This window comes from Pseudomonas sp. AC070 (genome assembly GCF_979258635.1).
Genome location: NZ_OZ409871.1, coordinates 1,455,531 through 1,566,195 on the forward strand (window position 1 = coordinate 1,455,531; position 110,665 = coordinate 1,566,195).

At 60.9% G+C, this 110,665-nt stretch carries 112 protein-coding genes, 1 tRNA gene, 1 pseudogene and 1 riboswitch (2 of these 115 only partly in view); of the genes and pseudogenes, 54 read left to right on the forward strand and 60 right to left on the reverse strand.

The window, feature by feature from the left end:
* The 5 genes from ACZZ0Q_RS06505 to ACZZ0Q_RS06525 form a co-directional block, all read right to left on the reverse strand.
* On the reverse strand, positions 1-696 hold the 5' portion of the coding sequence (locus ACZZ0Q_RS06505) for an MATE family efflux transporter (RefSeq protein ID WP_463539681.1). It extends 660 nt beyond the left edge of the window; 696 of the gene's 1,356 nt are visible here — the first part of the coding sequence; it begins with the start codon at positions 694-696; its stop codon lies beyond the left edge, outside the window.
* A gap of 336 nt (positions 697-1,032) precedes the next feature.
* The gene (locus ACZZ0Q_RS06510) at positions 1,033-2,136 is read right to left on the reverse strand and encodes an enoyl-CoA hydratase/isomerase family protein (protein ID WP_463539680.1); all 1,104 of its coding nucleotides are present in this window, start codon (positions 2,134-2,136) and stop codon (positions 1,033-1,035) included.
* A gap of 83 nt (positions 2,137-2,219) precedes the next feature.
* On the reverse strand, positions 2,220-3,038 hold the full coding sequence (locus ACZZ0Q_RS06515; protein ID WP_463539679.1) for an enoyl-CoA hydratase: 819 nt from the start codon (positions 3,036-3,038) through the stop codon (positions 2,220-2,222).
* A gap of 165 nt (positions 3,039-3,203) precedes the next feature.
* Entirely contained in the window at positions 3,204-4,052 is an 849-nt protein-coding gene (locus ACZZ0Q_RS06520) for an HDOD domain-containing protein (protein WP_463539678.1), read from the reverse strand.
* 97 nt (positions 4,053-4,149) lie between these two features.
* Complete coding sequence (locus tag ACZZ0Q_RS06525) at positions 4,150-4,563, reverse strand: PaaI family thioesterase (RefSeq protein WP_463539677.1); 414 nt, start codon at positions 4,561-4,563, stop codon at positions 4,150-4,152.
* Positions 4,564-4,716: 153 nt separating this feature from the next.
* On the opposite strand from ACZZ0Q_RS06525, the gene ung reads away from it, so the two are divergent.
* Positions 4,717-5,409 carry a uracil-DNA glycosylase gene (gene ung / locus ACZZ0Q_RS06530; RefSeq protein WP_122493839.1) on the forward strand — a complete coding sequence of 231 codons (693 nt, stop codon included), beginning with the start codon at positions 4,717-4,719 and terminating at the stop codon, positions 5,407-5,409.
* Between the two features lie 210 nt (positions 5,410-5,619).
* Here the strand turns inward: ung and ACZZ0Q_RS06535 are convergent, their stop codons facing one another.
* The 6 genes from ACZZ0Q_RS06535 to ACZZ0Q_RS06560 form a co-directional block, all read right to left on the reverse strand.
* Positions 5,620-6,477, reverse strand: a complete 858-nt coding sequence (locus tag ACZZ0Q_RS06535) for a DUF6279 family lipoprotein (protein WP_463560382.1) — start codon at positions 6,475-6,477, stop codon at positions 5,620-5,622.
* A 55-nt stretch (positions 6,478-6,532) separates the two neighbouring features.
* Positions 6,533-7,573, reverse strand: coding sequence for an AbrB family transcriptional regulator (locus ACZZ0Q_RS06540; protein ID WP_463539674.1), 1,041 nt, complete (start codon positions 7,571-7,573; stop codon positions 6,533-6,535).
* Positions 7,566-9,080: a tripartite tricarboxylate transporter permease gene (locus tag ACZZ0Q_RS06545; protein ID WP_122493836.1), complete on the reverse strand. Its 1,515-nt coding sequence runs from the start codon at positions 9,078-9,080 to the stop codon at positions 7,566-7,568. Before ACZZ0Q_RS06545 ends, ACZZ0Q_RS06540 begins: the two co-directional genes overlap by 8 nt.
* 1 nt (position 9,081) lies before the next feature.
* A complete protein-coding gene (locus ACZZ0Q_RS06550; RefSeq protein WP_463539673.1) occupies positions 9,082-9,540 on the reverse strand; it encodes a tripartite tricarboxylate transporter TctB family protein in 459 nt (152 codons plus the stop codon).
* Between the two features lie 63 nt (positions 9,541-9,603).
* Complete coding sequence (locus ACZZ0Q_RS06555; protein WP_122493834.1) at positions 9,604-10,584, reverse strand: Bug family tripartite tricarboxylate transporter substrate binding protein; 981 nt, start codon at positions 10,582-10,584, stop codon at positions 9,604-9,606.
* Positions 10,585-10,644: 60 nt separating this feature from the next.
* The gene (locus ACZZ0Q_RS06560; protein WP_463539672.1) at positions 10,645-11,922 is read right to left on the reverse strand and encodes an OprD family porin; all 1,278 of its coding nucleotides are present in this window, start codon (positions 11,920-11,922) and stop codon (positions 10,645-10,647) included.
* Between the two features lie 175 nt (positions 11,923-12,097).
* Between ACZZ0Q_RS06560 and ACZZ0Q_RS06565 the strand changes: the two genes are divergently transcribed.
* Both ACZZ0Q_RS06565 and ACZZ0Q_RS06570 read left to right on the forward strand, forming a co-directional pair.
* Positions 12,098-12,769 carry a response regulator gene (locus ACZZ0Q_RS06565; protein WP_463539671.1) on the forward strand — a complete coding sequence of 224 codons (672 nt, stop codon included), beginning with the start codon at positions 12,098-12,100 and terminating at the stop codon, positions 12,767-12,769.
* Positions 12,762-14,150, forward strand: coding sequence for a sensor histidine kinase (locus ACZZ0Q_RS06570; RefSeq protein ID WP_463539670.1), 1,389 nt, complete (start codon positions 12,762-12,764; stop codon positions 14,148-14,150). Before ACZZ0Q_RS06565 ends, ACZZ0Q_RS06570 begins: the two co-directional genes overlap by 8 nt.
* A gap of 50 nt (positions 14,151-14,200) precedes the next feature.
* On the opposite strand, the gene ACZZ0Q_RS06575 is transcribed toward ACZZ0Q_RS06570, so the two are convergent.
* Both ACZZ0Q_RS06575 and ygfZ read right to left on the reverse strand, forming a co-directional pair.
* Positions 14,201-15,037 carry an HDOD domain-containing protein gene (locus ACZZ0Q_RS06575; protein ID WP_122493830.1) on the reverse strand — a complete coding sequence of 279 codons (837 nt, stop codon included), beginning with the start codon at positions 15,035-15,037 and terminating at the stop codon, positions 14,201-14,203.
* Between the two features lie 57 nt (positions 15,038-15,094).
* A complete protein-coding gene (ygfZ, locus tag ACZZ0Q_RS06580) occupies positions 15,095-16,036 on the reverse strand; it encodes a CAF17-like 4Fe-4S cluster assembly/insertion protein YgfZ (protein WP_463560384.1) in 942 nt (313 codons plus the stop codon).
* Positions 16,037-16,157: 121 nt separating this feature from the next.
* Here ygfZ and ACZZ0Q_RS06585 point away from each other — a divergent pair, with 121 nt between their 5' ends.
* On the forward strand, positions 16,158-16,412 hold the full coding sequence (locus ACZZ0Q_RS06585; RefSeq protein ID WP_122452870.1) for an FAD assembly factor SdhE: 255 nt from the start codon (positions 16,158-16,160) through the stop codon (positions 16,410-16,412).
* Positions 16,396-16,833, forward strand: coding sequence for a protein YgfX (locus tag ACZZ0Q_RS06590; protein WP_463539669.1), 438 nt, complete (start codon positions 16,396-16,398; stop codon positions 16,831-16,833). The genes ACZZ0Q_RS06585 and ACZZ0Q_RS06590 overlap by 17 nt, the downstream gene beginning before the upstream one ends.
* Here ACZZ0Q_RS06590 and nadB read toward each other — a convergent pair.
* Positions 16,802-18,418: an L-aspartate oxidase gene (nadB, locus tag ACZZ0Q_RS06595; RefSeq protein WP_463539668.1), complete on the reverse strand. Its 1,617-nt coding sequence runs from the start codon at positions 18,416-18,418 to the stop codon at positions 16,802-16,804. The two genes, ACZZ0Q_RS06590 and nadB, sit on opposite strands and share 32 nt — an antisense overlap.
* A 375-nt stretch (positions 18,419-18,793) precedes the next feature.
* Between nadB and rpoE the strand changes: the two genes are divergently transcribed.
* The 11 genes from rpoE (at position 18,794) to pdxJ (ending at position 28,853) form a co-directional block, all read left to right on the forward strand.
* Positions 18,794-19,375: an RNA polymerase sigma factor RpoE gene (gene rpoE, locus ACZZ0Q_RS06600; protein WP_108095477.1), complete on the forward strand. Its 582-nt coding sequence runs from the start codon at positions 18,794-18,796 to the stop codon at positions 19,373-19,375.
* 31 nt (positions 19,376-19,406) lie between these two features.
* Positions 19,407-20,009 (forward strand): sigma-E factor negative regulatory protein, encoded by a 603-nt coding sequence (locus ACZZ0Q_RS06605; RefSeq protein WP_463539667.1) that lies wholly within the window; start codon positions 19,407-19,409, stop codon positions 20,007-20,009.
* 8 nt (positions 20,010-20,017) lie between these two features.
* Positions 20,018-20,965 carry a MucB/RseB C-terminal domain-containing protein gene (locus ACZZ0Q_RS06610; RefSeq protein ID WP_463539666.1) on the forward strand — a complete coding sequence of 316 codons (948 nt, stop codon included), beginning with the start codon at positions 20,018-20,020 and terminating at the stop codon, positions 20,963-20,965.
* A 126-nt stretch (positions 20,966-21,091) separates the two neighbouring features.
* Positions 21,092-22,528, forward strand: a complete 1,437-nt coding sequence (locus tag ACZZ0Q_RS06615) for a DegQ family serine endoprotease (RefSeq protein WP_463560386.1) — start codon at positions 21,092-21,094, stop codon at positions 22,526-22,528.
* A gap of 154 nt (positions 22,529-22,682) precedes the next feature.
* Positions 22,683-24,482 carry a translation elongation factor 4 gene (lepA, locus tag ACZZ0Q_RS06620; protein ID WP_463539665.1) on the forward strand — a complete coding sequence of 600 codons (1,800 nt, stop codon included), beginning with the start codon at positions 22,683-22,685 and terminating at the stop codon, positions 24,480-24,482.
* A gap of 5 nt (positions 24,483-24,487) precedes the next feature.
* Entirely contained in the window at positions 24,488-25,342 is an 855-nt protein-coding gene (gene lepB / locus ACZZ0Q_RS06625) for a signal peptidase I (RefSeq protein ID WP_463539664.1), read from the forward strand.
* A gap of 94 nt (positions 25,343-25,436) precedes the next feature.
* Entirely contained in the window at positions 25,437-25,814 is a 378-nt protein-coding gene (locus tag ACZZ0Q_RS06630; RefSeq protein ID WP_463539663.1) for a DUF4845 domain-containing protein, read from the forward strand.
* On the forward strand, positions 25,811-26,500 hold the full coding sequence (gene rnc / locus ACZZ0Q_RS06635; protein WP_122452879.1) for a ribonuclease III: 690 nt from the start codon (positions 25,811-25,813) through the stop codon (positions 26,498-26,500). Before ACZZ0Q_RS06630 ends, rnc begins: the two co-directional genes overlap by 4 nt.
* On the forward strand, positions 26,493-27,395 hold the full coding sequence (gene era / locus ACZZ0Q_RS06640) for a GTPase Era (RefSeq protein ID WP_122493821.1): 903 nt from the start codon (positions 26,493-26,495) through the stop codon (positions 27,393-27,395). Before rnc ends, era begins: the two co-directional genes overlap by 8 nt.
* 23 nt (positions 27,396-27,418) lie before the next feature.
* A complete protein-coding gene (gene recO / locus ACZZ0Q_RS06645) occupies positions 27,419-28,117 on the forward strand; it encodes a DNA repair protein RecO (protein ID WP_463539662.1) in 699 nt (232 codons plus the stop codon).
* A complete protein-coding gene (gene pdxJ / locus ACZZ0Q_RS06650) occupies positions 28,110-28,853 on the forward strand; it encodes a pyridoxine 5'-phosphate synthase (protein WP_463539661.1) in 744 nt (247 codons plus the stop codon). Before recO ends, pdxJ begins: the two co-directional genes overlap by 8 nt.
* Positions 28,854-28,964: 111 nt before the next feature.
* Here the strand turns inward: pdxJ and cmoB are convergent, their stop codons facing one another.
* The 4 genes from cmoB to lon form a co-directional block, all read right to left on the reverse strand.
* Positions 28,965-29,921 carry a tRNA 5-methoxyuridine(34)/uridine 5-oxyacetic acid(34) synthase CmoB gene (cmoB, locus tag ACZZ0Q_RS06655; protein ID WP_463539660.1) on the reverse strand — a complete coding sequence of 319 codons (957 nt, stop codon included), beginning with the start codon at positions 29,919-29,921 and terminating at the stop codon, positions 28,965-28,967.
* Entirely contained in the window at positions 29,918-30,661 is a 744-nt protein-coding gene (gene cmoA, locus ACZZ0Q_RS06660; RefSeq protein WP_463539659.1) for a carboxy-S-adenosyl-L-methionine synthase CmoA, read from the reverse strand. The genes cmoB and cmoA overlap by 4 nt, the downstream gene beginning before the upstream one ends.
* 107 nt (positions 30,662-30,768) lie before the next feature.
* On the reverse strand, positions 30,769-31,167 hold the full coding sequence (locus ACZZ0Q_RS06665) for a protease inhibitor I42 family protein (RefSeq protein WP_463539658.1): 399 nt from the start codon (positions 31,165-31,167) through the stop codon (positions 30,769-30,771).
* Between the two features lie 183 nt (positions 31,168-31,350).
* Positions 31,351-33,756 (reverse strand): endopeptidase La, encoded by a 2,406-nt coding sequence (gene lon / locus ACZZ0Q_RS06670; RefSeq protein ID WP_463539657.1) that lies wholly within the window; start codon positions 33,754-33,756, stop codon positions 31,351-31,353.
* 234 nt (positions 33,757-33,990) lie between these two features.
* Here lon and ACZZ0Q_RS06675 point away from each other — a divergent pair, with 234 nt between their 5' ends.
* The 11 genes from ACZZ0Q_RS06675 to ACZZ0Q_RS06725 all read left to right on the forward strand — a co-directional run bounded on the left by ACZZ0Q_RS06675 (position 33,991) and on the right by ACZZ0Q_RS06725 (position 49,726).
* Entirely contained in the window at positions 33,991-34,743 is a 753-nt protein-coding gene (locus ACZZ0Q_RS06675) for a helix-turn-helix domain-containing protein (RefSeq protein WP_463539656.1), read from the forward strand.
* A 303-nt stretch (positions 34,744-35,046) separates the two neighbouring features.
* Entirely contained in the window at positions 35,047-35,691 is a 645-nt protein-coding gene (locus ACZZ0Q_RS06680; RefSeq protein WP_463542223.1) for a methylamine utilization protein, read from the forward strand.
* Positions 35,675-38,044, forward strand: a complete 2,370-nt coding sequence (locus tag ACZZ0Q_RS06685) for a putative bifunctional diguanylate cyclase/phosphodiesterase (protein WP_463539655.1) — start codon at positions 35,675-35,677, stop codon at positions 38,042-38,044. The genes ACZZ0Q_RS06680 and ACZZ0Q_RS06685 overlap by 17 nt, the downstream gene beginning before the upstream one ends.
* 20 nt (positions 38,045-38,064) lie before the next feature.
* Entirely contained in the window at positions 38,065-38,931 is an 867-nt protein-coding gene (locus tag ACZZ0Q_RS06690; RefSeq protein ID WP_463539654.1) for a DUF3034 family protein, read from the forward strand.
* Between the two features lie 2 nt (positions 38,932-38,933).
* Positions 38,934-39,353, forward strand: a complete 420-nt coding sequence (locus ACZZ0Q_RS06695) for a group I truncated hemoglobin (protein ID WP_463539653.1) — start codon at positions 38,934-38,936, stop codon at positions 39,351-39,353.
* Positions 39,354-39,937: 584 nt separating this feature from the next.
* Positions 39,938-41,425: a sodium/proline symporter PutP gene (putP, locus tag ACZZ0Q_RS06700; RefSeq protein ID WP_463539652.1), complete on the forward strand. Its 1,488-nt coding sequence runs from the start codon at positions 39,938-39,940 to the stop codon at positions 41,423-41,425.
* Positions 41,426-41,705: 280 nt separating this feature from the next.
* The gene (locus tag ACZZ0Q_RS06705; protein WP_463539651.1) at positions 41,706-43,475 is read left to right on the forward strand and encodes an N-acetylglutaminylglutamine amidotransferase; all 1,770 of its coding nucleotides are present in this window, start codon (positions 41,706-41,708) and stop codon (positions 43,473-43,475) included.
* 57 nt (positions 43,476-43,532) lie between these two features.
* The gene (ngg, locus tag ACZZ0Q_RS06710) at positions 43,533-45,272 is read left to right on the forward strand and encodes an N-acetylglutaminylglutamine synthetase (RefSeq protein WP_463539650.1); all 1,740 of its coding nucleotides are present in this window, start codon (positions 43,533-43,535) and stop codon (positions 45,270-45,272) included.
* Positions 45,273-45,395: 123 nt separating this feature from the next.
* A complete protein-coding gene (locus ACZZ0Q_RS06715) occupies positions 45,396-46,586 on the forward strand; it encodes an osmoprotectant NAGGN system M42 family peptidase (protein WP_463560388.1) in 1,191 nt (396 codons plus the stop codon).
* 87 nt (positions 46,587-46,673) lie between these two features.
* Positions 46,674-49,445 (forward strand): 7TM diverse intracellular signaling domain-containing protein, encoded by a 2,772-nt coding sequence (locus tag ACZZ0Q_RS06720; RefSeq protein WP_463560390.1) that lies wholly within the window; start codon positions 46,674-46,676, stop codon positions 49,443-49,445.
* A gap of 50 nt (positions 49,446-49,495) precedes the next feature.
* On the forward strand, positions 49,496-49,726 hold the full coding sequence (locus ACZZ0Q_RS06725; protein WP_463539649.1) for a YheU family protein: 231 nt from the start codon (positions 49,496-49,498) through the stop codon (positions 49,724-49,726).
* 96 nt (positions 49,727-49,822) lie between these two features.
* Here the strand turns inward: ACZZ0Q_RS06725 and ACZZ0Q_RS06730 are convergent, their stop codons facing one another.
* The 3 genes from ACZZ0Q_RS06730 to ACZZ0Q_RS06740 form a co-directional block, all read right to left on the reverse strand.
* Complete coding sequence (locus tag ACZZ0Q_RS06730; protein ID WP_122493805.1) at positions 49,823-50,155, reverse strand: YnfA family protein; 333 nt, start codon at positions 50,153-50,155, stop codon at positions 49,823-49,825.
* A gap of 21 nt (positions 50,156-50,176) precedes the next feature.
* The gene (locus ACZZ0Q_RS06735) at positions 50,177-50,608 is read right to left on the reverse strand and encodes a hypothetical protein (protein WP_122493804.1); all 432 of its coding nucleotides are present in this window, start codon (positions 50,606-50,608) and stop codon (positions 50,177-50,179) included.
* A 189-nt stretch (positions 50,609-50,797) separates the two neighbouring features.
* On the reverse strand, positions 50,798-53,896 hold the full coding sequence (locus tag ACZZ0Q_RS06740) for a transglycosylase domain-containing protein (protein WP_463560391.1): 3,099 nt from the start codon (positions 53,894-53,896) through the stop codon (positions 50,798-50,800).
* Between the two features lie 119 nt (positions 53,897-54,015).
* Between ACZZ0Q_RS06740 and ACZZ0Q_RS06745 the strand changes: the two genes are divergently transcribed.
* The 4 genes from ACZZ0Q_RS06745 to ACZZ0Q_RS06760 all read left to right on the forward strand — a co-directional run bounded on the left by ACZZ0Q_RS06745 (position 54,016) and on the right by ACZZ0Q_RS06760 (position 58,199).
* Positions 54,016-54,708 (forward strand): class I SAM-dependent methyltransferase, encoded by a 693-nt coding sequence (locus tag ACZZ0Q_RS06745; protein WP_463539648.1) that lies wholly within the window; start codon positions 54,016-54,018, stop codon positions 54,706-54,708.
* Between the two features lie 39 nt (positions 54,709-54,747).
* The gene (locus tag ACZZ0Q_RS06750; RefSeq protein WP_463539647.1) at positions 54,748-55,173 is read left to right on the forward strand and encodes a VOC family protein; all 426 of its coding nucleotides are present in this window, start codon (positions 54,748-54,750) and stop codon (positions 55,171-55,173) included.
* A gap of 95 nt (positions 55,174-55,268) precedes the next feature.
* A complete protein-coding gene (locus ACZZ0Q_RS06755) occupies positions 55,269-56,090 on the forward strand; it encodes an aldo/keto reductase (protein WP_463539646.1) in 822 nt (273 codons plus the stop codon).
* A 6-nt stretch (positions 56,091-56,096) separates the two neighbouring features.
* Complete coding sequence (locus ACZZ0Q_RS06760) at positions 56,097-58,199, forward strand: CHASE2 domain-containing protein (protein WP_463539645.1); 2,103 nt, start codon at positions 56,097-56,099, stop codon at positions 58,197-58,199.
* A gap of 1 nt (position 58,200) precedes the next feature.
* Here ACZZ0Q_RS06760 and ACZZ0Q_RS06765 read toward each other — a convergent pair whose 3' ends face one another.
* Together ACZZ0Q_RS06765 and ACZZ0Q_RS06770 are read right to left on the reverse strand one after the other, a co-directional pair.
* Positions 58,201-58,800: an OmpA family protein gene (locus ACZZ0Q_RS06765; protein WP_463539644.1), complete on the reverse strand. Its 600-nt coding sequence runs from the start codon at positions 58,798-58,800 to the stop codon at positions 58,201-58,203.
* 8 nt (positions 58,801-58,808) lie between these two features.
* The gene (locus tag ACZZ0Q_RS06770) at positions 58,809-59,291 is read right to left on the reverse strand and encodes a FecR family protein (protein WP_463560393.1); all 483 of its coding nucleotides are present in this window, start codon (positions 59,289-59,291) and stop codon (positions 58,809-58,811) included.
* Between the two features lie 167 nt (positions 59,292-59,458).
* Here ACZZ0Q_RS06770 and ACZZ0Q_RS06775 point away from each other — a divergent pair, with 167 nt between their 5' ends.
* Entirely contained in the window at positions 59,459-61,525 is a 2,067-nt protein-coding gene (locus tag ACZZ0Q_RS06775) for an HD domain-containing phosphohydrolase (protein WP_463539642.1), read from the forward strand.
* Here ACZZ0Q_RS06775 and ACZZ0Q_RS06780 read toward each other — a convergent pair whose 3' ends face one another.
* A complete protein-coding gene (locus ACZZ0Q_RS06780; RefSeq protein ID WP_122493796.1) occupies positions 61,526-62,104 on the reverse strand; it encodes a flavin reductase family protein in 579 nt (192 codons plus the stop codon).
* Between the two features lie 98 nt (positions 62,105-62,202).
* Here ACZZ0Q_RS06780 and ACZZ0Q_RS06785 point away from each other — a divergent pair, with 98 nt between their 5' ends.
* The 3 genes from ACZZ0Q_RS06785 to ACZZ0Q_RS06795 all read left to right on the forward strand — a co-directional run bounded on the left by ACZZ0Q_RS06785 (position 62,203) and on the right by ACZZ0Q_RS06795 (position 63,886).
* On the forward strand, positions 62,203-62,523 hold the full coding sequence (locus ACZZ0Q_RS06785; protein WP_463539641.1) for an RES family NAD+ phosphorylase: 321 nt from the start codon (positions 62,203-62,205) through the stop codon (positions 62,521-62,523).
* A gap of 158 nt (positions 62,524-62,681) precedes the next feature.
* On the forward strand, positions 62,682-63,191 hold the full coding sequence (locus tag ACZZ0Q_RS06790) for a DUF4124 domain-containing protein (protein WP_463539640.1): 510 nt from the start codon (positions 62,682-62,684) through the stop codon (positions 63,189-63,191).
* Positions 63,128-63,886, forward strand: coding sequence for an alpha/beta fold hydrolase (locus ACZZ0Q_RS06795; protein WP_463560395.1), 759 nt, complete (start codon positions 63,128-63,130; stop codon positions 63,884-63,886). Before ACZZ0Q_RS06790 ends, ACZZ0Q_RS06795 begins: the two co-directional genes overlap by 64 nt.
* A 58-nt stretch (positions 63,887-63,944) precedes the next feature.
* Here ACZZ0Q_RS06795 and ACZZ0Q_RS06800 read toward each other — a convergent pair whose 3' ends face one another.
* Positions 63,945-64,202: a DUF3077 domain-containing protein gene (locus tag ACZZ0Q_RS06800; RefSeq protein ID WP_463539639.1), complete on the reverse strand. Its 258-nt coding sequence runs from the start codon at positions 64,200-64,202 to the stop codon at positions 63,945-63,947.
* Positions 64,203-64,367: 165 nt separating this feature from the next.
* Here ACZZ0Q_RS06800 and ACZZ0Q_RS06805 point away from each other — a divergent pair, with 165 nt between their 5' ends.
* The 3 genes from ACZZ0Q_RS06805 to ACZZ0Q_RS06815 all read left to right on the forward strand — a co-directional run bounded on the left by ACZZ0Q_RS06805 (position 64,368) and on the right by ACZZ0Q_RS06815 (position 66,097).
* The gene (locus ACZZ0Q_RS06805) at positions 64,368-64,694 is read left to right on the forward strand and encodes a helix-turn-helix domain-containing protein (protein ID WP_463539638.1); all 327 of its coding nucleotides are present in this window, start codon (positions 64,368-64,370) and stop codon (positions 64,692-64,694) included.
* A gap of 108 nt (positions 64,695-64,802) precedes the next feature.
* Complete coding sequence (locus ACZZ0Q_RS06810; protein WP_463539637.1) at positions 64,803-65,657, forward strand: tetratricopeptide repeat protein; 855 nt, start codon at positions 64,803-64,805, stop codon at positions 65,655-65,657.
* Between the two features lie 5 nt (positions 65,658-65,662).
* Positions 65,663-66,097 (forward strand): hypothetical protein, encoded by a 435-nt coding sequence (locus ACZZ0Q_RS06815; protein ID WP_463383424.1) that lies wholly within the window; start codon positions 65,663-65,665, stop codon positions 66,095-66,097.
* 15 nt (positions 66,098-66,112) lie between these two features.
* On the opposite strand, the gene ACZZ0Q_RS06820 is transcribed toward ACZZ0Q_RS06815, so the two are convergent.
* Positions 66,113-66,469 carry an addiction module antidote protein gene (locus ACZZ0Q_RS06820; RefSeq protein ID WP_463539636.1) on the reverse strand — a complete coding sequence of 119 codons (357 nt, stop codon included), beginning with the start codon at positions 66,467-66,469 and terminating at the stop codon, positions 66,113-66,115.
* Positions 66,466-66,717 carry a type II toxin-antitoxin system RelE/ParE family toxin gene (locus ACZZ0Q_RS06825; protein WP_463542221.1) on the reverse strand — a complete coding sequence of 84 codons (252 nt, stop codon included), beginning with the start codon at positions 66,715-66,717 and terminating at the stop codon, positions 66,466-66,468. The genes ACZZ0Q_RS06820 and ACZZ0Q_RS06825 overlap by 4 nt, the downstream gene beginning before the upstream one ends.
* Positions 66,718-66,839: 122 nt before the next feature.
* On the opposite strand from ACZZ0Q_RS06825, the gene ACZZ0Q_RS06830 reads away from it, so the two are divergent.
* On the forward strand, positions 66,840-67,133 hold the full coding sequence (locus ACZZ0Q_RS06830) for a YceK/YidQ family lipoprotein (protein ID WP_463539635.1): 294 nt from the start codon (positions 66,840-66,842) through the stop codon (positions 67,131-67,133).
* A 124-nt stretch (positions 67,134-67,257) separates the two neighbouring features.
* Here the strand turns inward: ACZZ0Q_RS06830 and ACZZ0Q_RS06835 are convergent, their stop codons facing one another.
* The 3 genes from ACZZ0Q_RS06835 to ACZZ0Q_RS06845 all read right to left on the reverse strand — a co-directional run bounded on the left by ACZZ0Q_RS06835 (position 67,258) and on the right by ACZZ0Q_RS06845 (position 70,383).
* Positions 67,258-67,623: a response regulator gene (locus ACZZ0Q_RS06835; RefSeq protein ID WP_122493787.1), complete on the reverse strand. Its 366-nt coding sequence runs from the start codon at positions 67,621-67,623 to the stop codon at positions 67,258-67,260.
* 86 nt (positions 67,624-67,709) lie between these two features.
* Positions 67,710-69,098: an ATPase domain-containing protein gene (locus ACZZ0Q_RS06840; RefSeq protein WP_463539634.1), complete on the reverse strand. Its 1,389-nt coding sequence runs from the start codon at positions 69,096-69,098 to the stop codon at positions 67,710-67,712.
* A gap of 256 nt (positions 69,099-69,354) precedes the next feature.
* A complete protein-coding gene (locus ACZZ0Q_RS06845; protein ID WP_463539633.1) occupies positions 69,355-70,383 on the reverse strand; it encodes a UV damage endonuclease UvsE in 1,029 nt (342 codons plus the stop codon).
* 201 nt (positions 70,384-70,584) lie between these two features.
* Between ACZZ0Q_RS06845 and ACZZ0Q_RS06850 the strand changes: the two genes are divergently transcribed.
* Positions 70,585-71,736, forward strand: a complete 1,152-nt coding sequence (locus tag ACZZ0Q_RS06850; protein ID WP_463539632.1) for a (R)-mandelonitrile lyase — start codon at positions 70,585-70,587, stop codon at positions 71,734-71,736.
* 3 nt (positions 71,737-71,739) lie between these two features.
* Here ACZZ0Q_RS06850 and ACZZ0Q_RS06855 read toward each other — a convergent pair whose 3' ends face one another.
* Complete coding sequence (locus ACZZ0Q_RS06855; RefSeq protein WP_463539631.1) at positions 71,740-72,633, reverse strand: LysR family transcriptional regulator; 894 nt, start codon at positions 72,631-72,633, stop codon at positions 71,740-71,742.
* 137 nt (positions 72,634-72,770) lie between these two features.
* On the opposite strand from ACZZ0Q_RS06855, the gene ACZZ0Q_RS06860 reads away from it, so the two are divergent.
* Positions 72,771-73,778 (forward strand): GlxA family transcriptional regulator, encoded by a 1,008-nt coding sequence (locus tag ACZZ0Q_RS06860; protein WP_463542220.1) that lies wholly within the window; start codon positions 72,771-72,773, stop codon positions 73,776-73,778.
* 83 nt (positions 73,779-73,861) lie between these two features.
* Positions 73,862-74,293 (forward strand): hypothetical protein, encoded by a 432-nt coding sequence (locus ACZZ0Q_RS06865; RefSeq protein ID WP_463539630.1) that lies wholly within the window; start codon positions 73,862-73,864, stop codon positions 74,291-74,293.
* Positions 74,294-75,566: 1,273 nt separating this feature from the next.
* On the opposite strand, the gene ACZZ0Q_RS06870 is transcribed toward ACZZ0Q_RS06865, so the two are convergent.
* The 14 genes from ACZZ0Q_RS06870 to ACZZ0Q_RS06935 all read right to left on the reverse strand — a co-directional run bounded on the left by ACZZ0Q_RS06870 (position 75,567) and on the right by ACZZ0Q_RS06935 (position 91,106).
* The gene (locus tag ACZZ0Q_RS06870) at positions 75,567-76,382 is read right to left on the reverse strand and encodes a hypothetical protein (protein WP_463539629.1); all 816 of its coding nucleotides are present in this window, start codon (positions 76,380-76,382) and stop codon (positions 75,567-75,569) included.
* Between the two features lie 62 nt (positions 76,383-76,444).
* A tRNA-Gly gene (locus ACZZ0Q_RS06875) sits at positions 76,445-76,518 on the reverse strand.
* Positions 76,519-76,618: 100 nt separating this feature from the next.
* Positions 76,619-77,491, reverse strand: coding sequence for an alpha/beta fold hydrolase (locus ACZZ0Q_RS06880; protein WP_463539628.1), 873 nt, complete (start codon positions 77,489-77,491; stop codon positions 76,619-76,621).
* Positions 77,492-77,909: 418 nt separating this feature from the next.
* Positions 77,910-78,668 (reverse strand): murein L,D-transpeptidase catalytic domain family protein, encoded by a 759-nt coding sequence (locus tag ACZZ0Q_RS06885; RefSeq protein ID WP_463539627.1) that lies wholly within the window; start codon positions 78,666-78,668, stop codon positions 77,910-77,912.
* A 45-nt stretch (positions 78,669-78,713) separates the two neighbouring features.
* Complete coding sequence (locus ACZZ0Q_RS06890) at positions 78,714-79,748, reverse strand: L,D-transpeptidase (protein ID WP_463561007.1); 1,035 nt, start codon at positions 79,746-79,748, stop codon at positions 78,714-78,716.
* Between the two features lie 240 nt (positions 79,749-79,988).
* Positions 79,989-80,681 (reverse strand): pseudouridine synthase, encoded by a 693-nt coding sequence (locus tag ACZZ0Q_RS06895; protein ID WP_463539626.1) that lies wholly within the window; start codon positions 80,679-80,681, stop codon positions 79,989-79,991.
* A 38-nt stretch (positions 80,682-80,719) separates the two neighbouring features.
* The gene (locus ACZZ0Q_RS06900) at positions 80,720-80,962 is read right to left on the reverse strand and encodes a cysteine-rich CWC family protein (protein WP_463560397.1); all 243 of its coding nucleotides are present in this window, start codon (positions 80,960-80,962) and stop codon (positions 80,720-80,722) included.
* 56 nt (positions 80,963-81,018) lie between these two features.
* A complete protein-coding gene (gene atzF / locus ACZZ0Q_RS06905; protein ID WP_463539624.1) occupies positions 81,019-82,821 on the reverse strand; it encodes an allophanate hydrolase in 1,803 nt (600 codons plus the stop codon).
* A gap of 169 nt (positions 82,822-82,990) precedes the next feature.
* Positions 82,991-86,662: an urea carboxylase gene (gene uca / locus ACZZ0Q_RS06910; protein WP_463560398.1), complete on the reverse strand. Its 3,672-nt coding sequence runs from the start codon at positions 86,660-86,662 to the stop codon at positions 82,991-82,993.
* Positions 86,663-86,929: 267 nt separating this feature from the next.
* The gene (locus ACZZ0Q_RS06915) at positions 86,930-87,565 is read right to left on the reverse strand and encodes an urea amidolyase associated protein UAAP2 (protein WP_463383407.1); all 636 of its coding nucleotides are present in this window, start codon (positions 87,563-87,565) and stop codon (positions 86,930-86,932) included.
* 10 nt (positions 87,566-87,575) lie between these two features.
* On the reverse strand, positions 87,576-88,304 hold the full coding sequence (locus ACZZ0Q_RS06920; RefSeq protein WP_463539623.1) for an urea amidolyase associated protein UAAP1: 729 nt from the start codon (positions 88,302-88,304) through the stop codon (positions 87,576-87,578).
* 2 nt (positions 88,305-88,306) lie between these two features.
* On the reverse strand, positions 88,307-89,110 hold the full coding sequence (locus ACZZ0Q_RS06925; protein ID WP_463539622.1) for an ABC transporter ATP-binding protein: 804 nt from the start codon (positions 89,108-89,110) through the stop codon (positions 88,307-88,309).
* Positions 89,107-89,922, reverse strand: a complete 816-nt coding sequence (locus tag ACZZ0Q_RS06930) for an ABC transporter permease (protein ID WP_463539621.1) — start codon at positions 89,920-89,922, stop codon at positions 89,107-89,109. The genes ACZZ0Q_RS06925 and ACZZ0Q_RS06930 overlap by 4 nt, the downstream gene beginning before the upstream one ends.
* 116 nt (positions 89,923-90,038) lie before the next feature.
* Positions 90,039-91,106: a putative urea ABC transporter substrate-binding protein gene (locus ACZZ0Q_RS06935; RefSeq protein ID WP_463539620.1), complete on the reverse strand. Its 1,068-nt coding sequence runs from the start codon at positions 91,104-91,106 to the stop codon at positions 90,039-90,041.
* Positions 91,107-91,160: 54 nt separating this feature from the next.
* Positions 91,161-91,266, reverse strand: a riboswitch (guanidine-I (ykkC/yxkD leader).
* A gap of 319 nt (positions 91,267-91,585) precedes the next feature.
* On the opposite strand from ACZZ0Q_RS06935, the gene ACZZ0Q_RS06940 reads away from it, so the two are divergent.
* Entirely contained in the window at positions 91,586-92,029 is a 444-nt protein-coding gene (locus ACZZ0Q_RS06940; RefSeq protein ID WP_463539619.1) for a hypothetical protein, read from the forward strand.
* A 103-nt stretch (positions 92,030-92,132) separates the two neighbouring features.
* On the opposite strand, the gene ACZZ0Q_RS06945 is transcribed toward ACZZ0Q_RS06940, so the two are convergent.
* On the reverse strand, positions 92,133-92,300 hold the full coding sequence (locus ACZZ0Q_RS06945) for a con-10 family general stress protein (RefSeq protein WP_122453574.1): 168 nt from the start codon (positions 92,298-92,300) through the stop codon (positions 92,133-92,135).
* A 372-nt stretch (positions 92,301-92,672) separates the two neighbouring features.
* On the opposite strand from ACZZ0Q_RS06945, the gene ACZZ0Q_RS06950 reads away from it, so the two are divergent.
* Complete coding sequence (locus ACZZ0Q_RS06950; RefSeq protein ID WP_122493768.1) at positions 92,673-92,942, forward strand: DUF2188 domain-containing protein; 270 nt, start codon at positions 92,673-92,675, stop codon at positions 92,940-92,942.
* A gap of 49 nt (positions 92,943-92,991) precedes the next feature.
* Here the strand turns inward: ACZZ0Q_RS06950 and ACZZ0Q_RS06955 are convergent, their stop codons facing one another.
* The 3 genes from ACZZ0Q_RS06955 to ACZZ0Q_RS06965 all read right to left on the reverse strand — a co-directional run bounded on the left by ACZZ0Q_RS06955 (position 92,992) and on the right by ACZZ0Q_RS06965 (position 94,446).
* On the reverse strand, positions 92,992-93,360 hold the full coding sequence (locus ACZZ0Q_RS06955) for a hypothetical protein (RefSeq protein ID WP_122493767.1): 369 nt from the start codon (positions 93,358-93,360) through the stop codon (positions 92,992-92,994).
* 194 nt (positions 93,361-93,554) lie between these two features.
* Entirely contained in the window at positions 93,555-93,935 is a 381-nt protein-coding gene (locus tag ACZZ0Q_RS06960) for a hypothetical protein (protein WP_463539618.1), read from the reverse strand.
* Between the two features lie 85 nt (positions 93,936-94,020).
* Positions 94,021-94,446: a GNAT family N-acetyltransferase gene (locus tag ACZZ0Q_RS06965; RefSeq protein ID WP_463539617.1), complete on the reverse strand. Its 426-nt coding sequence runs from the start codon at positions 94,444-94,446 to the stop codon at positions 94,021-94,023.
* Between the two features lie 140 nt (positions 94,447-94,586).
* Between ACZZ0Q_RS06965 and ACZZ0Q_RS06970 the strand changes: the two genes are divergently transcribed.
* A complete protein-coding gene (locus ACZZ0Q_RS06970; RefSeq protein ID WP_463539616.1) occupies positions 94,587-95,462 on the forward strand; it encodes a crotonase/enoyl-CoA hydratase family protein in 876 nt (291 codons plus the stop codon).
* Between the two features lie 22 nt (positions 95,463-95,484).
* On the opposite strand, the gene ACZZ0Q_RS06975 is transcribed toward ACZZ0Q_RS06970, so the two are convergent.
* A complete protein-coding gene (locus ACZZ0Q_RS06975) occupies positions 95,485-96,270 on the reverse strand; it encodes a TOBE domain-containing protein (protein WP_463539615.1) in 786 nt (261 codons plus the stop codon).
* Between the two features lie 225 nt (positions 96,271-96,495).
* Between ACZZ0Q_RS06975 and modA the strand changes: the two genes are divergently transcribed.
* Genes modA through ACZZ0Q_RS06995 form a run of 4 tightly spaced genes read left to right on the forward strand, consistent with a single transcriptional unit; the run spans position 96,496 to position 99,350 of the window.
* Positions 96,496-97,251: a molybdate ABC transporter substrate-binding protein gene (gene modA, locus ACZZ0Q_RS06980; RefSeq protein ID WP_463539614.1), complete on the forward strand. Its 756-nt coding sequence runs from the start codon at positions 96,496-96,498 to the stop codon at positions 97,249-97,251.
* 12 nt (positions 97,252-97,263) lie between these two features.
* A complete protein-coding gene (gene modB, locus ACZZ0Q_RS06985) occupies positions 97,264-97,941 on the forward strand; it encodes a molybdate ABC transporter permease subunit (protein ID WP_463539613.1) in 678 nt (225 codons plus the stop codon).
* Entirely contained in the window at positions 97,938-99,017 is a 1,080-nt protein-coding gene (modC, locus tag ACZZ0Q_RS06990) for a molybdenum ABC transporter ATP-binding protein (protein WP_463539612.1), read from the forward strand. Before modB ends, modC begins: the two co-directional genes overlap by 4 nt.
* Before the next feature lie 24 nt (positions 99,018-99,041).
* Positions 99,042-99,350, forward strand: a complete 309-nt coding sequence (locus tag ACZZ0Q_RS06995; RefSeq protein WP_463539611.1) for a hypothetical protein — start codon at positions 99,042-99,044, stop codon at positions 99,348-99,350.
* Here the strand turns inward: ACZZ0Q_RS06995 and ACZZ0Q_RS07000 are convergent.
* From ACZZ0Q_RS07000 to ACZZ0Q_RS07010, 3 genes are all read right to left on the reverse strand, one after another.
* Positions 99,332-99,751 (reverse strand): DUF3010 family protein, encoded by a 420-nt coding sequence (locus ACZZ0Q_RS07000; RefSeq protein ID WP_463539610.1) that lies wholly within the window; start codon positions 99,749-99,751, stop codon positions 99,332-99,334. The genes ACZZ0Q_RS06995 and ACZZ0Q_RS07000 overlap by 19 nt on opposite strands.
* Positions 99,748-99,975 carry a hypothetical protein gene (locus ACZZ0Q_RS07005; RefSeq protein WP_463539609.1) on the reverse strand — a complete coding sequence of 76 codons (228 nt, stop codon included), beginning with the start codon at positions 99,973-99,975 and terminating at the stop codon, positions 99,748-99,750. The genes ACZZ0Q_RS07000 and ACZZ0Q_RS07005 overlap by 4 nt, the downstream gene beginning before the upstream one ends.
* 98 nt (positions 99,976-100,073) lie before the next feature.
* On the reverse strand, positions 100,074-100,775 hold the full coding sequence (locus ACZZ0Q_RS07010) for a YebC/PmpR family DNA-binding transcriptional regulator (RefSeq protein WP_463539608.1): 702 nt from the start codon (positions 100,773-100,775) through the stop codon (positions 100,074-100,076).
* Positions 100,776-101,052: 277 nt separating this feature from the next.
* On the opposite strand from ACZZ0Q_RS07010, the gene ACZZ0Q_RS07015 reads away from it, so the two are divergent.
* From ACZZ0Q_RS07015 to ACZZ0Q_RS07030, 4 genes are all read left to right on the forward strand, one after another.
* A complete protein-coding gene (locus tag ACZZ0Q_RS07015; RefSeq protein ID WP_463539607.1) occupies positions 101,053-101,847 on the forward strand; it encodes a Stp1/IreP family PP2C-type Ser/Thr phosphatase in 795 nt (264 codons plus the stop codon).
* A 142-nt stretch (positions 101,848-101,989) separates the two neighbouring features.
* Positions 101,990-103,666, forward strand: coding sequence for a serine/threonine protein kinase (locus ACZZ0Q_RS07020; RefSeq protein ID WP_463560400.1), 1,677 nt, complete (start codon positions 101,990-101,992; stop codon positions 103,664-103,666).
* 98 nt (positions 103,667-103,764) lie between these two features.
* On the forward strand, positions 103,765-104,619 hold the full coding sequence (locus ACZZ0Q_RS07025; protein WP_463539604.1) for an FHA domain-containing protein: 855 nt from the start codon (positions 103,765-103,767) through the stop codon (positions 104,617-104,619).
* Positions 104,620-104,833: 214 nt separating this feature from the next.
* Complete coding sequence (locus tag ACZZ0Q_RS07030) at positions 104,834-105,409, forward strand: phage infection protein (protein ID WP_463539603.1); 576 nt, start codon at positions 104,834-104,836, stop codon at positions 105,407-105,409.
* A gap of 74 nt (positions 105,410-105,483) precedes the next feature.
* On the opposite strand, the gene ACZZ0Q_RS07035 is transcribed toward ACZZ0Q_RS07030, so the two are convergent.
* The 5 genes and pseudogenes from ACZZ0Q_RS07035 to ACZZ0Q_RS07055 form a co-directional block, all read right to left on the reverse strand.
* Complete coding sequence (locus tag ACZZ0Q_RS07035; RefSeq protein WP_463539602.1) at positions 105,484-105,885, reverse strand: VOC family protein; 402 nt, start codon at positions 105,883-105,885, stop codon at positions 105,484-105,486.
* Positions 105,886-106,092: 207 nt separating this feature from the next.
* A pseudogene (locus ACZZ0Q_RS07040) lies at positions 106,093-106,422 on the reverse strand (DUF2025 family protein); the annotation flags it as partial.
* Between the two features lie 216 nt (positions 106,423-106,638).
* A complete protein-coding gene (locus ACZZ0Q_RS07045; RefSeq protein ID WP_108097253.1) occupies positions 106,639-106,920 on the reverse strand; it encodes a peptidylprolyl isomerase in 282 nt (93 codons plus the stop codon).
* Positions 106,921-106,992: 72 nt separating this feature from the next.
* Positions 106,993-107,499, reverse strand: coding sequence for an ankyrin repeat domain-containing protein (locus ACZZ0Q_RS07050; RefSeq protein ID WP_463539601.1), 507 nt, complete (start codon positions 107,497-107,499; stop codon positions 106,993-106,995).
* A 101-nt stretch (positions 107,500-107,600) separates the two neighbouring features.
* Positions 107,601-108,164, reverse strand: coding sequence for a TetR/AcrR family transcriptional regulator (locus ACZZ0Q_RS07055; RefSeq protein ID WP_463539600.1), 564 nt, complete (start codon positions 108,162-108,164; stop codon positions 107,601-107,603).
* 144 nt (positions 108,165-108,308) lie between these two features.
* On the opposite strand from ACZZ0Q_RS07055, the gene ACZZ0Q_RS07060 reads away from it, so the two are divergent.
* Positions 108,309-108,962, forward strand: a complete 654-nt coding sequence (locus ACZZ0Q_RS07060) for a glutathione S-transferase (RefSeq protein ID WP_463539599.1) — start codon at positions 108,309-108,311, stop codon at positions 108,960-108,962.
* 1 nt (position 108,963) lies between these two features.
* Here the strand turns inward: ACZZ0Q_RS07060 and ACZZ0Q_RS07065 are convergent, their stop codons facing one another.
* Both ACZZ0Q_RS07065 and ACZZ0Q_RS07070 read right to left on the reverse strand, forming a co-directional pair.
* Positions 108,964-110,112 carry a glycerate kinase gene (locus ACZZ0Q_RS07065; RefSeq protein ID WP_463539598.1) on the reverse strand — a complete coding sequence of 383 codons (1,149 nt, stop codon included), beginning with the start codon at positions 110,110-110,112 and terminating at the stop codon, positions 108,964-108,966.
* A 108-nt stretch (positions 110,113-110,220) separates the two neighbouring features.
* Positions 110,221-110,665, reverse strand: partial view of a sugar diacid recognition domain-containing protein gene (locus tag ACZZ0Q_RS07070; RefSeq protein WP_463539597.1) — the 3' end only. 650 nt of this gene lie beyond the right edge of the window; the window shows 445 of its 1,095 coding nt (coding positions 651-1,095); its start codon lies beyond the right edge, outside the window — the gene reads right to left on this strand; it ends in the stop codon at positions 110,221-110,223.

Genomic DNA, 110,665 nt, shown 5'->3' on the forward strand with positions numbered 1-110,665 from the left:
CAGCGCCCGAAACAGCTCGCGGTCGGGGGCGAGCACATGGCGTTTGTGTCGCAAGCGCACGGTGAGCAGCAGCATCGCCAGCAGGTTGCTGAACAGCCCTGCATACGCCGCGCTCTGAATGCCCAATGGCGGCAAGCCCAGCCAGCCTTTGATCAGCGCGGGCGTTAGCAGCAGGCCGGCGACGGTCGAGAGAATCAGCGCTAATAGCGGCGAAACGGTATCGCTGACGCCGCGCAACAGTTGGGTGAACAGCACGAACACCAGCAGCAGCGGCATGATCAGCATCATCACCTGCATGTAGGCGGTGGCGTCGTCCAGCACGTCGGCCGGTGTGCCCAGCGCCACCATGGCCTGGCGGGCGAACACCGTGCCGAGCACGGCGGCCAGCACGCCAATCAAGGCCCCGAGTGTCAGCGTGGTGCCGGCGATGGCCTTGACCCGCTGCGGTTCATTCGCGCCCCACGCCTGACCGATCAATACCGAGGCGCCGGCGCCCAGGCCGATGACCAGGGCGATAAAGAAAAACACGATGGGAAACATGCCCGACACCGCCGCGAGCGCCTGGGTGCCAAGCATTTGGCCGATGTAAATGCTATTGAGCGTGCCCGACAGCCCTTGCAGAAAGTTGGACAGCACCATTGGAACCAGGAAGAGGGCGTAAACCTGCCACAGCGGGCGTTGAGCGGGGACGTGCATTGGAAGGGCTCAGGGTGCGTGGGCGACCATCTGAGCATGAAAGCGGGGTGCCTTGCATCTGACGTGGCGCTTTGGAGGGCATTTGGTAAAGGAGGCAGCTGTACGCGGGTTTACCGAACGGCCCCATAGACACCGGTACACTTCGTAGTGTCCCACGCACAGCCGCCATAACACGGAGGTCTGGCGGTTGTTACAACAGCGGCGGCGACTATAAGAAACGGACTGTGCGGCGGTCTGGCGGCTGAGGATGGCGGTTGCGTAGGTGAGATAGCCATGGACCTGGCGAAACACGCCCGCTGCCGGTGACTGTTTCACCGGGCAGCGGCGCGCCGGGGACTACAAGTCGTGCAGCGGGTGTTCGCCTTCCCAAGTCGGCACAAAGTGCGCGTCGACCACCGAGCGGGGAATGGTCGCCACATCGGGCCAATGCCAGTGCGGGGCGTTGTCTTTGTCGATCAGGCGCGCGCGCACCCCTTCGGCAAATTCCGGATGCCGACAGCTGTTCAAGCTCATGGCGTATTCCATACGGAACACCTCGGCCAACGACAGATGCTTGCTGCGCTCAATCTGTTCCCAGACCAAATGCGCCGTCAGTGGGCAGCCGCCGGCCAGTGTCTTGGCGCCGCGGGCCAGCAAACCATCGCTGCTGCCTTCCATGGCCACCAGCACTTTCCAGGCGCTGGGCAGGTCGGCGACGTCAAGCAGGTTGTCGATGTGATTGCGCCGGGGCATCAGTTGGGCGTCGGGCAATTGCTGGTTGGCTTCGTGTTCCAGCGCCTTGAGCAAACTGTTGAGCTGGCGCGCCGGTTGTTCGCTCCAGTTCAGTTGCAGCAGTCCGTCGATCAGCGTGTCTTGCTGGTCGTCAGCGAGGAAGCGGTCGGCCCAGCCGAGCAGCAGCGCGTCGTGGGCGTTGACTTGCGTGGCGGTCAGGCCGAGGAACAGGCCGAGCTTGCCCGGCAAGCGGCTGAGGAACCAGCTGCCGCCCACGTCGGGGTAAAGGCCGATATTGATTTCCGGCATGGCCAGGCGGCTGCTCGGCGTGACGATGCGGATGCTCGCGCCTTGCAGCAGGCCCATGCCGCCACCCAACACGTAGCCGTGACCCCAGCAAATAAAAGGTTTGGGGTAGGTGTGAATGCGGTAGTCGAGGCGGTATTCGTCACTAAAGAAACGCCCGGCCAGGGGCGGAATTTCGCCCGGATGTTCACGGCATGCCTCCACCAACTTGCGCACATCGCCGCCGGCGCAAAAGGCTTTTTCGCCGTTGGCCCGTAGCAGTACGCAGGCGATGCTAGGGTCTTGCGCCCACGCCGCGAGCTTGGCGTCCAGCGCCTCGATCATCGGCAACGACAAGGCGTTCAGGCTGCTGGCGGCGTCCAATGTGGCGACACCAATACGGGCGCCATGCTGGCCTGCCAGTTCTTCAAAAATCACATTCATAGAAAGCGGTTCCTAAACTCTGCCGTGCTCGGCATATGGCGGACGGGCGACCGCAGCTGCCGTCGCTCGCCCCGGCGAAAGGCTTATTTATTGCGCCACTGCGGGTCGCGTTTTTCCAGGAACGCGTTGACGCCCTCGCGGGTGTCGTCGGCATCGAACAGGTCGACGAAGCGCTCGCGCTCCTCAGACAGCCAACTGTTGGGGCCGCGTTCGCGGGCGCCTTGAATCAGCGGTTTGATGGTGCGCACCGCTACCGGACTCTGCCGCGCCACTTTCGCCGCCAGCAACAGCGCATGGCCACGGGCTTCGCCGCTGTCGACCACTTGCTCGACCAGGCCAATGCGCAGCGCCGTGTCGGCATCGACCCGGTCGCCGCACAGGATCATGCGCTTGGCCCAGCCTTCGCCCACCAGCCAGGCCAGGGCCTGAGTGCCGCCCGCGCAAGGCAGCAAGCCCACCGTGGCTTCGGGCAGCGCCATTTGCGCCTGGCGCTCGGCAATGCGGATGTCACACGCCAATGCGCATTCCAGCCCGCCGCCCATGGCATAGCCATTGATGGCAGCGATGGACACACCGCGAAAATCGCGCAGCGCTTCGAACGCTTCGCCGAAGCGCCGAGCCATTTCCCGTGCGCGGCTTTTGTCGCCGTCGGCAAACAGGTTGAGGTCGGCGCCGGCGCTGAAAAATTTGCTGCCCTGGCCGGTAATGACCAACGCGTAAATGTCGTCGTCGTGGTTGAGGTGCTCGATCAGTTGTTTCAGACCGATCAACGATTCCCGGTCCCAGGTGTTGGCGGGCGGATGGTTGATGGTCAGCAGGGCAGTGTGGCCGTGTTTTTCGACCGTCAACTTGTGGGTGAGGTCGGCCAGGCCTGGGTGATAGGTTTCGATGGCAGTGCTCATTAACTCGTGTCCCTGTCGTTGGTGGCGGCGCCCCATGGGTAATGGCCGGCGCCTTCAGCAAATGGCGAGGCTGAGTATGCAAAAAGTGAGTGGCTTGCGCACCCCGCCGTTTTGCCTGAGCGACGTGTTTTTCCAACCGAAGATTTCGCCAGCCGTGGGTGCCGCTCAAGCACTCGGTTTGCCGCCGAGCAGCTTGAACCAGAACGCCACCTCGCCGCCCAACTCGTCGCGCAGCATTTGCGGCGCCAGGTCGTCGGCCCGGTCCGCGAGTAAGCGGCGCCAGGCCGGCAGTTGCACCAAGTGTTCGTCGTCACAGTCGCTGCTCAGTTGCCGCGCCACTTGCACCACGTCTACCAGGTCAGCGTTGCCCTCATGCTGACGCTGCCAGCCGCTGCGATAACGGGCGCAGTCGATGAGCACCGAGGGCAAGCGCCAGGCGGTCAGCACAATCACGCCGACGTCGGCTGACAGCTGATCGCACAAACTTTGCAACTCCTGCGGCTCGCGCGTGACTTCCGGCCAGCGTTCCAACTCGTCGAGCAGAGGCAGGCTGCCGATGTCTTGCAGCAGGCCGCCGAGCATGGCGTCTTCCATCGGCAGGCGAGTGAGTTGCTGGGCGAGGCAGGCGCAATACGCACCGCACATCAGCGAAGCGTTCCAGCGCGCGCGAAACACTTTCTGCAACACCGGGTCCTGGCTGGTGAACAGGTGCTCCACGGCAAATGTCAGCACCAGGTTGTTGACCCGCTGCATGCCGATGCGCGACACCACTTCCTGCAAATTTACGCCCTGGCGCACATTGCGCAGCATGGGGCTTGAGGCGAACTGCAATAAATATGCGGCCAGCGGCGGATTGCTGTGCAGCAGGCGCGTGACCTGCTCCAGCGAGGCGTGGGGCGAATCCAATAACTTGCGCAGGCGCAACGAGGTTTCCGGCATCTGCGGAACCTTGGCGTTGCCCTTGAGGAAGCTCGAGTACAGCGAAAACTTCAGACCTTCGTGGCCGGTCTCCATTAATGCAATCTCCTGGTCTGCTTACCCTTTCAAGCGTAGTAAGCATTTCGCCAGACGAAGGACCATTGGGCGGCCTTGATGCTGTGCACGGTCGTTTTTACACCCGGGCGATGGTCGCCAAGCCAGTCGCCACTAACTTCTCCACGCCATCTTTCACGGCGAACACATCGGCACGGCACACGGCTTGGCGCTGCCCGGCTTTGAGCACTTCGCTGCGGCAGATGAGCTTTTCGCCGAGTGCCGGCGCCAGCAGGTTCAGTTTGTATTCGCTGGTGACCACATCGCCCACCATCGAGGCCGCCGCCCAGGCGCAACCGCTGTCGACCATAAAGCCGACCACTGCGCCGTGAATGTAGCCGTGGTGTTGGCACAGGTCGGGCCGCGCGTGCACCTGCAAGCTGACTTTGCCCGGGGCAAAATCCACCAGCTCGGCACCGAGCATATTGGCGAACGTCGAGTGGGCGATGGCCTGTTCCAGGCGTTCGCGGGTAATACCGGCAGCTGCGTTCATGGCGGTGACTCCGTGGGGTTCGGCTGGAGTCTTGACCCGCCAAAGCCTGCCGACAACGTGCATCCAGCGCCGTGATGCACTCGCATCAACTCGGGTTGACTTGGCACGCTGCGTTCCTTAGCGTGCGCAGCAGTTTTTTCAAGGGGTAGGCGCATGACCGCAGATGATCGAATCAAGCTCGAAGCAGGCTGGAAAGAGGCATTGCGCGAGGAGTTCGACAAGCCCTACATGCAAACCCTGAGCGAATTTCTGCGCACCGAGAAAGCCGCCGGCAAAGTGATTTTTCCGCCGGGTCCGATGATCTTCAACGCACTGAACTCCACACCGCTGGATCAGGTGAAAGTGGTGATCATCGGCCAGGACCCTTACCACGGCCCGGGCCAAGCCCATGGCCTGTGCTTCTCCGTGCAGCCGGGCGTGCCGACGCCGCCGTCGTTGCAAAACATCTACAAAGAACTCAAACGCGACCTGAACATCGACATCGCCCCGCACGGGTATCTACAAAGCTGGGCCGAGCAGGGCGTGCTGCTGCTCAATACCTCGCTGACCGTTGAGCAGGCCAACGCCGGTTCGCACGCCAAGAAAGGCTGGCAGCCGTTCACCGACAAAGTCATCGAAGTGGTGAATGCGCGGCCGGGGCATCTGGTGTTCTTGCTATGGGGCGCTCACGCGCAGAGCAAGCAGCCCTTGATCGATACCACCCGGCATCTGGTGCTGAAATCCGTGCACCCGTCGCCGTTGTCGGCGCACCGAGGCTTTATTGGCAACGGGCATTTCAGCCGGGCGAATCAGTACTTGAAAGACCGAGGGCTTGCGCCGATCAACTGGCAGTTGCCGCCGTTGTAAGGCGGTACTCGATCAAAAACTCGAGGCTAAAGCGTCTCCCACAGGAAGTGCACTGCACCTGTAGGAGTCAGCTTGCTGGCGAAACCTGCAACCGTCGGCGTCGGCCTGAACGAGCGCATCGCGACTAAAGTCGCTCCCACAGAAATCAAGTGCGTCACTCAGTCCCTGTAGGAGAGGCTTTAACCTCGATTCCTGCAAACGCCGATCTAACTAAAGCGCCGCCGGGCAAGTCATCTCCGTCACTTGCTTGCGCGCGCCTTGCAGCCGTTCCACCAATCGCTCGCGCTGCTGCTGGCTGGCGCTGGCGAGCAGGTCGCTGAACAAATCTGCCAAGGCGTTCTGGGCGCCAACGAAGCGTTCGCGATACGCCGGGGTCGCGACGCTCATGCGGTCTTGCAGTAGGCCTTTCAACTGTTCTGGAAACTGTGGACCACGCCGCTCTTTCACCGCCGCCAGAAACGTCTGTTGCCAGCGACGATTGTTATCCAGCCACGCCTCGTTGTAGTCGCCAAGCTGCTCGGCCCACACCTTCACCCGCGCTTTCTGTTCCGGCTGCAAGCGGCCAAACCACGGCTTGAGCCGTTCTTCCATGCGCTCGCGACGTTCGTCGATCTGCTCCGCGAGCGGAACGCCGAGGTATTCGTCGCGCTGTTCCTCGTTCTGCTTGGCCATGTTCTCGCCCAGCGCCGTGACCTGTTGATCGCTCAAGCCTTGCAGCAATTGAGTGGCGTCGGGTGTGAGGCGCACGGCCACAGCGTCGACGGCATGGCGAAAGGCGTTGAATTGCGCGTCGAACTCGGCGGGGGGTGGATCGGGCGCGGTGGCCAGCTCGGCACTGCGTTGTAGCCAGTCGGCATACAGCGGCAACTGCGTGGTGCAGTGCCAGTTCAGGTGCGTGACCAGGCGCGGTTTGAGCCAGGCTTTCTGCTCGGGTGTGAGGGGAATGTAGTTGTCCAGCGACCAGGGAATCAGCCAGTCGAGGTTGCGGTAGCCAAGGTCCAGGCGGCTGCACGAGGTGACCAGCGCCAGGCTGATGACCAGCAACATAAAGCGCAATCGCGTGGCCATGGGCGGCTCCTCTGCAGATGTACGCAAGCATAGACCCGGCACAGGCGCAGAAGTGCTAGGTGTCGCGTTGGCCCGAATGAGACTGCCAGCGGCGAAACAGCGGCTCGGCCAGGAACAGCACCAGCAGCAAGCGCATCACCTGCATGGCCGTTACCAGCGGCACCGACAGTTGCAGGGTTTCGGCGGTCAGGCTCATCTCGGCAATGCCGCCGGGCATCATGCCCAGGGTCAGCGAACGGATATCCAGGTGCGTGAGCCAACCTAGGCCCAGCGCGCACGCGGCAGCAAAGCCAATCATCAGCGCGGTGCCCAGTAAGGTGCGGGCGAGAAAGGAGGGCGCGCGGCGGAAGAAGGCGCGGTCGAAGTGGCAGCCCAGGCCACTGCCGATAAGCAACTGCCCAACCTGACTGGCACCGGGCGGCAAACCGAGGTTCAAGTCGAACAGCATGCTCGCGCCGGCGCTGATAAGCAGCGGGCCGAACAGCCAGGGATTGGGTTGCTTGAGCATTTGCCACATCCAGGCGACCACGCCGCCCAAAGGTACCAACAGCGCGAGCCACAGCCAGTCAACCTGCCCGCTATGGCTGAGCGCCGGGCCATCGCCCATAAAGAATTTGAAGGTGGCCGGCACGCACAGCACCACCGCGACCACGCGCAAGCTTTGGCCGGCGGCCACGCGGCTGGTGACGGCGCCGTTGCGCAGGCCGAGGTTGACCATCTCACCGGAACCGCCCGGCATGCTTGAGAAGAACGCGGTGGCGCGGTCCTCGCCGGTGCGGCGCAATAGCCACACGGCGATGCCGCTGGAGAGGGTGGTGATTAGTGCGCCAAACAGAATCAGCCAGAAGTGCGCGGCGACCTGTTCGACCACCGCGCTGGAGAAGTGCAAACCGATGCCAATGCCGATAATCCATTGGCCGGTTTTGCGTCCGCCCGGCAGATCACGGATCAGCCAGGGCGTGCTGCAACGAAACAGGATGACCGCCACCAAGGCGCCGATCATCCAGGGCAGCGGCCAGTGCGCCAGGCTGGCCAAGGCGCCACCCACGGCGCCCACCAGCGGCGTCGGCCACCAGGGCCGCCCGTTCTCAGGCATTGGCCACCTCGCGGCGTTGTTTCGCACGGCGGCGCCAGATCCGCACAATCGGCAGCGCCAACATCACCACCACCAGCACCCACACGCCCATGGTGATCGGGCTGCCCCACAAAATGCCCAGTTCACCGTTGGAGATCGACAGCGCACGGCGCAGGTTCTGTTCCATCAGCCCGCCGAGAATGAAGCCCAGCAGCAGCGGTGACAGCGGGAAGTCGAGCTTGCGCAGGATGTAGCCGAAGATGCCGATGATCACCATCAGGAACAAATCGAAGGTGGTGGCATGCACGGCGTACACGCCGATGGAGGTGATGATGGCAATCACCGGCACCAGCACCCAGTTCGGCACGTTAAGGATGCGGGTGAACAGGCGGATCATCGGGATGTTGAGGATCACCAGCATGAAGTTGGCGATAAACAGCGAGGCGATCAGGCCCCAGACGATGTCCGGTTGTTCCTGGAACAGCATCGGGCCGGGGGTGATGTTGTACAGCGTCAGTGCGCCGATCATCACCGCCGTGGTGCCTGAGCCTGGAACGCCGAGGGTCAGCATCGGCACCATGGCACCGCACGCCGCCGCGCCAATCGCCGTTTCCGGGGCGGCCAGACCGCGCATGTCGCCTTTGCCGAAATTGCCTTTCTCACCGGCTATTTTCTTCTCGGTCATGTAGGCCACGGCGCTGGCCAGCGTGGCGCCGGCGCCCGGCAATACGCCGAGCACAAAACCCATCAGGCCGCAGCGCAGGTTGACGACAAACACCGACGCCGCTTCTTTCACGTTGAACAACATACGTCCGGTGGCTTTCACCGCAACGTGACCGTGGTGGGTTTTTTCCAGCAGCAGCAACATTTCGCTCACCGAGAACAGCCCGAGCACCAGCACCACGAACTGAATGCCGTCGGCGACATGAATGCTGTCAAAGGTGAAACGGTACACGCCGCTGTTGGCGTCGATGCCAATGGTGGACAGGAACAGGCCGAGCAGGGCGGCAATGAAGGTTTTCATCGGCCGGTCGCCGGCCATGCCGCCCAAGGCGACGATGGCAAAAACCATCAGCACGAAATACTCCGCCGGGCCGAAGGCAATCGCCCATTTCGCCAGCAACGGCGCAAACAGCACCATGCCGCAGATGGCGATAAACGCGCCGATGAAGGAACTCCAGGCCGACAACGACAGGGCCACGCCAGCCATGCCTTGGCGGGCCATGGGGTAACCGTCGAGGGTGGTCATCACGGTGGAGGCTTCGCCCGGAATATTCAGCAGAATCGAGCTGATGCGTCCGCCGTATTCGCAGCCCAGGTACACAGCGGCGAGCAGAATCAGCGCCGACTCAGGCGGCAGGCCGAGGGCGAACGCCACGGGAATCAACAGCGCTACGCCGTTGATGGGCCCCAGGCCCGGCAGCAGGCCGACGACGGTGCCGATCAGCGTGCCGATCAGCGCGGTAATGAGGTTGTAAGGGGTGAGGGCAACGCCGAAGCCTTGGCCCAGATAGCCGAGTGTGTCCATGTCAAAGCTCCAGGAAGTCGAGCACGCCGAGCGGCAGGGGAACGTCGAGGGTGCGGTCGAACAGCACATACAAACCGATGCTGATCAGCACGGCAGCGATGGCGCTGGGTTTCCAGCGGCCGCCATACAGCCGGCCCATCAGCACGCCGACCACGGTGCTGGAAACGATAAAACCCAGCGGCTCGAACAGCCCGGCGTACACCAGCATCAAGGCCACGCAGGCGACTACTTTGCGCAGCGAATCGCGGTCCAATACCGGTTCGCCTTCTTTATGTTCAATGTGCGTGGGGCGCAGGGTCAGCCACAGCAAGGCGGCGGCCATCAGCCCGAGCATCAGCAGGGGAAAAGCGCGCGGGCCGACTGGTTCGTAAGAGAACGCGGCCTGGTAGCTCCAGGCCAGGTAGGCAAAAACCAGGCATGCGACTAGCCAGCCCGCACTGAAGAGGCGTTGAAAAAGCATGGTGATCTCCTGGCCTGGAGGCGCCGCGATTCGGGCGCCCCGGCTACAGAACGGTGAGAGGAATTACTGGGTCAGGCCGAACTCTTGGGCCATCTGCTTGTAGTCGGCGACGCGTTTTTTCACGTAGCTGTCGAGCTCTTCACCGGTCATTGCGAAGGGATACAGCTCGCGTTGGTCGCGCAGCTTGGCGAAGTCTTCCGAGGCCAACAGTTGGTCGAAGCTGGCTTTCCACCAGGCGTAGTCCTCATCGCTGACCTTTGGCCCGAGGTAGAAGCCGCGCACCACCGGCCAGCTGATGTCGTAGCCCTGTTCTTTGGCGGTCGGAATGTCGGCCTTGTCGGCACCCGGCAGGCGCTCGTCCGAGAGCACCGCGAGGATGCGCATGTTGCCAGCCTTGATGTGCGGCATGGAGTCGGAGATGTCGGTGCTACCGACCTGGATATGCCCGCCCAGCAGGGCCGTGGCAATTTCGCCGCCGCCTTCGAGCGCCACATAACGCAGGTCACGCGGGTTTATGCCGGCCGCCTTGGCAAGCATGGCGGTTTGCATCCAATCCTGGCTGCCGACGGTGCCGGACGAACCGATCACCACCTTGCCCGGATCGGCCTTGAGCGCTTTCACCAGGTCGTCGAGGTTTTTGTACGGCGAGTCGTTGCGCACGGCGATGGCGCCGTAGCTGGTGCCGATGCCGGCGAGCCAGCGCACCGCGTTTTCATCGAACCGGCCGAACTTGCCCTGCGCCAGGTTGAGCAGCGAACCGCTGGACCAGGCCGTGATGGTGCCGGCATCGCCTGGCCGCTGGGCGACCACGGCGTTATAGGCCACGGCCCCGACGCCACCGGGCATATAGGTGACGCGCATGGGTTTGGTCAGCAGCTTGGAATTCATCAGCGCGCTTTGCGCCAGCTTGCAGGTCAGGTCGAAACCGCCACCAGGTGCGGCCGGGGCAATGCATTCAGGACGTTTGGGCTCGGCCATCAATTGGCTGCTGAGCATCAGGCAGCCAGCGGCCAAGGCGAGGCGGCGGTGCAGGGGCTTGATCATGTGAAGTCTCCCGTGGAGTTTTTATTTTGGGTCAGGAAATCAGGTCGCGGCGCCAGCTACTTAATAGAGCGCAAGCGTATAGCCGACCATGATGCGAATCTCGTCGGCATCACGGGCGAAGTTCGAGCGGAACGTGGCGTTGCGCACGCGTAGCGATACGTTCTTCAGGGCGCCGCTCTGCACCACGTACTTGAACTCGGTGTTGCGTTCCCACTCTTTGCCGGTTTCGTTGCTGCCGGTGACTTCGGCGTTGTCGCCGCTGACATAGCGGGTCATGAACGTCAGGCCGGGCACGCCGAGCTTGGCGAAGTCGTAGTCGTAGCGCGCTTGCCAGGAACGTTCTTCGGCGTTGGCGAAGTCGTTGATCTGCACGAAGTTGATCAGGTACGGGTCGGTGCCGTCGACATAGGCAAAGCCGGTGTCGCCGCTCATGTGCTGGTAGCCGAGGCCGAGTTTGTGGCCGTTGAGGCCGTAGCTGAGCATGCCGTTGAGGGCGCGGTTGTCCACTTTGCCGCCTTCGGCTTTACCTTGGTCGTCGCTGAACGAGGCGCGCAGGTCGGCCGAAACAGTGCCGGGGCCCATGGGCTGCGCCGCCACTACGCCGAGGTAATGCTGGCGGTACACGTCGTCGAGTTGGGCGAAGTGGTAGCTGCCCGTGATCTTGTCGGTGAGCTTGTAGTCGAGGCCGGCGAAGTCGAAGTTGTCGGCGCTGGCGGCACTGGAGAAGCGGCTGTTCTTGTTGTTCAGCGCCAGGTCTTCGTAGTTGGTGTCGTTGCGGTCTTTGGCTTTTTCCAGGCGGCCACCGGTGAAGGTCAGGCCTTTGATTTCTTCGGAGGTCAGCAGACCGCCTTCAAAGGTTTGCGGCAGGATGCGGCCGTCGTTGGGGTTCAGCGTCGGCAACTCGGGAATCAGGCTGCCGACTTTCAATACGCTATTGGACACCTTGACCTTGGCGGTCACGCCCAACTTGGAATATTCATCTGCTGCCTTGCCATCGTCGTGGGTGGGCAACAGGCCGGTGCCGGTGCGGTCGGGGCTGGAGTCGAGCTTGAGGCCGAGCATGCCGAGCGCATCGACGCCGAAACCGACAGTGCCTTCGGTGAAGCCAGACTGCATATCGAGCATAAAACCCTGTGCCCATTCATCGCGCTTGGACTGGCCGGTGCCGTCGCGGAAGTCGCGGTTGAAGTACATGTTGCGGGTTTCGAAATTGACGCTGCTGTCTTTGATGAATTCGGCGTGGGCCGTGACGGGCGTAAGAGAGGCGAGGGTGGCGCCTGCGAGCACGAGGGACAGTGGACGCACAGGTGGCAATGCCTGCCGGGTAGCAGTGGGCATGAGGTGTCTCCAGTTTTTGTTTTTGTTTTTGATAGGTGGTTCGAGCCACCTTGGCCGGATGCTAAGGCGCGAAACTTTCACCAAGCTTTCACGCTGAAAGAAAACGGCGCGGCCCTTCACACGCGCGAGCGGCCCGTTACACTCCACGGCACACGCCGTCTTGCGGAGAATCCTGGTGCGCATTTTGTTGGTCGAAGACCACCCTCAACTGGCCGATAGCATTGCCCAGGCTTTCAAGGCCGCCGGCTGGACGGTAGACGTGCTGAACGACGGCGTGGCGGCCGACCTGGCCCTGAGCAGCGAGGATTACGCGCTGGCGGTGCTCGATGTGGGGCTGCCGCGCATGGAAGGGTTCGAAGTGCTGGCGCGCCTACGTGCGCGGGGCAAAACCCTGCCGGTGCTGATGCTCACCGCGCGCGGCGAAGTAAAAGACCGCGTGCACGGCCTTAACCTTGGCGCCGACGATTACCTGGCCAAACCCTTTGAGCTAAGCGAGCTGGAGGCGCGGGTAAAAGCCTTGCTGCGCCGCAGCGTGCTGGGCGGCGAACAGCAGCAGCGCTGCGGCCCCTTGTTGTATGACTTGGGCACGCGGCGCTTCAGCCTGAATGACGAGGTGCTAACGCTGACCTCCCGCGAGCAAGCCGTGCTCGAAGTCCTGATCGCCAGGCCGGGGCGGGTAATGAGTAAGGAACAGCTCGCTTCGCAAGTGTTCGGCCTGGACCAGGACGCCAGCCCCGACGCCATCGAAATCTATGTGCACCGCCTGCGCAAAAAGCTGGAAGGCAGCTCGGTGCGCATCGTCACCTTCCGGGGTTTGGGCTACTTGCTGGAAAGCCAGGATGCGTGAGATCGGCAGCCTGCGCGGGCGCCTGCTACGTCGCTTGGCCGCACTGTTCGCCGCGTTGTTGCTGATTGGCAGCCTGAGCGCCTACTGGAACGCCCGCCAAGCCGCCGACACCGCCTACGACCGCACGCTCTTGGCATCCGCCCGGGCAATTTCGGCGGGGTTGTATGAAGACGACGGCAGCCTGCGCGCCGACGTGCCCTATGTGGCGCTGGATACCTTCGCCTACGACAGCGCCGGGCGGATTTTCTATCAAGTCACCGACGTGCAAGGAAAGCTGATTTCCGGCTACGAAAACCTGCCGAACCCGCCACGCAACACACCGCGCACCGACGACTATCCGGCGCTGGCGCGTTTTTACGACGCCAACTACCAGGGCGTGGATGTGCGCGTGGTGAGCCTGTTGCGCCCGGTCAGCGAGCCGACTATCAGCGGCACCGCGGAAATTCGCGTGGCGGAAACCGAAGAGGCGCGCGAACGCCTCGCGCGCGGGCTGCTGGTGGATTCGTTGTGGCGGCTGGCGCTGCTGTCGCTGACGGCGCTGGTGCTGGTGTGGTTCACCATCAGCGCGGCGTTGCGCCCGCTTAACCAGCTGCGCAACGCCGTCGCCGAGCGGCAACTGGATGATTTACGGCCGCTGCCGGTGGTCGCTACCGCGCGGGAATTAATGCCGCTGGTGGAGGCGCTGAACCAATTTACCGAACGTTTGCGCGGGCTGTTTCAGCGCCAGGCCGACTTTATTGCCGAAGCGTCCCACGAGCTGCGCACGCCACTGGCGGCGTTGAAGGCGCGGGTTGAGCTGGGGCTGCGCGAGCAGGAGCCGCAGCGCTGGCAGCAGACATTGCGTGAAACCGCGCTAAACACCGACAGCCTTACCCACCTGGCCAATCAATTGCTGTCGTTGGCGCGCATTGAAAGTGGCGCGCGGGCAATTGCCGAGGGCGGCGCCGAGCAAATCGACCTGAGTCAGCTGTGCCGCGAACTCGGCATGGCGCTGGCGCCGTTGGCGCATTCCAAAGGCATCGCGTTAGCGCTGGAGGCCGAGCAGCCTGTGTGGCTGACCGGCGAACCGACGTTGCTGAACGAGCTGCTGAGCAACCTGGTCGACAACGCCCTGGCCCACACGCCGGCCGGCGGCAATGTGATTCTGCGCGTGCTGGCGCCGAGCATTCTGGAAGTGGAAGACGACGGGCCAGGTATTCCGGCGGACCAGCGCGATAAGGTGTTCCAACGTTTCTACCGGCGCAATCCGCAGAAAATTGGCGGGGCAGGGCTGGGATTGGCGATTGTTGGCGAGATTTGCCGTGCGCATCAGGCGACCATCACGTTGCATGACGGGCCGAGTGGCGGGCTGTTGGTGCGGGTGGCGTTTTTGCCGGTCTAGCGTGTTGGGCTTCGCTGGCGCTCAGCCCAACCTACGGTGATGGGGCGCTGTTATTGCAGCATGCCCATGGCCGCTTCCATGGCGGCGGAGAGGTCTTCGTCGGCGTTCAGGTCGGCGCTTGGGTCGAGGCCAAGCTTGGCGAATGCCGGAATCTGCGACCAGTCGAGCTGGGTGTAAGGGTGTTCGCTGCCCAGGTAGCTCTGCAGGGTGGCGACCTGAACGATGTCGACGTAATCGGCTTTTGGCGAGTTGCGGGTGAAGTCCAGGTATTGGCTCGGCAGAATGGCGATGTTCTCGGGGAAATCCCACGCGCGAAGGATTTTGTCGCCAATGATCGGGTGAATTTTCTCGATCACGTGGTTGAGACTGATGGAGTCGGACAGCAACTCATCGTGCTCCTCGGCGTAGGTCAGAATCGGCAGCACACCAATCTGGTGGATCAGGCCGGCGAGGGTGGCTTGGTCGGGCATCAGACGCGTGTAGTGACGACACAGTACATGGCTGATGCCAGCGATTTCGGTGCTCTTGTTCCACACTTCACGCATTTTGCGGTCGACGACATCGGAGGTGGCCTGAAACATCTGCTCCATTGCCAGGCCGGTCGCCAGGTTGCAGGTGTAGTTGATGCCGAGGCGGCTGACGGCCATTTGCAGGTCGGTAATTTCCTTGTTGGTGCGCAGCAACGGGCTGTTTACCACTTTGATGATGCGCGCAGTCAGGGCGGCGTCGTTGCCGATCACTTTGCTGAGCTGAGGGATGCTGATGTCCGGGTCTTCCGCCGCTTCGCGAACTTTCAGCGCCACTTCGGGAAGGGTCGGCAGCACCAGTTCATCGTTTTCGATGGCCTGGATCAGTTCGTGTTGGACTTTATCAGCGAGTTTGCTCATGGACGTTTCTCTGGAGACTGGGGCGCTTGGCGGGCAGGCGGCCGGAAAGTAATAGGGTTAACGCTGAATCTCGCGATCCGAGTTCAAGGTGTAAGGCAGGTCCAAGAGCTGCAAAGCCGGGCCGGTTTCGCTGCCGAGATGAATCCGTCCATCAGTGACGGCATCTTCCTGCAATACCGCCAACAGTTCCACGCCCGTTTCGCTTTGCGCGGCCAACACCACTTCGCCAACGCTGGAGCGGTGCACCGGGGAGAACAGTTCGCTGGCCACGGCCGGTAATTCGGCGCCTTCCAGGCTCAAGCGCTGCAAGCGGCGTTTGAGTTTGCCCAGGTACTGCATGCGCGCGACGATCTCCTGGCCGGTGTAGCAGCCTTTCTTGAAACTGACGCCGCCCACGGCCTGCAAATTGATCATTTGCGGAATAAACAGCTCGCGCGTCGCGCCGAATACCTGGCCGATGCCGGCGCGAACCTGGGCGAGCAGCCAGCTATTAAGGGGGCGCTCAGGGAGTTTGGCCTGGATTTGTTGCATGACGTCGGCGCTGATCGCGCTGCGAATCCACAGCTCGACGCGGCCGTCGCTCAGGCGAATGGCGAACAGATTGTCTGTACGGGCAACGCCGTCGGCTTCGGTCGGCAGCAGCAGGCCAAGCTCGCTGAGGACTTCGTCGGCGTTGTAGAGGCCGATACGCAGCCAGTCGGCGCTTTCGTCACTGAGAGTGGATTTGGAAAAGACGGCATATTTTTTCAGGTCGCTGAGCTGCGGTTCCAGCAGTTCGCTGGCCATCGCCAGCACATAGCCGTCGCCTTCGCTGACAATGCGAAAGCTCGACACCATGCGGCCTTTAGGGGTGCAGCGGGCACCGAGGCTGGCATTGCTATCGCTCAGGTAGTTGAGATTGCAGGTGACCTGGCCTTGCAGGAATTTGCTGGCGTCGGGGCCGCGAACGGCAAGAACGCCTTCGTGGGACAGCGTGCAGAAAAAAACTGAATCGGCCATGAGAAATCGCTGATTGAAAGTCTGGGGGCTAATCATAGGGCCCTGCCTTGAGCTTGTCAGCGGGTGCCGGTATCGGCGTGGCGCCGCTATACTGCCGGCCTATTTCGCAGGAGCCGCTTTGATGGTCGACGATATTGAACTGAACCGCCTGTTTTGGCACAGCCGCCGCGGCATGCTGGAACTCGACGTGTTGCTGGTGCCCTTCGTTCGCGAAGTCTACCCGAGCCTGGATGACGCAGACCGCGAGCGCTATCGCAAACTGCTGGAGTGCGAAGATCAGGACATGTTTGGCTGGTTCATGCAGCGCGGCGAGCCGGAAGACGCCGACCTGCGCCGCATGGTTCGCATGATTCTGGACCGTGTCCAACCCAAGTAAGGTTTTCGAATGCCGCTGGCAGCGCTCCCGGCGCCTGCTGGCGTTGTATCTCGGCGCACAACTCGGCGCCTGGCTCGCCTTGCTGGTGGCGGCCCTTCCTATATGGATGACGCTTCTGGGCGGTGCGCTGTGTAGCGCTCATGCCGTCTGGACTTGGCGCTTCGCCACTTCTCACTTTTCTGGCATTCGCCATGACGCGGACGGGTGGCACCTGTGGCAGACCGGCCATGGCTGGCAGTCGGTTCAGTTGTTCCCCGACAGCGTGGCGTTGCCGCAAATGGTTGTGCTGCGCTTTCGTCTGCCGGGGCAGTGGTGGGTTCGGGGGCTTTGTGTGGCGAGCGACGCATTGCCGGCGGATGTCCACCGGCGCCTGCGGGTACGGCTGAAATTCACTCGCCGTAGATGGGCGGCACCAGAATAGTGTCGCGGGCTTCGGGCAATTGGTCCGGGTAGTCGAGGGTGTAATGCAGGCCGCGTGATTCTTTGCGCTGCATGGCGGAGCGAATGATCAGCTCGGCCACCTGGGCAAGGTTGCGCAGCTCGATCAGGTCGCGGCTGACTTTGTAGTTGCTGTAGAACTCATCAATTTCGTCGAGCAACAAGCGCACGCGGTGCTGAGCGCGCTGCAAGCGTTTGTTGGTGCGCACGATGCCGACGTAGTCCCACATAAAGCGCCGCAACTCATCCCAGTTGTGGGCAATGATCACGTCTTCGTCCGAATCGGTCACCTGGCTGGCGTCCCAGCTCGGCAGGCGTTGCGGTGTGGGTTTGCTCGCCAACTGCTGAAGGATGTCCGCCGCTGCCGAGCGGGCATAGACGAAGCATTCGAGCAACGAGTTGCTGGCCATGCGGTTGGCGCCGTGCAGGCCGGTAAAGGTGGTTTCGCCAATTGCATATAGGCCCGGCACATCGGTGTGGCCATGTTGGTCGACCACCACGCCGCCGCAGGTGTAGTGGGCGGCCGGTACGACGGGGATCGCTTCCTTGGTGATGTCGATGCCAAAGCCCAGGCAGCGCTCATAAACAGTCGGGAAGTGGCTCTTGATGAATTCGGCGGGTTTGTGGCTGATGTCCAGATATAGGCAGTCGACACCCAGGCGCTTCATTTCATGGTCGATGGCGCGGGCCACGATGTCGCGCGGGGCCAGCTCGGCGCGTGGGTCGAAACGCTGCATAAAGCGCTCGCCGTTGGGCAGCTTGAGCAAGCCGCCTTCGCCACGGATGGCTTCGGTAATCAGAAAGCTTTTGGCCTTGGGGTGGTACAGGCAGGTCGGGTGGAATTGGTTGAATTCCAGGTTGCCGACCCGGCAGCCAGCGCGCCAAGCCATGGCAATACCGTCGCCACAGGCGCCGTCAGGGTTACTGGTGTACAGATAAACCTTCGCGGCGCCACCACTTGCCAACACCGTGAAGCGCGCGCCGTAGGTGTCGACTTCGCCGCTATTTCTGTTCAGTACGTAGGCGCCCAAACAGTTGTGGCCGGGCAGGCCTAATTTGCGTTCGGTGATCAGGTCGACGGCCACGCGCTGTTCAAGCAGCTCGATGTTCGGGCGCTGACGGGCTTGGGCGAGGAGGGTATTGAAGATGGCTGCGCCGGTGGCGTCGGCGGCATGGATAATTCTGCGATGGCTGTGGCCGCCTTCCCGCGTGAGGTGAAATTCGAAACCACCATCTTCCCGCGCAGTTTCATCGTCACGGGTAAAGGGAACGCCTTGTTCGATCAACCACTCGATGGCCTCGCGGCTGTGCTCGACGGTGAAGCGCACGGCGTCTTCACGGCACAGACCGGCGCCGGCATCGAGGGTGTCGGCAACATGGGATTCGACGGTGTCAGTGGTGTCGAGCACAGCTGCAACGCCGCCCTGTGCCCAATAAGTTGAACCATTTGTGAGGTCACCCTTACTAAGCACGGCTATGCGCAAATGGCTTGGCAGGGTCAGAGCTAGAGTGAGGCCGGCAGCGCCGCTACCGATGACCAGAACGTCGTGCTGAAAATGTTGGCTCATGTTCGAATTCCACGAGAAGCGGCCACTAGTATATAGGCGGGGCGGGCTGCACAATAGCGCGCTTATGACGGCCCCTGGGCCCTGGGAACTTTCTTAGACTTCCAGGTTCCATAGGCAGTCACCCAGACGGGGACAATGCCGTTTGCGTTGTATCGAGAGCGGCTGTTGCCGCGGCCTCATTACAACTAAACCGGTGACAAGATTATCCGCGCAGCCGGCGTGCTAGTCGTGCTGCGCGATTCCGTGCAAGACAAAAGAATTTGTGTGCGGAACGTGTTTGGAGGGGAGAACTTTTGCGCAAGACCCGAGTCTATCTTGGCAAGTTGATTCACTTGCTGGAACGGCATTCTCTCCGAACTCAATTGAGGAGTGTTCATGCTTACCCAGGAAGATGATCAGCAGTTGGTCGAGCGGGTGCAGCGTGGCGACAAACGAGCTTTTGATCTGTTGGTGCTGAAGTATCAGCACAAGATTCTCGGGTTGATAGTGCGTTTTGTGCACGATCCTCATGAAGCTCAGGATGTTGCCCAGGAAGCGTTTATTAAAGCTTTCCGTGCACTGGCTAATTTTCGCGGCGACAGCGCCTTTTATACATGGCTGTACCGCATCGCCATCAACACGGCGAAGAATCATCTGGTGTCGCGCGGTCGTCGTCCACCAGAAAGTGATGTAAGCGCTGAAGATGCAGAGTTCTACGAGGGCGATCACGCACTCAAGGACATCGAATCTCCAGAGCGGTTGATGCTACGGGACGAGATTGAAAACGCCGTGCATCGAACCATTGAACAATTGCCAGAAGATTTGCGCACCGCGCTAACTTTGCGAGAGTTTGATGGTCTTAGTTACGAGGACATTGCGAGCGTCATGCAATGTCCAGTAGGTACCGTACGGTCGCGGATTTTCCGAGCCCGTGAGGCCATTGATAAAGTCCTGCAACCTTTGTTGCAGGGAGCCTGAGACAGCGGCGCTAGCCAAGAGAGGAATCGCCATGAGTCGTGAAGCCCTGCAAGAATCGTTATCCGCCCTTATGGATAACGAGGCAGATGAGTTGGAGCTGCGCCGTGTGCTCAGCGCCAGCGAAGACGCCCAATTGCGCTCGACTTGGGCGCGCTATCAAGTAGCTCGTGCAGTTATGCACAAAGATCTGCTGGTACCGAACCTCGATATCGCTTCGGCGGTGTCCAAGGCGCTCGCTGATGAAGCTGCTCCGGTTGTTGCGCCTGTAGCTGCGGTTGCGGGTCACTGGCGCGGTCTGGGTCGCTTGGCAGTTGCTGCCTCGGTGACTCTGGCGGTTCTGGCTGGCGTTCGTCTCTATAACCAGGACGAAGTGATGGGTACGCAACTCGCCCAGAACCACGTGCAGCCAACGCTGCCAATGCCGCAAGTACAGGGCGCTGCTCTGTTGGCTGGCTATACCGAGAGCTCCGAGCCGGTTTCCGCTCAGCAATCTAAAGCTTCAAGCCCGAGCCAATTGAACTGGCACGAGCAGCGCTTGCCGGGCTATCTGCGTCAACACGCGCAGCAAGCTGCGATGAGCACGTCTGAAGGTGTGTTGCCCTATGCGCGTGCTGCAAGTCTGGAAAACCGCTGAGGAGGATCATGCGCGGACTTTCCTACCTGCTTCTGTTAGGTGGCGTGCTGGCCCAGCCAGTAAGCGCCGCCGACGCGCAAGATTGGCTGGGCCGCCTCGCTGAGGCCCAGCAGCAGCAAAGTTTCCACGGCACGTTTGTCTACGAACGTAACGGCAGTTTCTCCACTCACACAATCTGGCATCAGGCCTCTGGTGGCACAGAAGTGCGCGAACGACTTTTGCAGCTCGACGGGCCAGTGCAAGAAGTGGTTAAGGTCGGGCGTCGTACCGAATGCGTGAGCGGTGGCTTGGCAGATCAGGTCGCCGAAGGTCAAAGTTGGCCCGCACGAGCGTTGGACACCAAACAACTATTATCCTGGTATGACTTGCGCATTATTGGCGAGTCGCGCGTTGCTGGGCGCGACGCGGTGGTGTTAGCGGTATTGCCGCGTGATCAGCACCGTTATGGCTTCGAGCTGCATTTAGACCGCGAAACAGGCTTGCCGCTGAAGTCGTTGCTGCTCAATGAGAAAGGCCAACTGCTTGAGCGTTTCCAGTTTTCTACTATCGAAATGACCCCTCCTTCAGAAGCTGACCTGAAACCAGGTTCGAGCTGCCAGCCCGTTCGCTTTGTCGAAAGTAAGGCCGTGGATCCGAAGGCTTGGCACTCCGAATGGATGCCGCCCGGTTTCAGTCTGAATAGCGCGGTCGAGCGCCACAGCGCCCTATCTTCCCAACCTGTCGCATGCCTGATGTATGGCGATGGTTTGGCGCGTTTTTCGGTTTTCCTTGAGCCGCTGAACGGCGCCACGGTTGAAGATGCTCGCACGCAGCTGGGGCCAACCGTTGCGGTTTCCAAGCGTATCGCGACCACATCGGGCGATGTGATGGTGACTGTGATTGGCGAGATTCCGTTAGGAACGGCTGAGCGTGTCGCGCTATCGATGCGCGCTGGGGATATGCAGGCGGCGCAGTAACGCCGCCGAAATTTTCATGCGAGCGCTGGCTTACGGCTCGCATGTTCACCATAGAGTCGTATGTCGCGTTTTTTCGGCGCGACAATTCATGTGGTACTTGCTTTTCCTTTATGGGAGCCGAAGTCAATGCTTAGCCTTAAATCTGGCTTATCTGCCTTTCTGACATTGTTTTTACTGGGGCAGACGTTAACTGCCCACGCTGAACTTCCTGATTTCACTACCCTGGTCGAGGCGGCAGCCCCGGCCGTCGTCAACATCAGCACGACGCAAAAAGTTCCGGACCGAGTTGCAGGCGCTTCCGGCCAAGACATTCCTGATCTGGAAGGTCTGCCGCCGATGTTTCGCGAATTCTTCGAGCGCAACATGCCTCCGCAGCAACGCTCGCCCCAGGGCCGCCAGCAACAACGTGGCGCGCAGTCTCTGGGTTCCGGTTTCATCATCTCCCCTGACGGCTACGTGCTGACCAACAACCACGTGGTGACAGGCGCTGACGAGATTATCGTGCGGCTGTCCGACCGCAGTGAGTTGAAAGCCAAGCTCATCGGCGCCGATCCTCGTACCGACGTGGCGTTGCTCAAAGTTGAAGGCAAAAACCTTCCGGTCGTGAAAATCGGTAGATCCGAAGAGCTAAAAGTTGGCGCGTGGGTGCTGGCCATCGGCTCGCCGTTCGGCTTCGACCACTCCGCCACTGCTGGCATCGTCAGCGCCAAAGGTCGTAGCCTGCCGAACGAGAGCTATGTGCCGTTCATTCAAACTGACGTGGCGATCAACCCTGGTAACTCTGGCGGCCCGCTGTTTAACCTGAATGGCGAAGTGATCGGCATCAACTCGCAAATTTTCACCCGTTCGGGTGGGTTCATGGGGCTCTCGTTCGCCATTCCTATGGATGTGGCGATGGACGTGGCCAATCAGCTCAGAACCGAAGGCAAAGTCAGCCGCGGCTGGCTGGGCGTCGTGATTCAAGAGGTCAACAAAGACCTGGCGGAGTCGTTTGGTCTGGACAAGCCCGCCGGTGCACTGGTCGCTCAAGTGATGGAAGACGGCCCCGCAGCCAAAGGCGGCTTGCAGGTAGGCGACGTTATTTTGAGCCTCAACGGCCAACCTATCGTCATGTCGGCAGATCTACCTCACCTGGTAGGCCGCATGAAGGCGGGCAGTAAAGCCCAGCTGGAGGTGATTCGTGAAGGCTCGCGCAAGACCGTGGAATTGACCATCGGCAACCTGCCTGCAGATGACGATGAAGTCGCTGCCAACGGTGGCGGTGAGTCGGCCGTGGAACGCAACAGCAATCGTATGGGCGTCAAGGTTGCTGAGCTCACCGCTGACGAGCGCAAAGCGCTTGATCTCAAAGGCGGCGTTGTGATCAAGGAAGTACAGGACGGCCCTGCCGCTCTTATTGGTCTGCGTCCGGGCGATGTCATCACTCACTTGAATAACCAGGCCATTGATTCGGCGAAGACCTTTACCCAGGTCGCTCAAGCGCTGCCGAAGAACCGCTCGGTGTCGATGCGCGTGCTGCGCGAAGGGCGTGCAAGCTTCATTACCTTCAAGTTGTCTGAGTGACGCTTAGTCGGTAATGCACAAAAGGGCGGTTTTTACCGCCCTTTTTCGTGGGCGCCTATCGGCGGCACGGGTGACGCCCCTGCCGCCGATCGGGTACACTTCCCGGCTATTTTTCGGCGGGCAATCTGCCTGCGGCCTTTTTGAGTGTTGATCCGTGAGTGACCTGAGTCATATCCGTAATTTCTCCATCATCGCCCACATCGACCACGGCAAATCGACCCTGGCCGACCGTTTCATCCAGATGTGCGGCGGTTTGTCCGAGCGCGAAATGGAAGCCCAGGTCCTCGACTCCATGGACCTCGAGCGCGAACGCGGCATCACCATCAAGGCCCACAGCGTCACCCTGCATTACAAGGCGCGTGACGGTAAAACCTATCAGCTGAACTTCATTGATACCCCCGGCCACGTTGACTTCACCTACGAAGTCAGCCGCTCGCTGGCCGCCTGCGAGGGCGCGTTGCTGGTAGTCGACGCCGGTCAAGGCGTTGAGGCGCAGTCGGTCGCGAACTGCTACACGGCGATCGAGCAGGGCCTGGAAGTAATGCCCGTGTTGAACAAGATGGACTTGCCGCAGGCCGATCCCGACCGCGTCAAAGAAGAAATCGAGAAAATCATCGGCATTGATGCCACTGATGCCGTCGCGTGCAGCGCCAAGAGCGGCATGGGCGTCGATGAAGTGCTGGAGCGTCTGGTGCAAACCATTCCGGCGCCCACCGGCAATATTGAAGATCCGCTGCAAGCGTTGATCATCGACTCCTGGTTCGACAATTACCTGGGCGTGGTCTCGCTGGTGCGCGTGCGCCAGGGCTGCGTTAAGAAGGGCGACAAGATTCTGGTGAAGTCCACCGGCAAGATTCACCTGGTCGACAGCGTGGGCGTGTTCACTCCCAAGCACACCGCCACCGTGGACCTGAAAGCCGGCGAAGTGGGCTTCATCATCGCCGGCATTAAAGACATCCACGGCGCACCGGTTGGCGACACGCTGACCCTCAGCTCGACGCCGGACGTCGATGTGCTGCCAGGTTTCAAACGCATTCAGCCGCAGGTATACGCCGGTCTGTTCCCGGTGAGCTCGGACGACTTCGAAGACTTCCGTGAAGCCCTGCAAAAGCTGACGCTTAACGACTCGTCGCTGCAATATCTGCCCGAAAGTTCTGATGCGCTGGGTTTCGGTTTCCGTTGCGGCTTCCTCGGCATGCTGCACATGGAGATCATTCAGGAGCGACTCGAGCGCGAGTACGACCTGGATCTGATCACCACGGCGCCGACGGTAATCTTCGAATTGCTGTTGAAAAATGGCGAAACCATCTACGTCGATAACCCGTCGAAATTGCCAGATTTGTCAGCAATTGAAGACATGCGTGAGCCGATCGTGCGGGCCAACATCCTGGTTCCGCAGGAGCACTTAGGCAACGTCATCACCTTGTGCATCGAGAAACGTGGCGTTCAGCGCGACATGCTTTTCCTCGGTACTCAGGTTCAGGTCAGCTACGACCTGCCGATGAACGAAGTGGTGTTGGACTTCTTTGACCGCCTGAAGTCCACCAGCCGCGGTTATGCCTCGTTGGATTACCATTTCGACCGCTATCAGTCGGCCAACCTGGTGAAGCTTGATGTGCTGATCAACGGCGACAAGGTAGATGCCCTGGCGCTGATCGTGCACCGCGACAACGCGCACTACAAAGGTCGTGCGCTGACTGAAAAGATGAAAGAACTGATTCCGCGGCAGATGTTCGATGTGGCCATTCAGGCTGCCATCGGCGGGCAGATTGTGGCTCGCACCACCGTCAAGGCGCTGCGCAAGAACGTATTGGCTAAGTGCTACGGCGGTGACGTCAGCCGTAAGCGCAAGCTGCTTGAAAAGCAGAAGGCCGGTAAAAAACGGATGAAGCAGGTCGGCAACGTGGAAATTCCACAAGAAGCCTTCCTTGCAGTGCTCAGGTTGGATGGTTAATACCTATGTCGTTCAATTTTCCGCTGTTGTTGGTAATCGCTGTGGCTGTCTGCGGTGTGCTCGCCCTGTTTGACCTGGTGCTCCTGGCGCCTCGTCGCAAAGCAGCGGCCGCCGCTTACCAAGGGCAGGTGGCCGAGCCCGATCCAGCCGTGCTGGATCAGCTCAACCGCGAGCCTTTGCTGGTGGAATACGGCAAATCGTTCTTCCCGGTGCTGGCGATCGTGCTGGTGCTTCGCTCGTTCCTGGTTGAGCCTTTCCAGATTCCGTCTGGCTCAATGAAACCGACACTGGAAGTCGGCGATTTCATTCTGGTGAACAAATTTGCCTACGGCATTCGCTTGCCGGTGCTCGATACCAAAGTCATCGAAGTGGGCGATCCGCAGCGCGGCGATGTCATGGTGTTTCGTTATCCAAGCGAGCCGACCATCAACTACATAAAACGTGTGGTTGGCTTGCCGGGCGACAAGGTGCGCTACACCGCGGATAAACAGTTGTTCGTGAACGGTGAGTCGGTGGCCAAAAAGCTGCTCGGCGAAGAGCCTGGTTCCCTTGGCAGCGCCACGCTGTATCAGGAAAAACTCGGCGAAGTGGAACACTTGATCCGCATCGAAATGAACCGCTACCGAGCTGATCCGGGCAACGAGTGGACCGTGCCAGCCGGCCATTACTTCATGATGGGCGACAACCGTGATAACTCGAACGACAGTCGCTACTGGAACGATCCGAAGATTCCAAAAGAGCTGCTGGGCATGGTTCCAGACAAAAATATCGTCGGCAAAGCCTTCGCCGTCTGGTTGAGCTGGGCCGACCCGAAATTGCGCAACGTGCCGACTCTGTCACGCGTAGGCCTGATTCACTGATCTGCCGGCGCTGCTAAACCCAGCGCCGCACGCTATATATAGTCAGGCCCGCAGAGGCCTGGACTTTCAAAAAGTACTGACACTGAGGTCAAACATGGCGCTTGCGCGTTCGCAGAAGGGTATGGGGCTGCTGGGGTGGCTGATTCTGCTATCTGTAGTGGCATTTTTTGCCAGCATCACGTTCAAGATGCTTCCGCATTACTTGGACAATATGGCGTTGGAAAAGGCCATCACGTCGGTGGAAACAGACAAAGCGCTAGGCATCGAAAGCGAGCACGACTTCCGTATGCACATCGTCAAAAGCATGCAGATCAATAGCATCCGCGACCTCGATCTGGATAAAGCAATGGAAGTTAAAATCGAAAACGGCGAATTCCGTGTGCATCTGAAATACGAGAAGCGCGAACCGGTTATTCAAAACCTCGACATCGTCGCTCGTTTCGACAAAGAATTCCGCGTGCGTATGCCGTGAGTGCTGCTCTGAGTCGTTTAGAGCGTCAGCTCGGTTATACCTTCCAAGACCAGGATCTGATGATCCTGGCCCTCACTCACCGCAGCTTTGCCGGACGTAATAACGAGCGTCTGGAGTTCCTCGGTGATGCCATCCTCAACTTTGTTGCCGGCGAGGCCTTGTTCGAGCGCTTTCCACAGGCGCGCGAAGGCCAGTTGTCGCGTTTGCGCGCACGCTTGGTAAAAGGCGAAACCCTGGCCGTTCTGGCCCGCGGGTTCGATTTGGGTGAATACCTGCGCCTGGGTTCCGGCGAGTTGAAGAGCGGTGGTTTCCGCCGTGAGTCGATTCTGGCGGATGCGCTGGAAGCCCTGATCGGCGCCATTTATTTGGACGCTGGCATGGAAGCGGCGCGCGAGCGCGTGTTGGCGTGGCTAAGCTCAGAGCTCGACGGTCTGACGCTGGTCGACACCAACAAAGACCCGAAAACCCGCCTGCAGGAATTCCTGCAATCGCGTGGCTGCGATCTGCCGCGCTACGAAGTGGTGGATATCCAGGGCGACCCGCACTGCCGGACTTTTGTAGTCGAGTGCCAGATCACCTTATTGAATGACAAAACCATCGGGCAGGGCGCCAGTCGCCGTATCGCCGAACAGGTAGCCGCTGCGGCTGCCTTGATTGCCCTTGGTGTGGAGAATGGCCATGACTGATTCAACCGCAACACGCTGTGGCTATGTCGCCATCGTCGGCCGGCCCAACGTGGGCAAGTCGACGCTGCTCAACCACATTCTTGGCCAGAAACTGGCGATTACCTCGCGCAAGCCGCAAACCACTCGCCACAACATGCTTGGCATCAAGACGGAAGGCACGGTTCAAGCCATTTACGTCGATACCCCCGGCATGCACAAGAACGGCGAGAAAGCGCTTAACCGTTACATGAACAAAACCGCCTCGGCGGCGTTGAAAGACGTTGACGTGGTGATCTTCGTGGTCGAGCGCACCCGCTGGACCGACGAAGACCAAATGGTTCTCGAGCGCGTGCAGTACGTAGAAGGTCCGGTGATTCTGGCGATCAACAAAACCGACCGCATTGAAGACAAATCCGAGCTGATGCCGCATCTGGAGTGGCTGCAAAGCCAGCTTCCGAACGCGCAGATCGTGCCGATTTCCGCGCAGCACGGGCATAACCTCGACGCGCTGGAAGGCCTGATCGAGAAATACCTGCCGGAAAACGAACACTTTTTCCCGGAAGACCAGATCACCGACCGCAGCAGCCGTTTCCTCGCCGCCGAACTGGTTCGCGAGAAAATCATGCGTCAGCTGGGCGCCGAGCTGCCGTACCAGATCACCGTCGAAATTGAAGAATTCAAGCAGCAGGGCAAGACCTTGCACATCCACGCCTTGATTCTGGTGGAGCGCGACGGCCAGAAGAAAATCATCATCGGCGACAAAGGCGAGCGCATTAAACGCATCGGCATGGATGCGCGCAAAGACATGGAAGTGCTGTTCGACTCCAAAGTCATGCTTAACCTTTGGGTCAAGGTCAAAGGCGGCTGGTCGGACGATGAACGCGCCCTGCGTTCGCTGGGTTACGCCGACCTTTAAGCCCCGTTGCTGCGAGGCTTCCCATGTTAAACAGCGCGCAACCGGCCTTCATTCTGCATAGCCGGGCCTACCGCGAAAGCAGCGCGCTGGTTGATTTCCTTACACCACAAGGCCGGCTGCGCGCCGTGCTTCGTGGTGCGCGCGGCAAAGCGGGCACGCTCGCTCGGCCGTTTGTGCCGGTGGAAGTCGAGTTTCGAGGGCGGGGCGAACTGAAAAACGTTGGCCGCCTCGATGCCGCCGGCATTCCCCGCTGGCTGCATGGCGAGGCGCTGTTTAGCGGTTTGTATCTGAACGAGCTAATTCTGCGCTTGCTGCCCGCTGAAGATCCCCACCCTATTCTGTTTGAGCATTACGCCGCCACGCTTGAGGCCTTGGCCGCCGGCCGCGCGCTGGAGCCGTTGCTGCGTGCGTTCGAATGGCGCCTGCTCGATGAGCTGGGGTATGGTTTTGCCCTCGGTGAAGACCTGAACGGCCAGCCGGTCGCCGCCGGTCAGCTCTATCGCCTGCTGCCCGATGCCGGTTTGGAGCCGGTTCATTTGTTCCAACCGGGGCTGTTTCAAGGCGCCGAATTGCTCGCCATGGCCGAAGCCGACTGGACGGCGCCCGGCGCCCTTGCTGCCGCCAAACGTTTAATGCGCCAAGCCCTGGCACCCCATTTAGGCGGCCGACCGCTGGTCAGCCGTGAATTGTTCATGACGTTGAAGGAGCCACCCCGTGACTGACGCCAACCGAATTCTGTTGGGCGTGAACATCGACCACGTCGCCACGCTGCGCCAAGCCCGTGGCACCCGCTACCCGGACCCGGTAAAAGCCGCGCTCGACGCCGAAGAAGCCGGCGCCGACGGCATCACTGTGCACCTGCGCGAAGATCGTCGGCACATTCAGGAGCGCGACGTGCTGTTGCTCAAGGACGTGCTGCAAACGCGCATGAACTTCGAAATGGGCGTGACCGAAGAAATGCTCAGCTTCGCCGAGCGCATTCGTCCGGCCCACATCTGCCTGGTACCGGAAACGCGGCAGGAACTCACCACCGAAGGCGGCCTCGACGTGGCCGGCCAGGAAGCGCGAATCAAAGCGGCGGTAGAGCGCCTGGCCCGATTGGGCTGTGAGGTGTCGCTGTTTATCGACGCCGACGAGCGCCAAATCGAAGCCTCACGGCGCATCGGCGCGCCCGCTATCGAACTGCACACCGGCCGCTACGCCGACGCCCACACGCCAAGCGAAACCGCCGATGAACTGAAACGAATTGCCGATGGCGTCGCCTTTGGGCTGGCCCAGGGCCTGATCGTCAACGCCGGCCATGGCTTGCACTACCACAACGTGGAAGCGGTCGCGGCGATCAAGGGCGTTAACGAACTGAACATCGGCCATGCGCTGGTGGCGCATGCGCTGTTTGTAGGGTTCAAAACGGCGGTGGTGGAGATGAAGCAATTGATCGTGGCGGCGGCTAATCGCTAAGGCGGTGCCCCGATTGTTGTAGGAGCCAGCTTGCTGGCGAATGCCGCGAACACCAGTCCGTTCAATGTCCAGGGTTCGCCAGCAAGCTGGCTCATACAGGTGGCGTTTGGGTTATTTGCGCGCCGTAATCACGGCGCGCATTGGCGCTGGCAAGCCTTCCACCGTTTTGCTGTGATCGTTGGGATCAAGGAAGTGACTCAGCGACTGATAGCGCATCCACTCGGTGCTGCGCTGTTCTTCAACGTTGGTCACGCTGACATCCACGCACTTCACGTCGCTGAAGCCGGCACGGCGCAGCCACAGTTCCAAGGCCGGAACAGAGGGCAAGAACCACACGTTGCGCATCTGCGCGTAACGGTCTTCGGGCACCAACACTTGGTTGACGTCGCCCTCGATCACCAACGTTTCCAGCACCAATTCGCCACCTTTAACCAGGCAGTCTTTTAGCGCCAGCAAATGCTCGATGGGTGAGCGGCGGTGGTAGAACACGCCCATGGAAAACACCGTGTCGAAGCCTTCCAACCCTGCGGGCAAGTCTTCCAGGGCGAACGGCAGGTGCCAGGCGCGGCGTTCTGGCAGGTAGCGTTGCACGGCTTGGAACTGGCAGAAGAACAGCCAGTTGGGGTCAATGCCGATCACGCTGTCGGCGCCGGCGCCGAGCATGCGCCACTGGTAATAACCGTTGCCGCAGCCCACATCGAGCACGCGCTTGCCGCGTAAATCCAGATGCGGCGACACCCGCGACCACTTCCAGTCTGAGCGCCATTCGGTATCGACATGCACGCCGAACAGGTCGAACGGGCCTTTGCGCCACGGCGACAAACCCATCAGCGCCGTACGCATTTGCACGCGGGTGGCGTCGTCGCAGTCGCAATCCAGGCGCAAGCCGGTTTCCAGGTCAATGTGCGTTGGGCTCAAAGCGGGCAGGGCGTCGAGGGCGCCTTGCCAGCGTTCGAGATCGCCGTGGCCTTTTTCCATTTTGCTGTCGAGCTGCGCTTGCAAGCCGTTGGCCCAGGTAGCCAGCGGTGTACCCGCCACGTGGCGGACCAGGGGGGATAGATCAATCATGGCAAGGCAATCAACGAAGCAAAGTTCAGGCACTGGAACCACGGCACCACTTTGCTGAACCCCGCGGCCAGCAGGCGTTCGCGGTGTTGCTCAAGGCTGTCGGGTTTCATCACGTTTTCGATGGCGTTGCGCTTTTGGGCGATTTCCAGCTCGCTGTAGCCGTTGGCGCGTTTGAAGGCGACATGCAGCTCGGTGAGCAGCTCGTGTTCCTTTTCATCATCGAAGCGCAGTTTTTCCGAGAGGATCAACGCACCGCCCGGCAGCAGGGCCTGACGAATCTGGCTCAGCAGCTGCAAGCGTTGCTCGGGCTGGATGAATTGCAGGGTGAAGTTCAGCGCCACCAACGAAGTCGGCTGCAGGTGCAGCCCGAGAATGTCGGCCTCAACCACTTCGACCGGCAGCAACTCCTGAAACATCGAATCCTGGGCATGCAGGTACTCGGCGCAGCGCTCGACCATGGCGCTGGAGTTATCCACTGCAATGACCCGGCAATCGTTGCAGGTCACATGCCGGCGCAAGGCTTGGGTGACCGCCCCCAGCGACGAGCCTAGGTCGTAGAGCACGCTATGCGGCTGAGCGAATTGGGCGGCCAGCACGCCGATGTTCTCCACGATGGTCGGGTAGCCCGGCACCGAGCGTTTGATCATGTCCGGGAACACGCGTGCCACGGCTTCATTGAAGGTGAAGTCCGGCACGGAGGGCAGCGGCACAGCAAAGAGACGGTCGGATTCCTGGCTCACGGTGGTTACGCTTGGCTCAAAAGGGCGCCATTTTAACCAGCTGCGCGAGCGCCGCCAGCCCCTTTGGTGGCAAACGGGCTCAGCGGCAATGCGGTGGCGGAATCGGGTTACTTAACGGTGATGGCGCAGTCGAACAGCTCGGCCGGCGCGACTTCCGGCTCCCATGGGCGGTGATACGCCATCAGCAGCTCGCCACTGCCAGGCGCGATGGCCTGGAAGCGCCAGGTTGAAACGCCTGCGCTGCCGACGATGCCGGCGTCTTCCGGGTTGCTGTACACCTCTGGGCCAAGGCTGCGCAGCACGTTGACGGCGCCGTCCTTGGTCTGCCAGCGGAAACCGGTTGTGGGGTTGCTGCTAAGGGTTACGATCAATTGCTGGCCGGGATGCAAGGTTGCCGGACAGTCGCTCGACTTATCCACCTGCACGGCAACGTTCTTGCCGGGTTGCTGGGCGCAGGCAGCGAGCAGAGCAATGCCAATCGGGAGAAGCAGGCGTGCAGCGGTCATGGATTCATCCTGTCCAAGGGGGCGATGAGTGGCGGCAAGCATAGCGCCAAATTATGGCGCTGGTCCCAGGCCTTCGGCGATCCGCTCTTTGTAGGAGCTAGCTTGCTAGCGAACCGTGGAAACGCCGTTCGCCGCGGTTTCCAGCGTTCGCTAGCAAGCTAGCTCCTACAGGCGAGGTGTTTGTTAGAACAACACCTTCGCCACATCGGTAAAGCGCTTGGCGAAGTGCACGGTGATGCCTTCTTTCAGATACTCCGGCAATTCGGTGAAGTCGCCCCGGTTGGCTTCCGGAAGAATCAGCTCGAAGATTTTCTGGCGCCGCGCGGCGATCACTTTTTCGCGCACCCCGCCAATGGGCAAAACATGCCCGGTCAGGGTCAGCTCGCCGGTCATGGCCACGCCTTTTTTCGGCGCCTGGTTGCGGGCGAGCGAGAGCAGGGCGCTGGCCATGGTCACGCCGGCGCTGGGGCCGTCTTTTGGCGTAGCGCCTTCCGGCACGTGCAGGTGCACGAAGGCCTGATCGAAGAAGGTCGGATCGCCACGGAACTCCTTAAGGTGCGAACTGATGTAGCTGTAAGCAATCTCGGCCGATTCCTTCATCACTTCGCCCAGTTGGCCGGTCAGCTTGAAGCCGCGGTTAAGGGTGTGGATGCGTGTCGCCTCAATCGGCAAGGTGGCGCCGCCCATGCTGGTCCAGGCCAGGCCGGTGATAACGCCGACGCCGGCCAACAATTGCTCACGGCGGAACAGCGGCATACCCAGATAGGCTTCCAGATCTTTCGGGCCGATTTTCAGCTTGCTGTCCGGGTCGCCGAGAAGTTTCACCACGGCCTTGCGCACCACTTTGCCCAGCTGTTTTTCCAACTGCCGAACCCCGGCCTCGCGGGCATAGCCTTCAATCACCGCCTTGAGCGCGTTGTCACTGATGCTCAGGCGGTGTTTCGGCACGCCGGCTTTTTCCAACTGCTTGGGCCACAAGTGGCGCTTGGCGATGGCGAATTTCTCTTCGGCGATATAACCGGCCAGGCGAATGACTTCCATGCGGTCGAGCAACGGTCCGGGAATGGAATCCAGGGTGTTGGCAGTGCACACGAACAGCACCTTGGACAGGTCCAGGCGCAGGTCCAGGTAGTGGTCGAGGAATTCGGCGTTCTGCTCCGGGTCCAGGGTTTCCAGCAGCGCCGAGGCCGGGTCGCCTTGGTGGCTGGCGCCGAGCTTGTCGATTTCATCGAGCATGATCACCGGGTTCATCACTTCGACGTCTTTTAACGCCTGCACCAACTTGCCGGGCAGGGCGCCGATGTAGGTGCGGCGATGGCCTTTGATTTCCGCTTCGTCGCGCATGCCGCCTACGCTGAAGCGGTAGAACGGCCGGCCCAGGGTTTCGGCGATGGATTTGCCGATACTGGTTTTACCCACGCCCGGCGGCCCGACCAGCAAGACGATGGAGCCGGAAATCTCGCCCTTGAACGCACCAACGGCGAGGAACTCGAGAATCCGCTCTTTGATGTCATCCAGCCCGGAATGCTGGGCGTCCAGTACCTGCTTGGCGTGTTGCAGGTCGAGCTTGTCTTTGCCGTGTACGCCCCAGGGAATGTTGGTGGCCCAGTCGAGGTAATTGCGGGTAACCGCATACTCCGGCGAGCCGGTTTCCAGAATCGACAGCTTGTTCAGCTCTTCCTCGATGCGTTTTTTCGCCTGTTCCGGCAGGGTTTTGCCCTCCAGGCGCTGCTCGAATTGTTCGAGGTCGGCGCTGCGGTCGTCTTTAGTCAGCCCCAGTTCCTGCTGAATCAGCTTGAGCTGCTCTTTAAGGAAAAACTCGCGCTGATGCTCGCCGATGGTGCGGTTCACCTCGGCCGACAGCTCGCTTTGCAGGCGCGCCACTTCCACTTCCTTGCGCAGCATGGGCAGCACTTTTTCCATGCGTTCCAACACGGGCACGGTGTCGAGCACGTCTTGCAGCTCTTTGGGCGTGGCGGTGGTGAGCGCGGCGGCGAAGTCGGTCAGCGGCGAGGGCTGGTTGGGGCTGAAGCGGTTCAGGTAGTTCTTCAACTCTTCGCTGTACAGCGGGTTGAGCGGCAGCAGTTCTTTGATCGCGTTGATCAGCGCCATGCCGTACGCCTTCACTTCATCGCGGCGGTCATCGGCGCTCGGCGGGTACTCCACTTCCGCCAGGTAGGGCGGACGATGCCGTTTCAGCCAGCCGCGAATCTTCACCCGTTGCATGCCTTGGGCTACGAATTGCAGCTTGCCGTCCACGCGGCTGGCCTGGTGAATTTTCACCAGCGTGCCGTGCTCGGGAAGGCTGTCGGTATTGAAATGGCGCGGATCGGTCACCGGTTCGTCGACGTAAAACAGCGCCAAGCTGTGGTGATCGGTCTTGCCGACCAGCTCCAGCGTTTCGGTCCAATGCTCTTCATTGACGATCACCGGCAACACCTGGGCCGGGAAGAAGGGGCGGTTATGAATCGGAATTACGTAAAGCCGTTCAGGCGGGCGCACGTTGGGCAACGCCAAGGCGTGGGGAAGGTGCAGGCCCTCGGGCAGTTGCGTTTCGTCGTCGTCGATATCAGTAACGTGGTCGTTCATGCGGCACCTGTGATCACTACGTGACTAGGTAGATGGGTCGCACGGGTAACTAATTCAATGGCGCGTGTTCATTGGCAAGCGAAGCGGCGTGTTTCTAAGGGTGATTAACCGACTGGCAAGCCGCTGCAAGCCGCGGAAAAAGCCGGCTCGCTGGGCTTTCACCCGTCGGCTGCGGCTGGGAAAAAACGGCCTCTTCGCGTACCATGCTTGCCTCATTTCGACCCGCCTTGCGCCATGCTTGAAGCTCGCCTGCTCCGTCTCGACGACCAAACCCACGAACACGCCCACGACCACCATCAACTGGTGTTGTCGCTGGCTGGCCGCGCCGAATTCGAGGTGAACGGGCGGGGCGGCGAGGTGTGTCGCATGCGGGCGTGCCTGGTGCCGGGCGATGCTGAACATCAGTTCGCGGGCGTTGGCGACAACCGCATGCTGATCATTGATCTGGATGAACAGGATAGTTCCGCCGACGACCTCGAACTGCTCGCCCGTCTGTTCGACATGCCGCGCTATCCGGCGCTGGATGCCGACTTCCAAAACCTGCTCAGCTACGCCGGCGCCGAACTGGCGCGCTATGGCAGCGATACGCAGTTGGCGCGCTCCTTAAGTGGCGTGCTGCTGCGCGCCTTGCACGTGCGGCTGTTTGGCGAGCGCAACGAACGCGCGCCCGGCCCGTTGAACGTTGAGCGCCTCGACGCCTACATCGACCAACACCTGGCCCGGCGCATCAGCGTGGCGGAGCTGGCCCACGTGGCGTGCCTGAGCCCTAGCCATTTCCACGCGCAGTTCAAACACAGCCTCGGCCTCACGCCGCACCAGTACTTGCTGAAAATTCGCCTCGACCGCGCCTCGCGTTTGTTGCGTGAAAGCGCCATGCCGCTGATTCGCATCGCCGAAGAGTGCGGCTTCTCCAGCCAGAGCGCGCTAACCACCGCCATGCGCCGCTATTTGGGCCTCACGCCAAAACGGCTGCGCGGCGAGCCATAGCGGTTATTGCGAGCAAGACTGGGCCTCGCCCATTTCCCGTCTATATTTCCTACATGCGGCCGCCGGCTGACGCTTTTCCGCGGTGGTGGCACATTGCCGCTTTTTGCAGGTGAAGTTCGCGTGTAACTCCGTTAGGCTGCTGGTCAGCGCGTTGATGCTGACGGGGTAAAGCGCTCTAAACCGCCGTTTCGCCTCACATTTCAAGGCCACACACTCAAGGTAGTAGCTATGCCCGAATCGCGTCGCTTGGCCCAGGTTGTTCGCAGGTGTTCGTCATGGTTGTCGCTGGCCGCAGTGTGTGTGGTGTTCACCAGTTGCTCGGTCGGCGCGGCGCCGTTTCAAGCCAGCCTTGTGGATGCGCAGGGCAAACCACTCGAAGGCGCGGTGATCACGCTGCAAGGCCCTACCGAGGCGGCCTTGCCGGCCCAGACGGGGATCATGGACCAAGTGCAGAAACAGTTCGCGCCATCTGTGCTCGCGGTTCACACCAGTACCAAGGTCACCTTTCCCAACAGCGACAACATTCGCCACCACGTCTATTCGTTCTCGCCGGCCAAGCGCTTCGAGCTGCGTTTGTACGAGGGCACGCCGTCCGAGCCGATCACTTTCGACAAACCCGGCGTGGTGGTGCTGGGCTGCAATATTCACGACTGGATGGTCGGCTACATCTATGTCACCGATGACCCCTGGTTTGCCGCCAGCGACGCCGCCGGCAAGGTGCGCCTCGACCTGCCTGCCGGCCATTACAACGTCACGCTCTGGCACCCTAAAGCGCCCGATTTATTGCCGCAAAAGGGCGGCGAGCTGACCCTCGGCGAGACCGGCAACACCCAGCAATATGCGCTAAACGTGGGCGCCGCGGCAGATACGCCGGTGGCCGCGCCGGCACCGAAACCGTCGGCATTTGGCAACGCATTCAAGAAGGCCGCGAGTGAAACTCAGCAATAGCTTCCAATCGCGCATTGCCGGTGTCCTGATCCTGCTGTTGTTGGTGGTGATCGGCACGCTGTACTTCGCCGTAAAAGTGGCCACCGCCGAAGCGGTTAAAAAACAGGCTGGAGAACAGCTCGAAGTTGGCGTGCGCGTGTTCGAGCGGTTGATGGACATGCGCAGCCGGCAAATTCAAGACGCTGTGCAGGTGCTGTCTTCCGACTTTGGCTTCAAAGACGCAGTGGCCAGCGGCGATAACGCCACCATCCGCTCCGTGCTGGCCAATCACGGAGGGCGCATCGATGCCACCGAAGTGCTGCTGCTCGGCCTGGACGGCACCATCACGGCCACCGCCAGCAAGCCTGGCAGCGCCGGCCCAGACCCGTTTCCCGAAGGCGCGCTGTTTCGCTACGCCAGTGAACTGGCCGAGGCGCGGCGTAACGGGCAGTCGGCGCTAATCGTGTCGATCAACCACGAGCCGCATCTATTGGTTGAAACCCAGATTCTGGCGCCCATTCCGATCGCCCGTGTGGTCATGGGCTTTCGCATGGACGAAGCGCTGGCGGCGGAGCTGCGCGCGCTGACCAACCTCGATGTGTCGTTCCTGGCCATTGAAGACGGTTCCCCCGGCCGCCTGATCAGCACACTGAGTGCGGCCCAGGAAACCGAAATGATGTCGTCGAACCTGCAGCTGGAACGCACCACCACGCTGAAGGAATTCGAGTTTTCCGGGCAGCGGTACCTGAACGAACAACTGGTGCTCGCCACCGGCAGCCATTACCAAGTGCAAGCCTTTTTGCACAGTTCGCTGGACCAGGCGCTGGTCGCCTTCAAGCCGCTGGACCAGCGCGTGCTGCTGATTGCCGTGTGTGCGCTGATCGCTTCGCTGGCCGGTGCCTTGTTGCTGGCCCGGAGTATTTCGCGCCCGGTTCGTGAACTGGCGCGGGTGGCCGAGCGAGTCGGGCAGGGCGACTACCAAGGCACCCTGGATTTACAACGTGGCGATGAACTGGGTGTGCTGGCCAAAACCTTTCAGCAAATGCAAACCGACCTCGCCGAGCGCGAACGGCAACTGGCATATAACGCCCTGCACGATGGGCTGACCGGCCTGCCCAATCGCACCCTGGCCATCGAACGGCTCGGCAGTTCGATCACCGCCGAGCGTCCGGTGGCGTTGCTGAACCTGGGCATCGCTAATTTCCGCTCGGTGAATGAAACCTGTGGCGCTGGCGGCAGTGACCTGGCCTTGCAGCAAGTCAGTCGCCGCCTGCAAGCCATACTGCGCCCCGGCGACAGCCTGGCGCGGCTATTGGCCGACGAGTTTCTGTTGATGGTCGATGGCAGCGACCGCGACAGCGCGGTGGCCACCGCCGACCAGTTGCAACAGTTGCTGATCAAGCCCTTGCGGGTCGGCAGCCATGACATCGCCCTCGATTGCGCCATCGGCATCGCCGTTTATCCAACTGATGGCGCCACGCCAGATGAGCTGCTGCGCCGCGCCAACCTCGCCATGCGCGACGCCGCCACCGCGCCGGGCCGCTTGCAGCTGTACCAGCACGGCCGCGAAGACGACCACGAGCGGCAAATCAACCTGATTCGCGACCTGCGCCGGGCGGCCGCTGCCGGCGAGCTGGTGCTGCATTACCAACCCAAGCTCAACATCAAAGAGGGCCACGTGCGCCAGGCCGAAGCCCTGTTGCGCTGGCAGCATCCGCAATACGGCATGGTCTCGCCAGGCGAATTCATTCCCTTGGCCGAGCGCACCGGCAGTATTCAGGGCCTCACCGCGTGGGTGATTGAAGACGTGCTGCGGCAACTGCGGGAGTGGAATCAGCGCGGGCTGCGGGTATTGATGTCGCTGAATATCTCTGCCGAAGACCTGCACGACATCGGCCTTGCCACGCGCGTCAGCCGCTTGTTGACGCAATATGGCGTGCCGGCCGAGCAACTGATTTTCGAAATCACCGAAAGCGCCGTCATGGCCAACCCCGACATTGCCCTGAAAGTGCTGCACAGCCTGCGCGCCTGCGGCATCAGCTTGTCGGTCGACGATTTCGGCACTGGCTATTCCTCGCTTGCCCAGCTCAAACGCATGCCGGTACAGGAACTGAAGATCGATCAGTCGTTTGTGCGCGAACTGGATGACGCCAGCGAAGACTCAGTCATCGTTCGCTCCACCATCGAAATGAGCCACAGCCTGGGCCTGAAAGTGGTGGCCGAAGGCGTGGAATTCGAGCGCAGCCTGCGCCTGCTGCAAACATGGAAATGCGACACCGCCCAGGGCTATCTGATCAGCCGGCCGCTCACGGCCAGCGCGTTTGAATCCTGGGTCGCGCAGCCATTGCACGCCAACCTGGCGATGGCGCATTAGATCTGCACAGGGACGACCCGATGACTAAAACCTTGAGCGCGCTGACCCTGGGGCTCAGCCTGACGTTCAGCACCAGCCTGGTGCTGGCCGACAACGGCCGTCTGCTCGCCACCGGCGGTGCCAGCAGCATCGACGGCGCGGCCGGCGGCGGCATTACGCCCTGGGCCGTGCTGGCCGGCTATGGCGAACAGGGCGAGTGGGGCGGCAATGCCTTCGTCACCCGCGTAGAAACCGGCGACTACCGACTCGATGTGGCGGGCGGCGCGGTGTCGTACGGCAACCGCGTCGAGCTCTCCTACGCCCGCCAACGCTTTGATCTGGGCACGTTGGCCCGCGACCTGAACCTGCCGGAAAACACCCTGAGCCAAGACATTTTCGGCCTCAAGATTCGCCTGTTCGGCGACCTGATTTACGACCAGTTGCCGCAGGTTTCCCTGGGCATCGAACACAAACGGCAGAAAGACTTTCTGGTGCCCAGCCTGGTTGGCGCCACCCGCGACGAAGACACCGAAAGCTACATCACCGCCAGTCGCCTGTTTCTTGGCGGCGCGTTTGGCTACAACCTGCTGGTTAACGGCGGCCTGCGCTACAGCCGGGCGAACGAGTTGGGCTTGCTGGGCTTTGGCGGCGACCGGCGCGACGAGCGCAGCGTGCTTAAAGAAGGATCGGTCGCGGTGCTGTTCAACCCCCGTTGGGCGATGGGCGTGGAATACCGGGAGAAACCCGACAACCTGTCCTTCGCCGGCGAAAGCGATTGGGCAGACGTGTTTATCGGTTACTTCCCCAACAAGCACGTTTCCGTGGTGCTGGCGTACGCCCGCCTGGGCGAGATCGCCACGCTGGATAACCAGGACGGCGCTTACTTGTCCATCCAGGGGAGCTTCTGAACATGCGCCTGCTACTCAGCCTGATGCTGGTGCTGCTCGCCGCCTGCGCCCAGCAACCGCCCAACGATGACAGCCTTTATCGCCAACTCGGTGAGCGCGAAGGCATTACTCGCATCGTCGAAGGCATGTTGCTCAACATCGCCAAAGACCCGCGCATCGTCGAGCACTTCGCCAACGTCGATATCGAGCGCCTGCGCGACAAGCTGGTCGAGCAGTTCTGCGTGCAAGCCGGCGGCCCGTGTACCTACACCGGCGACACCATGGAAGAAAGCCACAAAGGCCAGAACCTGACCCGCAGCGACTTCAACGCCCTGGTTGAAGACCTGCAAGACGCCATGACTGCCGAGGGCGTGCCGCAGCCGGCACAGAATCGGTTGCTGGCGCGGCTGGCAGCGATGCGGGGGCAGGTGATTGAGCGGTAGGGCGAGATTGGCGTGAAAACCCTCTCCCCTAGCCCCTCTCCCGCAAGCGGGCAGAGGGGAATGGACCGTGTGAAGCGTGCTTCTGCGAAAGGTCCGCGTCGTACGCCGATCCGCTCCCTCTGCCCGCTTGCGGGAGAGGGCTGGGGAGAGGGTTTGTAGGAGCGACCTTGGTCGCGAACCCTGGAAACGCTGGTCGCCGAGGTCTGCAGGGTTCGCTAGCCAGCTAGCTCCTACAGGGCATCGCATCATCATTAGCCGAAGTTCCCGCCCCCGGAGTTTTCAACAAAAACTCCAGAGTTTTTAATAAGAACCCCGTCGCACTAAGCCTCTACATTCCGTGCTCCGCTTTTTCGCCCCTACTGTCCGAATGTTCACATTGCCCGGGGGCTTGCACTAAACCCAATAAAGCGTCGAGCGTTTCCTACGGACGGATGCCGTACTGGTTTTCATCGCCGGGCCTGGCCCGTGCGATGTTTGCGACAGGTGCCACAAGCGCCGTCGGGTTGCACAGCAATTGAAAAAACCAACGCCGAAGGCGGGCTATCCCCAGCTTTCGCATAACAACAAATAAGAGAGACCTTCTTATGACTGCCAGCACTCCCATGCTGATCACCTTTGTGGTGTACATCGCCGCCATGGTCATGATCGGCCTGTTCGCCTACCTGCGTACCAAAAACCTCTCCGACTACATTCTCGGCGGCCGTAGCCTCGGCAGTTTCGTTACGGCGCTGTCTGCTGGTGCGTCCGACATGTCTGGCTGGCTGCTCATGGGCCTGCCTGGCGCGGTGTACATGTCCGGCCTGTCGGAAAGCTGGATCGCCATCGGCCTGATCATCGGTGCCTACCTGAACTGGCTGTTTGTCGCCGGTCGTCTGCGTGTTCAGACCGAACACAATGGCAACGCCCTGACCCTGCCGGACTACTTCACCAACCGCTTCGAAGACACCAGCAAGGTGCTGCGCATTTTCTCGGCGCTGGTCATTCTGCTGTTCTTCACCATCTATTGCGCTTCGGGCGTGGTAGCCGGTGCGCGTCTGTTTGAAAGCACCTTTGGCATGAGCTACGAAACGGCGCTTTGGGCCGGTGCTGTGGCCACCATCGCCTACACCTTCATCGGTGGTTTCCTGGCCGTGAGCTGGACCGACACCGTGCAGGCGTCGCTGATGATCTTCGCCCTGATCCTCACGCCCATCGTGGTCATGCTGGCTACCGGTGGTATCGACCCCACCTTCGCCGCCATCGAGCTGAAAGACTCCACCAGCTTCGACATGCTCAAAGGCGCGAGCTTTATTGGCGTGATTTCGCTGATGGGCTGGGGCCTGGGCTATTTCGGTCAGCCGCACATTCTGGCGCGCTTCATGGCCGCCGACTCGGTGAAGTCGATTGCCGCTGCGCGCCGAATTTCCATGACCTGGATGGTGCTGTGCCTGGGCGGCGCGGTCGCCGTGGGCTTCTTCGGTATCGCTTATTTCTCGGCGCACCCGGAAGTCGCTGGTGCCGTCACCGAGAACCCGGAGCGCGTGTTTATCGAACTGGCAAAAATCCTGTTCAACCCGTGGGTGGCCGGTGTGCTGCTGTCGGCCATCCTGGCGGCAGTGATGAGCACCTTGAGCTGCCAGTTGCTGGTGTGCTCCAGCGCCCTGACCGAAGACTTTTACAAATCCTTCCTGCGTAAAGACGCCTCGCAAGTGGAGCTGGTCTGGGTCGGCCGCGCCATGGTGCTGCTGGTGGCTGTCGTGGCCATCGTCATCGCGGCTAACCCGGAAAGCAAAGTATTGGGCCTGGTTTCCTACGCTTGGGCCGGCTTCGGCGCCGCGTTCGGGCCGGTGGTGCTGATTTCCCTGACCTGGAAAAACATGACTCGCAACGGCGCGCTCGCCGGCATGTTGGTCGGTGCGCTGACCGTGATCCTGTGGAAAAACTTCCTCAACGATCTGGGCCTGTACGAAATCATTCCGGGCTTCATCTTCGCCTCCATCGCCATTCTGGTGTTCAGCAAGATTGGCCAAGGCCCGACGCCGACTATGCTGGCGCGCTTTGAAAAGGCCGAGCAGGAATATCAGGACGCCTGATCACGTTTTTAGTGCTTTTTGCCGGCTCTTCATGAGCCGGTTTTTTTTGCCCGCGTTTTACGTCGACGCCTCCGCGAGTCGAGGCGCTGACCGGTTTAGGAGAGGCTTTAGCCTCGATTCTTTCAGGCGACGCCGAAGCCTGCCTGAAGCCCCGTCGCCCCAAGCCCGATCAGCAACTTAGAACACATTTATCTAAAACTCTCAGGCCCTAAGCCGGTCTGCTTCAGTAGCGCAGTGAAAGCGCGCCCCCTTCATCCCCAACGGAAACCCGGTAAGGACTATGTGCGGAATATCTGGAGAGTTACGTTTCAACAATCGCCCCGCCGACCTCGCAGCGGTCGAGCGCATTACCCATCACCTCGCCCCGCGAGGCCCCGATGCCCACGGCTTTCATAGCCAGGGTTCGATCGCGTTGGGCCACCGGCGGCTGAAAATCATGGACCTGGAGGAAGCCTCCGGCCAGCCGATGATCGACAGCCAACTGGGCCTGTCGATGGTCTTCAACGGCGCCATTTACAACTACCCGGAGCTGCGCACTGAGCTGCAAGCGCTGGGCTATCAGTTTTTCTCCGACGGCGATACCGAGGTGTTGCTCAAGGGCTACCACGCGTGGGGCGCTGATCTGCTGCCCAAGCTCAACGGCATGTTCGCCTTCGCCATCTGGGAGCGCGACAAGCGCGAGCTGTTCATCGCCCGCGACCGCCTGGGCATCAAGCCGCTGTACTTGTCGCACACCGCCGAGCGCCTGCGTTTCGCCTCGACCTTGCCAGCCTTGCTGCAAGGCGGCGATATCGACAAAACCCTCGACCCGGTTGCGCTCAACCACTACCTGAACTTCCACGCCGTGGTGCCGGCGCCACGCACGCTGCTGGCCAATGTCAGCAAGCTGCCGCCCGCTACCTGGCTGCGTATCGACGCCAACGGTAAAACCACCCAGCAAACCTGGTGGACCCTGAACTACGGCGCCGCTGCAGATGAGCAGAGCTATGGCCTGACGGAATGGCGCGACCTGACGCTGGACAGCCTGCGCGAAGCCGTGGCCATTCGCCAACGCGCTGCCGTGGATGTGGGCGTGTTGCTCTCCGGTGGCGTCGATTCCAGCTTGCTGGTGGGCCTGCTGCGTGAAGTGGGCGTGGAAAACCTGTCGACCTTCTCGATTGGTTTTCAGGATGCCGGCGGTGAGCGCGGCGACGAATTTCAATATTCAGACCTGATCGCCCAGCACTACGGCACCCGCCATCACCAGCTGCGCATTGATGAGCGCGAAATCATCGAGCAACTGCCGGCCGCCTTTCGCGCCATGAGCGAGCCGATGGTCAGCCACGACTGCATCGCCTTTTACCTGTTGTCCCGCGAAGTGGCCAAGCACTGCAAGGTGGTGCAGAGCGGGCAGGGCGCCGATGAGCTGTTCGCCGGTTACCACTGGTACCCGCTGGTGGACGGCGCGGCCGACCCGTATGCCGCTTATCGCGCGGCCTTTCTGGACCGCACCTACGACGAATACCGCGACACCGTGCAACCCGCCTGGCTGACCGGTGACTGCGCCGGCGATTACGTGCGCGAGCACTTCCAGCGCCCCGGCGCACAGGCTGCCGTGGACAAAGCACTGCGCCTGGACAGCACCGTGATGCTGGTCGACGACCCGGTTAAACGCGTGGACAACATGACCATGGCCTGGGGGCTGGAAGCGCGTACGCCGTTTCTGGATTACCGCCTGGTGGAATTGTCGGCCCGCATTCCGGGGCGCTTCAAGCTGCCCGATGGCGGCAAGCAAGTGCTCAAGGAAGCGGCTCGGTTGGTGATTCCAGCGGCCGTTATTGATCGGCCGAAGGGCTATTTCCCGGTGCCGGGCCTCAAGCATCTGGAAGGCAACACGCTCGGTTGGGTGCGCGACCTGCTGCTGGACCCCAGCCAGGACCGTGGCTTGTTCAACCCCACCATGCTGGATCAATTACTCACCGACCCTCAGGGCCAACTGACCCCGCTGCGCGGCTCCAAGCTGTGGCAGCTGGCGGCTCTGAACCTGTGGTTAAGCGAACAGGGCCTGTAACGGGCCCGCGTTTGCGATGTTTTTCAGACGGTCTGTTTTGCAAGGGAATTTTTGTTGATGAAAGGCTATGCCTACAGCCAGCGCCTGTTGCGCGGCCAACCGCCGTCCTATGAGCGCTTGCAGGCGCGTTTTGCCGAAGACGGTGATATGAACCCGCATCCGCCCCAAGCCCTGCACTGCGGCTGGGGTCGGATTCTGATTGGGCATACCTATCCAACGCCCGAACTGCTGGCCAGCGATCTGCTGAACGAAAAGCCCGGCGAGCGTGATATCGCCTTGTACGTGTCGGCGCCGCATCAGGTATTGGCGCAGGCGCCGCAAGGGTTGTTCCTCGACCCCTCCGACACCCTGCGCCTGTGGTTCACCGACTACCGCCAGGCGCGCCGTGGTTTTCGCGGGTTCAACGTGCGTCGCGCGCAGAGCGTGGAAGACTGGCAAGCGCTGAACAACCTCTACCAGGAACGCGGCATGTTGCCGGTCGACCCGGAGCGCCTGACGCCGCGTGAGGAAGGCGGGCCGGAATACTGGCTGGCCGAAGACGCCGACAGCGGCATGATCATCGGCGGCATGATGGGCCTCAACCACCGAAAAGCCTTCAACGACCCCGACAACGGCTGCAGCCTCTGGTGCCTGGCCGTGTCGCCGCGCTGCACGCGACCGGGCGTGGGCGAGGTGCTGGTGCGCCACCTCATCGAGCATTTTATGAGCCGGGGCCTGAGCTACCTCGACTTGTCGGTGCTGCACGACAACCATCAAGCCAAGCGCCTGTACGCCAAGCTGGGTTTCCGCGACCTGGCCACCTTTACGCTCAAGCGCAAAAACGGCATCAACGAAACCCTGTTTCTTGGCCCTGGGCCTGAAGCGGAGCTCAACCCGTACGCCAAGATCATCGTCGACGAAGCCCGTCGTCGCGGCATCGAGGTGCAGGTGGATGACGCCGAGGCTGGCTTGTTCACCCTCAGCCAGGGCGGGCGGCGCATTCGTTGCCGCGAGTCCCTGAGCGATTTGACCAGCGCCGTGAGCATGACCCTGTGCCAAGACAAAGTGCTAACCCACCGCGCCTTGCGCCGTGTGGGGCTGGAGTTGCCGGCCCAGCAGTTGGCCGGCGAGCCTGAAGAGAACGCCGACTTTCTCGCCGAGCATGGCCGCGTGGTGGTCAAGCCTGTGGATGGCGAGCAGGGCAAGGGTGTGGCCATCGACCTGCGCAGCGACGAAGAAGTCGAGGCCGCCATCAAGCGCGCCAAGGCGTTCGATAACCGCGTGCTGCTGGAAAGTTTTCACGAGGGCGCCGACCTGCGCATTCTGGTGATCGGCTTTGAAGTGGTGGCCGCTGCTATCCGCCGTCCGGCTGAAGTGATTGGTGACGGACGCCACAGCATCGGCGCCCTGATCGAAGCGCAAAGCCGCCGTCGCCAAGCGGCCACAGGCGGCGAAAGCCGCATTCCGCTGGATGAAGAAACCCACCGCACCCTGCGCGCCGCCGGTTTCGACTACGACAGCGTGTTGCCCGCCGGCCAACGGTTGGCGGTGCGGCGCACTGCTAACCTGCACACGGGCGGCACCCTGGAAGACGTGACCGAGATTCTTCATCCGGTGCTTGCCGATGCCGCCGTGCGCGCGGCGCGGGCGCTGGATATTCCCGTGGTCGGCCTCGACCTGCTGGTGCCGGCAGCCGACCAGCCCGAGTACGTGTTTATCGAAGCGAACGAGCGCGCCGGCCTGGCCAACCACCAACCGCAGCCGACGGCAGAACGGTTTATCGACCTGCTGTTTCCGCTTAGCCAGACCGCTGGCTGATCCTCCGTCGTCCCCGCGCACGCGGGGATTCAGCAAATGGGTTGGCGCGGCCTTCGCGTCACACCCTGCCATTCTGGATTCCCGCCTGCGCGGGAATGACGTCATTCATAGAAGGAGACCTGAATGAAAAAAGTCCCCGAACCCGACCTCGACTACCTGCGCCGCGTGCTGCTGGAAATGCTCGCCATTCCCAGCCCTACCGGCTTTACCGACACCATCGTGCGCTACGTGGCCGAACGCCTGGAAGAACTCGGCATTCCGTTCGAGCTGACCCGCCGCGGCACCATTCGCGCCACCATCAAGGGCAAACAGAACAGCCCCGACCGCGCCGTATCCACTCACCTGGACACCATCGGCGCCATCGTTCGCCAGGTACAAGACAACGGCCGTCTGGGCCTGGCGCCGGTGGGCTGCTGGTCAAGCCGGTTCGCCGAAGGCAGCCGCGTCAGCGTGTTCACCGAAACCGGTGTATTCCGGGGCAGCGTGCTGCCGCTGATGGCCTCGGGGCATGCGTTCAACACCGCCATCGACCAAATGCCGATCAGTTGGGACCATGTTGAACTGCGCCTGGACGCTTACAGCAGCACCCGCGCGGACTGCGAGTCGCTGGGCATTAATGTGGGTGACTTCGTGGCATTCGATCCGCTGCCCGAGTTCACCGAGAGCGGCCATATCAGCGCCCGCCATCTGGACGACAAGGCCGGCACCGCCGCCTTGCTGACCGCGCTCAAAGGGTTGGTCGAAAGCGGCATCGAGCCGGCCATAGACTGCCACCCGCTGTTCACCATCACCGAGGAAGTGGGCTCGGGCGCCGCCGGGGCGTTGCATTGGGATGTGAGCGAGTTCGTCGGCATCGACATTGCGCCGGTAGCGCCGGGGCAACAGTCCAGCGAGCACACCGTGAGTGTGGCCATGCAGGATTCCGGCGGGCCGTACGACTATCACCTGTCGCGCCACCTGCTGCGCCTGGCGGAAAAGAACGAAGTGCCTGTGCGCCGCGACCTGTTTCGCTACTACCACAGTGACGCGCAATCGGCCGTTGCGGCGGGCCACGACACCCGCACGGCTCTGCTAGCCTTTGGCTGTGACGCCACCCACGGCTACGAACGCACCCATATCGACAGCCTGGCGGGCCTCAGTCGTTTGCTCAGCGCCTACATCTTGAGCCCGCCGGTATTTGCCAGCGATGCCAAGCCGGGCGGCCAGTCGCTGGAGAATTTCAGCCACCAGATCGAGCACGACGCGCAGATGGAAAGCGACACCCGGGTGCCGACGGTAGAGAGCGTGTTGAACGCGCGTGAAAACGACACTTGAAGGGCGGCCGGCATAGAGGCAAAGTGCCAGACAAACAAGAGTGGAGCGATCTGACAGCTCTGCCGGATATTTATCAGAGGTTTACGGATGCCTCGTGTTTGTTTGGTCTTGCTGCTGTGCCTGTTCGCTGGAGGCTCCTGGGCCAGCGTACGCTCGCTTGCCCCCCTTAACGCCGATGACCTGCGCCTGTCGCTGGCGCCCTACATCGGCTATTTCGAAGACCCGAAGGGTATTCTCAGCCTTGAGCAGGTGCTGGCGCTTCCCGACGAGGAATTCGCAGGCGCGCGCAGCGACCACGTCAACCTCGGTAAAAACGGTTCGGTGTGGTGGTTCAAGGTTAGGTTGCTGAACAGCCGGCCCCATGATCTGGCCGGCTACCTGGAAATCAATTACCCACTGCTCGACCACATTCAGCTGTACCTGCAAACGCCCGACGGCAAACTGACTGAGCAAGAAAGCGGCGACCGCTTTGCCTTTTCCCAGCGCCCGGTGCAGGTGCGCAATTTCTGGTTTCCCATGGCCCTGCCGCAAGGGCAGAGCACGCTGATTCTGCGCATCGAAAGCACCAGCACGTTATTTGTGCCGATGTTTTTCAGCACCTACAGCGCCAGTGCCGCCGCCCAAGAAAACCTCATGGGCGTGAACGGCGCTTTTTACGGCGTGCTGTTCGCGATGTTCTGCTACAACCTGTTCCTGTTCTTTTCCCTGCGCGAGCGGGCGTACTTCTGGTACCTGGTTTACAACCTCAACATCGGTCTGTTCGCCGCCAGCTTCGACGGCATGCTGTTCAAACTGATGCCTAACTTGATCGAGCTGCAGTCGGTGAGCATCTACGTGCTGATGTTCCTGCACAGCTTCAGCGCCACCCAATTCAGCCGCCATTTTCTGCACACCGCCCAGTTCTCGCCGCGCCTGGACCGAGGCCTGCAATACCTGATGGCGCTAATCTTGTGTTGCATGGCCTCGGTGGCGGTGATCGGCCTGCAAGCCTGGAACATTCTGGCCAGCCTCACGGTGCTGTCGGTGTCGTTTATTTTGTTGGTCAGCGGCGTGTACATCTGGCGCCAAGGCCTGCGCTACGGCTCGTACTACATTCTGGCGTGGGGCATCTTGCTGACCTCGTTTATCGTCGCCACCAGCGGCTCGCTGGGCATCGAAATCTTCGGTATTTACGGCGGCACGATGGTCAAGGTCGGCGTCACCATCGAGTTGATCACGCTCTCCATCGGCCTTGCCGACCGCATCAACCTGCTCAAAGAAGAAGGCTTCCGTTCGCGCCAGGCGGCGGCCAAGTCGGAAATTGAAAACCAGGCCAAGAGCCGCTTTCTGGCCAAGATGAGCCATGAGATTCGCACGCCGCTCAACGGCGTTCTGGGCATGTTGCAGTTGCTTAAAGGCACCTCGCTGGATCGCAGCCAGCGTTTTTATGTGGACACCATCGCCAGCTCCGGCAGCTCGCTGATGGCGGTGATCAACGACATCCTCGACTACGCCCGGATCGAATCCGGCAAGCTGAGCCTGGAGAACATTGAGTTCGACCTCGAAGTGCTGATTTCCGACACCCTCACGCTGTTCACCGCCCAGGCGCTGGAAAAAAACCTGCGCCTGTACGTGAGCCTGGAAACCGGCGTGCCGCAGCGCATCAAAGGCGACCCCACGCGGCTGAAACAGGTGCTGATGAACCTGCTGAGCAACGCCCTGAAGTTCACCGCCCAAGGGCATGTGGCCGTCAGCGTGTGCCGGCGCAATAACAGCCTGGGCGATCCGCACTTGATCTTCGCCGTGAGCGACAGCGGCATCGGTATTTCCGGCGATGCGCAAACGCAATTGTTCGAATCGTTCTCCCAAGGCGACTCCAGCACCACGCGCCGTTACGGCGGCAGCGGCCTGGGCCTGGCCATCAGCAAAGAGCTGGTGGAAATGATGGGCGGCCATATAGAAGTGCAAAGCACGCCGGGGCAGGGCACGCGCCTGGCATTCGACATTGCCCTGCAAGAAGGTGAGCGCAACGACGATCAACTGCGCAGCATGCTTAAAGGCAAAACCGCGCTGATTACCTCGCTCGACGGCTTGGGCCTCGATGCCCTGAGTCGCTTGCTGGAGCGCTGGGGCATGCGCACCGAACGCTGCCAGAACCCGGAAAAATTACAGGCGTATCTGGACGACTTTGCCGTTACGCCGTTGCTGATTCTGATGGCGCCGTGGCCCGGCAGCGTTGTGCATTGGCTCGACGCCCTGCGCCCGCGCCTGGAAAAGGGCCAACGCATTCTGCTGCTGTGCCCGCCCGAACAATGCCAGCTGTTGCCGCCGAGCAAGGGCCTGCGCTTGCTCAACCTCGCCCAACCGTTGGCCATTACGCCGCTGCGCGAAGCGCTGCTGGAGTTCTACCAGGAACGGCGCAGCGAACACCGCCCGCCGCGTGACGAGCAAACGGGCAGTAGCGCCTGCATTCTGGTGGTGGAAGACAACCCGGTGAATCAACTGGTGGTGCAGGGCCTGCTGAAAAAGCGCGGCTACGTCGTGCGCGTGGTCGCCAATGGCGTTGAGGCCGTTAAAGACTACAGCCGCGACCCCAGCGCCGTGCACTTGGTGTTGATGGACTGCGAGATGCCGGAAATGGACGGCTTCGAAGCCACGCAGCAAATCCGTCGGCTGGAGAAGCAACAGAACCTGCGGGCCGTGCCCATCGTTGCGCTGACCGCGCATATTCTCGACGAGCACCGCGAGCATGGCGCCCAGGTGGGCATGGACGACTTCCTGAGCAAACCGTTGGACTGTCAGGTGCTGTACGACACCCTGGATCGTTTTCTGGTCGCCAGAGAGCAAACCCCAGCCAGCGAAGAAATTTCGCCGTCTTAATGGGACGGCGTGGAGTGGGTTAACATCGCCGGGCTTTCTGGAGAAGTGCCATGTTGATCCCGCAAGAACTGCTCGAACCCGAAACCCTCACGCGCCTGATCGAAGATTTCGTCACCCGTGACGGCACCGACAATGGCGACGAAACCCCGCTCGACACCCGCGTCGCCCGCGTGCGCCGCGCCCTGGACAAAGGCGAGGCGGTAATTGTGTTCGACGTGGAAAGTGAACAGTGCCAGCTCGCCATGAAGCGCGACGTGCCGAAGGAATGGCTGGAGGAGTGAGCAGAACCCCATTCAGCTCTTGTAGGAGCCAGCTTGCTGGCGAAGCTGCGGAATTTTTAGAGCTTCGCCAGCAAGCTGGCTCCTACAGGATGCAATTCAGGACGGAATCGCGCGCGGCCCCAGCAAGATAATCAACGCGCCCACCACACAAAACGCCGCGCCAATCCAATCGGTGCTCAACGGCCGCGCCCGTTCCACCACACCCAACCAAAATAACGACGCCACCACGTAGATGCCGCCGTACGCCGCATAGGCGCGCCCGGCGTACGCCGCTTCCACGCGGGTGAGCAGCAACGCAAACAGCACCAGGCTGATAAGCCCCGGCGCAATCCACCAGGCACTTTTGCCCATGCGCAGCCACGACCAAAACGCGTAGCAGCCGGCAATTTCAAACAGCGCGGCGAGGAAGAACCATAGGTAATTGAGCATGCAAATGCGGCCTTGGCGAGGTTAACTGTGCAACGCGCCTTCGCGTTCCCAGGCGCAGCGAACCAGTAGGCCGCCGCTGTCTTGCGGACTATGAAAACCCTGTTCCGATTCCCAGCGAAAGGTGTGGCTGCCGCTCAGTTCGGTTTCCAGGTGCACCACTGCGCTGCCCCAGTACAAGCGCTTGAGCAGCGCTTCGAACTGCTCGACCCACAAACTCCATTCGTATTCGATGGCCCGGTAGCTGGCGCCGAAATGGATGACTTGCGTCTGGTACAAGCCTTCGCCGAGCTGTGGGCAAAACGAAAACATGTCGCGCCCAATAAACGGCCAGGCATCGCCGCTGGGCAGGGCTCGCAGTTCACGCCTGTTGATCGCACGACGCACACGCGCCTGCTCTGGATCCGTCGACGGCCAGTCGCGGATGCAGCCATAGACGATGGATTCAGACTCCAAGCGGGTACTCCAGACAGCAGGAAAATAGGGCGCCGCAGATATTACCAGCGGGTAGGTGTCAGGGGCAGCGGCAAATGCTTGGGGCCTAAGAGCATCGTGGCTAATCGGAAAGCCGCCCGGCCGCTCCCACAAAACACGAAACCTGTAGGAGCGGCTTTAGCCGCGATGGTTTTGAATCCAATCAAACCTTTAGCCCTGCGTTGGGCTCGCCACACACTGCGTGCCCGCGCGTAAATACGGTTGCAGCGTCGGCGCCATGCCTTTGAGCACTTGCACCGGCAACGCCGAGGTAAAGCGGAAGCCTTCCGCCGCGCGGCCGGGCACGAACGCGGTGAGCGTGCCGAAGTGGTTGTCGCCCAGGTAAAACACAAACGTGGCGGTGCGGTTCAAGGAGCGGGAGCTGAGAATTCGCCCGCCCGCGCCGACACTTTCGATGCGGTTGTCGCCCGTGCCGGTTTTGCCGCCCAGGGTCATGGCGCTGCCGTCGTCGAGGGTGAAGCTGCCGTTCAAGCGTCGCGCGGTGCCCTTGGCCACCACTTGCGCCAAGGCGCCGCGCAAGGCCGCCGCGACTTCGCTGGAGAGCACGCGCTTGCCTTGATCGGGGTTGGTGCTCAGCTGCGTTTCGTAAGGCGTGCCGGCGGCAAAATGCAGGCCGTCGATGCGCACGGTGGGCTGGCGAATACCGTCGTTGAGGATGATGCCCATCAATTCCGCCAACGCAGCGGGGCGATCACCCGAACTGCCGATGGCGGTGGCCAGCGATGGCACCAAATGGTCGAACGGGTAGCCCACGCGCTGCCAGCGCTGGTGAATGTCCAGAAACGCTTCCACCTCCAACATGATGCGAATGCGGCTGTCGCGCGCGCTTTTGTGCCGGCTCTTGAACAGCCAGCCGTACACTTCCTGGCGCTGGCTGTTGCTGGCGGTCACCGCCTCGTTAAAGCTGGCCTGTGGGTGTTGCAGCAAGTAGCCCAGCAGCCACAGTTCCAGCGGGTGCACGCGGGCGACATAGCCTTGGTCTGGCAGGCTGTAGGCGCCGGGGCCGTATTTTTCATACAGCTCGTGAACGCGTGCCGGCCCGACTTTTTCGGCCACCAGATGCGCGTTGATAAAGGTGCCAAAGGTGGCTTCGTCGACATCCGGCATCAGGTAACGGTGCACCGCCGCCAAGCGCGACGCGGTGGGGTGCATGCCGTCGAGAAAGGTGTCGAGCCGTTCAGTGGCGTTCTTGCCTTGGTACTTGCGCCAGAAACGCAGCAAAAACACGGTGCCTTCGTGGTCGGCAAAACGCTGCAGATAGTCCTGGCGCCGGGGGTCGTGATCGTCTTTGAGCAATTGCGCGCTGCTATTGCTGGCTTGGTAGGTGCTGTAGCGCACCACGTCGCGCATCAGGCGAATGAACGGCAGGTTGATCGACTCTTGCAGCGACTCACGCATGGTCGGAATACGGCCGTTGTCTTCGCGGCGGAAGTTGTTGAAGTGGTGCAGCCCGCCACCGGTAAAAAAGCGCTCGCCCGGGTTGGCCGAATAGCGCCGCTCCAGCGCAGCGTTGAGCATGGCGCTGAGGCTGGGGTCGTTGCCGGCGGCCAGGTAGTCAACGGCCCAGCGCGTCAAATAATCCTGCTCCGGCACTTCGACTTTGCGCAGCTGCGCCGGCGTCTGGCCAACGAAGCGGCGGTGCAGCTCATCGATGATTTCCAGGTAGGTGGTCAGTACCCGCAGCTTGGCGGTGGAGCCCAATTCCAGCTTGCTGCCTTCGTTGATGTCGAACGGCTGGTCGGTGCTGTCGGTTTGCACCCGTACCCGTGAACCGTCCGGCGTGCGCTCGAACAGGGTGAAGCTGTAACGCACCGCTTGCGTGGTTTGCGCGGTGAGCAAATGTTCGCCGAGCAGGCCCGCCTGGGCGGCGAAGGCGGGGTCGGCCAGGCGCTGCAAATAATCGCTGGCGGCTTGCTGCAGTTGGCCATTCAGGGTGGTGGTGGCGGCGAGGTCGAGGCGGTCGAGGTCGTACAGCGGTTTATTCAGCAGGCTCGACAAGCGACTGCGCGCCACGCTGATGCCTTTGTTGCTTTCCACCATTTGCACGCCGGGCTGCGCGTTGAGGTCGCGCCAGGTGGCGGTGCTGGCCAAGGCGGCATCGCGCAGGGCCGGGTCGATGACGCCACCGCTGGCCAAAATGCGGATATGGCTGTCGGTCAGCGTCGCCAACTGGCTGTGGCCTTGGGCCAGGTAATAAGAAGGGCGGCGCTGGGCGATCATCAGCGACAACACCTGGCGCAGGGCCAAACCGCGTTGCGCCACGTCGGCGCTGGCATCGCTCAGCAGGCGGTTAACCTCGGCGAAGTCGGCGCCATACCAAACCCGCAGGCCATCGGCCATGCCATGCACCTCGCCATACCCCGGCGCCGCCGAGAGCGGCACGCTGTTGAGGTAGTCACGCACAATGTTTTGCCGGGCGGGCAAGGTCTGCGGCCCGTTCTGGTAAGCGCGCACGCTGGCCGAGGCCATTTGCTTGAGCTTGTCGACGCCCGAGAGGGTCAGGCCATCAGGAGAGTGGCGGTACTTTTCCAGTTGCGTGGCCAAGGTGCTGCCGCCGGCGGATTGGCCTTGAACGTCGAGTTTTTTGCCGACCTGGGTGATGGCTGCCATCACGAACCGGGGCCAGTCCACAGCCGGGTTGCTCAGCGGTTGCTGCGGGTCGAGCAGGTAGCGGTTTTCGATGAACAACAGGCTGTTGACCACCAGCGGCGGAATGTCGTTGAAGCTGCCGTACAGCTGCTGCGGGTAGGTGAAGCTGTACAGCGGCGCGCCTCGGCAATCGGCGATGGCCAGGCCGCTTTGCAGTTTTTCGGGGTAGGGAATAAACAGGCCGTGGCGGCTGTATTCCATCAGCGCGGGGGAAAACCGGGTTTGCTGCTGGATGAGGTAATCGCGTTTTTGCAGGCGCTCGAGCATCTCTGGCAAATAGGCGTAGCCCAGGCGTTTGTCGAACGGTCCGAATTCGGGGTAGCGGATGGCGTTGCTCGGGCCTTCAGCCAATTCATAGGTGAGCGTGGCGGCGTAGCGGCTCAGTTCGCGCGATTGAAACTTGGCGGTGGTGGTTTCGTCGTAAGCCAGCCAGGCGCCAGCGACCACCAGCAACAACAGCGTTAACCAGAAGGTTCTCCGCACCGCCCGGCGCCAAGGGGAGCGGGGTGGCGGACGTTTTGCGTTGGGCAAAGGGGAGGAAGTCAGGCCGGGCACCGTTTGCTCAGCCGAATTACTGTTCGATTGCCACAATGCGCCCATATCAATATTGGCCTTGGCTCTGCGTTGCTCTGCATGGGTAAAGCGTAGACGCTGTTGTCGGCAGCAAAATGCGGTTAACGTTTCCGCGCGTCTTTTTTCTCTTTTCTTCGAGCGCCACCATGCAACGCGATCATCGAGAACAGCTCAATTTCAGCTGGCAGGCCAACGCCGACGCCTGGACTGCCGCGGTGCGCGAACAACGCATCGAAAGCCGACGGCTGGTTACTGACGCCGCCATCGTGCGCGCCATTTTGGCCTGCGAGCCCAAGCGCGTGCTGGACATCGGCTGCGGTGAAGGTTGGTTGTGCCGCGGCTTGATGGCCCATGGCATCGAGGCGGTGGGCGTGGATGCCTCGGTGCCGCTGATCGAAACGGCGCGAGCCATTTGCTCCGGGCAATACCGCGTATGCGGTTACGCCGACCTCGAAGCGCAGGCGCCGCTGTTGGGCAAGTTCGACGTCCTGGTGTGCAACTTTGCGTTGCTCGACGAACCGCTAGCACCGGTGCTGAATGCCTTGCACAGCCTGATCGCACCGGGCGGCGTGTTGCTGATTCAAACCATCCACCCGTGGAGCTCGCGGGGCGAAGGGCAGTATCAGGACGGTTGGCGCGTCGAGCATTTCGAAGGGTTTGGCGAGGGCTTTGCCGAACCCATGCCGTGGTTCTTCCGCACCCTGGAGTCGTGGCTGACGCTGCTGGCCGAAACCAATTGGCGCTTGCAGTGGCTGCAAGAGCCGCTGCATCCGGAAAGTGAACAACCGGTGTCGTTGCTGCTCTTACTGAAATCCGGGCTCCGATCTGAGCCCAGATAAGTCGAGCCCACGTCAACCGAGCCAGCCACGGATGCCTCCATGAATCTACTGCTTAACATCGACGTTCCCGACCTCGAAGCGGGTATCGCCTTTTACACCCAAGCGTTCGGCGTGCACCTCAAGCGCTACCTGTTCGACGGCCAGGTGGCGGAACTGCTGGGTGGCCCGGTGCCGATCTACCTGCTCGCCAACCCCACCGGCAGCCAACCGTGCCGAGGCGCCGCGCGCCAGTACCAACGGCACTGGACGCCGGTGCACGTCGACATCGTGGTTGATGATCTGGCCGCCGCCTGCGAACGCGCCATTGCCGCCGGGGCGAAAAACGAAACGCCGATCCGCCACGAAGCCTGGTGCAGCATCGCCACCTTTGCCGACCCGTTCGGCCATGGCTTCTGCCTGATGCAATGGAACGGCGACGGCTATGGCGAAGTGGAAAGTGCCGCTCCATCGCACTGCGCCTTGTAGGAGCCAGCTTGCCGGCGAAGCTGTTGGTTTCCAGGATTCGCCAGCAAGCTGGCTCCTACGAAAAACAGAACAAAAAATTGGATAAGGAACACCCCATGCACACCGTTCAACTCGCCAACCAAACCCTTCCGGCCATTGGCCAAGGCACCTGGCGCATGGGCGAGCGCGCCAGCGAACACAAGGCCGAAGTGGCCGCCCTGCGCCTGGGCGTGGAGCTGGGCATGCGCCTGATCGACACCGCTGAAATGTACGGCGAAGGTGGCGCGGAAAACGTGGTGGGTGATGCCCTGCAAGGCATTCGCGATCAGGTGTATCTGGTCAGCAAGGTGTACCCGCACAACGCCAGCCGCCGTGGTGCCATCGAAGCCTGCGAACGCAGCCTGAAGCGCCTGCGCACCGACACCCTCGACCTCTACTTATTGCACTGGCGCGGTCAGTACCCGCTGGAAGAAACCGTCGAGGCATTCGAGCAACTGCGTGAGCAAGGCAAAATTCGCGACTGGGGTGTGTCCAATTTCGACCTCGACGACATGCTCGAACTGAACAACCGCGCCTGCGCCGCCAACCAAGTGCTTTACAGCCTGGAGCAGCGTGGTGTCGGCTTTGATTTGCTGCCTTGGTGTCAGCAGCAGCACATGCCGCTCATGGCCTATTGCCCGATTGGGCAGGGCGGTCGGATGTTGGCCGATGTGACGCTGAACCAGATCGCCGAACGCCGTGGTGTCGGCGCGGCGCAGGTGGCCTTGGCCTGGCTGGTGCAGCAAGGCGGCGTGATGGCGATTCCCAAAGCGGTGACGCCGAGCCACGTGCGCGCCAATGCCGCTGCCCTTGAACTGACCCTGGACGCCGCCGACCTGCGCCTGCTCGACGGCGTGTTCCCGCCGCCGACGCGCAAGCAACCCCTGGCCATGGTGTAACGCCCAATGCTCAAGCGCCGAGGTGTGACGCTCAGCCTGGTTACCTGTGCAATTGCCGTGGCGCTCAGCGCGGCGGTGCTGGTGACGGCGCCGTTGCCCGTGCAAAAACTGCACAACGCCGTGTTCGACCAATACCAGCGCTGGCAGCCGCGCGCGTATAACAACGCGCCCGTGCGCATTATCGATATCGACGAAGCCAGCCTGGCGCGCCTGGGCCAATGGCCGTGGCCGCGCACACGGGTGGCCGAACTGGTGAGCAAACTGCGCGAAGCCGGCACGGCTGCCATTGTGTTCGACGTGCTGTTTGCCGAGCCGGACCGCACCTCGCCGTCCTCACTTCTAAAAGACCAGGGCCTGGACGACGGGCTGATCAGCCAACTGCAAGCCTTGCCCGACCACGACGCGCAACTGGCCAACGCGCTAACCGGCAGCAATGTGGTGCTCGGTTTTGCCACCGAACGGCGCGGTGCTGGCGGCGAATTACCCCTGAGCCGCTTTGGTCTGGTTACTGCCGGGCAAGCGCCGCTGCCGTTTCTGCCGACCTACGCCTCGGCGGTGCGCGCCTTGCCGGCGCTGGAACAAGCGGCGGCCGGCACCGGCGCCCTAACGTTTGAACCCGACACCGATGGCGTGGTGCGCAAAGTGCCGTTGCTGCTGGCGCTCGGCGAGCAAGTGCGACCGTCGCTGGTGGCCGAAGCCTTGCGCGTGGCGCAGCGGGCGGGCATGTACCGGGTGCGGGCCGGCGAGGCGGGTGTGGAGCAAATCGACATCGGCCGCGTGCAAATTCCGACCAACCGGCGTGGCGAATTCTGGGTGCATTTCACCGAGCCGCAGGCGGCGCGGACCATCCCCGTCTGGCAAGTGTTGGCGGGGCAGGCGCCGGAAGGTTTGGCCGGCAGCATCGCCTTGATCGGCACTTCCGCCCAGGGCCTGCAAGACCTGCGCTTCAGCCCGCTGGGCGGCATCATTCCGGGCGTTGAAGTACACGCGCAGGCGCTGGAGCAAATTCTCAGCGGCGAGTTTTTACAGCGGCCGGGCTGGGCGGTGGCGGTCGAAGCGCTGGTGCTGGTGATCGGCAGCGTGCTGGTGGCGCTGTTGGCGCTGCGCCTGCCCGCGCTGGTGGCGGCCGGGCTGACGGTGTTGTTGATCGGCGCGGCCAATGGCGTCAGTTGGTACGCCTTCAGCGAGCACCGCGTGCTGCTTGATCTGTTCACTCCCGGCATTGGTCTGGCACTGGTTTACAGCGTGGCGAGCATCAGTCACCACGTTGCCAGTGAACGGGAACAGCGCTGGGTGCGCGAGGCGTTCTCACGCTACGTGTCGCCCAATCTGGTTAAGCACCTGGTCGATAACCCCGGCCAACTGACCCTCGGCGGCAAACGTCAGGTGTGCAGTTTTGTTTTTACCGACCTCACCGGTTTTACCGAAATGATGGAGCGGCAAAGCCCGGAAGCGGTGGTGAGCCTGCTCAACGATTACCTGGAAGAGGTGATCGGCATCGCCTTTCGCCACGACGGCACGCTCGACCGTATTGTTGGCGATGCCGTGGCCATTATGTTTTCGGCGCCGCTGCCACAAGCCGACCATGCCCAGCGGGCGTTGAACTGCGCGTTGGAAATCGACCGCTTTGCGCAGGGCTATGTCTCGCAGCTGCAAGCGTGCGGCACCGCCTTCGGCCAAACCCGTATCGGCGTGCACAGCGGGGAAGTGGTGGTGGGTAATTTCGGTGGCTCAACCATTTTCGACTACCGCGCCCTGGGCGACCCGGTGAACACCACCTCGCGCCTGGAAAGCCTCAACCAGCACCTCGGCACGCGGGTGTGTGTGTCGGCCGCCATTGCCCGCAGCAATCCGGGCGTGCCGATGCGCGCGGTCGGCAAGGTGCAGCTCAAGGGCAAGTCGGCGGCAGTGGAAGTGTTCGAGCCGTTAAGCGCGGCGGACGATGCCTACGACGCCGCCTACGTGTTGCTGATGGCCGGCGATGCCGGCGCGCTGGCGGCATTCGCGGCGCTGCATGAGCAACGCCCGAATGATGGCTTGGTGCAGTTTCACTGGCAGCGGTTGCTGGCGGGGGAGCAGGGCGATGCGTTTGCCATGAACCGCAAATGAGCTAGCGGACGATTATTTCCACGCGCCGGTTGCGCGGTTCGGGAGTGTCGTCCGGCGTTTTGATCAGCAAATTGCTTTCGCCGTGGGACGTGACCACCAACTCGATCACCTCAATGCGTTCCTTCTTGAACATCTCGGCAATCGCCGTGGCGCGCTTGAGGCCGATTTGCTCATTCCACCTGCTCTTGCCTTCGGTGTCCGTGTGGCCGATCACCGACACCGCCGACGGCCCGCGCTCGCGCAACGTGCTGAGCACGCTCTGGAATTCGGCTTTCGATTCTTTGGTGAGGTTGGCTGTGCCGGAATCAAAGTACAGGCGGAAGGTGATTGGCAGGGCTGGCTGCGCGCCCAGCGCAGCGGAGAAATCTTGCTGCACGCGCGGTGGCTCGACGGCAAAGGTGTTGACGGTTTTGCCATCGAGCGCCACGGCGTTGAGCTTCTTATCGACACGGGTGCTGCCGTTGGCCGTTTGCACAACGATGGCGCCGGTGGTGCCGTCCGGGCTTTCCATTAACACCACATACGACTTCGACGTGGCGCAGCCAGTCGCGCACACGGCCAACAGCAAAACGGCAAGGCCGCGAATCAGATACCCAGGCATGAACAGACTCAGTCCACCTTCACCAGAAAATGGGTGCCGCGCACGCCGATGGTGCCGGTGGGGGTGTTGATCTCCACGGCTTCGGGTTTGAGCTTGGCAATCACACCCGAAATGTAATTGAGCGTGCCGTGGGTAATTTTGGCGCTGAGCTTGAGCGCTTGCTCACTGGGCTCGTACTGGAACGCATCGAAACTCAGCTGGCTGTTGGGGCCGAACGACATCAGCGTGTTGTCTTCCAGCGTTACGCCCAACGAGCCGTTGGCGCCGGTTTTAATCGAGCTGCCAACAAAAACTGGCATTCCGACCTTGGCGGGCTGCGGCTTACCGTCGACAATGACGGCCGCTTCACCTTCGGTTTTCATTACATAACCAATGGCTTTGCTAGCGGCAGGCTGCGTCGACGGCTCGTCGGCGGCGTGCAGCCACGACGAAAAAAACAGTGGCGCAAGCAAACCGCATAACCATAGGCTGGTTTTTTTTGGCACAAACATACTAGTCTCCCTGATGACCCGAATTCTTGGGCTCAAAACCCTCTGAGCAAGCTGGGTAGAACGGTGCGAAATGTGTGACGTCGTATTGTCGCTACTTATAAAAGCTGCGATCAACGTGATTTGCCAGTATTACGGCAAAAAGGGAAATTCTAATAACGGGTTGCAGTATGACAACAGCATTTATCAAGTTCAGATTTAAGAACTGGTCAGTTGTTCTAACCGCGTTTTTTCTTCTGCAGTTGCTGCCGATTCTGGCACTAACATTTGGCCTCGCGCCGACCACCGTGCTGTGCCTGTCAGTGCTGGTGCTTCTGTGCACCTTGCCGTTGGCGCTCAATGGCATGGACAGCATCAACCGCACCATCGAGCGCCTGGCCGAAGACACGCGCCTGATCCGCAACCTGGACTTTTCCGGCGAGCAACCCAAGGCCTCGATGTTCCATGAAGTCGACAGCCTCAACCGCAACCACTCCAGCATGAAGGCTGCGCTGCAGCTGCAAACCCAAACCCTGCAAGAAACCCAAGCCAAACTCGCCAGCCTGGTGGAGAACGGCTTGCTGCTGTCATCCGAGCGCGACCGCGATGCGCTGCTCAAGCACATCCTGATGCAGGGCAAGCTGATCTGTAACGCCCAGGCCGCCACCATGTATTTGAAGACCGAGCACGACACCCTGCGCTTCGCCTTGCGCTCGATGGACGACGACCTGCCGGCCAGCGAAATCGTGCTGCACGACCCTGTCAGCGGCCTGCCCAATGAACGTCATGTGTCCACCTACACCGCCTTGCACAACAAGGCCGTGGTGATCGACGACGTGTACGCCGAAACCCGTTTCGACCTCAGCGGCACTCGCCATTTCGATGCCGAGTCGGGCTACCACACCGTGTCGATGCTCAGCGTGCCGTTGGCGCCGCGTCAGGGTGAAGTGATTGGCGTGCTGCAATTTATGAACGCCCTCGACCCGCTCACCGGCGAGGTGGTGGCGTTCTCGCCGCAAGTGCTGTCGTTTGTCGGCGCTTTGGCCTCACAAGCCGCCATCGCCCTGGACAACCACAACCTGATCGACGCGCAGAAAGCGCTGATCGACGCCATGATCGAAATTCTCGCCGGCGCCATCGACGCCAAAAGCGCCTACACCGGCGCCCACTGCGAGCGCGTGCCGGAGCTGGCGCTGATGCTGGCCGAAGAAGCCTGCAAAGTCAGCGAGGGGCCGCTGGCGGATTTCAGTTTCCATTCGGCAGACGAGTGGCGTGAGTTCCGCATCGGCGCCTGGCTGCACGACTGCGGAAAAATCACCACGCCTGAGCACGTGGTCGACAAAGCCACCAAGCTGGAAACCATCTACAACCGCATCCACGAAGTGCGTATGCGTTTTGAAGTGCTGCTGCGCGACGCCCACATCGCGTGCCTGGAAGCGATTCGCGACGGCGTCGACGAAGACGTCGCGCGCGCCGATTACGAGCGGTCCATGGCCCAGCTGCAAGAAGAGTTTGCTTACGTGGCTGAGTGCAACATCGGCAGCGAGCTGATGGCGCCCGAGCGTATCGAACGCTTGCAGCAGATTGGCCAGCGCCCTTGGTTGCGGCATTTCGATGATCGCCTCGGTTTGTCCGAAGGCGAGTTGCACCGCGTCGAGCATTTGGCCGTGGCCGAATTGCCGGCACAGGAAACGCTGCTGGCCGACAAGCCGCAACACATTTTCCCGCGCTCGGCGAGCCGCGAGTACGATCCCAAGTACGGCTTCAAAGTCACCGTGCCGGAACACCTGTACAACTACGGCGAGCTCTACAACCTGAGCGTCAGTCGCGGCACGTTGACGGCCGAAGAGCGCTACAAGATCAACGAGCACATCATCCAGACCATCATGATGCTGGAAAACTTGCCGCTGCCCGCCAACCTCAAACGCGTGCCCGAATACTCCGGCACCCACCACGAAACGCTGATGGGCACCGGTTATCCACGGCAATTGGACAAAGACAAACTGTCGATTCCGGCGCGCATCATGGCCATTGCCGACGTGTTCGAAGCGCTGACCGCCTCCGACCGCCCGTACAAGAAAGCCAAGACCTTGTCCGAGTCGGTGCGCATTCTGGCCAACCTGCGCGACAAGGGGCATATCGATGCCGACCTGTTCGCCCTGTTCCTGCGTAGCGGCATGCCTCAGCGCTATGCCAAGCGCTACCTGCAGCCGGAACAGATCGACGAAATCGACATCGCCGTTTTCCTTCCCGCCTGATCAGTCGACCTTCACCACCCGCGAATCCCCCGTCAGATAAAACTGCCCGCCTGCCACATAGTGCAGGCTGCGCAGTTCGGGGTCGGCGTGTTCGAACTGCCAATGGCCATTGGCAAAGGCGCGGGTGTCAGCCCAGGCGCCCACCACCTCGGCAATAAACAAGTCGTAGGTCTGCTCGTTGTGCGGCTCGGGAATTCGCCGGCAGGCCAGCCAGGCTGAGCAGCCCGCCACGAACGGCAAGTCGTAGCCGGCAAACTCCATTAATTGCACGCCGGCATGGGCGAGCTTGTCAGCGTCGTCGGCCAGGCTGTGGTTGCCCACCGTGTGGGTGAGCTGGGCTTGGGCGGCGGTGGGCACTTGAATCACAAACTCGCCGCTGCCTTCCACCAAGGCGCGGGTGCGCGTGGCTTTGTCGATGACTACCGTGAGCTTGGGCGGCGAAAAGTCCAAGGCGCAGGCCCAGGCGGCGGCCATCACGTTGGTCACGCCGGCATGGCGCGCCGACACCAACACGGTGGGGCCGTGGTTGAGCAGGCGATAGGCTTTGGACAATTCCACCGGGGCGATACTGGCACTCATAGCGATACTCGCGGCTGACAGGGTAGGCCGGCGATAGTAACCGGGGAGGGCGGCTCGATGGGAAAGCTCGGTTTTGCGGCAAGCGTCCTACCCGAACCTTGGTTCACCAAAGCGGCCCACCGCAAATGCCCCTGGTGATGGTGGAGCTGGCGCTGCCCGACGACGCCGACCTGTACGTTCAGCCGGCCCTCAACGAGTTGCCACCAGTCTGGGACCGGCTGCCTGCGGATGCACCGAGCCGCGCCTTCGGCACCGAGTTTCTGCAACGGTCCGGCAAGTTCGGCTTGATCATTCCCTCGGTGGTTAACCCCTTGGCCAACAACCTGGTGCTTACCCCCAACCATCGTGCGCAGTTCGACATCGTCGTGGTCAGTACACACGCCTTTATCTATGACGCGCGGATGTTCAGCGTTCAGTAACGGGGTTCAACCAGAGGCCGCCAATCGATTTTGGCGCCAAAAAAGTGGCCCATCGCACAAAACGCGGCAGACCCAACCCGAGCACCCCTTGGCAAGCCCGCAACGCGCTGACTACAGTGCGCCGAGCGCAGCCCTGCGCCATTAAAAGGACTTAATTCATGCTCGGTCGCCGTCTACTTCCCATTCTCCTGCTCGGTTGTGTGCTGCCGCTTCAGGCTCAGGTGTACACCTGGGTCGACGCCAACGGCCAGAAGCACTTCGGCAACCAACCACCATCCACCCAAGCCGTGCAGGAAGTCAAAATCAACCAAGGCTATGTCAGCGACGGCCCGCCCCCGGCACCCGCTGAATCGAGGAGCGAAGGCAGCGCCTCTGGTAGCGACAAGTCCACGGGTTCGGCCGATGAAAAAATGTGCAGCGAAGCCATGCGCTGGACCGCCATCGACTTGCCCAACCTCAAAGACATCGCCCGCGAACGCAAGCAAGCCGGCACGCTCACCACCGCGCAGTACAACCAAGTGGTCGACGCGATGGATCAGGCAAAAGGCGAAATCACCCTGAAAAACTGCCTGGCCAGTAAGGGCGCCGACCGTAAGCGCTACGAATGTTTGTCTGGCGGCGCCGGCGTCATGGTGTGCTCCGGCGCGTTGGGAAATGCGTTGAAATAAGGCTGGCTCACGCACGGCTTGGTCTGGTTGAAAGCCGAGGTGTTCGACGCACTTCGGTTCCGGCTGGCGGCTACGACAAGAAGACTCAGGCGGGCGATATTCGTGGCGTACTGACAGCGCTGAAAATTGACCACGCCGTGATCGTCGGCCACGACATTGGCACCATGGTCGCTTACGCCTACGCCGCCCGTTATCCGCAACAAACCGACCGCCTGGTAGTGATGGATGCGCCCGTGCCCGGCATTGCGCCGTGGGATGAAATTGTCCGCTCGCCGATGCTCTGGCACTTCGACTTCGGCGGCCCCGACGCCGAGCGCTTGGTCGCCGGCCGCGAGCGTATTTACCTCGACCGCTTCTGGAACGAGTTCGCCGGCGACCCGAAAAAAGTCGACGAAGCCACCCGCCAGCACTACGCCAAACTCTACGCACGCCCGGGCGCCATGCACGCCGCCTTCGCCCAGTTCCAGGCGATTCGCCAGGACGCTGTCGACAACAAAGCCAGCAACGCCACGCGCCTGCCCATGCCGGTGCTGGCCATCGGCGGGGAGAAATCGTTCGGCGCCAATGAAGCCATCGTCATGCGAAACGCGGCCGACCAGGTGACCGAATTGGTGATACCCGGCGCCGGCCACTGGCTGATGGAAGAAGCGCCGGGCCCCACCACCAAAGCTATTCGCGACTTCATTAGTCACTAAAACGCACGCGCAAAAAAGCGGGCCAGCGTATGCCGGCCCGCTTGTTCAGTTGCGCCCTTCAGGCCAGCGAGCAGTCCTTCTTACAGGCATGCACCACCGCCCGGGCCATTTCGCTCAGGTACTGCAAACTGTTGCGCGCCGATCCGCTCTTGGTAGTGGCGTCGCACACCACCAAGTGTTCGATGCAGTCCAGCATGACAGCTGCCTGTTCAAGCGCGTCTTCAACCGGAATGCCGGGGTTCACCGAAAACAGCGGTCGGCCTTCGGTGGGGGAGAAGTGGGTTTGGGTGGTTACGTTGGTATTGGTCTGATTCATGGCGTCCTTTCTCTTGATAATCGGCCGAAATAGCGCACAGCGTGCTTCGAGCCTTCTGCTTGCTTGATGCAACGACCAGGCGATTGGCATAGTCCTCGCTCGTGGGATTGCGGGCTAAGTATTTGCCCGTAATGTGTGATCGTAAAGGCAGGGAGGGAGACGTTTGTGGGTATTGGGAATCGTCTGAGGGAAGAACGGGAACGCCTGGGTTTCAGCCAAACCGAGCTTGCTTTGCGCGGGGGTGCATCGAAGAACAGCCAGTACAACTACGAGAAAGGTGAACGCAGCCCTGACACGGCGTACTTGCTCGGCGTCTCCGTGCACGGCGTGGACATCCTCTATGTAGTAACCGGCGAGCGTGCACCGCTGAAAAAAGAAGGGCTCACAGTGGAGGAGGCCGAGCTGCTTCTGTCCTACCGCGAAATGGCGGAAACGGATCGCACGGCCATCGTGCGCGTTGCGAACGCGTTGGCGAAATCGACGCGCAACTAACCGCTGTGTTCGGTATACGCTCTGCCCTCGATTTATCGGGCGAGCGGCGCAAAAACCTCGCACCTTGTATCGCCCTACAGTGCAGAAAAACCGAAAAGGACCTTCCCCATGCAAGACGCCACCCCGACCCCTGTGGTCGTCACCTTGCCAAGCAGCACCTTCGCTGAACGCTTTACGCCGCTGCGCGCCACCTTGCTCGACCCCGAGGGCGTTTTCAGCGGTTCGCAAATGCATGCCGACCTCACCGCACTCATTCCGCTAGCCAAAGCCCAGGGCGAAAATTCCGCCGAGCTCGCTGAGCTCTATGCCTCGCTGGCGCTGCTACAGGGCAAGCGCGATGAGTGGGAAGAGCAGCGCAGCTTCGGCCTGCAAGCGTTGGCGATTCAGCAGCGCGACCCCGTGCTGCCACCCGACGAGGTGCTGGCGCTGCATTACAGTTTGTCCATGGGCGCTGCCGAGCTGGAGCTGACCGAAGAAGTGATCGAACACCTTCGCGCCGCCATTGCCCTGATTCCCCAAGACCGCAGCCTGGACGTGCGTCAGCAGTTCGGCTTACGTCAGGAGCTGGGTTACTGGCTGCACATTCATGGCGAGTACGCTGCTGCGCTGGCCTATAACCAGCAACTGTTGGCCGACGCTGAAGCCACGTTCGGTGCCGACGAAGCCGAGCTCACCGGCATGCTCACCAACCTGGCGCAAAACGCGTACGAGCTAAAAGACATGGTGCAGAGCGAGGCGTACTTGCAACGCGTGGTGAGCCTGTCGCGCCAGCACGACAAGCTCGATATCGAGCTCGATGGGCTGTTTCAACTCGGCGTGCTGGCCCATGAGCGGGGCGACAACGCCCAGGCCCTGGCCTATTTCCAGCAGCGCGTAGAACTGGCTAAAACGGCAGACGACGACTACCTGCTCGAACGCGCCGAGCAAGACCTCGCCGAGTTTCACCAGCGCGCGAAGCAGTAGAAAGCATGAGCGAAACCCTCGAACTCCCCGACATTGCGAACACCTCCGGCAACCCCATGCGAACCGTGCCGCCGCAAGCGCGAGGCGGCAGCTGGGGCGCGTTTGTGTTCGGCGGCGTATGGGCGTTAAGCAACGGCGTGTGGTTTGGCGCGCTGAGCTTTCTGGCCTTTATGGCGCCGTTTATGGTGCAGCGGTACACCGCGCTCAATACCTTGGCCACGCTGCTGGGCGTCGGCGTGTGGCTGTACATCACCGCACGCGGCCGCACCTTGGCGTGGCGGCATAAACGCTGGGCCAGCTACGCGCATTTTCATGCCGTGCAGCGCAGGTGGTCGAAGGTGGCGAAGGTGGTATTTGGCGTGACGCTGGTGCTGAGCACGGCGTTTGCCGTGGCGTTTTGGCTGATGCTGAGCGTGGCGCTCACCGCGATGAAGGGGTAGGGCGCGAAGCAGTCATCAACGCTTTACCGGAGAGGTCGAGGCAATAGGCCGAACCGTCAGCTCCACGCCCATTGCAATCATCAGTTTATTGATCGTTAAGAAGCGGGTCTTTTCGCCGCCTTTCAGCGATTTATAAAGACTCTCTCGATTAACCCCCGCCGCCTGAGCAACGTTATTTACACCTTTGGCTTTCGCCACTTGGGCCAGGGCATTCAGCAGAATGTGCGGGTCTTGCGATTTCATGCTTTCAGCGAGGTACGCACTGATTTCCTCGGGGGTGTTGAGAAAGCGAGACGCCTCGTAGGGCGTGGTGTTGGACAGATCCACTTCGATGATCGGCATGTCTTGCGGATTGAATGTTGGTTTGCTCATGTTCGATTCCCTCGCGCCGCATTAAAAATTTCTTTCGCGCGCTCTATGCCCCGACGCTGGTCCGACTTGTCGCTGCCCCAAAGCAGCATGTAAGTGGTAAGGCCGATGCGTGTGAAATACACCCGGTACCCTGGCCCAACAAACACCCGTAGTTCGCTCATGCCATCGCCGACGGGCTCGCAGTCGCCGAATGTACAGACGGTCACGTAAGCGTGCCGAACCGTACGTTTCCCGACGAATTCGTGGATAGAAGACCAAGGCTCGATGCAATTGGCCGGAAGCGAGAATTCTTAAGGCGCACCAAGGCCCGCGCTAGCGTACCGTTCCGTGTACGTTCAGCTGGTTTCGGTTCGAAGGTGAGGGCTTTTCCATGAAATGCGTATTTTGGCGTCTGCGCCATTTAGCAATAGCGGCCGTCATCGCTACAGCATCCGGCTGCGCCACGGTGAGCGAAACGTTCAATGAGAACGCGCAATGCGGCGCCCATCCCTATTGTGGAACGGCTACTGAAATTGAGTATTTGAAGGGGTTGACCGATGGGAACGCCGGGCCGCTGGCCGCATTCATTCCGCTGGTGGTTATCGACATTCCGTTGTGCGTGGTAGCCGATACGCTGTTTCTGCCTTACACCGTGTTCAATGGTCCCGCGCCGTCGCGCCCCTAGTGGGAGCGCATTTTGTGCAGGCGATGTGCTGGAGGCTTACACGGATTTGAGTAGTCCCCTCGCCCGCAAACGGGAGAGGGTGCCCGAAGGGCGGGAGAGGGGCTTTGCGTGCAGGCGAAACGACTCAGTCGTCCATCTTGAGTACGGCCTTGACCTTGTCGATGACCTTCAGAATATCGAAAGGCTTTTCCAGCACGTCGATAAACAAGTCCGGTCGCCCCACGCCTAAATGAGCTTGCGCCCCGCTCATTAAAATCATCGGCGTGTTCGCGTGGGTTTCCCGTTTGCGCACCGCTTCGGCGAATTCGATGCCGGTCATGCCCGGCATCATAAAGTCGGTGATGATCAAATCCGGACGTTCGCGGTCGAGAATTTCCAGGGCTTTTTGACCCCGGCCAGCGGTCACGGTGAGGATGCCCTCGTCTTCGAGCGCGTAGCTCAGAATGTCCGCGATCAAATACTCGTCGTCGAGAATCAACACCGTCTTCATAGCGCCCCTGCTGTTTTGCAGAGCACTTGGAAAACAGGCAGGAACGTCGTTGTTCCCGTCGTTGATTGTGTCGCCCAGCGCATGCTTCAGACCTTCTTCACTGATATACCAGGAGTTCCGATGACGACTTCCATCAACGACGGGTCATAAGCGCTATCTCTTATTTTCAGAATCGATAGTTGGCGCTGAAGTTCAGAACCATTTTGCTCAAACCGGACGAGGAGCAGGTTGTCGACGATGCTTGAGAGATCCGGCGCCGGGGCGTCGATCTGGCTGCCGAGCAAACTCTGGATTTCCCAGGTGGCCAGCACGGTCACGCCTCGGGAACGCAGTTCGGCCATCAAGGCCGAATAGAAATCTTGCACCCGTGAACGGTCGGCCGATACGCGCGCCATGCCGCCCAGGCTGTCGATGAATACGCGCTTGATCCCGTACTTCTCGACGGTATCGAGCAAGGCGTAACCCAAGCGATCGATCAGGCCGGCGGTGGTCGAGTTCCACATCACATGGAGTGCGCCACTGGCTTCCATGGCTTTGAAATCATGACCCAAAGCCGCAGCTTTAAGACGCAGGCGCTGTGGCGACTCGTAGAAGCCGAAGTACAGGCCAGGTTCCTGCTCCGTGCACTCGCCAATGAACTCGATGCCAATGGAGGTTTTGCCCGCGCCCGCAGGGCCGGCCACCAGGGTTACGGAAGAGCCTGCCAGACCGCCGCCGATGACCTCGTCGAGCGAGTCGATGCCGCTACTGATACGCACCAAGTAATCGCTGTCGGGGCGCGAGGGACGATTGAAAAAGCTTTCAAAGCGCGGGTACACGATGAGGCCGTCGTCGGTAATTTCGAATTCATGCACACCCGCCAGCGCGCCACTGCCGCGGGTTTTGCGCAGCTTGATGCGGCGTACGGTTCGCGGCCCGATGGCTTCTTCGCCAATCTCAATCACGCCATCGACCATGGTGTGTTCGGGGCTGCCGTCTTCCAACTGTGAACTGGTCAAAAACAAAACGGTGCAGCCGGCAAATGCGGCGTGCCCTTGGAGTTCGGAAATAAACTTTTTCGTGTCGATAGGCGATTCGGCCCGCGAGCGAGCGTTAAGCAGCCCGTCGAGAATCATGACGGTGGCTTTCTGCCGACTGATCTCACGGCGCAACAGCTTCACCACTTCTTCCAACCCTTCGTTTTCCAGGGTGTCGAAAGCGCTGACAAATTGAATGTTTTCGCCGATCTGCGTCTTGTCGAAAAAGCTCAGGGTCGACAAGAAATGAAACAGCCGGTCATGCGGCTCTGCGAGCAGGGTGGCGAACAGTACTCGGCCGCCATTGTTCACGTGATTAAAGCCAAGCTGGTTCGCCAGGATCGTTTTGCCCGACCCTGGCCGCCCTTGAATAATGTACGACGCGCCCGCAACAAATCCGCCCTTCAACAGCGTATCCAGGCCGGCGATTCCACTTTTGAGGCGTTTTAACTGATCCAAACCTAAGCCCTCTGCTGATCTCAACCAGCTTCGAAAGATGCGCGTGCAACGTGGTTGTATGAGGCGCGCATTGTTGCCGGTTTGAGCGCGTATTCCTAGCCGTGCCGTTGATGCACCAACCGCAGACCAGCCAGCGCGTCATGAGCCATTCGGTAGAGATGGGATCGGCGAGAACGTTCAATGCCAATGATTCGACGCTTGAAAAAAATGTGATGGCGTCGAGGCGCGTGCCGGCTGTCACTGTTGGAGTGCGGGCTTACGTTGCGGATTTTTGGCTGTAGTCATAGAACGCCAGCGACGCCAGGTTCTTGTTTTTCGCTTCGAGCATGATGTCGAACCGGTCGAGAAACTGCAGGGCGTAATCGTTAGTCCAGCGGTTCCACATCATGTCGCTGTGGGCATACAGATCACGCTTGGAAACCACCTTCAACAGCTCGCCCATTACCAGTTTTTGCTGCGCATCGAAGCCAAGCGCCTGCAAACTTTCCGGCGGCTGCGAGTAGTGCATGGTGGGGCGCAGCCCGCGCCAGCTGTCGATCACGCGTTGCACTCTCGGATCGTCGGGGGCGATGTACTCGTTCTCGTGAATCCAGCAGTGGTGAATGTCCAGCACCACGGGCGCCAGGTCGGCCATTTTCAGGCAGTCATCCAGCCCATAGGTTTTCTCGTCGTTTTCAAAGGTGATGCAATTGCGCGCCACTTCAGACAGCCGCGCCCACACCGCGCGCGTGCCCTCAACACCCAAGCGCCCGGCGATATGCACGTTGCACTTGAGGTCTTGGAAGCGCTGGCCGTAGCCCATCATGCGAATCATGTCGGCGTGGTATTCGAATTCCGCCACGCTGTTTTCCACCACACCGGGATTCTCCGAACCCAGCACGCAGTACTGGCCAGGGTGAAACGACAAACGAATATTCGCCGCGCGCGCCGCCGTGCCAATGGCGGCAAAGCCATCGACCAATTGCTGCGCGATGGCCGGGTCCTGATAAAAGCCATGCACTTTCGGGTGGCTGTAAAACGGCAGCAAATCGCTGCTCAACCGCAGCATGCGCAAGGGCAGCGGCAGCTCGGCCACGTACGCCAGCAAGCGCAGCTGCGCGGTCAGGTTATGCAGCACCACCTCCAGCAATTTTTCCCGAGCCACCTGCGGCTCCACGCTTTCCATCCAGCGCAAGGTGGTGGTTCGTGGGTTGAAAGGGGTTTCCACCAGTTTTAGCGCCGAGGGCGACAACTCACGGTCTGGGTGTTTGTACTGGCAGGCGAAACCGATTCGAGGGTGAGTCATAACGAGGCCTGGCGAGAGTGGGCGTTGGGGTGCGCAGCTTATACACAGTTAGGTTTGTAGCGTGGCTGGGGTTCACTAATTCTGCGAGACCTCAGGGCGTATTTATGTGCATAAGTTATGACTGCATTGTTCTGGGTGCGGTTTATTGAATAATTCTCGCGCGCTACCGTGGCTGCTCGCTTACCTGTGGAGCATCGCCTGATGAACAGAACCCTTTTAGGTCTCGCCGTATGCGTGGCAAGCCCGTTTGTAGAAACAGCAGCAGGCGCGGGCGAGATTAGCGCCGCGCAGCACATCAGCCGGGCCGGTGAGCAGGCCGCCGTCAAAGGCCCGGATGACTTCTTTACCGGTCCTGTGCGCGTCGAGCCCTTGTTTGCAGCCGACAATGAGATTGAAGTTTCCGGCGCCTACGTCACTTTCGAGCCCGGCTCACGCTCGGCCTGGCACACCCATCCGGCTGGGCAACGCTTGGTAGTGACGTCAGGCATTGGCCTTACTCAAGAATGGGGCAAGCCGGTGCAGCAGATTCACCCAGGCGATGTGGTGGTGTGTCCGCCTGGCGTAAAGCATTGGCACGGCGCAGCGCCTTCCTCGCCCATGACCCATCTGGCACTCACCGGCACGGTGGATGGCAAGGCGGTGGACTGGATGGAAAAGGTCTCGGACGAGCAATACCAAGCCGGCCAATCCCCCGCGCCTCGACCCGAGGCAACACCTGCAGCCACCTCGCAAACGCTGTCGGCTAAACAGCAAGCCATTCCGTTAATGGCGGCGGCCGTGGCGGCGAGCGATCTGTCCGCACTCGACACTGCACTGAACCAAGGCCTGGATGCTGGCCTGACCGTCAGCGAAGCCAAGGAAATTCTGGTGCAGCTCTACGCCTACAGCGGCTTCCCGCGCAGCCTCAATGCCCTGGGGCAACTGATGAAGGTGCTTGAGGCCCGCAAGCAGCGGGGCATCGCCGACGTTCCAGGCCGTGAACCGAGTCGAGCAGCGCCCACTGGCAATGCCTTGCTCGCCGCCGGTACGGCAAACCAGACACACATTGCCGGCGCGCCCGTGCAGGGTCCGCTGTTTGATTTCGCCCCGGCGATCAATCAATTCCTGCAAACGCATTTGTTCGGCGATCTGTTCGAGCGCGACAACCTGGACTGGCAAAGCCGAGAGCTGGCAACCGTCGGCGCACTTGCCGCCACGCCGGGTGCCGAGTCGCAACTGCGCGCGCACATGGCCGCAAGCCTTCGGGTTGGCTTGACCGTTGCGCAATTGCAGCAGGTGGCGCAGGTGCTGGCCGACCACCACAACGCCGACGCGGCGCAACGTGCCCGCGACGCCTTGGCCGCAACGCGCTAGCCCTTACGCCGAATAACGCAGGGCCTCGCGCAGCAGGGTAAAGGCGGGCGAGGCCTGGCGGCGGCTGGGGTAATAAAGGTGATAGCCGGAGTAGGGCGTGCACCAGTCGGCCAACACCTGAACCAGGCGGCCGGCTTCGATATGTGGCCGCAGAATGTCTTCGGGCATAAACGTCAGGCCCAACCCTTGCAGCGCCGCGTCCAAGCGCAAGGCGATGGTGTTGAACACCAGTTGTCCTTCAACCCGTACTTTTAGTGCCTGCCCCTTCTTCGAAAACTCCCACGGGAAAATGCCGCCGTAGGTCGGCAGGCGCATGTTGATGCAGTTGTGCTGCATCAAATCACGCGGCACTTTCGGCCGAGCATGGCGGCTGAAATAGTCCGGTGAGCCGACAACCGCAAAGCGAAAGTCCGGACCGATGCGCACCGCAACCATGTCTTTGGCCACCTGCTCGCCGATGCGCACGCCCGCGTCGTAGCCTTCGGCAACAATGTCGGTGAGGCCGTAGTCGACGATGATCTCGATGTTCAGATCCGGATGGTCTGGCAGCAATTTCCCCAGCATCGGTTGCAGCACCGTGTTGGCCGCATGCTCGCCCGCGGTGATGCGTAATGTGCCGGCGGGCTTGTCGCGAAATTCGCTGAGCAGCGCGAGCTCGTCATTGATCTCTTCGAACCGTGGCGCCACCACCTGCAGCAAATGCTCACCCGCTTCAGTAGGCGACACACTGCGCGTGGTGCGCGCCAACAAGCGCACGCCCAAGCGTTCTTCCAACTGGCGCATGGCCCGACTCAGCGCCGGCTGCGACATACCCAACTTGGCCGCCGCACGGGTAAAACTGCGCTCCTGCGCCACCACCGCAAACAGCGCGATCTGGTCGTAGCTCTCAGTGGTCATTTATGTATTCCCGCTATGAGTTGCCGCCGATTATGCCAGCTGTGCGCAACAGAGCTGCCCGCATGTCGTTTGTAGGAATGGGCGGCGTCGCGTACTGGGCGACCATAGGCAAAGGCACGACCAACGAGGCACCTGGCATGCAACGTCGAACCTTCAGTGACGTGATGAAAAACAAAAACTACCGCTACCTCGACGACGAGAAAACGCCCGCGAGCAAGCAAGCGCGCGTCGGTTTCCTGCTAATCGAACACTTCTCCCTGCCGGCCTTCACCCAAGCCCTCGACAGCCTGGTAACGGCCAACCTGCTGCAAAGCGGCCTGTTCGCCGTGCGCCACTTCAGCCTCGACGGCAATGAAGTGATCAGCGACCTGGGCCTTGTCATTCGCCCAGACGCCATCTTCAACCACGCCTGCCTGAGCGCCCTCGACTTGCTGGTGGTGTGCGGCGGCTACCGCACCGCCTTGCACGCCAGCGCCGACTTGAACCGCCTATTAAAAGACGCCGCCGCCCTGAACATTCCCCTCGGCGGCCTATGGAACGGCGCCTGGTTTCTCGGCAACGCCGGCCTGCTCAACGGCTACCGCTGCGCCATTCACCCCGAACACCGCTCCGCCCTGGCGGAAGTCGCGAAACGAGCCGAAGTCACCAGCGAGCCCTACGTTATCGACCGCGACCGCCTAACCGCCTCGTCTGCTTCTGGCGCGCCAACGCTGATACTGGAATGGATCAAACAACTACACACCCGCGCGTTGGTCGACGGCATCGAAGACATCCTCGCTTTCGAAGCCTCACGCTATCGTCGGGTCAACCCCAAATCCCTCCTGAAAATCAGCGACCCCACCCGCGAAGTGGTACAGCTGATGGAAGCCAACCTGGAAGAACTGCTCGAACTCGACCAGCTCGCCGACTACGTCGGCCGCTCCCGCCGCCAAGTCGAACGCCTCTTCCGCGAACAACTCGGCACCACGCCACAGCGCTACTACCTTGAACTGCGCATCACCGAAGCACGGCGGCTGCTGCAACACACCAAGCTGTCGGTGGCCGAGGTGGCGCTGGCGTGTGGGTTTGTGACGGGGAGTCATTTCAGCCGGTGTTACAGCTCGTATTACGGGTATCGGCCTTCTAAGGAGAGGCGGTTGGTGTGAAGCAACCGTGAGAGTTTGGCGTGCATACTTCGCGACTGTTGCAGCAGGTAAGCGCTGCTGCTTTTGCCACGAGGAGGCGCACCATGGGCACGTTTTTCGACAAGCTTTCAGCGAGTGTTCGCGAGATGGATGAGATCCGTCGGGGAGAGCGAGTCGCGTCTCGCCAATTTCAAATCGACTCTTTGGTTAACGCGAGTTCTTCAGATAGGGAAAGTGCACCACCGGCCAGACGACCCGAGGCCAGCTTTGGATTTGCCCTGAAATTCGCGTTGAAGTTTTTCGGTCTGACGCTTTTGCTAAGCATCATCCCACTGCTTTTCGTCAATCTTCCGCTGGCCATGTCCTTGATCGACTTTGGGAAAGCTCCCGTCTTGCTGATCCCCGTCGCGAACGTTGTTGCTGTGGTGCTTTGCGCAGCTCTGTCCGCGAAACTCATTTTTGCCTGGGGCATAAATGGTTGTGAGTTTTACATTGCGAAGGTGGATGGAGGGGGCGGTAGCGCTGGGGCGCGGTAGCCGAGCGGGTAGTCCGAGGACGAAAAAACCAATAAAAAAGCCCCGCATCAGCGGGGCTTTTTTGTATTTCGAATTCTGGAGCGGGTGAAGGGAATCGAACGCTTGATTTTCAATAGCTTCGTCCAGCTTAGCCCCGCTATGCTTGAGTTTCTGAAAATTCAAATCTTCTTTACGCCGCTTCGGAGGACTTTGTTTTCGACACTTTTTCGACACCACTCACAACAATGGGTCACTTAAAAGCTTTCTTTTAGTTAAAATTATGGAAACATGTGTTTTTAATGAAAAGCTGTTTTTATTAGCTCGGCAGTGTATGTTTTAATAGAAGGGAAGATCATTAATAGAGTTGCTAGCATTCCCAGTGCTGAGTAAATCGTTGGTATTTGATAATAATTTAAAATTGGGCTTTTTTTTGTTGTATATTCTTTTTTTGTTCTTATGCCAATATGCAATATCCTCCTCCGTCACCTGTGCCGATGAAGCGAAGACCCTTCGGCGACCTTCGTCGCTGTATTCACTTATTTTGAAGTCCGGAGCTAATTTTTCTTCCCAGTATTTAATTTCATCATTACTTTTGAAGTGATGAATGATGGTTGGTGCGTGATGAGTACCATTTTTTACGTCTATACCATGTATTTTGAATCATATTGATATAGCGTGCTGTTATCTAATATGCCTTTGTTTTTGAAAAGCATTGCTGCTCTTCTACAAAGAAGGAAGTAGTAGTAATTTTGCTTTAGAGCTTCTGTGCACTCGCCTATGCTTAATTTGAATTCATCTCTAAAGCATTTAATAATGTACATTTGGTAAAGTAGTAGCAGTGTAAAAAAGAGCGTTAAGTTTCCTATATTTATCGAGGCCACTCCAGTGGATATGCTTAGTGGTGTAGATATATTGAATGCCGCCATAAAGATAGATAGAGTTGCAAGCGTTAATGTGTTTTTCTTTAGTTTTTCGAACTCTGATGAGAAGTGTATATGAGGGATTTCCTCTAATATGGAGTCTATACTAGCTTCCCTTGCTCCAAGCATTTCGTATTGAGGTCGCAGCTTTTTCAAAAAGTTAACCCTTTGAAGTTGATATGGTACTTGTCTGAGAAGGACTTTATTGCAGATATTTATTTACCAAGACTATATTACATTCCCTTGCGAGCAACCTATTACATCATCATCAACTGTATAGTTTGGCTTCATGCATTCCATAAGGGGAGTAAAGGGGGCAGATTTATTAGTCGACTCTAATTCAATGTTTTTACTCAAATTACCGAACCTCCACATCACCGCATCACCACATCGCTAAATTTCAAAATCAGCGCCTCACCTGTCTGGTCGACAAATACCAATTTGATCGCGGGCGTTTTGTTCAGCTTAGTGTTGCTCTCTTCAAACGTGAGCGTGACTTTGGTTGGCACGCTACGTACCAACTGGAACTCGAAAAAATAGTTTTCTTCGACGCTACCTACGCGAGAGCTGCTGATTTTTAAAGGCCCGCCCGTTTCGTCGAACAAGCGAGATTCGTTGGCAAATCGGAAGGTGCGGTCCGTGCTCAGATTGGTCAGTTCAAACGTGCAAATAGGCAGCCTTCCGATATTTTCGCAGCCTTCCAATTCGATGCGGACGTTATCGAGAGTTTCAATCCGTTTACCGAGCAGATTATTACCGTCGTTCTCGACGATCTTGGCTTGTAGCTTGGCAAATTCAAACGATGGTTTTGCGTATTCCATTCCGAGCGCGAAGAAGCCAACGCTCAGGAAACTCAATATGCAGAACTGGACGAGGCCTCGGAGCACGGGGGTGAGGTTGCGAATTTGCCAGCCAAATGAAATGGCCCCGAGATAGAGAAACGTACAAACAACCAGCACCACGCTTTTCCAACTCACGAAGCTAAAGCCAAACACGCTGGGGTCCGGCACTGCGTAAGTGATTACTGCCCACAAGGCGCCCAGCACCACGCTTAGACCCGCCATGCCGCGGGTGATCAGAGAAGTGAGCTTATGAGGAAGCGTGGTGTGAGAAAGCGATTCGGATTGGGGCATTTTGGGGGGCACTCCTTTGTTGCCGCTGCATTCGTCCTTGGAATGGCTGATTGCCATCTGGAAATATCATACGCAAAAAAAAGCCCCGCATCAGCGGGGCTTTTTTGTATTTCGAATTCTGGAGCGGGTGAAGGGAATCGAACCCTCGTTATCAGCTTGGGAAGCTGGAGTAATGCCATTATACGACACCCGCTTTTGCGGGGGACTTTGTACCAGAAGCCGCCCAGGAAATGAAGCCCGCCGCGATAAACAGGGCGATGTTTTTCGCGGTGGGCGGGCTTTTCCTTCGTGGGTTACACGGCGATGGCGGTCGTGACCTCGTAGGTGGGGACGCGGCGTTGTTGGCCGGTTTGCAGGAAGCCGAGCATGGCGGTTTGGGTTTGTTGCCAGGCGCCTTTGTGTTCCATGTCGAGGAAATGACCGGCGTTGGTCACGGTGGTGAATTGGCAGTCGTTGAGGTGATTGCCGAACAGGCGCGCGTCAGCGGCGGTGGTGTATTCGTCGTGCTCGCCGTTGATGAATAGCAGCGGCGTGTCGATGCTGTGCAGGCAGGCCATTTGGCAGTGCGTGTCCAGGTGCAGCACTTTGTGGATGTGCGCGTACATCTGCCGGTATTCGTGGTCGTGCAGGTTGCTGATGTGCCGGTGGTTGTAGCGTTTGAACAGCGAGGGCAGGTGTTTGCCGATGGTTTCGTTGACCAGGTGCCCCATGTTTTCGCGGTCCATGGTGTGCAGGTAGAACAGGCCTTTTTCGAGGTAGTCGAGCATCGGCTCGTTCAGCAGCGGCGAGAAGGAGTTGATCACCGCTTTCTCGATACGTTTGGGCCGCTGCGCCAGGGCCAGCAGTGCGGCCACGCCGCCCCAGGAGAAGGACGACACGTAGTCGGCGTCGAAGTGTTCGATCAGCTCGAGCAGAATTTCGGCTTCGTCTTCTTTGCTGATGGGGTGCGCGTGGGCGTTGTGCGCTTTCGATTGGCCGGCGTAGGGCTGGTCGTAGCAGACGACGTTGAATTGCGGCGTCAGGTATTTGAGCGTGTGCGCGAACGAGGCGGTGGTGGCCAACGAGCCGTTAACCAGGATGACGGTTTTACGCGCCGCCGGGTTGGCGTAGTACTCGGTGTGTACGTTGTGGCTGTTTGCATGAACGACGGCGGTTTCTGGCCTCATGTCGTTTTCCTCCTTGGCGCAAGGTGGTGCTCCGGTAAGCGGGGTCGCCGCTAAAAAGAGCCGTGTTGGGCAGACAGCAAAACGCCTGGACATGACAACTGAATGTCAGCCATGAAAATAAGTAAGTTATTGTTTTTAAAGCGGTTAGGATCGAACAACACAGCTGCTGCACGGCGCGGGGAGCGCGTGCGAGAAGGCGGGGTGAACCAGGCAGGAATCCAATTGACGCAGGGCGTCAGTAACCGGGGAAGTGCTTAGATGGTCGTGGTGACTGATAAGTCACGCTCTGACCTTGTGACTCGATTTAAGCAGCCGCCGATTACCACTGCAAGCGCACGGCGGAGCTTTTTTGATAATTAAGCGGCTCTGGCACGGGCTGTCCGATGAGTGACCGGTTTCGCCTGCCGGTCACTCGCATTCACTTTTGTACAACAGCCAGCGTTTCGCCGGTGCTCGGGCAGCTCTGCGCGCCGAGGTAGCGCGAGGTGTCGAGCCATTTTTTCTGCGGGTAGTAGGCGAATACGTAGCTGCCGGTTTTCAGGGTGTCGATCAGTTTGCCGGCAATGGCTGGGCGCACGGCAGGGCAGCCTTGGCTGCGACCGAGCCGGCCAAGACCTGGCACCACTTTCGGGTCGGCATACGCCGCGGCATGCATGACGATGGCGCGCGATTGGCTGTTGTCATTGAAGCCCGGTTCCAGGCCGACCAGGCGCAATGAGCGGCCGTGTTTGCCACTGTAGGTGACGCCGGTTTGGTACAGGCCGATGGAGCTTTGGTAGCTGTTGGGCACGTTGGAGAACGAGGTGGCCAAGTCGGCGCCGCTGTTTTTGCCGTGGGCGACCCATTCTTCGAACAGCAGCTTTTTATGCTTGAGGTCGAACACCCACAGGCGTTTGTCGCGCGAGGGTTTGGAGTAGTCGATGACGGTCAGCAGTTTGTCCGGGTCGGTCTGGCTGGCGCACTGGTAGGCCGTGAGTGCGAGCTTTAAGGCGCTCAGGCTGGCGCTGGGCGCGAGGCGTTGCAGGTCGTTGGCGCTGGGCAAGGTTTGCGCCTGGGCAGCGAAACCGCTGGTAAATGCGAGCAGGCCGAAAACGCCCGCGCAGCGCTGGATAGCGCGTCCCCAAAGAAGTCGAGTGAACAAGCAGAAGGCCCTGTTTGAGTTCGAGTGCGGGCGCATTGTGCACAAATGATCGAAGCCTTCCGATCATTTTTTGACCAGCGGTTACGGGCTTTTTTCGGCGTCGGTGGTGATCACGGTGAAGTTGCCGTTGTTGCGCGTTTGCGAGGTGGAGGCCAGATCGGTGATCACCAGCGTGCTGCCGATGTCCATGGCGGCGTGCAGGTTCTTGAGGAACTGCGGGTCGACGCTGAGCGAGCCCAGTTGGTCGCGCGGGGAGTTGCCGTACTCCGGGTTGGTCACTTGCACGGCCGACCAATGCAGCGGCTGTGGCGGTAGCAGTTCGTTGGTTGAGGGTTTTTCCAGCAGCGAAAAAACCGCCATGCCACGGTGCTGCTCGTTGCTGTCCAGCGACAGCACCGGCGCGCTGCCGACTAACTGGCCGCCGCGAAATACATAAGCGCGCAGGTCGGCGCGGCTGATCAACACCGACAGCGGCCCGGCGCTGACGCCAGGGTCATTCCAGAACGTGTCGCCGCTCAACACGGCGGTCGCCACCGGTTTGCCGGCGCTCACGGTCGGCGCCAGCAAGCCTGGGTGATAGACCTCAACCGGCGCACTGTGGGCGTCGGACACGATCACGGTGGTGGAGCTGAACCCCGTGGTTTCGAACAGCTTTTTGGCGAACTCCATGGGCAGGCGCACGCAGCCGTGGGAGGCCGGGTAGCCCGGCAAATGGCCCGCGTGCAACGCCACGCCGTCCCACGTCAGGCGCTGCATATACGGCATGGGCGCGTCGTTGTAGAGGTCGGATTTATGCTCGACGCTTTTCTGCAAAATGCTGAATACACCGGTTGGCGTTTCGCGGCCTTTCTTGCCGCTGCTGACCGTGCTGACGCCGATGGCAATGCCGTTGCGGTACACGTAGGCACGCTGTTCGGTGAGGCTGACCACTACCGTCACCGGGCCCTGCGGTGATACCTGCGGGTACCAGAGAAACTGGCCGGGCTTGAGATCTTGCAGCTGCTGGCGCAGGTCTTGCGCGGACGGTAACGGGGCCAAGGTGGCCGGCGCAGTTACGGCGCCGGTAAGTGAAATGACAACGAGCGAACCCACGAGCAACTTCAGCGCCTTCATCACGGCCCTCCAGAACGACTGCATGGGTTTTGAGCGAGTAGTAGCGACTTTAGTCCCGAAATTTTTTGGCTGCTTGGGTGGGGGCGGCTCATCGTCATCTAGGCGTCGCCCGACCTCAGCCAATACACAACCCTGTAGGAGCGGCTTCAGCCGCGATGCTTTTGATCCGAAGTTTGCAGGAATCGAGGCTAAAGCCTCTCCTACAGTCAGCCGCGATTGGATATGGCAGTGGCTGTTCTTCCCTCAAAACGCCGCAATCTCATCCGCACTCAGCGCCCGGTATTCGCCCGGCGCCAGCGCCGCATCGAGCACCAGCGGTCCGACGCTTTCGCGGTGCAGGCGCAGCACTTTGTTTTGGAAGTGGCCGAACATGCGTTTCACCTGGTGATAACGGCCTTCATACAGCGTCAGCCGAGCGCTGTGCGAGCTAAGAATTTCGAGCTGAGCGGGCAGGGTGGTGAGGTTCTCGTAGGCGAAGTACAAGCCTTCGGCGAACACGGCGTGGTAGTCGTCGGTGATCGCTTGCTCGGTCTCGACGTAGTAAACCTTCGGCTGTTTGCGCGTCGGTTGGGTTACCCGGCGCGACCATTGGCCATCGTTGGTCAGCAGCAGCAAACCGGTGGTGGTCAGGTCCAGACGGCCGGCCAGGTGCAAGGGGTGCTCGGCGGCTTCGGGCAGCAGGTCGAGCACGGTGGGATGCTCGTCGTGCTCGGTGGCGCTCACGTAGCCGGCGGGTTTGTGCAGCATGAAATACAGCGCCGGTTTGCCGAGCTGCAGCGGTTGGCCATCGAGCTCTACGCGGTGGAATTCGCGGATATCCAGCAAACCGTCACGCGTCACCACGCCGTTTACGGTGACGCGCCCAGCGGCCAGTTGCGCGCGGGCATCAAAGCGCGTGGCGGCAGGGAGGTTGGATAGAAAACGGTCAAGGCGCATGGAGTGCTCGCGCGAGAAAAGACAGTGTGGGAGCGGCTTTAGCCGCGATGCGGTGGTGGCCGCAGCGACAGATTGTGAAGAGCCGAATCCGCCGCTTGCGCACAACGCGGACACAAGCAGCTTTTATCAATCTGCTCGTCGCTCAACCGCGCCAACGCTTCGGGGGAAATCTGCGTGCTGAAACACCAGCAGTCGCCGCTCTCCACGGTGCACTGGTTCGCCTGCCCGCATAACGGGCAGCGGTCGGTGTCGGTTGCAGGTGGGGGAGGAGGTAACGGCATGGGCCAGCAGCTCGCGCAGAATGCGACATGCTAGCCCGCTATCGGGCGGCCGTCAGCTAGCGGCTTTTGAGGTACGCACGCCAGCCGCCGAAATGGCTGATGTCGCTAGCCCCGTCCAAGCCATAGGGCTCGCAGATAAAGCCGCTTTCCCAGCTGCCGTCGGCCAGTTGCACTTTGCCCAGGCCGAGCGGCGCGGGAATGCCGGTGAGGAACGAGCCCAGCTCGCTGCTCGGCAATTCCCACACTTCCACCTCGATGGCCACGCCGCCCTCGGCGACCCGCACCATGCCTGGCCGGAACGGTGGACCGCCAGCCAGCGCCCAAAGCTGATAGTCCGCTGAACTTTGCGTGGCTGTCAGCAGCCGCCCGCCGCGTTGTTTGAGTTGCCAGTTCAGCGGCAGCCCGTTCAGGTGCGCGCCACACACAACCAACCGCGCCAGGTCATTTCGCGCCAGGTTCGCGGGTGCGCTGAGACTCAGGCTGCGCTCGCCGGCCAGCGGCAGGTCGTGTTGGCATTGCAACCCATCGGCGAGGCCGAGCAGGTACTGGTCAGTGAACGGCCGCCCGAACAGCGTCACGCCCCAGGGCAAGCCGTTGGCCATAAAACCGGCCGGCACGGCGATGGCGGCGTAGTCGAGCATGTTCATAAAGTTGGTGTAATAGCCCAGGTCGGAATTGCGTTTCACCGGCTCGGCGTCCAGCTCGGCCAGGGTGACAGGGCGCGGGTAGGCCGGGGTGAGCACGCAGTCGAGCTCGGCCATGGCGCGATCGCACACCGCTTTGAGCTGCTGCAACCGGTACTGCGCGCGGAATAATTCAACCGCCGTGGTGCCCGGCGCTTTCGACAGCACGGCATGAATCACCGGCAGAACGGCGTCGGGCTGCGCCTCGATCAGCTCGCCCGCCACGCTGTAGCGCTCGGCCACCCACGGGCCTTCATAGAGCAGGCGCGCGGCTTCGGCGAAGGGCTCGAAATCAAGCTCTACGGCCACGCCACCCAGCGCTTCAAGTTGCTTCACGGTAGCCGCGAACAGCGCCGGGCTTTCCGGGCAGCCGAGGAATTCCAGCTGCTTCGGCACACCGAAACGGAAGCCTTTGCGCGGCACGCCGAAGGCGCTGCCATCGTTCCACAGGGGATTTTTGCGGCTGTATTCATCGGCCGGATCGAGCGTGGCCGTAAGCGCCAACAGTTGGCTGGCTTCGCGCGCAGTGGCGGTGAAGTAGGTGACGCAATCCAGGGTGCGGCAGGCCGGCACCACGCCTGCCGTGGAGAGCAAACCTTTGGTGGCCTTCAGCCCGACCAGATTATTCAGCGCTGCCGGCACACGACCGGAACCAGCAGTGTCGGTGCCCAGCGAAAAGCTCGCGACACCGAGCGCCACGGCCAAGGAGGAACCCGCGCTCGAACCGCCTGATGGATAGTCCGGGTGCACGCTGTTGCGGCAGGGGCCATAAGGCGAGCGCGTGCCGTTAAGGCCGGTGGCGAATTGATCGAGATTGGTCTTGCCCAGCGGCACGGCGCCAAGGGCCAGCAATTGCTTGACCAAGGTCGACGATTCGCTCGGCGTATAGGCAAACGCCGGGCAGGCGGCGGTGGTGGGAATGCCGGCCAGATCGATGTTGTCTTTGATCGCAAACGGCACGCCGAACAGCGGCAGGCTGTCGGCGGGTTTGCCGTCGAGCGCGGCGAGGTAGGGCTCCAGTTCGTCGGCCGTGAGCAAATGAATGAACAGATTGAATTCTGGATTCAGCGCAGCGGCATGCTCACGCAGCGCGCCGATTAGCTGACGCGGCGTAGTGGTGCCGGCCAGGTAGGCGGCTTTGACGGCGCTCAGGCGCAGGTCGAATGGGTGGGTCATGGTTGGCTCCAAACGTAGATAGCGAGCGAAACGCGATTTGTCCCCTCTGCCCGTTTACGGGAGAGGGTTAGGGAGAGGGTTTTTAATATTGCGTCGGACGCAGCCCTCTCCCCCGGCCCCTCTCCCGCGAGCGGGAGAGGGGAGCAAAGCCGTTGAGTTTGTTTCGACCTCAGATTTCCTCCAGCACAACAACCCGCTGCCCAGCCCTGACCGCTGAGCCCGGCTGCACGCGCACTTCCTTCACCACCCCGTCACGCGGCGCCAGCAGCGGAATTTCCATTTTCATCGACTCCAATATCACCAGCACGTCGCCAGCCTTGACGCTGTGCCCGGCCTCGACCTGCACTTGCCAAAGGTTGCCGGCGATATGGCTTTCGATGCTGTGTTGGCCCACGGCGAGTGGGGCGTCTTCGCCGAGTTCGGCTACCGCTTCTTCGCTGTCGAAATGCGCCTGGCCGCTGGCGATCCAGCGTTCGCGTTCAGCGTTAAAGGCGCCTTGTTGCTGCCGGCGGAAGGCGCCGATGGTGTCGGCTTCCTTGGCGAGAAATTCCTGGTAGTCAGCGAGGTTGAGCACGCTGTGTTCGATCTGCAGCGGGTAGCGGCCGAGAGGGAAGTCTTTGCGAATTTGCAGCAGTTCTTCGGCGCTCACCGGGTAGAAGCGAATCTGGTCGAAGAAGCGCAGTAGCCAAGGTTTGCCGTCGAACGCCTCGACCTCGCGGTAGCGGTTCCACATCTGCAACGTACGGCCGACGAACTGATAGCCGCCGGGGCCTTCCATGCCGTACACGCACATGTAGGCGCCGCCAATGCCCACCGAGTTTTCCGCCGTCCAGGTGCGCGCCGGGTTGTACTTGGTCGTCACCAGCCGGTGGCGCGGGTCCAGCGGGGTGGCCACCGGTGCGCCGAGGTAAACGTCGCCCAGGCCCATGACCAGATAGCTGGCCTCGAACACGGTGCGGTACACCTCATCGAGGTTGGGCAGGTCGTTGATGCGCCGGATGAACTCCAGGTTGCTCGGGCACCACGGCGCGTCTTTGCGCACGGTGGTCATGTATTTTTCGATGGCCAACTGGCACGCGGGGTCGTCCCACGACAGCGGCAAATGCACGATGCGCGACGGCACTTCCAGGTTCTGCGCCGCGCACACCGCGTCCCACTCGCCGGCGATGATGCCGAGCAAATCGGTGAGGCTGAGGGTTTCCGGCTGGTAGTGCACTTGCAGCGAACGGATGCCCGGCGTCAGGTCGATCACGCCGTTCAATTGCTTGGCTTCCAGCGCCTGCATCAGCGCATGGCCGCGAAAGCGCAGCACAAGGTCCAGCTCTGGCGCGCCGATTTCCACCAGCAAATGGGTGTCGCCGGAAAGGCGGGCGACGAGGCGGGTGTCCTTGTCGCCGAGGTCGAGCACGATGGGGGAAACCAACTCAAGTCGGCCCCCTCTCCCACTTGTGGGAGAGGGTTGGGGAGAGGGGCTTTGGATTGTGGGATCAATGTTGGCACCGGCCCTCTCCCCCAGCCCCTCTCCCGCGAGCGGGCGAGGGGAGCAAAGCGGCGTCGCTGCAAGCAAACGCGCTTCGCCAATGCTGACCGGCGTGAACTGCACCTTATCCCCAGCCTTCAACTGCCCCAGCTGCCAAAGGTCTGCCTCAATAATCGTCACCGGGCACACAAACCCGCCCAGGCTCGGGCCGTCCGGGCCGAGGATGACCGGCATGTCGCCGGTAAAGTCCACGGCGCCAATGGCATACGGGTTGTCGTGGATATTCGACGGATGCAGTCCCGCCTCACCACCGCTCTCACGCACCCATTGCGGTTTCGGGCCGATCAGGCGCACGCCGGTGCGGCTGGAGTTGAAGTGCACTTCCCAATGCGTGGCGAAGAAGGTGTCGATGTACTCGGGCGTGAAATATTCCGGCGCACCGTGGGGGCCGTAGATCACGCGGATGCTGCGCACCGCTGGCAGCGGCGGGCACAGCTCGGCGTCTAGGGCGGCGCCGTGGCTCGCGTCGGTGAGCGCCGGAATATGCAGCACATCGCCGGCGCGCAAGGCACGGCCGCCATGGCCGCCGAATTGGCCGAGGGTGAAGGTGCTTTTGCTGCCCAGATAATCCGGCACTTGCAGGCCGCCGCGCAGGCACAGGTAACTGCGCGCGCCGGCCCCGGCGATGGTGCCGAGGGTCAGCGTGCTGCCGGCTTTGACCAGCAGCGCGGTGTTCATCGGTTGCGCCGCGCCGTCGAGGCTCAGGGGAATGTCAGCGCCGGTAACGGCTACTACCGCATCAGTGTTAAAGCGCAGCGTCGGGCCGCTCATGGTGATTTCCAGCGCGGCGGCGCCTTCTTCATTGCCAAGCAAACGGTTGCCCAGACGCAGCGCCAGACTGTCCATCGGCCCGGACGGCGGTACGCCAACGGCCCAGTAGCCGAGGCGGCCGGGGTAGTCCTGCACGGTGGTTTGCGTGCCGGCGCCGAGCACTTCGAAGGTGTCGGCCTTGTAGACCAATTGCTCGAGGCAGCGGGTCCAGGGATTGCCGCTGGCGAACGGGGCATCCTTGATGATTTGGCGCAGGTAGTCGCGGTTGCTTTCCACGCCGTACAGCAGGCTGTCGCCCAAGGCGTTGTAGAGCCCGGCGCTGGCTTCTTCGCGGGTCGGCGCCCAGGCGATGAGCTTGGCGATCATGGGGTCGAAGTACGGCGGAATTTCGCAGCCGGCCTCTACCCAAGTGTCGATGCGCAGGGTTTTGCCATCGGCCGGCGGGAACTGCACGGCGGTTAGCAGGCCTGGGCTCGGCTGAAAATCGCGGCCCGGATCTTCGGCATACAACCGCGCTTGAATGGCATGGCCGTTCGGGCGCAGGTTCGCGCTCAATTCGCTCAGCGGCGGCAGGTCGCCAGCGGCCAGTTGAATCATCCAGCTGACCAGATCCACGCCCCACACTTGCTCGGTCACGCCGTGTTCGACCTGCAAGCGGGTGTTCACTTCGAGGAAATAAAACTGGCTGGCTTCGCTGTCGTAGACGAACTCGACGGTGCCGGCGCTGCGGTAGTTCACCGCCTTGGCCAGCTTGATGGCGGCGGCGCAGAGTTCGTCGGCCATGCCGGCGGGCAGGTTGGTGGCTGGGGTTTCTTCCAGCACTTTCTGGTTGCGCCGTTGCACGGAACAGTCGCGCACGCCGAGGGCGATTACCTCGCCGGCGCCGTCGCCGAACACCTGCACTTCCAGGTGGCGGGCGCGCTGGATGTATTTCTCGATAAACACGCCGGCGTCGCTGAAGTTGTTCTGGCCCAAGCGTTTGACCGCGTCGAACGCCTCGCTCAATTCATCGGCCGAACGGCACACGCGCATGCCGATGCCGCCGCCGCCCGCAGTGCTTTTCAGCATCACTGGGTAGCCAACCTGTTCGCCCGCCACTAGGGCGGCGTCGAGGTTTTCCAGCAGCTCGGTGCCTTCAAGCATGGCCACGCCGTGCTGTTTGGCCAGGGCGCGCGCCGTGTGCTTAAGCCCAAACACCCGCAGCTGTTCCGGCGTGGGGCCAACGAAGGCAATGCCGGCCGCTTCGCAGGCTTCGGCAAAGGCGGCGTTTTCCGAGAGAAAGCCGTAGCCGGGGTGAATAGCCTGGGCGCCGGTTTGCTGGGCCACGGCAAGAATTTTCTGCACCTGCAAATACGTGCCTGCCGCCGCGCCTTCGCCGAGGCTGAAGGCTTCGTCGGCTTGCTGAATATGCAGGCTGGCGGCGTCGGCCTCGGAATACACGGCCACGCCCTGCACCTCAAGCGCGCGCAGGGTTCGCAAAATGCGACAGGCAATGGCGCCACGGTTGGCGATCAGCAGTTTGGTGAACATGGCGTTAAGCCCTCGAAAGGGGAGGCGGGCCGTCCCGCTGTATTTGGGTGTGCACCGGCGGTCGTCCGCGGTGTAAATGCTTTACTCGGTCGGTCCCCTCTGCCCGCTGCGGTCGCCCGGACAGGGGAGAGGGTTAGGGAGAGGGTTTTGAATCTGCGTCAGACGCAGCCCTCTCCCCCAGCCCCTCTCCCGCAAGCGGGCGAGGGGAGCTCACCTGCAAAACCTGCCCACTGCGGCTCTGACACAGCGCAAACAACCACCGCCGAATCAGTCCCATACCAAAAACTCAGCGGGCGTCGGGTTGTAGCCGTTGCAGGGGTTGTTCAGTTGCGGGCAGTTGGAAATCAGCACGATCACGTCCATGTGCGCGACCAGTTCGACATATTTGCCAGCCGCGGAAATGCCGTCTTCGAACGTCAGCCCGCCTTCGGGCGTAACCGGCACGTTCATGAAGAAGTTGATGTTGGCGCTGATGTCGGCTTTGTTCAGGCGGCCGTCGTGCAGGCTGGCGCGCAGGAAGTTGTCACGGCAGCTGTGCATGTAGCGTTTGTCGAGGGCGTAGCGCACGGTGTTGCTCTCTTGCGCGCAGGCGCCGCCGAGGGTGTCGTGGCGCCCGCAGGTGTCGGCGGTGATGGTCAGCAGCGGGTTGCCGAGGTTGGAATACAGCACGGTGCCGGTGGTGAGGTACACGCGGTTCTGTTTGCGCAGAGTGCGCTGCACGTCGTAGCGCTCGCGTGGGTTGCGGGCGCTGTAGAACAAGGTGTCGACCGCCTGGTTGCCCTCCAGGTCGAGCAGGCGCAAGGTTTGCCCGGCTTTGACTTCCTTCAGGAACGGCTCACCGGCGGCGATGGTGGCGCGGTAAACGGCGGCTTCTTCATGGCGGGGGCTGTGGGTTAGCGACATGGTAGGGCCCTCAGATGTACAGACGTTCGGTGTTGTAAAAGCCACGGCCGTTTTCCGGACGCGAGGTGCGGCAGAGCACGCTGATGCCGTCTTCAGCCACTTTGCTGAAGCTCAGTTGCACCGGCTTGGGCGCGTAGTCGGGGTTGGGGTCCATGGGGTGTTGCAGGGCGGTGAGCACCACTAACGTGTCCATCGGCGCGTACAGCTCGACGTAGTCGCCGGCCTTGGAGTTGCCCTCGGCAAACGCGAAGCAACCGTCGCTATCAACCGTGACCTTGCTGAACAGATTGAGGGTCATGAGCAGGTCTTGCAGGTTGAGGTTCCACTTGCCCATTTCCACCAACAGGTTGTCGACGCCGTTACGGAAAAAGCCGTTGCGCAGTTCCTGATAGCGGCCGGTGCCGTACTTTTCCTGCACCTCGGCGGCGTTCAGCACGCCGCCAAAACTGTCGTGCCAGCCGCAGGTGTCAGCGGTGATGGCGGCCAGTACGCGGCCCATGTCTGAGTACAGGCAATGGCCGACCGTGAGCTTGGCCGTGTGCTGGCCTTTGAGGCTGTCGGGCAGGTTCAATCGCTCACTTTTCTCAGCGGCATTGAGCAGCATCAGGCTGACGTTGGCGCCGCCTTCGAGGTCGGTAATGCGCAGCACGTGGCCACGTTTAAGCACGAACGAGGTGTGGCCGCCGCCCGGTACGGTTTCTTCATACAGGCTGGGGCGCAGGCTCAAGGCACTGGTCATGATCAGGCTCCTTGGTAGACGGAATGCAGGCTGCCGGTGACATGCGCCGGCAGGGCGTCGACGGCGGCGCGGGTGGCGCGGCGGTCGGGGTTCAGGGGAATGTCGTAGGTGATGCGCGCGCCATAAGCGTTGGGCGCGTGCGGGTCGTGGCGAACCTTGTCGAACACCAGAATGCGGGTGCCGAGGGTGAAGCCTTCGGACAGGTCGTGGGTGACCATAAATACGGTCAGCTTGGTTTCGCGCCACAGCTCCAGCAGCAGCGCGTGCATGTCTTTGCGGATGCCGGGATCAAGCGCGCCGAAGGGTTCGTCGAGCAGCAGCACGCGCGGTTGCATGATCAGCGCCTGGGCGATGGCCAGCCGTTGTTGCATGCCGCCGGAAAGCTGCGTCGGGTATTTATCCAGCGCATGGCCGAGGCCGACCTTTTTCAATAGCTCGGCGGCTTGCTCGCGGGCGTCGCGTTTGGCCCGGCCGAACAGGCGCCCGAGCAGCGGCGAGCGCGGCAGCTCCAGACCCAGCGTCACGTTGTTCAGCACCGATAAATGCGGGAACACCGAGTAGCGCTGAAACACCACGCCACGGCTGGCATCCGGCTCGCCGACCAGCTGTTGGCCGCCTAGCAGAATCTGCCCTTTGCTCGGCACTTCCTGGCCCAACAGCAAACGCAAGAACGTGGATTTACCGCAGCCCGAGGTGCCCACCAACGTGCAGAACTCACCTTCGGCGACGGTGATGTTGAGGTTCTCTAGAACCACTTGGTCGCCATAGGTTTGCCAGACGTTTCTAACTTCAATGAACGCACTCATGCCTTCGCCCCTTCATACCAAGGGAACGCCAGTTGAGTCAGGCGCTTGAGGCCCAGGTCCATCAGCCAGGCGAGCAGGGTGATCCACACCACGTACGGCAGAATCACGTCCATGGCCATGTAGCGGCGCACCAGAAACACGCGGTAGCCGAGGCCGTCGGTGGAAGCGATGGCTTCGGCGGCAATCAGAAACAGCCAGGCCGAACCGAGCACCAGGCGCAAGGCGATGAGCAGGCGCGGCAGCAGTTGCGGCAGGATCACCCGCAGAATCAACGTCCAGGTCGAGGCGCCGAGGGTTTGCGCCTTGATCAGCAACTCCGCCGGAATTTCCCGCGCCCGTTGTTCCAGATCCCGCGCCAACACCGGCGTGATGCCGATGACGATAAGCATGACTTTCGACAGCTCGCCGAGGCCGAAAACGATAAACAGAATCGGCAGGATCGCCAGCGGCGGCACCATCGACAGCACTGTGAGCAGTGGCGACAGCGGCGCGCTGAACAGCGGCAGGGTGCCAGCGGCGATGCCCAGGCACAGACCGATAATGGCGGCGATGCCCAGGCCCATGCCAAGGCGTTGCAGGCTGGAAGCGGTGTCTTGCCAAAGCAGATAACCGCCGCTGCGTTTGTCTTCGGTAAACGCCATGCGCTTGACCGCGTCCGTCATTTGCACGGCGCTGGGCAGCAGCTTGTCATTGGGGTTGTCCGCCAACCGCGCCGAGGAGCCGGTGAAGTAGGCGAACAGCACCAGCGCGAACGGCAGCAGAATCAGCAGCAGTCGGCCGGCACCGTCGGGGTGGCGATTGATCAGGCGCATGGGGGTCTCGAATTTGGGATCGGGTTGCCCCGACCATTTCCTTCACCTGCAACACTCTGGATTCCCGCGTGCGCGGGAATGACGGAGGTTTTTGTCGAGTTCATCGTCAGGCAGCGTTACAACGTGCCGTCCGCCGCCATCTGCACGTAGCTCGGGTCGAAGCGCAGTTTGATGTTGCCGCTGTCGCCGGTGACCACGTCTTTGGCGAAGCTCATGCCGACCGCGCCAGCGTCTTTGGCGCCTTCACCGAGCAGCCCATGGGCGAAGGAGAAATTGGCGACTTTGCTCATGGTTTCCGGCAGTTGTGGGCTGGTGGCGAAGGCCAGGGCGTCTTTGGCGGTGTAGAAGAGTTTGGTGGTCGCCAGTTGCGACTTGAAGCCGGCTAGATCTGTACCCGAGGCCTTGGCCATGTGCTCCAGCGCGGCGGTGGCGCGCGGGGTGTCGCTGGCCATCAGTTCCATGATTTCGAACCAGGCGCCGGTCAGGGCTTTGCCCAGGGCGGGGTTGTCTTTGAGGGTGGCGGTGTTGACCACCATCATGTCCATGATCTCGCCGGGAATCTGGCTGGAGTTGAACACTTCAGTGGTATCGGGCTGGGCTTTGATTTCGGCCAGCATCGGGTTCCAGGTCACCACCGAATTGACTTCGCTGGTGTTGAAGGCAGCGGCGATATCGGCGTCGGAGGTGTTCACCACGCTGAGGTCTTTTTCGCTCATGCCGGCCGTTTCCAGCCCGCGCGCCAGCAGGTAGTGGGAAACCGAAAGCTCGACCAGATTGACCGGCTGGCCCTTGAGGTCGGCCAGGGTTTTGCCCTTGCCTTTGAGCACGATGCCGTCGTTGCCGTTGGAGAAGTCGCTGACCACCAGGGCGGTGGAATCAACGCCGCCGGCGGCGGGAATGGTCAGGGCGTCCATGTTGGTCATGGTGCAGCCATCGAACTGGCCGGCGGTGTACTGGTTGATCGACTCGACGTAGTCATTGAGCTGCACCACGTCGATGGCGATGTTGTACTTCTTCGCCCACTTATCAACGATGCCTTCGGCGGCTGCGTATTCCCACGGCATCCAGCCAGCGTAGAGGGTCCAGCAGACGCTGAATTTTTCTTTCGGGGCAGCCTGGGCGCTGAAACTGAACGTGGCGGCAAGGCCGGCGAGAACGAGGGCGAATAACGGGGACTTGCGCATGTAAAACCTCCAGTTCGAGATAAAAGCGGGCAGGCGCAACGCGGCGTGGCGTTCGTCTCCCGGGCTTTTGTCCCGCCGTGTAACCTCACTGGAGGTCGATAACTCTCGGACCAGTCACTGAGCGTTTTAAGCGCTAGCCGGAACCCTAGTCATCCATTGCGAATTGTGGTGCCGCGTACCCAGGCAACTGCCCGGTTAATCCTGCACACCGGAGCTAAAGCGAGAGCCGTGCCAAGTTGCGCCGCGCCAGCGCAGGCGGGGCTCGGGCTCTTTGTTGGAATGAGAAGAAGGGCAGGGCGTGCGCGAAAACGAGGCGCAGGCTAGTGGTGTGCTGCGCTTTGGTGCGCGTATGAAATAAATGGCAATGGAATATGAATCGCCCTACAGCAAGCCGGGCGGAATCTGTGCTGTCCAAGACCGTGGGAACACTGCTGAACGGCATTCGCCGCTCGGTTCCCATGCGGTCTCAGGAGGCTGCCATGATGCGTTATCGAACCCTGCTACTTGGTCTGATTGGCCTGTTTTTGGCGGGTTGTGCGGGTTATGACTACGACGACAATTACGACCGCAGCTACGGTCGTTCCGGTGGTTACGGCACGGTGTACAGCGCGCCATACGTTCAACGCTACGAAGTGTATTCAGCGCCGCGCTATTACCGCGCACCGGCTCCCCGTTATTACGGGCCGGCACCAGCGCCGCGTTACTACAGCGCGCCACGCCGAGGCCCGGTTTACAACGGTTGGAATCAACCGCCGCGCGGCTACTACCCGGCGCCGCACCGGTATAACGGCGACCGTGATCGCCACCACGCCCGTGACCGCGATGACCGTCGCCGAGACGGCCACCGTGGCAATGATCGTCGCTCCGAGCAGCGCAGCGACAACCGCAGCGGTCACGGCGACTGGCGCCAGCGCAACCGCTAATCATCCTTTCTCTGACGCAAACAAAAGCCCGCTGTCGCGGGCCTCTGTGCATTCAACCAACAGCTGGCTGGTGAATGTAGGTACTGCTTGGTCTAGCGGTCAGTCAGCTTTTATTGCCATGGCTGGCTTGACCGCCTTTGCGGCCTGCTTCGGACGCTTTCTGCGGGTCGTTGGCAAAGTTGCCGCCACTGTTGTGACCACCTTTGCGTCCTGCTTCCGAAGCCCGCGCCCGATCATTTGCGAAGTTACCGGGGTTTTTGTTGGTAGGCATGTTGGTTTCTCCTTTTCTATAAAGTAGTCGCAAAACCCGCTGGGGCCTTACAGGAACTCTGAAGGGGAACGCCGGATATTCGTTCGGCTCAATTTAAGTCGTTGGCGACAAACGGTTTTTTGATATTAAAGTGCAACTTCGCATTTGAGTCTTTATTAGCCGCTGCACTTGCGCAATTGGCGTTTAGCAACTATGGCGAGCTGTTTTTAAGCTATTAAGGGCCAATAAAACAGCACGCATGACCGCCCATCCCTTACACGGAACTGCCGCGATGGCAGTTTGCTCGGATGTTTCACACACCGATAAAACCCCTCAAGCACTAGGCGTAGCGGCCGGGTACTGACGGGCAAGTGATTCAGGGATATAGACGGCATGGGCGACTACCACATCAACCGTGTGCCAGAGGGCTGGCAACTCATCAAAAAAGGCGCAACCCGCCCCTCTAAACGTGCGCTGACCAAAGCGCGCCTACTTCAGGAAACCGAACGGTTCTTACGCGGCAAAGACGCGACATTGATCATTCATAACGAAGACGGCACTACCGAAGAAAAGTCGTACCTGGCGGGGCGAGTAATGCCCGCCCGTTGGGCCAGGTGGCAAGAAGAAAACGAGCGCGCCAAGGACGACGCTTCCTCCGGCTGACGCCCATAAAAAAGCCCGCCGAATGGGCGGGCTTTTTCCTGCGAGGCGATTACCAGCGACCGTGGTGACCATAACCGCGCGGCTCGTAATACACCGGCCGTGGAGCGTAATAACGCGGGCCGTAATAGCGCGGCGCTTGCACCACCACCGGTTGGTAATAAACCGGCTGCGGATACACGGGCTGCGCGTACACAGGCTGTGCGTATACCGGTTGTGGCGGCGGATAGTAAGCAACGGGCGGTGGCGGCGGGGCTTCGACATACACCGGAGCCCGCTGCGAGGCGACCACGGCGCCGCCTACCACGGCACCGACCACGGCGCCTAAAACGAAAGGTCCACCGTCTCCACCGTGGGCGGACGCTTGCCCGGCGAGGGCAAGGCTGCCTAACAGCAGGGCAACTTTGGGCAGACTGAACATGGTTGTCTCCTGAATACCCGGGTGAGATGAATCCGGGGTATCTGTAAGACTTTTCGTTGTCAGGGAAGTGCCGGGGCGCGGTGTAAAGGTTTTGTAAGGGATGGCGCCGGACCAACTGCGGCCACAGGCCGGACGCAGTCTGTAGGAGCGGCTTTAGCCGCGATCCCTGCAAACGAAGATTTCAGGTCACCCACTCAGGCTTGCACAAATTCCGCAAACTTCACGCCCGTCCCGGTCGGCCGTACATCCTGAAACAGCGAATCCCGATCCGCCGACAGCTCAAGGCTAACCGTAGCGTTGCGGCTGCCTTTGTTACGCGTCACCAGACCGTCTTCATGGGTGCGCAAATACAAGGTCGGCACGCGCAGGTGGTGCAGCTCATCGGTCACGTGGTTGTGCATCAGCAGGTGCACCCACTCGTACTGGCCGATTTTCAGGCGGCCGACGGGAATGTCGAACCACCAGATGTTTTTGTTCAGGTTGATGGTCGCAAAGTGCGTGTTGTTGACGCCGAGCACTGCGCTGCCGAGTTGTTGATTACGGCGGGCAATGGCGGTTTTTTTGTCGATTTTCATGCTGTTCCTGACACGCAAACGATGTGGGGCGAAGGCAGCCGAGGCCGCGCGGCGCGTAGTGTAACAGCCGACAACCGCTTGCCAATCACTGGCTATCGCGGCGCAGGGCGATGAGCGTTTTTGTTCGTTGATAACGGCTGAGTCGTTCAGCCAGAGAAGCCGGCAGCGCTTGGCACGGGCTAAAGCCTAGACGCGCATAAAAGTCGCCAAGCGTGGGATGACAAAACAACCACACCGGGCCGCTCGCCTCGGTGCATGCGGCATTCACTAGGTGGCTGGCGATGCCGCCACCGCGCAAGGCGGGCGCCACGAACAGGCCGGTTAACCACACACCTTCGTTCGCGTGCGAACCGATGCTGCGCAAGCTCAGCGCCGCAACAATTTCGGTTTCTTTCGCCACCCACAGCTGCTCGTCTGCGCCCGCTCGCATGGCCGAGCGATGTGCGCGATAGAACTTGTTCAGCAATGGGCGCAGGGCGGCGGGCAGGGCGCAGTAGATGAGGTCAGACATGGCGGATAAGCACTGAGAAAAACGCCGCTATTAAATCATTTACCCCGTTCGCCTTGGCACAAATGCCCTACGAGTCGCCGGGGCGCGCCCTGTCTGGCTAGGCATGATAGGAACCCCAATGGTTTTGCCAGGAGCGGCGCATGTCCTACAACACCCTCAGTTACCAGGTAAGCGAGAACATTCTGACCCTGACCCTCAATCGCCCCGAACAGCTCAACGCGTTCACGGTAGAGATGGCTCACGAGCTGATCGATGCGTTTAACCGTGCCAGCGACGACGAAGAGGTTCGGGCCATTGTGGTCACCGGCGCCGGCCGCGCTTTTTGCGCCGGCATGGATTTGTCAGTAGGCGGCAACGTATTCGGCCTGGACGAAAGCCAGAAGCCGACCCTGGACGACATGCAAACGCGCCTCGACGACCCAGCCATTCGCGACGGCGTTCGTGACACAGGCGGGCGGGTGACCCTGGCCATTTTTGAGTGCAAGAAACCGGTAATCGCCGCCATCAATGGCGCGGCCGTGGGCATTGGCGCGAGCATGACCTGCGCCATGGACATTCGCCTGGCCAGCGAGCACGCGCGCATCGGTTTTGTGTTCAACAAGATCGGCATCGTGCCGGAGGCGTGTTCGAGCTGGTTTTTGCCGCGCATCGTCGGCATTTCGCAAGCGCTGGAGTGGGTGTACAGCGGCGACATTCTCAAGCCGGAAGAAGCCTTGCAGGGGCGCTTTGTAAAAGCCGTGGTGCCGGCTGATCAGCTGCTGGAAGAGGCCTACAAGATCGCCCGGCGCATTACCAAGCACAACCCGGTGGCCATCGCCCTGACGCGGCAGATGATGTACCGCAACGCCGCTCAGCCCCACCCGCTTGAGGCGCACAAGGTTGATTCGCTCGGCATGTTCTACACCAGCATCGGCGGTGGTAAAGAGGGCGTTCAGGCGTTTCTGGAGAAGCGTCCGGCCGACTACGGCGAACAATCGGCCAATGCCATGCCGTCGTTCTATCCATGGTGGAAATAGCCGTAGCGGAAATAGCGCCCGCTCAGAGCCGACCGAGGATCATGTGCGCGGCCTTGATCAGGGCCGCGACGGGCTGATTCACCGCTAGCTGCAATAAGTCGGCCTCAGCGTTGCTCAATACCACCACCAGCGTGGCGCCACCGGCCAGGGTGAGCGACACCTCAGTCTCTGCAGCGCCACGGATGAGTTCGCGTACTTCGCCGTGCAGCAGGTTGTCGCTGGGTTGCGCTGCGTTGGTGTCGGGCGCCAGCAGTTGCACCCACGAGGCTTTGATCAGCGCATACAACGCCACGCCCGGCTGCAATTCCAGGCGCGTGGTGCTGTCGTTTGTAATCGAGGCGGTAAGGCTTTCGCCGGTGTTGAGCTGAAACTCAATGAGGTCGTTGACCTCGCCGTTGTGAATGCCGGCAACGGTGCCGAACAGCTGATTGCGCGCGCTGGTTTTCATGCGCAGACGCTCCATGAATTCCAGCAAGCTCGACACGCCAGCGTCGTCGCCCAAGCGTTGCAAGAACGCTTGGTGCTCTTGCTGGTAACGCTGGTAGCTGGCGATCAAGGCGCGCCCGGCCTCGGTCAGTTGGGTGCCGCCGCCGCCTTTGCCACCGGCGCTGCGCGCCACCAGCGGACTGCCGGCCGCGCCGTTCATGGCGTCGATGGAATCCCACGCAAACTTGTAGCTGATGCCCACGGCTTTGGCCGCCTGGCTGATCGAGCCCGTGGCGTCGATGGCCCGCAGCAGGGCGATGCGCGCTTCGCCCGCGACGTCGTTGCCGTTGTGGGTGATCCAGAATTGGCCTTCGAGTTTCATTGACGGCAGCTTGCTCAAGCAGGGTGGCGGGGATGGTAGCACCCGAATTTTGCGCGGGCGAAATTCGTAACTTGACTTGGTGGTCAGATATTTTCAAAGATGCGCCCGTCGTTTTTACCGGATCGCTATCCGCCACTCCGTTCACCGCTATATAGTTCCGAACATAGCGCTTGTGTTTGGTGATGGTCCTCTTCGCTGGAACTTGCCCCTACAAAGGAGTTGTTTATGACATTGCCTCTCTCTCGCCTGGTTGTTGCCCTGTCCGCCTCGCTCGCCCTGAGCAGCGTGTTCGCCGATGAGGTGCAAGTGGCCGTCGCCGCGAATTTCACCGCGCCGATTCAAGCCCTGGCGGCTGATTTCGAGCAAGACACCGGGCACAAGTTGGTCGCTTCCTACGGCGCCACCGGCCAGTTCTATACGCAGATCAAAAATGGCGCGCCGTTTGAAGTGTTCCTGGCGGCCGACGATGCAACGCCAGCCAAGCTGGAAAGCGAAGGCGAAACGGTGCCGGGCTCGCGCTTTACCTATGCGATTGGGGCGCTGGCGCTGTGGTCGGCCAAAGACGGCTACGTCGACAGCAAAGGCGAGGTGTTGAAGAAAAACGCGTTCAACCACCTGGCCATCGCCAACCCGAAAGCTGCGCCCTATGGCCTGGCCGCTACCCAGGTGCTGGAAAAGTTGGGCCTGACCGATGCAGTGAAGCCCAAGCTGGTGGAAGGCCAGAACATCACCCAGGCCTTGCAGTTCGTTTCCACCGGCAACGCCGAGTTGGGTTTCGTGGCGCTGTCTCAGGTGTACAAAGATGGCAAGGTCACCAGCGGTTCCGCCTGGTTGGTGCCGGCCAGCCTGCATGAGCCGATCAAGCAAGACGCGGTGATTTTGAACAAGGGCAAAGACAACGCCGCCGCCAAAGCGCTGGTCGATTACTTGCACGGGGCTAAAGCCGCTGCGGTGATCAAATCCTTCGGCTATCAGCTTTAAGAGTTACCCGGAATGACCCTGACAGGCTCGGATTTCGCGGCCATTTGGCTGACCCTGCAATTGGCGACGGTAACCACCGTGTTGCTGCTGATCATCGGCACGCCTATCGCCTGGTGGCTGGCGCGAACCCGCTCGCGGCTCAAGGGGCCGGTGGCTGCGGTGGTGGCGTTGCCGCTGGTGCTGCCGCCGACGGTGATCGGTTTCTATTTGCTGATCACCCTCGGGCCAAACGGCGTTATCGGGCAACTGACCCAAAGCCTGGGCTTGGGCATTCTGCCGTTCAGCTTTGCGGGCTTGGTGGTGGGCTCCGTGTTTTATTCCATGCCGTTTGTGGTGCAGCCGATTCAAACCGCGTTCGAGGCGATTGGCGAACGGCCGCTGGAAGTGGCGGCCACGCTGCGCGCCAGTCCGCTCGATACGTTCTTCAACGTGGCGTTGCCGTTGGCGCGACCGGGGTTTTTAACCGCGTCTATTCTCGGCTTCGCTCACACCATTGGTGAGTTCGGCGTGGTGCTAATGATCGGCGGCAACATTCCGGAGAAAACGCGGGTGGTGTCGGTGCAGATTTTCGACCACGTCGAAGCCATGGAATACGCCCAGGCCCATTGGCTAGCGGGCGGCATGCTGGTGTTCTCGTTCGCGATATTGCTGCTGCTGCAGGCCAAAGGTAGCAAGGCGGTGGTGCGATGATTGAAGCGCGGTTTCGGCTGGATTATTCGCCGTTCAGTCTGGACGTCGACCTGCAATTGCCCGGCCGTGGCGTTACCGCCCTGTTCGGCGAATCCGGCTCGGGGAAAACCACCTGTTTGCGCTGCGTGGCCGGACTGGAGCGTGCCAGCACGGGTTATCTGCGGGTGAACGGCGAATTGTGGCAGGACAGCGCCACGGGCTTTTTCTTGCCGGTGCACCAGCGCGCGTTGGGCTATGTGTTTCAGGAGGCCAGCCTGTTTGCGCACCTGTCGGTGCAGGCCAATCTGACCTTTGGTTTCAAGCGCATTGGCGCCGCCGCGCAACGGGTGAAGCTCGCTCAGGCGGTCGAATTATTAGGCATCGAACGTTTGCTGGAACGCATGCCGGCGCATCTTTCCGGCGGCGAGCGCCAGCGCGTAGGTATTGCCCGGGCGTTGCTGACCAGCCCGAAGTTACTGCTGATGGACGAGCCGCTGGCGGCGCTGGACTACAAGCGCAAACAGGAAATCCTGCCGTACCTGGAACGCCTGCATGACGAGCTGGATATTCCTGTGCTGTACGTCAGCCATGCGCCGGACGAAGTCGGGCGGCTGGCCGATCATATGGTGCTGCTTGAGGACGGACGCGTGCGGGCCAGCGGGCCGGTGGGCAAGTTGTTGTCGCGCCTCGACCTGCCTATGGCCCAAGGCGACGACGCTGGCGTGGTGGTGCAGGCGCACGTGTGTGACTACGACCCCAACTATCAGTTGCTCAGCCTGGGTTTCGCCGGCAGCACGTTGCGCATTCAGGTGGCCCATGGGCCGTTGGCGCAAGGCAAGCCGATGCGCTTCAAGGTGCAGGCGCGCGATGTCAGCCTGGCGCTGGAAAAGCCGCTGCACAGCAGTATTCTCAACGTATTGCCCGTAACAGTTGTAGCCGAAGTGGCGGCGCAAAACAGCGCCCATGTGCTGGTGCAACTGGACATGCAAGGCACGCCATTGCTGGCGCGGATCACGCGTTTTTCCCGGGATCAGCTTGAATTGAATATCGGCCAGGCACTGTGGGCGCAGGTGAAGTCTGTCGCGGTGCTGGCCTAAACCTTAACGAGGAGGAGGGGGCAGATGCTGGGACGCCTCGACACCTGTCGCGCGTTGGAAGAGCGGATTTGCGCCGGTCAGCATTGGTCGCCGGAACTGCGCGCGGCATTGCATGAGCTGCTGGAAAAAATCACCGTGGCCGGGCACGACATCAACCTGCTGAGCCTGGGCCTGTTCCTCGCCGATTTCGTGCCGCGCCATAGCCTGGATCGCGCCGAAGAATGGCAAGAGCGCGCGGCCAAACGCTGGTTAACCCACAGCAAACCGCTGCTGATTGAACGCCTGGCCGATTTTTTCATCGGCGCGGACGCGGCCTACAGCAGGCCTTCGTAAGCCAGGTCGTAGGCTTTGCCCAAGTCTACAGTGGCCGGTTTCTGCGCCTTGCTGTCACCGGCTTTGCGCTCGGTGGCTTTCAGCGTGGCGGGGTGAACGAAGTCCACCGGCACCGGCGAGCTGGCCAACACCACACCTTCCATTAGAAACGTGCCGGCGCCGCCTGCGCCTTGCCCGCTGGTGGCGCGGCGGTTGAGCACCAGTTTTTCCACTTTGTTGGCACTACAGAACGCCGTCAGCGCCTGCACGAATGCCGCCACGTCTTCGCGGGTCGGGTTCTTGACCACGGCCAACTTATTCATTTTCTCGGCTACCAACACGTGGCTCGCCCGCGTGCCCGCCAGCGTCACGATTCGCGCTTCGTTGGCCTTCAGCAGCAGGCCGGCAACGACGCTGCTCAACGTTTGCCCATCGAGCGACGGGTGCCGTTGGGCGCGCGGCCGGGCTTTTTGTCGTGATTAGATTTGTCGATCGGCTTATAGCCCAGTGGCATGTTGTCTTTAGCGCCTTTGGCGAACGCCGAGAAGGGAAAGCTAAAGCCAGGCTTTTTCGCTGAGGCGTCGACGGTGGCGTCCACTTCGCTCGGTTGGTCTGGCTGATCGGGCGAAGGTGTTTGGGTGGTCATTGGGGAAGTCCGGGAGAGGTAATAAAGGTGGAACGGTGTTTCCAGGAATCGCGGCTGAAGCCGCTCCTACCGGTTGGGTGTAGGAGCGGCTGTTGCGATCAGCCCGACAGGCCGACGTACACGTTCTGCACGTCGTCATGGTTGTCGAGGGCTTCGAGGAAGGCTTCGACTTCTTCCAGTTGTTCAGGCGTGAGCGAGGTCACTGGGTTTTTCGGGCGGTAGCCGAGGGTCGCCGAGTTCACGGTAAAGCCGTGCTCGGGCAGGGCGCGGCTAACGGCGTCGAGGTCGGTGGGTTCGGTGATAAACAGCGTGGCGCCTTCTTCGGCCGGTTCGAAATCTTGCGCGCCCGCTTCGATGGCGGCCAGTTCGGGGTCGGCGTCGCCTTCAGGGCTGGCTTCGATCATGCCGACGTGGTCGAAATCCCAGGTCACCGAACCCGACGCGCCCATTTGCCCCTTGCGGAACAGCACGCGAATTTCAGCGACGGTGCGGTTGATGTTGTCGGTAAGGCATTCAATGATCACCGGCACCTGGTGCGGGGCGAAGCCTTCGTAGGTGGCCGAGTGGAAGGTGACGGTGTCGCCCAGCAGACCGGCGCCTTTTTTGATGGCGCGCTCAAGGGTGTCTTTGGGCATCGAGGCCTTTTTCGACTGGTGGATGGCCAAACGCAGCTTGGGGTTGAGGTCCGGATCGGCGCCATTGCGCGCGGCGATCATGATTTCTTTCACCAAACGACCAAAAATCTTGCCTCTGGCGTTGGCGGCGGCTTCTTTAGGTTTGGCTTTCCACTGTGCGCCCATGCTGGCTCTCTTGCTCTGACTGGTTGGTAAGCGGGTCGTGGCGCGGTGTTTACGGGGCCGGTGAGCGGGCAGTAAAACCAGGGCGACGAAATAAGGTTGCCGATTTTAGTCGCTCTGCCGCGCGCTGGCACCCCCTCAAATCGAGTTGTCTGTCGCATGGCCAAGGCTCGACTGTTTAACACTTTTGCGTAAAAGCGATGACAGCCCGGTGGCGGGGTCGCATGATTCGACGTCGCTTAATTTGATATCCACTTCTCAAACGGTCCGCCATCGGCCTATGCCTACTCCCTTTGCCCCTGTCTCGCTCGGTTATGCAGCGCTTTCGGTCAGCGGTCGCGTGCGTACGCACAACGAGGATTCGCTGCTGTGCTGCCCCGCGTTGCAGCTGTGGGCGGTGGCCGACGGCATGGGCGGGCATCAGCGCGGCGAGGTGGCCAGCGCCATTGCCCTGGATACGTTGCTCGACGCAGTGCAGGCCGGCGAGTCACTGGACACCGCCACCCACAGTGCCAACCAGGCGATTATTGCCGCCGGCGAGCAAGACCCTGAGTCCGCCGGCATGGGCACCACCCTGGTGGCGGCGCGCTTCAATGGCGCCGCGTTCGAACTGGCCTGGGTCGGTGACAGCCGCGCCTATCGCCTCAGCGCCCAGGGCATCGCCCAGCTCAGCCGCGACCACAGCCTGGTGCAAAGCCTGGTGGATGCCGGCGAACTCAGCGCTGAAGAGGCGCGCCATCATCCGCGGCGCAACGTGGTCACCCGTTGTCTCGGCCAGGCCCAGCAAACGCTGGAAGTGAGCGTGGAGCAGGGCAGCCTGGCGCCCGGCGAGTTATTACTGCTGTGCAGCGACGGCCTCAGCGGCGAATTGCGCGACGAAGATATTCAGGCCGTATGCGCTGGCGCCAGCACCTTGGATGAGGTGGTGGAGCAACTGATCGCGGCGGCAAACGAGGCGGGCGGGCGCGACAATATTTCCTGCATCGTGATCGGTCTCGCAGTCGTGGAACAAATGGGCGCGAATCAACGCCCGCAAAGTTTCCTCAGGAAACTTTTGAATCTAGGAAAACTCTGACAGTTTGTTGGAAAATGCGCCGAATCTGAGCGAACCTTCCCAGGCTTTTCGTGATACCTGGTTGGCGGCACTGCCGATTTTTCTTCGCCCCCCTGACCTAGAGCTTCTGGGCCGATAACTACAAGACGCGTACCACCTTCTTATGAATGACAGCTTGCTAGAAATTCCCGGTTACCTCGTGCATGGCCGGTTGGGTAAAGGCGGTATGGCCGAGGTGTACCTGGCGACCCAGGAATCGTTGCACCGCCAAGTGGCGATCAAGGTGCTGCTCAGTGCCGACGACGAAGCCTTCAGCAAGCGCTTTATAAAAGAGGGGCACATCGTTGCCTCGCTGCATCACCCCTCGATCATTACTATTCACGACATCGACCAGTTGCCCGATGGCCGCTATTACCTGGCCATGGAATTCGTGGCGGGCGGCGACCTGGCCCAGCACAAAGGCGAAGTGTTCGAGCCGCAGCGCGCGCTGAGCATCGTTCGGCAAATCGCCAGCGGCCTGGCCGTTGTGCATGACAAAGGCATGGTGCACCGCGACATCAAGCCCGCGAATATCCTCTTTCGCGCCGACGGCACGGCGGTAATCACCGACTTCGGTATCGCCAAAGAGCTGGACATCAACAGTGAGCTGACCCAATTCAACGTGGCGGTCGGCAGCCCGGCGTACAGCAGCCCCGAGCAAACGCAGTGCGAGCCGCTGGATGCGCGCACCGACATCTACAGCCTCGGCGTTATTTTGCTGGAGATGCTGACCGGCACTAATCCGTTCAAGGGTTCGAGCTACACCCAGACCGTGATGAACCACGTGCAAATGGACGCGCCGGAGTTGCCGGATCACCTGCGTCAATACCAGCACTTGCTCAGCCGCATGTTGGCGAAAAATCCCGATGAACGATTTGCCGATTGCCACGTGTTGCTGGCGAGTCTGGCCGAGTTGAACGAACAGGAACTGGACCACACCCGCATCGCCAAAGTGGTGCCCATCAAGGCTGAAAAGCCTGAGCGCACGGCCAAGCTTGCAGCGGTGAAAACTGCGCCAGCCAATGTGGCAGCGGTTAAACCAGCCAAACCCCCAAAACCACCTAAAGCACCGCGCGCCCCGCGTAGTAAGCGGGCCCTCTGGGTCGCGGCGTTGGTGGTAGTGCTGGTGGCTGGCGGCGCCGGGGTGGGCGGTTACCACTATCAGCAACAACAGAAAATCGCTGCGCTGCTGACCCAGGGCGAACTGAGCCTCAACGAGGGCAAGCTGGTTGAGCCAGCGGAGCACAACGCCGATTACTTCTACCGCCAAGTGCTGCTGATCGACCAAAACAACGACGAGGCGCTGGATGGTTTGCAGCGCGTGTTGCAAGCGCGCATCGCCAACAGCCTGAACCTGGCGCAAAAGGCCGCCAGCGAAGACCACCTGCTGCAACCCGAAGGCAACAATGCGGTGTTCTACTACCAGCAAGTGCTGGGCTGGTCGCCGGGTAACGAGCAAGCAATGACGGGGCTGCAAGCGGTGGCTGAACGGTTCCTCGACCTGAGCGAAGTGGCCTACGACAAGCTGCAATATGACCAGGCCCTGCAACTGATCAAAAGCGGTTTGGAAGCGCAGCCCGAAAACGAAAAACTCCTCGCCAGCCTCAATGGCCATGAAGAGCGGGTGCGCAAAACCGAGGCCGAAATTGCGGCGCGTGCTGCCGCGAAGAAGAAAGCCGCGCTCGCCGCCGCCAAACCAGCGCGTGCCCCCGCCAGCGCTGCGAAGAGCGCACCGACAACGACCGCTGAAGAAAATAATCCGAACGTCGTCAAACGCTTGTGGAATAAACTCTTCAACTAGTGGCAAAGTGACACCCCTGTTGCGCGGGGCTCCGGCGGGCCTCGCGTTAACGATTAATCGCTCCCGTTTGGTTGTCATTTCTCAAGGTCGTGCCGCACATGCTCAGGATTCATTTCAGCGACAACCGTCAGGCGCCTATCTGGTTGGTTGACGAGCGTTTCACCATCGGCCAGGACAGCCGCAACAACCTGGTTTTGAGCGACGCCGACATCAGCCCTTTCCATGCGGAAATTCGCCAGGATCACGGCCTTTACTACCTCACCGATTGCGGCACCGCCGCCGGCACGTTCGTTAATGGCGAGCGGGTAGGGGCGCGCTATCAATTGCGCTCCGACGATAAAGTGAAACTCGGCGAGCTGGAGCTGACGCTTATCGATCCGGCCAAAAGCAAACCCAAACCGGTTGCCGCGCCGCGCTGGTTCTTGCAGGTGATTACTGGCGAGCAGCATCAAGGGCACAAATTCCACGTCACCGGCTCAATGACCTTTGGCCGTTCGGTGAAGTGCGAAATGTGCTTTGGCGACCTCGAATTGTCGCGCCGCCACGCTGAGTTTTTCCTGAAAGACGAAGTGCTGGAGATTAAAGACCTCGCCTCGGCCAACGGTGTGTTCGTCAACCATCAGAAAGTGGCGATGGCCGTGCTGCAACCCGGCGATCAGGTGCGCATGGGCTCGGTCACGCTGTTGGTGATCGGACCGAAAGTGGAAGTGGCGCAATCGGATGACGAAGACGCGACGCTGTTTATGCCAGCGCTAAACGTGCCCAAGCCCACGGTGATTCGCCCGAGCGTGCAGACGGCGACGGTCAATCCGCTGAAAGTGGCAACCGCCAACGCCGCCAGTGCGCAGCAGGAAGCGGTGGTTGAAGCGCGGCCGGTGAACAAAGTGTTAATCGCCGTGCTGGCCTTCGCCCTGGCTATCGGCGCTGCGTTCGCGATCAAAACCTTGCTGTAAGCACGCCGCTGCATCAAAAGCCCGAGCGTAAAAGCTCGGGCTTTTTGCGTTTGATAGGCCGGGTGTTGGGCATAACTCGCTGATAGCCAAACCTTTTCAGCAATATCATTCTCATCGATGATAGCTATCTCGAGCGTTCACTTTTTAAACAACTGGCGATCCGTAAGATTGGCTCCGTACTCACTTACACACCCAATCTTCTGGAGCAACCACCATGAAATCTCAAGCATTCGCCGCACTGTTTATCGCTAGCCTGTTCACCGTTCCAGCTGCTCAAGCCGCTGCTGTTGCAAGCCCTGCAGTCGTGCAAACCGTTCTGGCCGAAAGCGGCGCCGACCGCCGTGTCGCCGACGAAGGCGGCTACATGGTGATTGACCGCGTAGCCGAAGGCGGCGCAGAACGTACCAACCGTGTGGCTGAAGGTGGTGCAGAGCGTACTTACCGTGTAGCTGAAGGCGGCGCTGAACGTAGCAACCGCGTAGCTGAAGGCGGTGCAGAGCGCACCAACACCGTTGCTGAAGGTGGTGCTGAACGTACTAACCGCGTAGCTGAAGGTGGCGCCGAACGCACCAACACCGTTGCCGAAGGTGGTGCCGACCGCACTAACACAGTCGCCGAAGGTGGTGCAGACCGTACTAACACCGTTGCCGAAAATGGCGCTGAACGCACCAACCGTGTAGCCGAAGGCGGTGCTGACCGTACCAACACCGTTGCCGAAGGCGGCGCTGAACGTACCAACCGTGTAGCTGAAGGCGGTGCTGATCGTCTGCAGGCTCATACCCTGGCCTAACGACGGCCAGGTTTTACCCCCTTCAAAGCCCGGCACTGGCCGGGCTTTTTGTTGCCTGCGATTTAGGCCGACCGTCACGCCACTGCGTCTTCTTGCATCGCGATCAGCTCCCAAATGTGCCCGTCCAGATCTTCAAATGAATGCTGGTACATAAAGCCGTAATCCTTCGGGTCGCCAAGCGTGCGTCCGCCGGCGGCCAGGGCTTTGCTCACCAAGTCGTCGACCTTTTCGCGGTCGGCCACGGCTATGCAGGTCAGCACTTCACTGTGGGTATGGGCGTTGCAGATGGCCTTGGGCGTAAAGCCCTGAAACTTCTCCTCGGTGAGCAACATGGCGTAAATGTGCTCGCCGAGAATCATGCAGGTGGCGGTGTCGTCGGTGTATTGCGGGTTGAAGGTGAAACCCAGGTGGGTGAAGAAGGCGATGGCGTTTGGCAGGTTCTTAACCGCAAGGTTGATAAAGATGTCGCGGACCATAGGGGTTCTCCTGAAAGGGCGCTTCGCTGGAGCCAGCGATTGCGCCCTGGTCGACTGCCGGGGCGACGCATCGACCGGGCGTCACCGTGTAGGTCCATTTCCGCGCGGTTAAAGAAGGGTAGTAGAAGACAGGCGTTCAGCATGGTCGTGATGGCTGTGACCGTTCTTGCAGGTGCCGTTCTGGCAATCACCGCTGCAGGTTTTTTGCAGGTGGCGCTCGGCGCGAATTTCCGGTAAGTCGCGGCGGCCCATGTACACGTGAAGTGCGGGCGAGAGGTTGAGGCGGTCGTCGATATTCTGGTTGAACAGCAGTTGCAGACATTCGCGGCTGAGGGTCATCACGTCGCCGTCGACTTGTACCCAGACGAACTCGGCAGTGGGCGTGATGCTGCTTTCGACGACGTCCAGGCCGAAGGAATCTTCGCTGAAACGCACGATGTGCTGGCCGGTTTTGCTGTTGAAACCGACGAAGCCTTTCAGCTCGTCTGCGGCGGCGCAAATGGTGGCGGCGGTGGTGGTTGATGGGGTGGTGTTCATGCTCGACCTCGTGGCAAAAGAAGCGCGGTGGCGCGGGTCGCACGGTTATACGGCGGCCTTTACGGGGCGACGTTGCCTTGGGTCAAGCGCAGCTCAATGCGAACGCATTGCATCTTCGTGGGTGCCAGCGAACCGTTGCGGTCGCTTTATCGGGACGCAGAGCAGATACAAAAACGCCCTCGGTGCGCAGCGGCACCAAGGGCGTTAGGGGGCGGATCAGTCCTGGCGGCTGGTCACTTCCAGCAAGTGGTAGCCGAACTGGGTTTTCACCGGGCCTTGCACCACGTTGACCGGAGCGCTGAATACCACGGTGTCGAATTCTTTAACCATCTGGCCTGGGCCGAACGAGCCGAGGTTGCCGCCGTCACGGCTGGATGGGCAGGACGAGTTGTCTTTGGCCACCTGGGCGAAATCGGCGCCGCCTTCGATAGCAGCTTTCAGTTCATTGCACTTGGCTTCGGTGGAAACCAGGATGTGGCGGGCGGTGGCTTTAGGCATGGCAGGAACTCCTCTGAGAAAGGCCACGAGCCTACCGGATTTGCCGTCGTATTCAAGGCTGGCGCGCACGCTTTACCCGCGCTGCAACCGCTCCACTGCCAACGGAGCATTCATTCGTTGCGCCAGATCCAGCGCGCTCAGCCCGCCTTGTTCGCGGGCGTCGCGGTTGGCACCGTGGGCGAGCAGCACGTCAATTGCAGCGGTTTGGTTGAACATCGCCGCCATCATCAGCGCGGTTTTGCCGTCTGGTGTCGCGCCTTCTACATCTGCCCCATTAGCCAACAACAACTCCAGCATCGGCACATTGCCTTTGAACACGGCGCCGGCCAGCGGGGTTTGACCATTGTTGTTGCGCAGGTCCGCGTCGGCGCCGCGTTCGAGCAGCATGGCCACCGTCTGCACGTGGCCGTGGTAGCTGGCGAGCATTACCAGGCTATCGCCTTTGTGGTTGCGCAGGTCTGGCGGCAAACCTTGGCCGAGCAGCGCTTGCAAATCCTCGGTGGCACCGGCGCGGGCGGCATCAAATACGCGCTCCGCGAAGGCCAGGGTTTCGTCATCAAGCGAGGCGGTATCGGTCATGGTGCGGCTCCGTGCAGAAGTAGGAATGCGCGAAGCATAGAGGGCGTGCCGCAGCGAAGCTTATTGAGAAAGTTGATGGCTGCGATGGCTTTGCCCGCGCCTTAAGCCGGTAGCAAGCCGGCCTGTTGATAGCCCGCTACCAATTCGTCGTACAACGCGATGTCGGAACGGCTTCTGGCCACCAGCTGCGCACCGGCAATGGCCGCGTAGATCGACCGAGCGCGCTGGTCGCTGTGTTCGGCACCGACCACTTCGGCCGCCGTCAGGGTTTTGCTCAGCCAGGCGATATTCACATCGGCAAAGGTTTGCACCTGGGCTTTGACCGGCTCTGGCAAGTCGTCGTATTCGGCCGCCATGTAACTGCACATGCACAGGCGATTTTCGTTCTCTAGCGAGCGGCGAAAAATACTCGGGTACTGGCGCAGGCTTTCCAGTGGATCGGCCGTTTGCTCGAGTAAGTCTTCGAGCACGGCGACGGTGTCTTGCCAGTAACGCTCGGCCACCGCCGCGCCCAAATCGGCTTTGGTGGGGAAGTGGTAGTGGATGCTCGCGCTCTTGATGCCGACGGTGGCGGCCAAATCGCGGAAATTTAAACCGCTATAGCCATGGGCCTGCGCAGCTAATCTGGCGGCGTCGAGAATGGCTTCCCGGGCGTTTGCGCTCACGGCGTTTCCCCTCGGTAAATAGGTGATGGTCGATGGGAAATGGTAGCCGGATCAGCTTTACCTGCCAACTGATAGATAGAGGTTGACGGCCTGAAATTTCGAGCTTAAGGTTTGTCTACCAATTGATAGGTAGGAGATCGCAGCATGACCGCTTTGAAAATTTACGACTGGCCCACCGGCCCTTATCCCGCACGCGTTCGCATTGCTCTGGCAGAGAAAAACCTGCAAGCGCAGGTGCGCTTTGAATCCGTGGATTTATGGAAAGGCATGCACAAAAAGCCCGAGTTCCTGGCCAAGAACTTTTCCGGGACGTTGCCGGTATTGGAACTTGAAGACGGCACGTTGATAGCCGAATGCACGGCCATCACTCAGTACCTTGATGCGCTCGACGGCGCGCCAAGCCTGACAGGCCGCACCCCTAAGGAAATGGGCGTGATTCATATGATGAGCAAGCGCGCCGAGTTGGAGCTGCTCGACGCCATTAGCGTGTATTTCCACCACGCCACGCCCGGTCTCGGGCCGGAGGTTGAGCTGTATCAGAACGAGGAGTGGGGCCTGCGCCAGCGTGACAAAGCGCTTTGCGGCATGCGCTATTTCGATCAGGTGCTGCGTGGTCAGCCCTTTGTGGCCGGGGAGCAGTTCAGCATGGCCGACATCACGGTGATTGGCGGGTTGATATTTGCCGGTCTGCTCGAACTGGAAATTCCGCACGAGCTGGATGCCCTTCGCGGCTGGTGGGCGCAGATGCAGGAGCGGCCCAGCGTGCGCGACCGCGTGAGCATGTCCGAGCCCGCGTAACCTAACGGCTCGCCTGTGCCGCGCTGATACGCCACAGGCGAGCAATATCCCGAGCGCGCTCACGCAACAGCGTGGGCGCTTGCTTGCAAGCTTCTTCCAAGGTCATCGGCCCGCTGGCGAGCGAGAACGCGGCGTCGATGCCGGCCTCGTACACGTCTGCATAACCGTCCCCCAATGTCCCCGCGACCACAATCACCGGCACATCCAATTGCTTGGCCACCCGCGCTACGCCGAGCGGCGTCTTGCCGCGCAAGGTTTGAGCGTCGAAACGACCCTCGCCAGTAACCACTAGATCGGCGCCGTGCATTTTTTCCGCGAGCCCCGTCAGCTCCGCTACCACTTCAACGCCCGGCCGGAAGGTGGCGTTAAGAAAAGCCTTGGCGGCGAAACCAATGCCACCGGCCGCGCCGGCACCCGGTTCGTCACGACGGTCGGTGCCCAAAGCCACGGCTGCGCAATCGGCAAAGTGGGCGAGGGCGGCATCCAATTGCTCGATCTGCTCGGCGCTGGCGCCTTTCTGTTTGCCAAAGGTGAACGAAGCACCGTGGGGGCCGCAGAGCGGGTTGTCGACGTCGGCCGCTACTTCGACGTGCACTTCTGCCAGGCGCGCATCGAGCCCTTGGATGTCCAGAATGCTTAACACCGACAACGGCAAGCCGCCTGGGCCGATTGGGTGGCCGCCGGCATCCAGCAGCTTTACCCCGAGCGCTTGCAACATGCCGGCGCCGCCGTCGTTGGTGGCGCTGCCGCCGATGGTCAGAATGATTGTGCGGGCGCCGGCATCCAGCGCCGCGAGCACCAGTTCACCCGTGCCGCGCGTGGAACTGAAGCGCGCATCGCGCAGCTCCACCGGCACCAGCTGCAACCCGCTGGCTTCAGCCATTTCAATGATCGCGGTGCGTGATTGCGCCAGCCAACCCCAGCGTGCGTTCACCTGTTGCCCCAGCGGGCCGCTTACCCGCGTGGTGCGCGCTTCGCCTTGCAACGCGGCAAGAATGGCGTCCACCGTGCCTTCGCCGCCGTCCGCCATTGGGCATTCCACCAACTCGGCTTGCGGCCACACGTCCTGGAACCCGCGCGCTAACGCCGAGGCGGCGTGAGCGGCGCTCAGGCTGTCTTTGAACGAGTCGGGGGCGATGACGATTTTCATAACGGGCTCCGGCAGGTGAGGGCGTTCATGCTTGCACGCTTTATCGGCGCCGCGCTTTGGCCGGTGCTACAAGGCAGCGCGACGTGGTTTGTGCAGGCACACAAAAAGTCAGCCGCTGCTGGGCATTAGTTGCACGGCCAAGTACAGCTCCACCAGGTCGTCCAGGCGGGTGAGGTCTTTGCCTGTCAGCTCGGTGATGCGCTCCATGCGATAACGCAGGCTGTTGCGATGAATGCCCAGCGCGTCGGCACACGCCTGCGGCTGACCGTTGTGTTCGCACCAACTGCGTAGCGTGCGCAAGAGCTGGCCGTTGCCATCGCGGGCGACGATGTTGTGCAGCGGCACCAACAGTTCGCTCAGCGTGTCTTCGGCGCGGTGGGTCCAGAGCAACGTTGGCAGGCGGCAACGGGTCAGCGAAAGTAATTGCCGATACGGTTTCACCGCCTGCCCGTACGCCAGCAGTTCGGCGATGCGGTGGCAGCAACGGCGCAAGGCATGCACGTCGCTGCAAGGCATGCCCGAGGCCATGCGTTGCAGCGTCCAGCCTTGGCTT

Coding starts and splice junctions, on each gene's coding strand:
- ACZZ0Q_RS07050 (WP_463539601.1), bottom strand. CDS start 107,499: ATGACCGATACCGCCTCGCTTGATGACGAAACCCTGGCCTTCGCGGAG.
- ACZZ0Q_RS06920 (WP_463539623.1), bottom strand. CDS start 88,304: ATGACCAGTGCCTTGAGCCTGCGCCCCAGCCTGTATGAAGAAACCGTA.
- ACZZ0Q_RS06545 (WP_122493836.1), bottom strand. CDS start 9,080: ATGGACACACTCGGCTATCTGGGCCAAGGCTTCGGCGTTGCCCTCACC.
- ACZZ0Q_RS06965 (WP_463539617.1), bottom strand. CDS start 94,446: ATGTCTGACCTCATCTACTGCGCCCTGCCCGCCGCCCTGCGCCCATTG.
- ACZZ0Q_RS06745 (WP_463539648.1), top strand. CDS start 54,016: ATGCAACGCGATCATCGAGAACAGCTCAATTTCAGCTGGCAGGCCAAC.
- lon (WP_463539657.1), bottom strand. CDS start 33,756: ATGAACGACCACGTTACTGATATCGACGACGACGAAACGCAACTGCCC.
- ACZZ0Q_RS06515 (WP_463539679.1), bottom strand. CDS start 3,038: ATGAGCACTGCCATCGAAACCTATCACCCAGGCCTGGCCGACCTCACC.
- ACZZ0Q_RS06570 (WP_463539670.1), top strand. CDS start 12,762: ATGCGTGAGATCGGCAGCCTGCGCGGGCGCCTGCTACGTCGCTTGGCC.
- ACZZ0Q_RS06665 (WP_463539658.1), bottom strand. CDS start 31,167: ATGACCGCTGCACGCCTGCTTCTCCCGATTGGCATTGCTCTGCTCGCT.
- modC (WP_463539612.1), top strand. CDS start 97,938: ATGATTGAAGCGCGGTTTCGGCTGGATTATTCGCCGTTCAGTCTGGAC.
- atzF (WP_463539624.1), bottom strand. CDS start 82,821: ATGACCCACCCATTCGACCTGCGCCTGAGCGCCGTCAAAGCCGCCTAC.
- ACZZ0Q_RS06605 (WP_463539667.1), top strand. CDS start 19,407: ATGAGTCGTGAAGCCCTGCAAGAATCGTTATCCGCCCTTATGGATAAC.
- ACZZ0Q_RS06935 (WP_463539620.1), bottom strand. CDS start 91,106: ATGCGCAAGTCCCCGTTATTCGCCCTCGTTCTCGCCGGCCTTGCCGCC.
- ngg (WP_463539650.1), top strand. CDS start 43,533: ATGAAAGGCTATGCCTACAGCCAGCGCCTGTTGCGCGGCCAACCGCCG.
- ACZZ0Q_RS06900 (WP_463560397.1), bottom strand. CDS start 80,962: ATGCCGTTACCTCCTCCCCCACCTGCAACCGACACCGACCGCTGCCCG.
- uca (WP_463560398.1), bottom strand. CDS start 86,662: ATGTTCACCAAACTGCTGATCGCCAACCGTGGCGCCATTGCCTGTCGC.
- ACZZ0Q_RS06520 (WP_463539678.1), bottom strand. CDS start 4,052: ATGGAGACCGGCCACGAAGGTCTGAAGTTTTCGCTGTACTCGAGCTTC.
- ACZZ0Q_RS06870 (WP_463539629.1), bottom strand. CDS start 76,382: ATGGCAATCAGCCATTCCAAGGACGAATGCAGCGGCAACAAAGGAGTG.
- ACZZ0Q_RS06610 (WP_463539666.1), top strand. CDS start 20,018: ATGCGCGGACTTTCCTACCTGCTTCTGTTAGGTGGCGTGCTGGCCCAG.
- ACZZ0Q_RS06970 (WP_463539616.1), top strand. CDS start 94,587: ATGTCCTACAACACCCTCAGTTACCAGGTAAGCGAGAACATTCTGACC.
- rpoE (WP_108095477.1), top strand. CDS start 18,794: ATGCTTACCCAGGAAGATGATCAGCAGTTGGTCGAGCGGGTGCAGCGT.
- ACZZ0Q_RS06845 (WP_463539633.1), bottom strand. CDS start 70,383: ATGACTCACCCTCGAATCGGTTTCGCCTGCCAGTACAAACACCCAGAC.
- ACZZ0Q_RS06535 (WP_463560382.1), bottom strand. CDS start 6,477: ATGGCCACGCGATTGCGCTTTATGTTGCTGGTCATCAGCCTGGCGCTG.
- ACZZ0Q_RS06585 (WP_122452870.1), top strand. CDS start 16,158: ATGGTCGACGATATTGAACTGAACCGCCTGTTTTGGCACAGCCGCCGC.
- ACZZ0Q_RS06955 (WP_122493767.1), bottom strand. CDS start 93,360: ATGTTCAGTCTGCCCAAAGTTGCCCTGCTGTTAGGCAGCCTTGCCCTC.
- ygfZ (WP_463560384.1), bottom strand. CDS start 16,036: ATGGCCGATTCAGTTTTTTTCTGCACGCTGTCCCACGAAGGCGTTCTT.
- ACZZ0Q_RS06540 (WP_463539674.1), bottom strand. CDS start 7,573: ATGCCTGAGAACGGGCGGCCCTGGTGGCCGACGCCGCTGGTGGGCGCC.
- ACZZ0Q_RS06995 (WP_463539611.1), top strand. CDS start 99,042: ATGCTGGGACGCCTCGACACCTGTCGCGCGTTGGAAGAGCGGATTTGC.
- ACZZ0Q_RS06690 (WP_463539654.1), top strand. CDS start 38,065: ATGACTAAAACCTTGAGCGCGCTGACCCTGGGGCTCAGCCTGACGTTC.
- ACZZ0Q_RS06885 (WP_463539627.1), bottom strand. CDS start 78,668: ATGCGCCCGCACTCGAACTCAAACAGGGCCTTCTGCTTGTTCACTCGA.
- ACZZ0Q_RS06750 (WP_463539647.1), top strand. CDS start 54,748: ATGAATCTACTGCTTAACATCGACGTTCCCGACCTCGAAGCGGGTATC.
- ACZZ0Q_RS06895 (WP_463539626.1), bottom strand. CDS start 80,681: ATGCGCCTTGACCGTTTTCTATCCAACCTCCCTGCCGCCACGCGCTTT.
- ACZZ0Q_RS06765 (WP_463539644.1), bottom strand. CDS start 58,800: ATGCCTGGGTATCTGATTCGCGGCCTTGCCGTTTTGCTGTTGGCCGTG.
- ACZZ0Q_RS06865 (WP_463539630.1), top strand. CDS start 73,862: ATGGGCACGTTTTTCGACAAGCTTTCAGCGAGTGTTCGCGAGATGGAT.
- ACZZ0Q_RS06795 (WP_463560395.1), top strand. CDS start 63,128: ATGTTTGTCTGGCGGCGCCGGCGTCATGGTGTGCTCCGGCGCGTTGGG.
- recO (WP_463539662.1), top strand. CDS start 27,419: ATGTTAAACAGCGCGCAACCGGCCTTCATTCTGCATAGCCGGGCCTAC.
- ACZZ0Q_RS07020 (WP_463560400.1), top strand. CDS start 101,990: ATGAATGACAGCTTGCTAGAAATTCCCGGTTACCTCGTGCATGGCCGG.
- ACZZ0Q_RS06555 (WP_122493834.1), bottom strand. CDS start 10,584: ATGATCAAGCCCCTGCACCGCCGCCTCGCCTTGGCCGCTGGCTGCCTG.
- ACZZ0Q_RS07015 (WP_463539607.1), top strand. CDS start 101,053: ATGCCTACTCCCTTTGCCCCTGTCTCGCTCGGTTATGCAGCGCTTTCG.
- ACZZ0Q_RS06525 (WP_463539677.1), bottom strand. CDS start 4,563: ATGAACGCAGCTGCCGGTATTACCCGCGAACGCCTGGAACAGGCCATC.
- ACZZ0Q_RS06835 (WP_122493787.1), bottom strand. CDS start 67,623: ATGAAGACGGTGTTGATTCTCGACGACGAGTATTTGATCGCGGACATT.
- ACZZ0Q_RS06975 (WP_463539615.1), bottom strand. CDS start 96,270: ATGAAACTCGAAGGCCAATTCTGGATCACCCACAACGGCAACGACGTC.
- ACZZ0Q_RS06775 (WP_463539642.1), top strand. CDS start 59,459: ATGACAACAGCATTTATCAAGTTCAGATTTAAGAACTGGTCAGTTGTT.
- ACZZ0Q_RS06510 (WP_463539680.1), bottom strand. CDS start 2,136: ATGAATGTGATTTTTGAAGAACTGGCAGGCCAGCATGGCGCCCGTATT.
- putP (WP_463539652.1), top strand. CDS start 39,938: ATGACTGCCAGCACTCCCATGCTGATCACCTTTGTGGTGTACATCGCC.
- ACZZ0Q_RS06695 (WP_463539653.1), top strand. CDS start 38,934: ATGCGCCTGCTACTCAGCCTGATGCTGGTGCTGCTCGCCGCCTGCGCC.
- ung (WP_122493839.1), top strand. CDS start 4,717: ATGACCGCAGATGATCGAATCAAGCTCGAAGCAGGCTGGAAAGAGGCA.
- ACZZ0Q_RS06915 (WP_463383407.1), bottom strand. CDS start 87,565: ATGTCGCTAACCCACAGCCCCCGCCATGAAGAAGCCGCCGTTTACCGC.
- ACZZ0Q_RS06790 (WP_463539640.1), top strand. CDS start 62,682: ATGCTCGGTCGCCGTCTACTTCCCATTCTCCTGCTCGGTTGTGTGCTG.
- ACZZ0Q_RS06855 (WP_463539631.1), bottom strand. CDS start 72,633: ATGACCACTGAGAGCTACGACCAGATCGCGCTGTTTGCGGTGGTGGCG.
- ACZZ0Q_RS06575 (WP_122493830.1), bottom strand. CDS start 15,037: ATGAGCAAACTCGCTGATAAAGTCCAACACGAACTGATCCAGGCCATC.
- ACZZ0Q_RS06830 (WP_463539635.1), top strand. CDS start 66,840: ATGAAATGCGTATTTTGGCGTCTGCGCCATTTAGCAATAGCGGCCGTC.
- ACZZ0Q_RS06630 (WP_463539663.1), top strand. CDS start 25,437: ATGGCGCTTGCGCGTTCGCAGAAGGGTATGGGGCTGCTGGGGTGGCTG.
- ACZZ0Q_RS06810 (WP_463539637.1), top strand. CDS start 64,803: ATGCAAGACGCCACCCCGACCCCTGTGGTCGTCACCTTGCCAAGCAGC.
- ACZZ0Q_RS06755 (WP_463539646.1), top strand. CDS start 55,269: ATGCACACCGTTCAACTCGCCAACCAAACCCTTCCGGCCATTGGCCAA.
- cmoB (WP_463539660.1), bottom strand. CDS start 29,921: ATGATTGATCTATCCCCCCTGGTCCGCCACGTGGCGGGTACACCGCTG.
- modB (WP_463539613.1), top strand. CDS start 97,264: ATGACCCTGACAGGCTCGGATTTCGCGGCCATTTGGCTGACCCTGCAA.
- ACZZ0Q_RS06945 (WP_122453574.1), bottom strand. CDS start 92,300: ATGCCTACCAACAAAAACCCCGGTAACTTCGCAAATGATCGGGCGCGG.
- ACZZ0Q_RS07045 (WP_108097253.1), bottom strand. CDS start 106,920: ATGCCTAAAGCCACCGCCCGCCACATCCTGGTTTCCACCGAAGCCAAG.
- ACZZ0Q_RS06820 (WP_463539636.1), bottom strand. CDS start 66,469: ATGAGCAAACCAACATTCAATCCGCAAGACATGCCGATCATCGAAGTG.
- ACZZ0Q_RS06850 (WP_463539632.1), top strand. CDS start 70,585: ATGAACAGAACCCTTTTAGGTCTCGCCGTATGCGTGGCAAGCCCGTTT.
- ACZZ0Q_RS06550 (WP_463539673.1), bottom strand. CDS start 9,540: ATGCTTTTTCAACGCCTCTTCAGTGCGGGCTGGCTAGTCGCATGCCTG.
- ACZZ0Q_RS06960 (WP_463539618.1), bottom strand. CDS start 93,935: ATGAAAATCGACAAAAAAACCGCCATTGCCCGCCGTAATCAACAACTC.
- ACZZ0Q_RS06930 (WP_463539621.1), bottom strand. CDS start 89,922: ATGCGCCTGATCAATCGCCACCCCGACGGTGCCGGCCGACTGCTGCTG.
- era (WP_122493821.1), top strand. CDS start 26,493: ATGACTGATTCAACCGCAACACGCTGTGGCTATGTCGCCATCGTCGGC.
- lepB (WP_463539664.1), top strand. CDS start 24,488: ATGTCGTTCAATTTTCCGCTGTTGTTGGTAATCGCTGTGGCTGTCTGC.
- ACZZ0Q_RS07005 (WP_463539609.1), bottom strand. CDS start 99,975: ATGACCACCCAAACACCTTCGCCCGATCAGCCAGACCAACCGAGCGAA.
- ACZZ0Q_RS06725 (WP_463539649.1), top strand. CDS start 49,496: ATGTTGATCCCGCAAGAACTGCTCGAACCCGAAACCCTCACGCGCCTG.
- ACZZ0Q_RS06940 (WP_463539619.1), top strand. CDS start 91,586: ATGATGCGTTATCGAACCCTGCTACTTGGTCTGATTGGCCTGTTTTTG.
- ACZZ0Q_RS07025 (WP_463539604.1), top strand. CDS start 103,765: ATGCTCAGGATTCATTTCAGCGACAACCGTCAGGCGCCTATCTGGTTG.
- ACZZ0Q_RS06715 (WP_463560388.1), top strand. CDS start 45,396: ATGAAAAAAGTCCCCGAACCCGACCTCGACTACCTGCGCCGCGTGCTG.
- ACZZ0Q_RS06615 (WP_463560386.1), top strand. CDS start 21,092: ATGCTTAGCCTTAAATCTGGCTTATCTGCCTTTCTGACATTGTTTTTA.
- ACZZ0Q_RS06705 (WP_463539651.1), top strand. CDS start 41,706: ATGTGCGGAATATCTGGAGAGTTACGTTTCAACAATCGCCCCGCCGAC.
- ACZZ0Q_RS07010 (WP_463539608.1), bottom strand. CDS start 100,775: ATGGGCGCACAGTGGAAAGCCAAACCTAAAGAAGCCGCCGCCAACGCC.
- ACZZ0Q_RS06730 (WP_122493805.1), bottom strand. CDS start 50,155: ATGCTCAATTACCTATGGTTCTTCCTCGCCGCGCTGTTTGAAATTGCC.
- nadB (WP_463539668.1), bottom strand. CDS start 18,418: ATGAGCCAACATTTTCAGCACGACGTTCTGGTCATCGGTAGCGGCGCT.
- ACZZ0Q_RS06740 (WP_463560391.1), bottom strand. CDS start 53,896: ATGGGCGCATTGTGGCAATCGAACAGTAATTCGGCTGAGCAAACGGTG.
- ACZZ0Q_RS07030 (WP_463539603.1), top strand. CDS start 104,834: ATGAAATCTCAAGCATTCGCCGCACTGTTTATCGCTAGCCTGTTCACC.
- ACZZ0Q_RS06815 (WP_463383424.1), top strand. CDS start 65,663: ATGAGCGAAACCCTCGAACTCCCCGACATTGCGAACACCTCCGGCAAC.
- ACZZ0Q_RS06800 (WP_463539639.1), bottom strand. CDS start 64,202: ATGAATCAGACCAATACCAACGTAACCACCCAAACCCACTTCTCCCCC.
- ACZZ0Q_RS06880 (WP_463539628.1), bottom strand. CDS start 77,491: ATGAGGCCAGAAACCGCCGTCGTTCATGCAAACAGCCACAACGTACAC.
- ACZZ0Q_RS07035 (WP_463539602.1), bottom strand. CDS start 105,885: ATGGTCCGCGACATCTTTATCAACCTTGCGGTTAAGAACCTGCCAAAC.
- ACZZ0Q_RS06760 (WP_463539645.1), top strand. CDS start 56,097: ATGCTCAAGCGCCGAGGTGTGACGCTCAGCCTGGTTACCTGTGCAATT.
- ACZZ0Q_RS06560 (WP_463539672.1), bottom strand. CDS start 11,922: ATGCCCACTGCTACCCGGCAGGCATTGCCACCTGTGCGTCCACTGTCC.
- ACZZ0Q_RS06780 (WP_122493796.1), bottom strand. CDS start 62,104: ATGAGTGCCAGTATCGCCCCGGTGGAATTGTCCAAAGCCTATCGCCTG.
- modA (WP_463539614.1), top strand. CDS start 96,496: ATGACATTGCCTCTCTCTCGCCTGGTTGTTGCCCTGTCCGCCTCGCTC.
- ACZZ0Q_RS06675 (WP_463539656.1), top strand. CDS start 33,991: ATGCTTGAAGCTCGCCTGCTCCGTCTCGACGACCAAACCCACGAACAC.
- ACZZ0Q_RS06925 (WP_463539622.1), bottom strand. CDS start 89,110: ATGAGTGCGTTCATTGAAGTTAGAAACGTCTGGCAAACCTATGGCGAC.
- ACZZ0Q_RS06860 (WP_463542220.1), top strand. CDS start 72,771: ATGCAACGTCGAACCTTCAGTGACGTGATGAAAAACAAAAACTACCGC.
- ACZZ0Q_RS07060 (WP_463539599.1), top strand. CDS start 108,309: ATGACCGCTTTGAAAATTTACGACTGGCCCACCGGCCCTTATCCCGCA.
- ACZZ0Q_RS06720 (WP_463560390.1), top strand. CDS start 46,674: ATGCCTCGTGTTTGTTTGGTCTTGCTGCTGTGCCTGTTCGCTGGAGGC.
- ACZZ0Q_RS06950 (WP_122493768.1), top strand. CDS start 92,673: ATGGGCGACTACCACATCAACCGTGTGCCAGAGGGCTGGCAACTCATC.
- ACZZ0Q_RS06770 (WP_463560393.1), bottom strand. CDS start 59,291: ATGTTTGTGCCAAAAAAAACCAGCCTATGGTTATGCGGTTTGCTTGCG.
- ACZZ0Q_RS07065 (WP_463539598.1), bottom strand. CDS start 110,112: ATGAAAATCGTCATCGCCCCCGACTCGTTCAAAGACAGCCTGAGCGCC.